Origin of the sequence: Bradyrhizobium sp. (genome assembly GCF_035652035.1) — a bacterium.
Lineage (GTDB): Bacteria > Pseudomonadota > Alphaproteobacteria > Rhizobiales > Xanthobacteraceae > Bradyrhizobium.
Map to the genome: position 1 here is coordinate 1 of NZ_DASREO010000073.1, position 101,468 is coordinate 101,468.

General features: G+C 62.4%; 83 protein-coding genes, 1 tRNA gene and 1 other RNA gene. 36 read left to right on the top strand and 49 right to left on the bottom strand.

Annotated elements, in window-relative coordinates; all coding sequences use genetic code 11:
* Window positions 1–593: 593 nt before the first annotated feature.
* Together VFB05_RS19310 and VFB05_RS19315 are read left to right on the top strand one after the other, a co-directional pair.
* Window positions 594–1,523 (top strand): glycine reductase, encoded by a 930-nt coding sequence (locus tag VFB05_RS19310; protein WP_325015003.1) that lies wholly within the window; start codon window positions 594–596, stop codon window positions 1,521–1,523.
* Between the two features lie 81 nt (window positions 1,524–1,604).
* Complete coding sequence (locus tag VFB05_RS19315; RefSeq protein ID WP_325015005.1) at window positions 1,605–2,798, top strand: CoA transferase; 1,194 nt, start codon at window positions 1,605–1,607, stop codon at window positions 2,796–2,798.
* Window positions 2,799–2,804: 6 nt separating this feature from the next.
* On the opposite strand, the gene modC is transcribed toward VFB05_RS19315, so the two are convergent.
* The 8 genes from modC to lepA all read right to left on the bottom strand — a co-directional run bounded on the left by modC (window position 2,805) and on the right by lepA (window position 12,373).
* Window positions 2,805–3,470 (bottom strand): molybdenum ABC transporter ATP-binding protein, encoded by a 666-nt coding sequence (gene modC / locus VFB05_RS19320; RefSeq protein ID WP_325015008.1) that lies wholly within the window; start codon window positions 3,468–3,470, stop codon window positions 2,805–2,807.
* Window positions 3,471–3,473: 3 nt separating this feature from the next.
* A complete protein-coding gene (modB, locus tag VFB05_RS19325; RefSeq protein WP_325015010.1) occupies window positions 3,474–4,169 on the bottom strand; it encodes a molybdate ABC transporter permease subunit in 696 nt (231 codons plus the stop codon).
* A 24-nt stretch (window positions 4,170–4,193) separates the two neighbouring features.
* Complete coding sequence (modA, locus tag VFB05_RS19330; RefSeq protein WP_325015013.1) at window positions 4,194–4,979, bottom strand: molybdate ABC transporter substrate-binding protein; 786 nt, start codon at window positions 4,977–4,979, stop codon at window positions 4,194–4,196.
* 189 nt (window positions 4,980–5,168) lie between these two features.
* Window positions 5,169–5,678 (bottom strand): hypothetical protein, encoded by a 510-nt coding sequence (locus tag VFB05_RS19335; RefSeq protein WP_325015014.1) that lies wholly within the window; start codon window positions 5,676–5,678, stop codon window positions 5,169–5,171.
* 179 nt (window positions 5,679–5,857) lie between these two features.
* The gene (mepA, locus tag VFB05_RS19340; RefSeq protein WP_325015016.1) at window positions 5,858–6,805 is read right to left on the bottom strand and encodes a penicillin-insensitive murein endopeptidase; all 948 of its coding nucleotides are present in this window, start codon (window positions 6,803–6,805) and stop codon (window positions 5,858–5,860) included.
* Window positions 6,806–7,100: 295 nt separating this feature from the next.
* The gene (locus tag VFB05_RS19345) at window positions 7,101–9,068 is read right to left on the bottom strand and encodes a methyl-accepting chemotaxis protein (protein ID WP_325015018.1); all 1,968 of its coding nucleotides are present in this window, start codon (window positions 9,066–9,068) and stop codon (window positions 7,101–7,103) included.
* Between the two features lie 126 nt (window positions 9,069–9,194).
* The gene (locus tag VFB05_RS19350; protein ID WP_325015020.1) at window positions 9,195–10,367 is read right to left on the bottom strand and encodes an acyl-CoA dehydrogenase family protein; all 1,173 of its coding nucleotides are present in this window, start codon (window positions 10,365–10,367) and stop codon (window positions 9,195–9,197) included.
* Window positions 10,368–10,561: 194 nt separating this feature from the next.
* Complete coding sequence (lepA, locus tag VFB05_RS19355) at window positions 10,562–12,373, bottom strand: translation elongation factor 4 (RefSeq protein WP_325015022.1); 1,812 nt, start codon at window positions 12,371–12,373, stop codon at window positions 10,562–10,564.
* 125 nt (window positions 12,374–12,498) lie between these two features.
* On the opposite strand from lepA, the gene VFB05_RS19360 reads away from it, so the two are divergent.
* Window positions 12,499–14,091: a glycosyltransferase family 39 protein gene (locus tag VFB05_RS19360; protein WP_325015024.1), complete on the top strand. Its 1,593-nt coding sequence runs from the start codon at window positions 12,499–12,501 to the stop codon at window positions 14,089–14,091.
* Between the two features lie 187 nt (window positions 14,092–14,278).
* On the opposite strand, the gene VFB05_RS19365 is transcribed toward VFB05_RS19360, so the two are convergent.
* The 5 genes from VFB05_RS19365 to VFB05_RS19385 form a co-directional block, all read right to left on the bottom strand.
* Window positions 14,279–14,611, bottom strand: coding sequence for an HPr family phosphocarrier protein (locus tag VFB05_RS19365; RefSeq protein WP_325015026.1), 333 nt, complete (start codon window positions 14,609–14,611; stop codon window positions 14,279–14,281).
* Window positions 14,608–15,009 carry a PTS sugar transporter subunit IIA gene (locus VFB05_RS19370; RefSeq protein WP_024509305.1) on the bottom strand — a complete coding sequence of 134 codons (402 nt, stop codon included), beginning with the start codon at window positions 15,007–15,009 and terminating at the stop codon, window positions 14,608–14,610. Before VFB05_RS19370 ends, VFB05_RS19365 begins: the two co-directional genes overlap by 4 nt.
* 132 nt (window positions 15,010–15,141) lie before the next feature.
* Window positions 15,142–15,669, bottom strand: coding sequence for an HPr kinase/phosphatase C-terminal domain-containing protein (locus VFB05_RS19375; RefSeq protein WP_325015032.1), 528 nt, complete (start codon window positions 15,667–15,669; stop codon window positions 15,142–15,144).
* A complete protein-coding gene (locus VFB05_RS19380) occupies window positions 15,666–17,453 on the bottom strand; it encodes a stimulus-sensing domain-containing protein (RefSeq protein WP_414643219.1) in 1,788 nt (595 codons plus the stop codon). Before VFB05_RS19380 ends, VFB05_RS19375 begins: the two co-directional genes overlap by 4 nt.
* 98 nt (window positions 17,454–17,551) lie before the next feature.
* Window positions 17,552–18,253: a response regulator transcription factor gene (locus VFB05_RS19385; protein WP_325015035.1), complete on the bottom strand. Its 702-nt coding sequence runs from the start codon at window positions 18,251–18,253 to the stop codon at window positions 17,552–17,554.
* A 204-nt stretch (window positions 18,254–18,457) separates the two neighbouring features.
* On the opposite strand from VFB05_RS19385, the gene VFB05_RS19390 reads away from it, so the two are divergent.
* The 3 genes from VFB05_RS19390 (at window position 18,458) to VFB05_RS19400 (ending at window position 23,750) form a co-directional block, all read left to right on the top strand.
* Window positions 18,458–19,192, top strand: a complete 735-nt coding sequence (locus VFB05_RS19390) for a HugZ family protein (RefSeq protein ID WP_325015037.1) — start codon at window positions 18,458–18,460, stop codon at window positions 19,190–19,192.
* Between the two features lie 73 nt (window positions 19,193–19,265).
* Complete coding sequence (locus VFB05_RS19395) at window positions 19,266–21,851, top strand: CHAT domain-containing tetratricopeptide repeat protein (RefSeq protein WP_325015039.1); 2,586 nt, start codon at window positions 19,266–19,268, stop codon at window positions 21,849–21,851.
* A 282-nt stretch (window positions 21,852–22,133) separates the two neighbouring features.
* The gene (locus VFB05_RS19400) at window positions 22,134–23,750 is read left to right on the top strand and encodes a phosphoenolpyruvate carboxykinase (protein ID WP_325015041.1); all 1,617 of its coding nucleotides are present in this window, start codon (window positions 22,134–22,136) and stop codon (window positions 23,748–23,750) included.
* Window positions 23,751–23,912: 162 nt separating this feature from the next.
* Here the strand turns inward: VFB05_RS19400 and VFB05_RS19405 are convergent, their stop codons facing one another.
* Together VFB05_RS19405 and VFB05_RS19410 are read right to left on the bottom strand one after the other, a co-directional pair.
* Entirely contained in the window at window positions 23,913–24,731 is an 819-nt protein-coding gene (locus tag VFB05_RS19405; RefSeq protein ID WP_325015043.1) for a thioesterase family protein, read from the bottom strand.
* A gap of 189 nt (window positions 24,732–24,920) precedes the next feature.
* Window positions 24,921–27,434 (bottom strand): glycogen/starch/alpha-glucan phosphorylase, encoded by a 2,514-nt coding sequence (locus VFB05_RS19410; RefSeq protein WP_325015045.1) that lies wholly within the window; start codon window positions 27,432–27,434, stop codon window positions 24,921–24,923.
* Window positions 27,435–27,627: 193 nt separating this feature from the next.
* On the opposite strand from VFB05_RS19410, the gene VFB05_RS19415 reads away from it, so the two are divergent.
* Window positions 27,628–27,858, top strand: a complete 231-nt coding sequence (locus VFB05_RS19415) for a hypothetical protein (RefSeq protein ID WP_325015047.1) — start codon at window positions 27,628–27,630, stop codon at window positions 27,856–27,858.
* Window positions 27,859–27,916: 58 nt separating this feature from the next.
* Here VFB05_RS19415 and VFB05_RS19420 read toward each other — a convergent pair whose 3' ends face one another.
* Window positions 27,917–28,210, bottom strand: coding sequence for a GIY-YIG nuclease family protein (locus VFB05_RS19420; protein WP_325015049.1), 294 nt, complete (start codon window positions 28,208–28,210; stop codon window positions 27,917–27,919).
* 180 nt (window positions 28,211–28,390) lie between these two features.
* Here VFB05_RS19420 and VFB05_RS19425 point away from each other — a divergent pair, with 180 nt between their 5' ends.
* Window positions 28,391–28,822 (top strand): hypothetical protein, encoded by a 432-nt coding sequence (locus VFB05_RS19425; protein ID WP_325015052.1) that lies wholly within the window; start codon window positions 28,391–28,393, stop codon window positions 28,820–28,822.
* Window positions 28,823–28,949: 127 nt separating this feature from the next.
* Here the strand turns inward: VFB05_RS19425 and VFB05_RS19430 are convergent, their stop codons facing one another.
* Window positions 28,950–29,729: a DUF2865 domain-containing protein gene (locus tag VFB05_RS19430; protein ID WP_325015053.1), complete on the bottom strand. Its 780-nt coding sequence runs from the start codon at window positions 29,727–29,729 to the stop codon at window positions 28,950–28,952.
* A 351-nt stretch (window positions 29,730–30,080) separates the two neighbouring features.
* A complete protein-coding gene (gene pyrE, locus VFB05_RS19435; protein WP_325015055.1) occupies window positions 30,081–30,638 on the bottom strand; it encodes an orotate phosphoribosyltransferase in 558 nt (185 codons plus the stop codon).
* Window positions 30,639–30,858: 220 nt separating this feature from the next.
* On the opposite strand from pyrE, the gene VFB05_RS19440 reads away from it, so the two are divergent.
* Entirely contained in the window at window positions 30,859–31,485 is a 627-nt protein-coding gene (locus tag VFB05_RS19440) for a glutathione S-transferase family protein (protein ID WP_325015057.1), read from the top strand.
* Between the two features lie 139 nt (window positions 31,486–31,624).
* Here the strand turns inward: VFB05_RS19440 and polA are convergent, their stop codons facing one another.
* Both polA and VFB05_RS19450 read right to left on the bottom strand, forming a co-directional pair.
* Window positions 31,625–34,675, bottom strand: a complete 3,051-nt coding sequence (gene polA / locus VFB05_RS19445; protein WP_325015166.1) for a DNA polymerase I — start codon at window positions 34,673–34,675, stop codon at window positions 31,625–31,627.
* A gap of 71 nt (window positions 34,676–34,746) precedes the next feature.
* Window positions 34,747–35,598: a LysR family transcriptional regulator gene (locus VFB05_RS19450; RefSeq protein WP_325015060.1), complete on the bottom strand. Its 852-nt coding sequence runs from the start codon at window positions 35,596–35,598 to the stop codon at window positions 34,747–34,749.
* 97 nt (window positions 35,599–35,695) lie between these two features.
* On the opposite strand from VFB05_RS19450, the gene VFB05_RS19455 reads away from it, so the two are divergent.
* Window positions 35,696–36,667: a quinone oxidoreductase gene (locus tag VFB05_RS19455; RefSeq protein ID WP_325015062.1), complete on the top strand. Its 972-nt coding sequence runs from the start codon at window positions 35,696–35,698 to the stop codon at window positions 36,665–36,667.
* On the opposite strand, the gene VFB05_RS19460 is transcribed toward VFB05_RS19455, so the two are convergent.
* Window positions 36,668–37,735, bottom strand: coding sequence for an acyltransferase family protein (locus VFB05_RS19460; protein WP_325015064.1), 1,068 nt, complete (start codon window positions 37,733–37,735; stop codon window positions 36,668–36,670).
* 155 nt (window positions 37,736–37,890) lie between these two features.
* Here VFB05_RS19460 and VFB05_RS19465 point away from each other — a divergent pair, with 155 nt between their 5' ends.
* From VFB05_RS19465 to VFB05_RS19485, 5 genes are all read left to right on the top strand, one after another.
* Window positions 37,891–39,210 carry a UDP-glucose/GDP-mannose dehydrogenase family protein gene (locus VFB05_RS19465; protein ID WP_325015066.1) on the top strand — a complete coding sequence of 440 codons (1,320 nt, stop codon included), beginning with the start codon at window positions 37,891–37,893 and terminating at the stop codon, window positions 39,208–39,210.
* 177 nt (window positions 39,211–39,387) lie between these two features.
* Window positions 39,388–41,865 (top strand): ATP-dependent helicase HrpB, encoded by a 2,478-nt coding sequence (gene hrpB, locus VFB05_RS19470; RefSeq protein WP_325015068.1) that lies wholly within the window; start codon window positions 39,388–39,390, stop codon window positions 41,863–41,865.
* A 92-nt stretch (window positions 41,866–41,957) separates the two neighbouring features.
* Window positions 41,958–43,409: an NCS1 family nucleobase:cation symporter-1 gene (locus tag VFB05_RS19475; protein WP_325015070.1), complete on the top strand. Its 1,452-nt coding sequence runs from the start codon at window positions 41,958–41,960 to the stop codon at window positions 43,407–43,409.
* A 134-nt stretch (window positions 43,410–43,543) separates the two neighbouring features.
* A complete protein-coding gene (locus tag VFB05_RS19480) occupies window positions 43,544–44,065 on the top strand; it encodes a TIGR02281 family clan AA aspartic protease (RefSeq protein WP_325015072.1) in 522 nt (173 codons plus the stop codon).
* Between the two features lie 139 nt (window positions 44,066–44,204).
* The gene (locus VFB05_RS19485; protein WP_325015074.1) at window positions 44,205–45,704 is read left to right on the top strand and encodes a phosphomannomutase/phosphoglucomutase; all 1,500 of its coding nucleotides are present in this window, start codon (window positions 44,205–44,207) and stop codon (window positions 45,702–45,704) included.
* A gap of 41 nt (window positions 45,705–45,745) precedes the next feature.
* On the opposite strand, the gene VFB05_RS19490 is transcribed toward VFB05_RS19485, so the two are convergent.
* The 5 genes from VFB05_RS19490 to VFB05_RS19510 form a co-directional block, all read right to left on the bottom strand.
* Window positions 45,746–47,212 carry a methyl-accepting chemotaxis protein gene (locus tag VFB05_RS19490; RefSeq protein ID WP_325015076.1) on the bottom strand — a complete coding sequence of 489 codons (1,467 nt, stop codon included), beginning with the start codon at window positions 47,210–47,212 and terminating at the stop codon, window positions 45,746–45,748.
* 18 nt (window positions 47,213–47,230) lie between these two features.
* Window positions 47,231–47,563, bottom strand: a complete 333-nt coding sequence (locus VFB05_RS19495) for a hypothetical protein (protein WP_325015078.1) — start codon at window positions 47,561–47,563, stop codon at window positions 47,231–47,233.
* 66 nt (window positions 47,564–47,629) lie between these two features.
* Window positions 47,630–48,139, bottom strand: a complete 510-nt coding sequence (locus VFB05_RS19500) for an Lrp/AsnC family transcriptional regulator (RefSeq protein ID WP_325015080.1) — start codon at window positions 48,137–48,139, stop codon at window positions 47,630–47,632.
* Window positions 48,140–48,345: 206 nt separating this feature from the next.
* Window positions 48,346–49,296, bottom strand: a complete 951-nt coding sequence (nudC, locus tag VFB05_RS19505) for an NAD(+) diphosphatase (protein ID WP_325015082.1) — start codon at window positions 49,294–49,296, stop codon at window positions 48,346–48,348.
* A 6-nt stretch (window positions 49,297–49,302) separates the two neighbouring features.
* Window positions 49,303–49,722 (bottom strand): HIT family protein, encoded by a 420-nt coding sequence (locus VFB05_RS19510; RefSeq protein ID WP_325015084.1) that lies wholly within the window; start codon window positions 49,720–49,722, stop codon window positions 49,303–49,305.
* Window positions 49,723–49,980: 258 nt separating this feature from the next.
* Here VFB05_RS19510 and ffs point away from each other — a divergent pair.
* The 5 genes from ffs (at window position 49,981) to VFB05_RS19535 (ending at window position 53,498) form a co-directional block, all read left to right on the top strand.
* Window positions 49,981–50,077, top strand: an RNA gene (gene ffs / locus VFB05_RS19515) — signal recognition particle sRNA small type.
* Between the two features lie 134 nt (window positions 50,078–50,211).
* Entirely contained in the window at window positions 50,212–52,068 is a 1,857-nt protein-coding gene (locus tag VFB05_RS19520; RefSeq protein WP_325015086.1) for a DNA polymerase III subunit gamma/tau, read from the top strand.
* An 18-nt stretch (window positions 52,069–52,086) separates the two neighbouring features.
* Window positions 52,087–52,413 (top strand): YbaB/EbfC family nucleoid-associated protein, encoded by a 327-nt coding sequence (locus tag VFB05_RS19525; protein WP_325015089.1) that lies wholly within the window; start codon window positions 52,087–52,089, stop codon window positions 52,411–52,413.
* Window positions 52,414–52,417: 4 nt separating this feature from the next.
* Window positions 52,418–53,023 carry a recombination mediator RecR gene (gene recR, locus VFB05_RS19530; protein ID WP_325015090.1) on the top strand — a complete coding sequence of 202 codons (606 nt, stop codon included), beginning with the start codon at window positions 52,418–52,420 and terminating at the stop codon, window positions 53,021–53,023.
* 25 nt (window positions 53,024–53,048) lie between these two features.
* Entirely contained in the window at window positions 53,049–53,498 is a 450-nt protein-coding gene (locus VFB05_RS19535; protein WP_325015093.1) for a hypothetical protein, read from the top strand.
* Between the two features lie 136 nt (window positions 53,499–53,634).
* Here the strand turns inward: VFB05_RS19535 and VFB05_RS19540 are convergent, their stop codons facing one another.
* The 3 genes from VFB05_RS19540 to VFB05_RS19550 all read right to left on the bottom strand — a co-directional run bounded on the left by VFB05_RS19540 (window position 53,635) and on the right by VFB05_RS19550 (window position 56,635).
* Window positions 53,635–55,002, bottom strand: a complete 1,368-nt coding sequence (locus tag VFB05_RS19540) for an AmpG family muropeptide MFS transporter (RefSeq protein WP_325015095.1) — start codon at window positions 55,000–55,002, stop codon at window positions 53,635–53,637.
* Window positions 55,003–55,064: 62 nt separating this feature from the next.
* Window positions 55,065–55,367 (bottom strand): GIY-YIG nuclease family protein, encoded by a 303-nt coding sequence (locus VFB05_RS19545; protein WP_325015097.1) that lies wholly within the window; start codon window positions 55,365–55,367, stop codon window positions 55,065–55,067.
* Window positions 55,368–55,429: 62 nt separating this feature from the next.
* Window positions 55,430–56,635 (bottom strand): DNA recombination protein RmuC, encoded by a 1,206-nt coding sequence (locus tag VFB05_RS19550; protein WP_325015099.1) that lies wholly within the window; start codon window positions 56,633–56,635, stop codon window positions 55,430–55,432.
* 171 nt (window positions 56,636–56,806) lie between these two features.
* Between VFB05_RS19550 and def the strand changes: the two genes are divergently transcribed.
* From def to truA, 3 genes are all read left to right on the top strand, one after another.
* Window positions 56,807–57,334, top strand: a complete 528-nt coding sequence (gene def / locus VFB05_RS19555) for a peptide deformylase (RefSeq protein WP_325015102.1) — start codon at window positions 56,807–56,809, stop codon at window positions 57,332–57,334.
* Window positions 57,335–57,487: 153 nt separating this feature from the next.
* Complete coding sequence (fmt, locus tag VFB05_RS19560; RefSeq protein ID WP_325015104.1) at window positions 57,488–58,423, top strand: methionyl-tRNA formyltransferase; 936 nt, start codon at window positions 57,488–57,490, stop codon at window positions 58,421–58,423.
* Window positions 58,423–59,160: a tRNA pseudouridine(38-40) synthase TruA gene (gene truA, locus VFB05_RS19565; RefSeq protein ID WP_325015106.1), complete on the top strand. Its 738-nt coding sequence runs from the start codon at window positions 58,423–58,425 to the stop codon at window positions 59,158–59,160. The genes fmt and truA overlap by 1 nt, the downstream gene beginning before the upstream one ends.
* Here the strand turns inward: truA and VFB05_RS19570 are convergent.
* From VFB05_RS19570 to rpmH, 12 genes are all read right to left on the bottom strand, one after another.
* The gene (locus VFB05_RS19570) at window positions 59,157–59,831 is read right to left on the bottom strand and encodes a dihydrofolate reductase family protein (RefSeq protein ID WP_325015108.1); all 675 of its coding nucleotides are present in this window, start codon (window positions 59,829–59,831) and stop codon (window positions 59,157–59,159) included. The two genes, truA and VFB05_RS19570, sit on opposite strands and share 4 nt — an antisense overlap.
* Window positions 59,832–59,938: 107 nt before the next feature.
* Window positions 59,939–61,105, bottom strand: coding sequence for a succinyl-diaminopimelate desuccinylase (dapE, locus tag VFB05_RS19575; RefSeq protein WP_325015110.1), 1,167 nt, complete (start codon window positions 61,103–61,105; stop codon window positions 59,939–59,941).
* Between the two features lie 68 nt (window positions 61,106–61,173).
* Window positions 61,174–61,758, bottom strand: coding sequence for a DUF805 domain-containing protein (locus tag VFB05_RS19580; protein ID WP_325015113.1), 585 nt, complete (start codon window positions 61,756–61,758; stop codon window positions 61,174–61,176).
* A gap of 70 nt (window positions 61,759–61,828) precedes the next feature.
* Entirely contained in the window at window positions 61,829–62,674 is an 846-nt protein-coding gene (gene dapD, locus VFB05_RS19585) for a 2,3,4,5-tetrahydropyridine-2,6-dicarboxylate N-succinyltransferase (protein WP_325015115.1), read from the bottom strand.
* Window positions 62,675–62,874: 200 nt separating this feature from the next.
* Window positions 62,875–63,585: a pyrimidine 5'-nucleotidase gene (locus VFB05_RS19590; RefSeq protein ID WP_325015117.1), complete on the bottom strand. Its 711-nt coding sequence runs from the start codon at window positions 63,583–63,585 to the stop codon at window positions 62,875–62,877.
* A 157-nt stretch (window positions 63,586–63,742) separates the two neighbouring features.
* Entirely contained in the window at window positions 63,743–64,741 is a 999-nt protein-coding gene (locus tag VFB05_RS19595) for a DUF1036 domain-containing protein (protein ID WP_325015168.1), read from the bottom strand.
* A gap of 17 nt (window positions 64,742–64,758) precedes the next feature.
* Complete coding sequence (gene argB, locus VFB05_RS19600) at window positions 64,759–65,655, bottom strand: acetylglutamate kinase (RefSeq protein WP_325015119.1); 897 nt, start codon at window positions 65,653–65,655, stop codon at window positions 64,759–64,761.
* A 78-nt stretch (window positions 65,656–65,733) separates the two neighbouring features.
* Window positions 65,734–66,105 (bottom strand): DUF423 domain-containing protein, encoded by a 372-nt coding sequence (locus tag VFB05_RS19605; RefSeq protein WP_325015121.1) that lies wholly within the window; start codon window positions 66,103–66,105, stop codon window positions 65,734–65,736.
* Window positions 66,102–66,755 (bottom strand): ribosome biogenesis GTP-binding protein YihA/YsxC, encoded by a 654-nt coding sequence (gene yihA, locus VFB05_RS19610; protein WP_325015123.1) that lies wholly within the window; start codon window positions 66,753–66,755, stop codon window positions 66,102–66,104. Before yihA ends, VFB05_RS19605 begins: the two co-directional genes overlap by 4 nt.
* A gap of 132 nt (window positions 66,756–66,887) precedes the next feature.
* Window positions 66,888–68,750, bottom strand: a complete 1,863-nt coding sequence (gene yidC / locus VFB05_RS19615) for a membrane protein insertase YidC (protein WP_325015125.1) — start codon at window positions 68,748–68,750, stop codon at window positions 66,888–66,890.
* A 31-nt stretch (window positions 68,751–68,781) separates the two neighbouring features.
* Window positions 68,782–69,165, bottom strand: coding sequence for a ribonuclease P protein component (gene rnpA / locus VFB05_RS19620; RefSeq protein ID WP_325015127.1), 384 nt, complete (start codon window positions 69,163–69,165; stop codon window positions 68,782–68,784).
* Between the two features lie 36 nt (window positions 69,166–69,201).
* The gene (gene rpmH / locus VFB05_RS19625) at window positions 69,202–69,336 is read right to left on the bottom strand and encodes a 50S ribosomal protein L34 (protein WP_024509263.1); all 135 of its coding nucleotides are present in this window, start codon (window positions 69,334–69,336) and stop codon (window positions 69,202–69,204) included.
* 425 nt (window positions 69,337–69,761) lie between these two features.
* Here rpmH and VFB05_RS19630 point away from each other — a divergent pair, with 425 nt between their 5' ends.
* Both VFB05_RS19630 and VFB05_RS19635 read left to right on the top strand, forming a co-directional pair.
* Window positions 69,762–71,207 (top strand): HAMP domain-containing sensor histidine kinase, encoded by a 1,446-nt coding sequence (locus VFB05_RS19630; RefSeq protein ID WP_325015131.1) that lies wholly within the window; start codon window positions 69,762–69,764, stop codon window positions 71,205–71,207.
* A gap of 262 nt (window positions 71,208–71,469) precedes the next feature.
* Window positions 71,470–71,546, top strand: a tRNA-Arg gene (locus VFB05_RS19635).
* Between the two features lie 389 nt (window positions 71,547–71,935).
* Here the strand turns inward: VFB05_RS19635 and VFB05_RS19640 are convergent.
* Window positions 71,936–72,808, bottom strand: coding sequence for an ArdC family protein (locus VFB05_RS19640; protein WP_325015133.1), 873 nt, complete (start codon window positions 72,806–72,808; stop codon window positions 71,936–71,938).
* A gap of 339 nt (window positions 72,809–73,147) precedes the next feature.
* Between VFB05_RS19640 and VFB05_RS19645 the strand changes: the two genes are divergently transcribed.
* The gene (locus VFB05_RS19645; protein ID WP_325015135.1) at window positions 73,148–74,917 is read left to right on the top strand and encodes an AIPR family protein; all 1,770 of its coding nucleotides are present in this window, start codon (window positions 73,148–73,150) and stop codon (window positions 74,915–74,917) included.
* A gap of 57 nt (window positions 74,918–74,974) precedes the next feature.
* On the top strand, window positions 74,975–75,784 hold the full coding sequence (locus VFB05_RS19650; protein WP_325015137.1) for a CBS domain-containing protein: 810 nt from the start codon (window positions 74,975–74,977) through the stop codon (window positions 75,782–75,784).
* Window positions 75,785–76,134: 350 nt separating this feature from the next.
* Here VFB05_RS19650 and VFB05_RS19655 read toward each other — a convergent pair whose 3' ends face one another.
* The 4 genes from VFB05_RS19655 to VFB05_RS19670 are packed head-to-tail and all read right to left on the bottom strand — an operon-like array spanning window position 76,135 to window position 87,600.
* Window positions 76,135–78,114, bottom strand: coding sequence for an RNA helicase (locus tag VFB05_RS19655; protein ID WP_325015140.1), 1,980 nt, complete (start codon window positions 78,112–78,114; stop codon window positions 76,135–76,137).
* Window positions 78,115–78,129: 15 nt separating this feature from the next.
* On the bottom strand, window positions 78,130–83,676 hold the full coding sequence (locus VFB05_RS19660) for a DEAD/DEAH box helicase (RefSeq protein WP_325015141.1): 5,547 nt from the start codon (window positions 83,674–83,676) through the stop codon (window positions 78,130–78,132).
* The gene (locus tag VFB05_RS19665) at window positions 83,645–84,757 is read right to left on the bottom strand and encodes a hypothetical protein (protein ID WP_325015143.1); all 1,113 of its coding nucleotides are present in this window, start codon (window positions 84,755–84,757) and stop codon (window positions 83,645–83,647) included. The genes VFB05_RS19660 and VFB05_RS19665 overlap by 32 nt, the downstream gene beginning before the upstream one ends.
* Window positions 84,754–87,600: a hypothetical protein gene (locus tag VFB05_RS19670; RefSeq protein ID WP_325015145.1), complete on the bottom strand. Its 2,847-nt coding sequence runs from the start codon at window positions 87,598–87,600 to the stop codon at window positions 84,754–84,756. Before VFB05_RS19670 ends, VFB05_RS19665 begins: the two co-directional genes overlap by 4 nt.
* Before the next feature lie 452 nt (window positions 87,601–88,052).
* Between VFB05_RS19670 and VFB05_RS19675 the strand changes: the two genes are divergently transcribed.
* The 4 genes from VFB05_RS19675 to VFB05_RS19690 all read left to right on the top strand — a co-directional run bounded on the left by VFB05_RS19675 (window position 88,053) and on the right by VFB05_RS19690 (window position 93,678).
* Window positions 88,053–89,633 (top strand): ATP-binding protein, encoded by a 1,581-nt coding sequence (locus VFB05_RS19675; protein ID WP_325015147.1) that lies wholly within the window; start codon window positions 88,053–88,055, stop codon window positions 89,631–89,633.
* A gap of 148 nt (window positions 89,634–89,781) precedes the next feature.
* On the top strand, window positions 89,782–91,665 hold the full coding sequence (locus VFB05_RS19680) for a Druantia anti-phage system protein DruA (protein WP_325015149.1): 1,884 nt from the start codon (window positions 89,782–89,784) through the stop codon (window positions 91,663–91,665).
* 352 nt (window positions 91,666–92,017) lie between these two features.
* On the top strand, window positions 92,018–92,521 hold the full coding sequence (locus VFB05_RS19685; protein ID WP_325015151.1) for a GNAT family N-acetyltransferase: 504 nt from the start codon (window positions 92,018–92,020) through the stop codon (window positions 92,519–92,521).
* A gap of 38 nt (window positions 92,522–92,559) precedes the next feature.
* Window positions 92,560–93,678, top strand: a complete 1,119-nt coding sequence (locus VFB05_RS19690) for a hypothetical protein (RefSeq protein ID WP_325015153.1) — start codon at window positions 92,560–92,562, stop codon at window positions 93,676–93,678.
* Between the two features lie 41 nt (window positions 93,679–93,719).
* Here VFB05_RS19690 and VFB05_RS32210 read toward each other — a convergent pair whose 3' ends face one another.
* Window positions 93,720–93,857, bottom strand: coding sequence for a hypothetical protein (locus VFB05_RS32210; RefSeq protein ID WP_414643220.1), 138 nt, complete (start codon window positions 93,855–93,857; stop codon window positions 93,720–93,722).
* 2,423 nt (window positions 93,858–96,280) lie between these two features.
* Here VFB05_RS32210 and VFB05_RS19700 point away from each other — a divergent pair.
* Window positions 96,281–96,619, top strand: coding sequence for a hypothetical protein (locus VFB05_RS19700; protein ID WP_325015172.1), 339 nt, complete (start codon window positions 96,281–96,283; stop codon window positions 96,617–96,619).
* 523 nt (window positions 96,620–97,142) lie between these two features.
* On the opposite strand, the gene VFB05_RS19705 is transcribed toward VFB05_RS19700, so the two are convergent.
* Window positions 97,143–97,421, bottom strand: a complete 279-nt coding sequence (locus tag VFB05_RS19705) for a hypothetical protein (RefSeq protein WP_325015155.1) — start codon at window positions 97,419–97,421, stop codon at window positions 97,143–97,145.
* Between the two features lie 178 nt (window positions 97,422–97,599).
* Between VFB05_RS19705 and VFB05_RS19710 the strand changes: the two genes are divergently transcribed.
* Window positions 97,600–97,932 carry an antibiotic biosynthesis monooxygenase gene (locus VFB05_RS19710; RefSeq protein WP_325015157.1) on the top strand — a complete coding sequence of 111 codons (333 nt, stop codon included), beginning with the start codon at window positions 97,600–97,602 and terminating at the stop codon, window positions 97,930–97,932.
* A gap of 54 nt (window positions 97,933–97,986) precedes the next feature.
* Here the strand turns inward: VFB05_RS19710 and VFB05_RS19715 are convergent, their stop codons facing one another.
* The gene (locus VFB05_RS19715) at window positions 97,987–99,252 is read right to left on the bottom strand and encodes an IS256 family transposase (RefSeq protein WP_325015159.1); all 1,266 of its coding nucleotides are present in this window, start codon (window positions 99,250–99,252) and stop codon (window positions 97,987–97,989) included.
* A 748-nt stretch (window positions 99,253–100,000) separates the two neighbouring features.
* Here VFB05_RS19715 and VFB05_RS19720 point away from each other — a divergent pair.
* From VFB05_RS19720 to VFB05_RS19730, 3 genes are all read left to right on the top strand, one after another.
* Window positions 100,001–100,498 carry a RidA family protein gene (locus VFB05_RS19720; RefSeq protein ID WP_325015170.1) on the top strand — a complete coding sequence of 166 codons (498 nt, stop codon included), beginning with the start codon at window positions 100,001–100,003 and terminating at the stop codon, window positions 100,496–100,498.
* Window positions 100,491–100,865: a hypothetical protein gene (locus VFB05_RS19725; RefSeq protein WP_325015160.1), complete on the top strand. Its 375-nt coding sequence runs from the start codon at window positions 100,491–100,493 to the stop codon at window positions 100,863–100,865. The genes VFB05_RS19720 and VFB05_RS19725 overlap by 8 nt, the downstream gene beginning before the upstream one ends.
* A gap of 194 nt (window positions 100,866–101,059) precedes the next feature.
* The coding region (locus VFB05_RS19730) for a helix-turn-helix domain-containing protein (RefSeq protein ID WP_325015162.1) at window positions 101,060–101,468 on the top strand (409 nt) is incomplete at its 3' end.

Below are 101,468 nucleotides of genomic sequence, written 5' to 3' on the forward strand. Positions count from 1 at the left end.
ATCTGTCCCTAGCTCCCCGTCAGGCTCTTGCGGCCTTTGAGCACGTACGGGCTCAGATCCAGCGACGGGCGGTTGGTTAGAACCGCCCGTTCGCACATTCTGGCAGATTTTGCAGACACAAGAGCACGTATAAGCCGTAAAACCATCGCGCAGGGAAGGCCGGTGTGATCACCGCCGTACCCTAGGTTCTTGCGCTTGCGCAGTTTTTTCTGCGCGAGAGCCCCGGGTGCAGCGGCCACCCGGCCTTCCCTGCGCCCTCGGCATGTGTCCGGAGGGTGGTGCTGAGCAAGACTCGGGCGAAACGCGCCGCGAGAACGTAAACTTGCGTCAGTAACCTCCGCATGTCGTCCCGGCGAAGGCCGGGACCCATAACCCCAGGACAACATTGTTGCGAAGATCGTCTGGCACAGAGCGCCGCCGAGAGATTCCGCGGGTCAGGGTCCCGGCCTTCGCCGCGACGACGGCGGAGCGAGTGGCTCTTGCCGGCAACGCAATGCAGACCGCCATCTCCGCTGTTGAGCATCACGCCAACTCACCCTACTCTCAACCCACCAACCATAAGCTCGCGACGGAAACGCAAGGAGCCAGACGCCATGTCCGCACCGCAAGATGACCAGTTCGGCTTTGCGCCCGACTATGATTCACCCGTTCCCTATATGCAGCGGACCCGCGATTACTACGCCGCAATCGGCTACACCACGCCCTATCGCTGGGCGCATTATGTCGATGCGCCGTTCCAGCCGCTGACCAGGCCGTTGTCGCAGAGCCGCGTCACCATCATCACGACCGCCGCGCCCTATGATCCCGCCAAGGGCGACCAGGGGCCGGGGGCGGCCTATAATGGCAGCGCCAAGTTCTACCAAGTCTATGACGGCGACACCTCGAAGCCGCACGATTTGCGCATCTCGCATATCGGCTATGACCGCAAACACACCAGCGCAACTGACAGCGGCACCTGGTTTCCGCTGCCGCAGCTCTTGAAGGCCAAAGCCGCAGGCCGCATCGGCGAGGTCGCGCCGCGCTTCTTCGGCGCGCCGACCAACCGCAGCCACCGCGTCACCATCGACACCGACGCGCCCGAGATTCTGGCGCGCTGCCGCCAGGACAAGGTCGATGTCGCGGTGCTGGTGCCGAACTGCCCGGTCTGCCACCAGACCACCGCGCTGGTCGCGCGTCACCTTGAAGCGAACGGCATCCCGACCGTGGTGATGGGCTGCGCCAAGGACATTGTCGAGCACGCCGCCGTGCCGCGCTTCCTGTTCAGCGATTTCCCGCTCGGCAATTCCGCCGGCAAGCCGCATGACGAGCCCTCGCAGGCGCTGACCCTGGAGCTCGCGCTGCGCCTGCTCGAAAGCGCGGTCGGCGCGCGCACCACCATGCAGTCGCCGCTGCGCTGGAGTGAGGATGCCTCCTGGAAGCTGGATTACAACAATGTCGCGCAGATGAGCCCCGAGGAGCTTGCCCGCCGCCGCGCCGAGTTCGACCGGCAGAAGGAGATCGCCCGCGGCAATCGCGCCGCGTGATCTCGCAGGCCGCAACACGACGGCCTTCAACAACGCGCCTATGCCGACAACAAGAACAATGCCCATCAGGAGGACATCGCGGTGACCCGACCTTTCGAGGGCGTGAAGATCCTCGACTTCACGCAGGTGCTGGCCGGTCCTTATGCGAGCTACCAGCTTGCTTTGCTGGGCGCCGACGTCATCAAGGTGGAGCGGCGCGAGGGCGAGGACATGCGCCGCACCCCGCTCAGCCGTGAATGGGCCGAGCGGGGTCTCGCCCCGGGCTGGCAGGCCATCAACGGCAACAAGCGCAGCCTGACTCTCGATCTGTCCAAGCCGGAGGCGATCGAGATCGTGAGGAAGCTCGCCGCGACCGCCGACGTTGTGATGGAGAATTTTCGCCCCGGCGTGATGGACAAGCTCGGTATCGGCTGTCAGGCGCTGTCGGCGATCAATCCGCGGCTGATCTATTGCGCGGTGTCCGGGTTCGGCCAGACCGGCCCGGAGCGGCTCAGCGCCGGCTATGACGGAAAGATCCAGGCGATGAGCGGGATCATGGCGATCACCGGGCACGAGGAGACGGGACCGACGCGCGCGGGCTTTGCCGTCTGCGATGTGCTGTCCGGGGCCACGGCTGCTTTCGGTGTTTCCAGCGCGCTGTTCCAGCGCAATCACACCGGCAAGGGGCAGCTGGTCGACGTCTCCATGCTGGAAGCGACGTTGGCCTTCCTGTCGGGCCAGATTGCGGATTATTCGGTGGCCGGCCATCGCCAGCAACTCTCCGGCAACCAGGCCGTCAGTCGCAAGCCGACCGCGAACCTGTTCAAGGCGGGTGAGGGCTATCTGCTGCTCGCGGTGAACAACGAGAAGCAATATCGCGCGCTGATGGCGGCGCTGGGTCGTGAAGATACGCTGAAGGATCCGCGCTTCGCCGACTGGTTCGCGCGGCAGGAGAACGAGCCGGCGCTGCGCGCCATCATCGAGGAGGCGCTGTCGAACAAGAGTGCGCGCGAATGGGAAAAGATCCTCGAAGCGGCGGGGGCGCCCTGTTCGTCGATCTGGAAGATCGAGGAGGTGATCGACCATCCCCAGATTGTCGAGCGCGGCGCCATTCAGGAGATCGAGACGCCCTATGGCCGGCTGCGCTTTGCCGGAAGCGGCTTCCGCCTCGCGCATGGCGGCGGCCGGCTCGACCGCATGGCCCCTGAACTCGGCGCCCACACCGACGAGGTGCTTGAATCGCTCGGTTATGACGAGGCGGCGATCGCGGATTTGCGAGCGCGGGAGGTGATCTGAGCAAGGCTAGCCCTGAAGCAGCTTGACGCCGCCGAACGATGTCACGCGCCCGTCCTTGAGCAACACGATCTGGGTCGCAAGTTGACGCAATTCGGCAGGGTCGTGACTGACATAGACCATGGGGATGCGGGCCTCGTCGCGCAGGCGCACGAGGTACGGCAGGATCTCCGCGCGGCGTCTCTCGTCAAGCGCGCCCAGCGGCTCGTCGAGCAGGAGAAGACGCGGCTTTGCCAGCAGTGCCCGCCCCAGTGCGACGCGCTGGCGCTCGCCGCCGGACAGTTTGCCGGGCCGGCGGTCGAGCAGGTGGCCGATGTCGAGCAACTCGGTGACGCGCGTGCGCTGGGCGGGATCGTCCGCGAGGCGGTTCATGCGCCGGCCATAGTCGAGATTCTGCGCGACATCGAGATGCGGAAACAGCCGCGCGTCCTGGAATACATAGCCAATGCGCCGCTGCCAGGCAGGCAGGTGGAAGCCCTTCGCCGTATCGTCGAGGACATCGCCGTCGAGCGAGATGGTGCCGCGATCGGCCCGCAACAGGCCCGCGATCATGTTGACCAGCGAGGTCTTGCCCGCGCCCGACGCGCCGAACAGCCCGGTGACGCGGCCCTGGCTCTCAAATCTCGCGGAGAGGGTGAAGTCCCCCAGTTGCTTGTCGATGTCGACGCGCAGCATGGGTCAATTCCCATGCAGCCGCGCGGTGGCGCGGCGGGCAAACCATTCCGAGCCGATCAGCGCGGCAACCGCTAGGATGACGGACACCATGACCAGCCGCAGCGCCGCGGCATCGCCGTCCGGGGTCTGGATCAGCGAGTAGATCGCCGAGGAAATGGTCTGGGTCTCCCCGGGAATGTTGGAGACGAAGGTGATGGTGGCGCCGAACTCGCCAATCGCCTTGGCAAAGCCGAGCACCATGCCGGCGAGTACGCCCGGCAAGGCCAGCGGCAGCGTCACGCTGAAGAACACCTTCAGCGGTCGGGCGCCCAGAGTCTCGGCCGCCTGCTCGAGCTTCTGGTCGACCGCCTCGATCGACAGCCGCATCGGCCGCACCAGCAGCGGAAACGACATCACGCCGCAGGCAAGCGCCGCCCCGGTCCAACGGAAAGCGAATACGATGCCGAGATGATCAGCCAGCCAGCCGCCGACCAGCCCCTTGCGTCCGAAGGTGAGCAGCAGGAGATAGCCGGTCACCACCGGCGGCAGCACCAGCGGCAGATGGATCACGGCGTCGAGCAGCGACTTGCCCAAGAAATTGCGCCGCGCCAGCAGCCACGCCAGCGCAATGCCGAGCGGCGTCGCAGCCAGGGTCGCGACGGTGGCGACCCGGAGCGAGAGCCGGATCGCGATCCATTCCGTGGGTGTGATCTCGAACATCTGGACCGGTCAGGCAGGCGGCAATCAGGAGGTCGGCTTGACCAGATAGATGAAGCCGTACTTTTCCAGCACCGCCTTGGCGGCCGCAGAGTGCAGAAAATCGAGATACTGCTTCGCCTCCGGCTTGGCATTGGCGGTCGCCGCCACCGGATAGATGATCGGCGGATGCGTATCGGCCGGGAAGGTGCCGACGATCTTGACGCCGGGCTCGACCTTGGCATCGGTGGAATAGACGATGCCGAGCGCGGCTTCGCTGCGCGCGACCAGCGTCAGCGCCGCGCGCACGCTCTCGGCCATCGCGAATTTCGGCTCGGCCGCCGGCCAGGCGCCAAGTTTCTCCAGCGCCGCCTTGGCATATTTGCCGACCGGCACCGACTTGACGTCGCCGGTTGCGATCCTGCCGTCGCCCGCGAGCTTGGCCAGGTCGAAGCCGGGCCCAATGGTGACATTGTCGATCTTGGAATCCTTCGGCGCGATCAGCACGATCGAGTTGCCGAGCAGGTTCACGCGCGTGGACTCGTTGATGTCCTTCTTGCCGACGGCGTAATCCATCCAGTCCGTATCGGCCGAGACGAAGATGTCCGCCGGCGCGCCCTGCTCGATCTGCTTTGCAAGCGTCGAGCTTGCCGCATAGCTGGCCGACACCTTGACGCCCGTCTTGGCGGTGAACGCCGCGTCGATATCGTCAAGTGCATTCTTCATGGATGCGGCAGCAAAGACGGTGAGGACCTTGTCCTCCGCGGCAGCGGGAGACCAAGCCGATCCCGAGAGGATGACAAAGGCGGCGAAAATCCCGGAAAGACGATGCATCGAAGCGCTCCATGCATGTTCGCGACGCGCAGAGCGGTGCACGCGCAAATCAGGCGTTGGTTAAATCTGGGGGCGACAGCGGAAGCGCCGTTCCGGCCATCCCTTGGGACTTACGGTCATGGGGGATGTCGCGGGCCTGACCATAACAGGCTGGGACTGTGGGTAAAGCCGGCGGCTGCCGACTTTCGCCTATTCCGACGGCAGGATCGCGATCGAGATCGAATCCTCCCTGGCCCCGGAGATCTGCAGCACGAAAGGAGCCGCGGCGAGGTCGTACTTCATGGTCTTGCGGATCCCCTCGCAGTCGGTCGCGCCGCTGAAGCCCTTCGGCTTGAGGACATGGCCGTCCTGGACCACGTCGACCCAGGCGCCGGCCGAGAGGCTGATGGTGTAGATGCCGGCCTTCGGTGTGGCCTTGAAGCTGGCGAAGCCGGCAAACGTGCCCTCCTTCGGTGCGCGTTCAGGGGGCGACGGCAGCCCGGCCTCGGACGGCGTGCGCAACGCCAGGATCATGCCGGTGGAAGGTACGGCAGCCAGTTCGGTGCCCGAGGTGAGCTTGGCGCGATCCGGAGCCGTGAGCGCGACGCGCTCATGCTCGATATTCCATTTGAACCTGTCACAGCCGCTCGGCTCCTCCGCCGCCAAAGCGGGCCCAAACAACGCGGGCGCAAGGGAGACCAAAAGGAGAGTAACCGTCATCACGCCACGCATGATCAATCCATCGTTGCTGCATGAGGATCATTCCGCGCCAGCACGACGGCCTCGCGTCGGCGAAGGCGGGAATGGAGAGGACCAGGTCCTGGCCCGAGGCTGGAGCGCGCTTACGGCGCGTGGCGCCATCTTAGCGGAACGCGCGGCGGAATGAAGACACCGTCGCGTTATTGCTTGGCGGCGGGTGCGTTGAGCACCTTCCTGCAATCGGGCGGCAGTTGCGCCAGCGTGATGCCGTGCGACGGCTTGGCAGGCTCCTTGGGTGGTGTGGGATGAATGATGGAATCCTTGAACCAATAAGCGAGATCGGAAGGCTCACAGGCCTGGCCGCCTTCCTGATCCTTCTGGCCCTTGCATTCCCTGTCGCCGGATGGGCAGCGCATGCGGATGTGGAAATGATAGTCATGTCCATACCAGGGGCGGATCTTGCTGAGCCAGCTGCGATCGCCCCTGGCGTCGCGGCACAGCGCCTTCTTGATCGCGGCATTGACAAAGATGCGCTGCACAGCCGGCTCCTGCGCCGCGTCGCGCAGCACCATCCAGTGCGTCGGCGTCCAGACCTTGGGATCGATGTCGAGCCGGTCGTCGCGCACCATCATGGTTGCCGACATCTCCTCGCGCTCCTCGCGCGACAGCAAATGATCCGGCATCGGCGTCAGCCAGATGTCGGCGTCGAGACCGAGCTGGTGGCTGGCATGCCCGGAAAGCGCCGGGCCACCGCGCGGCTGGCCAATATCGCCGACCAGGATGCCCGGCCAGCCGGCATCCTTGTGCGCCTTGACCGACAGGCGCTTGAGCAGCGCGATCATGTCGGGGTGGCCCCAGTTGCGGTTGCGCGACAGCCGCATCACCTGCCAGGTATCGCCGGTGACCGGCATCGGCTCGGCGCCGGCGAGGCAGCCCGCAGTATAGGAGCCAATCGCGTTGGCGGGACCGGCGGTGGGCTTGAGCTTGCGGGCGAACAGCTCCTTGGCGGGGAGCTTGGGATCGTTTGGATGTTCGAGCGGCGGCAGCGGCTTGGGGTTGACCGTGCCGAGGTCCTGCGCAAGCGCTGTCAGCGCGGTGGCGCAGACGAGACCGAACAAGAGCGGGATCAGAATCGGGCGGGCTGGCATCGCATCACTCTATGCGCCGGCGAATCTAACACGGAAGGCCTGCTGGGTCCCGATCGCAATTCGTTGATCTCCACCCGGCAGGCTGCCCGAAAGGGCCTCAGGACGCCGGCAGTCGACGGCCTGCGTCAATAATGGTTACTGCTCGGCCGGTGAGAGGATGCTCGATCTTGTGGTCGGAGTCGCATTGCTCCTGATGATGGCGTTGATCCTCACCATGGGTTGGAGAGGCAGGCTGCGCGGTGCTCGCCGGGCTGACAGATCCCGACCGGGTGCCATGCATCAACACATCGTTGTCTCAGGCCGCGTTGCGCAGTCCGGCGAGGAACGTGTCGACGCTGTCGGACAGCGCGGTGGCCTGGCGGCTGAGCTGGCCGGACGCCACCATCACGCTGTCGGCCAGCGCGCGGGAGCGGTCGGCGGCCTGGCTTGCGCCCGCCACGTTCCGGGTGACCTCGCCGGTGCCGGCCGCCGCCTGCTGCACGCTGCGGGCGATCTCGCGGGTGGCCGAATCCTGCTCTTCCACAGCAGCCGCGATGCTGGCGGCGATGCCGCTGATGTCGCGGATGGTCTGGCTGATGCCGCCGATTGCGGTTGCGCATTCCGAGGTCGCCGATTGGATGGCGGTGACCTGGCCCGCGATCTCCTCGGTCGCCTTCGCGGTCTGGCTCGCCAGCCCCTTCACCTCCGCGGCAACCACGGCAAAGCCACGGCCTGCCTCGCCGGCGCGCGCCGCCTCGATCGTGGCGTTGAGCGCGAGCAGATTGGTCTGGCTTGCGATGGCATCGATCAGCCGCAGCACGTCGCCGATCCGCTCGGCGGTGGAGGCGAGGCTTGCGACCATCTCGGTGGTCTTACTGGCCTTCTCGACGGCGCCGTTGGCGACGTTGGAGGAGTGCGTCACCTGGCGGCCGATCTCGGCCACCGAGGAAGCCAGCTCCTCGGTCGCGGCAGCCACCGTGCTGACACTGGTGGACGCCTGTTCGGAAGCCGTGGCCGCGGCGGCGGCGCGCTGGGATGTCCCGGTGACGCTAGCGGTGATCTCGCCGGCCACGCGCTGCATCTCCCTGGTCGCCTGCGCCACCTGGGCCACCACGCTTTTCACATCCGCCTCGAAGCGATCGGCCATCTGGCGCTGCAGCGCCTGCTTCTCGACCTCCGTCGCCCGCTTGGCGGCCTCCTGCTGCTCGCGCAAGCCGCGCGTCTCGATCATGTTGCGGCGGAAGACGTCGACCGCTTGCGCCATGGTGCCGACCTCGTCCTTGCGCTCGCCGCCGGGAATTTCGACCGAGGTGTCGCCGCTCGACAGCCGGTTCATGACCTCCGTGATTGCGACAAGCGGACGCGACATGCCGCGGCCGAGCAGGAATGCCAGGAGCGCTGCGCCAGCGAGGATCGCCAGCGTCATAACGAGCAGCGTGGTCTGGGCGCGGCTCGCCGCCGCCTCATAGGCAGTCGTATCCTTGATGATCTCCAGCACCGCCAGCGGCTGGCCGGCGTAATTCTTGATCTGTCCGATATAGACAGCGGCGGGATGGCCCCGGAATGTGGTGTCACGCAGTTGCACTGCGCCGTCGAAGGCCGCTTTCAACTCGGCAGGCGTCGCGACCTCGGTGTCGCCGAAGGTGGACGACAGCTGCTTGAAGCTCGTGCCATCGAACCAGTGGACCGCGAGATCGATGCCAAAGCGCTGCTTGGCGCGCTGGACGAATTCCTTGCCGAAAGCCGCGCCGATATCGACATTGCCGAGCACCTTGCCATCGCGCAGGATGGGCGTCATTCCGAAGATGCCCAGCGATTCCAGCGCGGGCTCGGCACCGACAATCTGCCGTCCGGTCCTCATTGCCTCGGCCACCGTAATCCGGCGCTTGGAGACATCATCGCCGAACGTCTTGGGATTGTGGACCCGGTAAAAGGTGATCGCGGGCGGCGTCTGGAACGAGATCAGCGGGATGTCCAGCGCCTTGAGCGCCTTGTTGGCGCCGAGCAGCAGGGCGCCCAGCGCCTCGCGGTCGCCATTGGCAATCGCGTCAGCCACCGGCGGAAGTCCCGCGATCGTCGCGCTGACGGCGAGCGTCGAGCGGCCCTCATAATCGATCGCTGCCACGACGCTGTCATATTGCAGCTTGAGCTGCTCTTCGAGCGCAAGCTGGGTCAGCGAACGCTGCTGCAGCATCGAGAAGGTCCCGAGGATTCCGCAGGCTGCGGCAACCGTTAACGAGATGGCAAGGATCAGGCGGGCGGCGATCGACCGTAGCTTGAACATGGGGGCATTCCGAACTGCGCGTGGCTGGTTTCCGAATACCCGTGATTGTTTAATATTGGCTAATACCACCTGCGCGCAGAGCATGACTGCAGACCAAGCCCTGCATTGGCTGGTTCATCTTCGGTCTCATCGGGCCGTTGGCGGCGCCTGCAGCTTGTCCGACAGGATCGCCCGGCCGGCGTCCTCGTAATGGGTGTCGCGCGCCTGGATCTGCTGGGCGATGGTGTGCATGTCACGAAAGCGCCGCTCGAACGGGTTGGCCGCGAATACGGCGGTGGCGCCGGCCATGTGATAGGCCGTGTCGACCACGGCAGTCGACCGGTGAATGGTCCATGTCGCGGCGATGCGCATGGCAATACGATGGGCTTCGGTCACGGGCGCGCCCGCCTCGAGATCGCGCCAGACCTCGGCCGCGGTGGAATAGAGATAGGCCCCCGCGGCGCGCAAGGTCGCCTCCGTGCGGCCGATCAGGCCCTGGACGGCATTGTTCTCGCGCATCGCCGACAACCCCTGCGGGGTCTTCCTGCGGGAGAGATCGATGGCCGAATCCAGCATGGCGCGGGCGAGGCCCACGGAGGTTGCCGCAAACCCCATGGCGAAGACGTAGTGGGTCGGGATCTTGTAAATCGGCCCCGGCTCGCGCAAGGCGGACGGCTCATCGCGAAGGGCTGCGAATTTCTCGGGAATAAACAGATTGTCCACCGAATAGGAATCCGTGCCGGTGCCCTTCAACCCGATGACGTCCCAGACGTCATGCATGATGGCACTTGCAACCGGGAACAGGATGGTGCGGATTTCCGGCGTGCCGTCCGGCTTCCTGCGTGGCGTGCCGTCCTCCTCGAGGATCCTGACATGCGCGCCGAGCCAGCTTGCCTGCCGCGAGCCGGAGGCAAAGTCCCAGCGCGCGCTGGCGCGGTAGCCCCCGGAAACCACGCGCACTTCGTGGGCAATGGCGCCCCAGGCCAGGATGCCGGGCGGCTTGTTGAAGATTTCCTCGGCCACATCGCGATCGAGATAGGCCGCGACCATGGCGCAGACGCTGCATTGGCCGAGACACCAGGCGGTCGATGCATCGGCCTTGGCGATCTCCTCCTGCATCTGCATGAAGATGGCAAGCGGCGCCTCGGCGCCGCCGAGGCTCTGCGGCAGCAGCGCACGGTAGAGCCCGTTCTCGATCAGCGCCGCCGTCACCGCCGGCGTCAGCCGCCGCGTCCGCTCGATCTCGTCGGCTTCGTTGCTGATGAGCGGAGCCAGCGCGCGGGCGCGCTCGACGAGGTCAAGAGCGGCAGGCTTGCTCATGGCGGTCCCTCTTATTTATCGATTTATAAATTAGAGGAAGCGATGGTGATCTATCTGGATGGCAAGAGCAAGACGGATTGGAAGGCAGTCATTCCGGGGCGATGCGTCAGCATCGAACCCCGAATCTCGTGCCACAATCTCCAGATTCCGGGCTGCTCGCTGATGCGAGCGCCCCGGGATGAGAGTGCCGTGGATCAGCTATCCACCTTCAGCGCGGCAATGAAGGCTTCCTGCGGGATGTCGACCTTGCCGAACTGCCGCATCTTCTTCTTGCCTTCCTTCTGCTTCTCCAGAAGCTTTCGTTTGCGCGTGATGTCGCCGCCGTAGCATTTCGCGGTGACGTCCTTGCGCAGCGCGCGGACCGTTTCGCGCGCGATCACCTTGCCGCCGATCGCCGCCTGGATCGGGATCTGGAACATGTGCGGCGGGATCAATTCCTTCATCTTCTCGACCATGGCGCGGCCGCGGCCCTCCGCGCGGGTCCGGTGCACCAGCATCGAGAGCGCATCCACCGGCTCGCCATTGACCAGGATCTGCATCTTAACGAGATCGGCGGGCTTGTAGTCGGTCAGGTGATAGTCGAACGAGGCATAGCCCTTGGAGACGGACTTGAGGCGGTCGTAGAAGTCGAACACCACTTCGTTGAGCGGCAGGTCGTATTTCACCATGGCGCGGTTGCCGACATAAGTCAGCTCCTTCTGCGCGCCGCGCCGGTCCTGGCAAAGCTTCAAGACGCTGCCGAGATACTCATCCGGCGTGAGGATGGTCGCCTCGATCCAGGGCTCCTCGATCTCCGCGATCTTGACCACGTCGGGCATGTCGACAGGATTGTGGATCTCGATCATCGAGCCGTCGGTCAGATGCATCTTGTAGATCACGCTCGGCGCGGTCGCGATCAAATTCAGATCGAACTCGCGCGAGAGGCGTTCCTGGATGATCTCCAGATGCAATAGGCCGAGGAAGCCGCAGCGGAAGCCGAAGCCGAGCGCGGCGGAGGTCTCCATCTCGAACGAGAAGCTGGCGTCGTTGAGACGCAATTTGCCCATCGCCGCACGGAGCGTTTCGAAATCGTCGGCATCGACCGGGAACAGGCCGCAGAACACCACGGGAATGGCCGGCTTGAAGCCCGGCAGCATTTCCTTCACCGGGTTCCTGTCGTCGGTGATGGTGTCGCCGACGCGGGTGTCGGCGACTTCCTTGATCGCCGCGGTGATGAAGCCGATCTCGCCGGGGCCGAGCTCGTCCACCTGCTGCATCTTGGGGGTGAAGAAGCCGACGCGCTCGACGTCATAGGCCGCCTTGGTGCCCATCATGCGAATGCGGCTACCCTTCTTCATCACGCCGTCGACGACGCGGATCAGAACGACAACGCCGAGATAGACGTCATACCAGCTGTCGACCAGGAGCGCCTTCAAGGTCGCATCGCGATCGCCCTTCGGCGGCGGCAGGCGGGTGACGATCGCCTCCAGCACGTCGGGAACGCCGAGGCCCGTCTTGGCGGAGATCATCACGGCATCGGACGCGTCGATGCCGATCACGTCCTCGATCTGCTGCTTGATCTTCTCGGGCTCTGCCGCCGGCAGGTCGATCTTGTTCAGGACCGGGACGATCTCGTGGTTGTTGTCGAGCGCCTGGTAGACGTTGGCAAGCGTCTGGGCCTCGACGCCCTGGCTCGCGTCCACCACGAGTAGCGAGCCTTCGCAGGCGGCCAGCGACCGCGAGACCTCGTAGGCGAAGTCGACATGGCCGGGCGTGTCCATCAGGTTGAAGATGTAATCCTTGCCATCCTTGGCATGGTAGTTCAGCCGGACGGTCTGCGCCTTGATGGTGATGCCGCGCTCGCGCTCGATATCCATGGAATCGAGCACCTGCTCCTTGCCCGCCATCTCGCGATCCGACAGGCCGCCGGTCATCTGGATCAGCCGGTCGGCCAGGGTCGACTTGCCATGGTCGATATGGGCGACAATGGCGAAGTTGCGGATGTTGGAAATGGGGGCGGTCGTCATGGGCGGCGGGATAGCATTGGCCTCTCGGGGCGGCAACCTTATTGCTTTGTTTTCAGGGCTTTTGTTCACGCCAAGCTGATTCCAAGCCAATTCCTCTTGGCCTGAAAAAGCGCTACGCGTGGGGCATGTCGACTGCATCATTGTTACCCACCGCCTCCCATGTGCGGCGCTGGCGTTTTGTCCTGCGCCGTCCCGCCGCGTGGCTGATGGCGCGGGTGCGGGATCCCGAGACGGGTCTCTGGCTTGTCATCACTTTTGCCCTGCTGCATGCCCTGATCTGGACGCAGACCCTGATCAAGCTGAAGGCGGCCCAGGACGTCCATATGGATGTGGCCGAGGCCTTTGCCTGGGGCCAAAAGTTCCAGTGGGGCTATGGCAAGCATCCGCCGCTGTCGGGCTGGATCGCGGGCCTCTGGTTCAGGTTCTTTCCGGTCGCGGACTGGGCCACCTATCTGCTGGCGATGACGGTGCTCGGGGTGGGGCTCGTGCTCTGTTATCTCGTCGCGCTTCGGGTGGTCGACCGCCGCCGTGCCTTTTTCGTGGTGGTGCTGCTCGCGCTCTATCCGATCTTCAATTTCAAGGGATTTAAATACAACCCCGACCTGCTGCAGCTCGTCACACTGCCGCTTTTGGTGCTGGCTTATCTTGACGCCTTCAAGAAGCGCACTTGGCCGTCCGGTGTCTTCTTGGGCCTCGCCGGTGCGCTGGCGCTGATGACCAAATACTGGGTGCTGACCATGATCGGCGCCATCGGGCTTGCGGCGCTGATCCATCCCGATCGGTTGAAATTCCTGCGCTCGCCGGCGCCGTGGGTGGGGATTGCGACCATGGTCGTTGCGATGATCCCGCATCTGATCTGGCTCAAGAGCGTCGATTTCGTGCCCCTGACCTATGCTGACGATGTCTACGGACACCTCGGCCCTGCGCTGAGTGCCCAGCAAGTGCTCGGCTATGTCGAGCACAATCTCGGTCTGCTGGCCGTGCCGGTATTGCTGGGGCTTTTGGCCTTGCTATGGCGCTCGCGATTTTCGGCGATTTGGTCGCGCGGCCCCAATCCAGGCGTCGATAGCGCGCAGGCGCTCAATGTCTGGATCATCCAGATCATTGTCGCGATCGGCCCGCCGCTCGGCGGCCTTGCGCTGGCGGTCTACATGAAGACCGATTGGGGTATCTCGCTGTTCTTCCTTGTGCCGCTCGCGCTGGTCGCGCTTCCTCGGCTGCGCGTGCCCGGGCTCGCCCTGTTCCGGATTGTCGTGATCTGGTTCGTGCTCTCGCTTGCCGCGCTGCTCGCCGCACCAACCATTGCGGAGCGCGAGATGGCCGAGAATCCGAACTCGGCCAACAGCTACGCGGCGCGCTCGCAGCTCGCGCGTGAATTGACGCAGGCCTGGCACGAGCGCTTCGGCTCGCGCTGGGCGGTGGTCGCCGGCACCACCGAAATCGGCGAGCCCATGACGTTCTACAGCCCCGACCACCCGGCGCCCTTGACGCCGGGTGAATTGTGGTCGTCCGGGCTGACTTCGCTGGATGAGGCCAAGCGTCTCGGCTTCATCGGCATCTGCGACACGACAGATAACCGGCTGCCGGAATGCGAAGCCTGGATGAAGCAGAACGCGCCCAATGCAGAGCAGCTCGTGATGACCACGCAACGCTTCTTCCAGGGCCATCCAGGGCCGTCGGTTGCGTGGAAGATTTTTATTCAGCCGCCGAGCAAATAGCTCTCCGTCGTCCCGGCCGAAGAGCAGTGATCTATAGCCCCAAGCCGCGATGAGGCAGGAGATTGTTGCCTCAAGTCGTCATGGCCGCGCAGGCGGGTCAAGCCCGGGCATGACGAAGGATAGGGACGCTATGCCAATTCCGCCCGAGGTTGCGGCTCGCGCTGCGCTTGGCCAGGACGACAGGGCCTCACGTGCCTTCTTCGTTGAACTTGCTCTCCACGAGCTCGGTGATCGCGGCGAGCGCGGCTTCCGCTTCAGCGCCCTTTGCCGAGACTACAATGGTGGTGCCGGGCGCCGCGGCGAGCATCATCAATCCCATGATGGATGTGCCGCCGACAGTCTCGCTGCCGCGTGTCACCCAGATTTCGGCGTTGAAGCGTTCGACGGTCTGGACGAATTTTGCAGAGGCGCGCGCATGCAGGCCGCGCTTGTTGATGATCAGAAGCTCTTTGGAGATGGCGTCCTCGGGCACCCGCGGCCCGGGAATATGCTCGATCGACGTTTCGTCGTCGTCGCTCATTTGCCGGCAAGAACACGGCTGGCGATGGTGACGTATTTGCGCCCCGCTTCCTGCGCCATCGCGATCGCGTCGGGCAGCGAGCGCTCTTCACGCACCTTGGCGAGCTTCACCAGCATGGGAAGGTTGATGCCCGCGAGCACTTCGACCTTCGGGCGGCTCATGCAGGAAATCGCGAGGTTGGACGGCGTGCCGCCGAACATGTCGGTGAGGATCGCGACACCATCGCCGGAATCGACGCGGTTGACCGCTTCGATGATGTCGCTGCGACAGAGATCGGAATCATCTTCGGCGCCGATCGTGACCGCTTCGATTTGTTTTTGCGGACCCATCACATGTTCAAGCGCCGCCTTGAACTCGTCGGCGAGGCGCCCGTGGGTCACCAGTACTAGGCCAATCATCGGAAACTCCTCGCGGGTGCCATTGGTGCACCGCACGAACGCGCCACTTTGACCATCCAGCGCCCCCGCGCAAGAGGGGATGTTTGCGGTTCTCCCGGAATCTGGCGGCAGGGGAGAGGGAGCCGCGACGGTCTATTCGGTCGCGAGTGTGGGACTGATATGGTTACCAATTCCCTTCTCACAATGGCCCCAATGGTTAACGGAAGATGAACTAGCAGTTGTCGTCAGCGCGGCGACAACCAGCGGGAGGGGATCATGGCCGGCTGCAACAGGGATTCGCGGTAGCAAAACACCAGAAAGCACGATCTGGAGGGCTTCGGAAGGCGGCAGTCGCTCGGCATCTCTCGCCACAAGATCGACCACAAGCCCAATCGGGGCCGCATTTACATAGTCGCAGCGGCGAATGCCGAGCCCGAAAATCTCGATCAGGCCGGCGAGCTCCGGTATCGCACGGGCAATTAATTCTTTGCCATCTGTGTCCAGCCGGACACGGTCGTCGGCGACCAGGACGGCCGGAGGGAGCAGTCCCGAGCGTCCCGCCAGGATCAGATTGAAGGCCAGGCGCGACTTGCCGGCGCCGGAGGGGCCGCGGATCAGGACCGCGTGGCTGCCGACCTTGACGGCGGAGGCATGCACGCTTGGCGCGGCATCGCCGGTCATAGGGCCGGCAACCTGACGACAAAGCGGGCGCCAACGACCGTCGGCTCGCCGTCCTCGTTGGCCGGCCCTGCGCGATTCTCGGCCCAGATGCGCCCGCCATGCGCGTCGATGATCTGTTTGGAGATCGACAGGCCCAGGCCCGAGTTCTGGCCAAAGCCCTGATGCGGACGGTCGGTATAGAAGCGCTCGAACACGCGCTCCAGCGCGTCGGGACGAATGCCGGGCCCGTCGTCATCGACCACGATCTCGATATCGGCGCGGACGCGGCGGCAATGGATGCGCACCTTCTGGCCGGGCTCGGAGAACGACTGCGCGTTCGACAGCAGGTTGGTGATCACCTGGCCGAGCCGTGAATCGTGGCCGGGCACCGAGAAGGTGTCGGAGCTCTTGCCCTCGAAGCGCACTTCGACGCCGACGTCGTGGCCGAGCTTGGTCTCGTTGGCGACGGACGCGAGCGTCGTCAACAGTCGCCGGATATCGACCGGCACCATGTCCTGGCGCTGCAATTCGGCATCGAGCCGGCTCGCGTCGGAAATATCGGAGATCAGACGGTCGAGCCGCTTGACGTCGTGCTCGATCACACCAAGCAGCCGGTTGCGGCTGTTCTCGTTGCGCGCAAGCGGCAGCGTCTCGACCGCCGAGCGCAGCGAGGTCAGCGGGTTCTTCAGCTCATGGGCGACATCGGCGGCGAACATCTCGATCGCCTCGATACGGTTATAGAGCGCGTCCGTCATGTCGCGCAGCGCGCCGGAGAGATGACCGATCTCGTCGCGGCGGCGGGTGAAGTCCGGGATCTCGACGCGGGTCTTGATGCGGCGGCGGACGCGCTCGGCGCTGTCGGCGAGGCGCCGCACCGGGCCCGCGATGGTGCTCGCAAGCAGCAGCGACAACAGCATCATCACCGCTGACGCCACGCCGCCGACCTTCAGGATCGCCAGCCGCTCGGCCGTGACCATCTGGTCGATGTCGTCGCCCTGTGTCGACAGCATCAACGCGCCGTGGATGGTGCGGTCGCGCTGCACGGGCACCGCGACCGAGACGATCACCTCACCGCGGGCATTGACCCGCACCATGCTGCGCTTCTGGCCCTTCAGCGCATCGGCGACCTCTTCATATTTGTCGCCATTATCGTATTCGCGGTAGAGCGGCAGGTCGCCGCGGTTGAGCCAGGTGCGCACCGCAGTGGTCGCACGCTCGTAGAGGCCGGGCTGCGAGGGCGGCGGCAGTTCGAAGCGCAGCACATTTTCCAGGCTGCGGCTGTCGAGGATGATGCCGCCGCTGGGGTCAAAGATGCGCGCGCGCGTCTTGGTCGGCGAGATCAGGGTGCGCAGTACCGGCGCGACCCTCTCCGGATTGATCGGGAAGTCGAGATATTCGTCGGGCGCGCCAAGGCTCTCGCCGGGCTTGAGGCCGAGCAGCCGGTCGGGATCGATGGTGATGGAGTTGGTCTGCACCGTCGCGGACGCCGCAATCGCGCCGGCGATGATCTCGCCCTGCACCAGGAGGCTCTGGGCGCGGGCGTCGATCAGGCCGGCGCGGAATTGCGACAGGTAAAGGATGCTCGCCACCAGCGCGAGCAGGCCCGCGATGTTGAGCGAGACGATGCGCCGGGTGAGACTCGAGAAGGAGAGGGTGAAGAGAAACTGGCCGGCCCGGCTCAGCCAGCTGAGCGGACCACGCCATCCCTTGGCCGGCAGCGCTTCCGCTTCCGCAGCGTCCAGAACCACGGAAGAGGACACGCCCGGATCGTTCAGTCCGGAATCGGGCTGCGTTCGATCAAGCACGGCGGTTGTTTCTCGTCTTATTCCCCCGCCATCCTACCCCAAGACCCTACCCCAAGTCCTGTGATGGCGTCGCAAAGGCACGTCAAACAAAATGCAGATCAGGCTTCCTTGAAACGATAGCCGACGCCATAGAGCGTCTCGATCATCTCGAACTCCTGGTCGACCACCTTGAACTTCTTGCGCAGCCGCTTGATGTGGCTGTCGATGGTGCGGTCGTCGACATAGACCTGGTCGTCATAGGCCGCGTCCATCAGGGCATTGCGGCTCTTGACCACGCCGGGACGCGTCGCGAGCGCCTGCAGGATCAGGAATTCGGTCACGGTGAGCGTCACCGGCTCGTTCTTCCAGGTGCAGGTGTGACGCTCGGGATCCATGCGCAAGAGGCCGCGATCGAGCGCCTTGGCGTCATTTTCCTTTGGTGCTGCGGCCGGATCCTTGGGCTGCGAACGGCGGAGCACGGCCTTGACGCGCTCGACCAGCAGCCGCTGCGAGAACGGCTTGCGGATGAAATCGTCGGCGCCCATCTTGAGGCCGAACAATTCGTCGATCTCTTCGTCCTTGGAGGTCAGGAAGATCACCGGCAAATCCGACTTTTGACGGAGGCGCCGCAGCGTCTCCATGCCATCCATGCGCGGCATCTTGATGTCGAGGATGGCAAGGTCGGGCTGGGTGGTGCGGAAACCGTCAAGCGCCGACGCACCATCGGTATACGTCATGATGCGGTAGCCTTCCGCTTCCAGCGCGATCGAGACGGAGGTGAGAATGTTGCGGTCGTCGTCGACCAGGGCGATTGTGGGCATGGGCCTGCTTTCAGTTTAGTTGGCTGAACGACGGGCGATCCAGGTGATGCGCCGTATGAGAATGGGTTTCGAATGTAGCCAGCGAGCATTGCAAGCTGGGCTGAAGTGTGACCGAGTTCCCGGGGACGACTCGCGTCCGACCCATCTAAACGCCCTTTAGCCGAAAAAAGGGCCTCTTTGCAATAAGATGACGAGTTAAAAACAATGCAACCGACGGCCGATTTCGACCCCTCGAAAGTGACCCGTTCCCTGCTCCGGCGGCGCCGTCAGGGGGCTTTGGCGACTCTGATGGCCGGAACAGGCGCCCCTTACTGCTCTCTGGTCAACGTGGCGAGCCACCCCGACGGTACCCCCATCCTGCTGATTTCCCGACTCGCCGTACATACAAGCAATATCCTGGCGGATGGGCGCGTTTCCCTGATGCTGGACGAACGTGCTCCCGGCGATCCCCTCGAGGGTGCGCGCATCATGTTGCAGGGGCGGGCGGAACGGGTCGGAGCGGAGGAATTGGACCTGGTGCGGCGGCGCTATTTGGCAGCCCATCCCAGTGCCGAAGGTTATCTCGATTTTCCGGACTTCTCCTTCTTCCGGATCATGCCGAGCGGCGTCCATCTGGTGGCCGGATTTGGCCGGATCCTCGATCTCAAGCCGGAACAATTCTTGACCGACATCAGTGCGTCGAAAGGCTTGATCGAGGCAGAGACGGGTGCGGTCGAGCATATGAACACCGATCATCGCGAGGCACTCAATCTCTATGCAACCAGGTTGCTTGACGGGGCGAGCGATGACTGGCGTTGCACCTCGATTGATCCTGATGGCATCGATTTGCAGGCGGGCGAGGCGACGCTGCGGCTCGATTTCCCCGCGCGCGTCACGAATGCGAGTGAATTGCGAAAGATGCTGGTGAGACTGGCGGACGAGGCGCGCGCAGCCTCCTAAGCAGCCATTTGGTGAACGCTCACTGGCGTTCTCGCGACCAAAGGCAAGCTGGCCAACTCGCGCGAGAACGGTGATGAAGTCTGCCTGTCGATCTGTCGTGCTGCTGTCGCTCGCGCTTGGCGCCGGTGTGTCCTTCAATGTCGCCGCGGCGGCGCAAGGCGGCCTGTTCGCGCGCAGCGGCAAGGTCATCGCACTCAGTGAGGCCGGAAAATATGCCGAGGCGATCGCGCTGGCGCAGGCGATGGTCGCCGAGCTCGAGAAATCGCAGCCGAACAGTCGCGATTACGCCGGCGCGCTGAACAATCTCGCCCAGCTCTATGGCCAGATGGGGCGCGATGCCGAGGCCGAGCCGCTCCACAAGCGCGCGATCGCGGTCATGGAGAAGGCTGGCGGTCTCGACAGCGCGGATGCCGCGCCGGAATTGACCAATCTCGCCGCCCTTTATCAGCGGCAGTCGCGTTATGACGAAGCCGAGCCCTTGTTCAAGCGCGCGCTTGCGCTGTGGGAGCGGGCGCATGGGCCCAACCATCCCGATGTCGGCAAGGCCCTCAACAATCTTGCAACGCTTTATGAGCGCGAGAATCGCCACGCCGATGCCGAGCCGCTGTTGCGCAGGGCGCTTGCGATCTACCAGAAGGCGGCCGGTCCGGAAAATCCCGCGGCTGCGACGGTATTGAACAACATTGGCCAAGTGGTGAAGAGCGAAGGCCGCTACGCCGAGGCCGAGCCGCCGATCCGGCAGTCGCTTGCGATCCGGGAAAGGCTGCTTGGACATGAGCACCCCGATGTCGCGCGTTCGCTCAACAATCTCGCCGATCTCTATGAGCGCGAAGCCCGCGCCGCGGATGCCGAGCCGCTTTACCTGCGGGCGCTTGCCATCCGCGAGCACGGCTTCGGCCCTGCGCATCCCGATGTCGCGACCTCGCAAAACAATCTCGCCGCGTTCTATCAGGCGCAGGGCCGCACCGCGGACGCGCTGCCGCTGGTCGACAAGACGCTCGCAACTGGGCAGGCGCAGCTGCGCAGCGCGCTTGCCGTCCTGTTCGCGGCGCCCGCCAAGCAGCTGATGCCGCGGGAGAGGGCGTTGGATCAGGCGCTTGAGGTGATCCAGCGCGGGAATCAATCGTCTGCGGCCTCAGCCGTGAACAAGCTTGCGGTACGGCTTGCGGCAGGAAGCGATCACCTGGCCGAGCTCGTGCGCAGAGATCAGGACCTCGCCGCTGAAGCGGACGCGCTGGACAGGGCGATCGTGGCGGCAGCTTCCAAAGCCGGCGGGCATGATGCGGCTGCGGGAAAGCGCGAGCGGGAACGGCTCGCCGCGATTGCAGTGGAGCGCTCGAGCCTGCAGCGATCGCTTGCGAAGGAGTTTCCGGATTACGCCGCGCTATCGAACCCGCTGCCGCTTGCCGCAAAGGACATTCAGGCGCTGCTGGCCAGCGATGAAGCCATGGTGCTGTTTGCACTGGCCGAGAAGGAGAGCTACGTCATCGCGATCACGCGTGACGGCTCCGACTGGAGGCAGATCCCGCTCGGCGCTGACGCGGTCTCGCAAAAGGTCGCCGCATTTCGCAAGGGGCTCGATGTCGGCCGCGCCAGCGACGCCTCGGGAAAATCAGGCCTGTTCGACCTTGCCCTCGCCAACGAGCTCTATGCGACGCTGCTCGGTCCGGTCGAGCCGCTGGTGAAAGACAAGCGGAGCCTGCTCGTGGTGCCGCAGGGCGCGCTGACCGCGTTGCCCTTCCATCTCATGGTCACTGAGAAGCCTCAGGCTGCGATCCCCGAGACGTTCGACGGCTATCGCGATGCCGCCTGGCTGATCAGGTGCCATGCCGTGTCGGTGCTGCCGTCTGTTGCGAGCCTGAAGGCGCTGCGGGGCTTTGTGCAGCGGGACCAGGCGATCAAGCCTATGACCGGTTTCGGCGACCCCTTGTTCAACCCGAATGAGGGTGGCGCCGGCAAACGCGCCGCCGTGACTGCGTCACGCAGCCTCGCGACTATCGCCTACACCGATTTCTGGCGCGGCGTCGGTGTCGATCGCGGCAGGCTCGCGCTCGCACTGCCCCAGCTTCCCGATACCGCCGACGAGCTGAACGCTGTGGCAAAAGACCTGGGAGCAGCCGCATCCGATATCCATCTCGGCAGTGATGCCAGCGAGACCACGCTCAAGCGCGCCAGGCTTGCCGACTATCGCATCGTCTATTTCGCAACCCATGGGCTGGTGGCCGGCGACGTCAAGGGCCTCGCCGAGCCGTCACTTGCGCTGTCCATTCCCGCGCAGCCGAGCGACATCGAAGATGGGCTGCTGACCGCAAGCGAGGTCGCGCAGTTGAAGCTCAACGCCGATTGGGTGGTGCTGTCGGCCTGTAATACCATCGCCGGCGACCGGCCCGGTGCGGAAGCGCTGTCGGGACTGGCGCGCGCCTTCTTCTATGCCGGCGCACGCGCGCTGCTGGTGACGCATTGGGCGGTCGATTCCGCAGCTGCCACGCGGCTTGCGATTTCGACTTTCGATCGTTTGAAGCTTGAACCGAAACTCGGACGCGCGGAGGCGTTGCGGCAGGCCATGCTGGCCTATCTCGCGGACACGTCTTCACCACGCAATGCATATCCCGCGATCTGGGGACCGTTTGCTTTGATCGGGGAGGGCGCGACCCCATAGATCTTTGTGCGCCGCAAAAATCTGCTCATGTTGCAGGCTGTTCGCGGCGTATTGTCGCGCAGTTGTGCATGTAATTCATGCCGTATCGTGGCAGGTGTCGAGCGCCGATCGGTTTAACTTATGCAAGTAAACCAATGCCGTGGGATCGGCTTGGCAAGCCGGGCGTTCATCAGTAATAGGTCGCCGGACCCAGGCCGGTGGGGCTATAGTGGTGGCACCGCAAGAATGCGGCGCGTCGGCAAGACCGCGCTCAAGCTATGCGGGACTCGAGGAGGAGCCTTCGTGCAAGAAACAGGCGTGCGTAACGGTGCCTTCGGCGCCGACAAATTCGGTTTAAAGAATCTCAAGCAGGTGCACTGGAATCTCCGCGCGCCGCAGCTTTATCAATATTCATTGGCGGCCGGCGAAGCGGTTCTTTCGGCCGATGGCGCGTTATGCGCCGACACCGGTGAATTCACCGGGCGCAGTCCGAAGGACAAGTTCACGGTCCGCGACGCGACCACCGACAAGAAGATGTGGTGGGCCGGCAATCAGTCCATCACATCAGAGCAATTCGAATCGCTCTACCAGGATTTCCTGAAGCATGCCGAAGGCAAGCGGCTGTTTGCTCAGGATCTCTATGGCGGCGCCGATCCGACCTATCGGATCAAGACCCGCGTCTTCACCGAGCTCGCCTGGCACTCGTTGTTCATCCGCACGCTCCTGATCCGCCCCGAGGCGATCGAGCTGTCGACCTTCGTGCCCGAGCTCACCATCATCGACATGCCGAGCTTCCGCGCCGATCCGAAACGTCACGGCGTGCGCTCGGAGAATGTCGTCGCCATCGATTTCGCCCGCAAGATCGTCCTGATCGGCGGGTCGTATTATGCCGGCGAGATGAAGAAGAGCGTGTTCACCACGCTCAATTATTATCTGCCCGCCCGCGGCGTGATGCCGATGCACTGCTCGGCCAACGTGGGCGACAAGGGCGACACCGCGATCTTCTTCGGCCTGTCCGGCACCGGCAAGACCACGCTGTCGGCCGATCCGAACCGCACCCTGATCGGCGATGATGAGCATGGCTGGGGACCGGACGGCGTCTTCAATTTCGAGGGCGGCTGCTATGCCAAGTGCATCAAGCTGTCGAAGGAGGCCGAGCCGCAGATCTACGCAGCGTCCAAGCGCTTCGGTGCGGTGCTCGAGAATTGCGTGCTCGACGAGGACACGCGCGAGGTCGATTTCGACGACGGCTCCAAGACCGAGAACACGCGCTCGGCGTATCCGCTGGAGTTCATCCCCAACGCTTCGCGCACCGGCCGCGCGCCGCATCCGAAGAACGTGGTGATGCTGGCGGCCGATGCCTTCGGCGTGCTGCCGCCGATCGCAAAACTGTCGCCGGCCCAGGCGATGTATCACTTCCTGTCGGGCTACACCGCCAAGGTTGCCGGCACCGAGCGCGGTCTCGGCAAGGAGCCGCAGCCGGAATTCTCCACCTGCTTCGGCTCGCCGTTCCTGCCGCTCGATCCCTCGGTATACGGCAATATGCTGCGTGAGCTGATCGCCGACCACAATGTCGATTGCTGGCTGGTCAACACCGGATGGACCGGCGGCAAATACGGCAGCGGCAGCCGCATGCCGATCAAGGTGACGCGCGCGCTGCTGACGGCCGCGCTCGATGGCAGCTTGCGCAATGTCGAATTCCGCACCGACAAGTATTTCGGTTTTGCGGTGCCGACTGCGTTGCCCGGCGTGCCGAGCGAGATCCTCAACCCGGTCAACACCTGGAAGGACAAGGACGAGTTCGACAAGACCGCGCGGGCGCTGGTTGCGATGTTCCAGAAGAACTTCGCCAAGTTCGAGGAAAAGGTCGACGCCGACGTGCGTGCGGCCGCGCCCGAGGTGAAGCTCGCGGCGGAGTGAGTGGGCAAGCGTCAACACATCCGAGGTCGTCCCGGCTAAGGCCGGGACCCATACCGCGGAATCTATCTGCGGCGCTTGGTCGTAGATGTTCTTCGCAAAACTCCGTCCTGCGGGTTATGGGGCCCGGCCTTCGCCGGGACGACACCGCCCAGAGACCGCAGCCTAAGCCTTGAAATAAGTCATCTGCGTCGTGGTGGCGAGCAGCCGGCCTGAGGGCGACCACAGCTCGCCGTTTTGATCGCCATAGCTCTTGTGAAAGATCCTGGCATCGGCAACGCCGAGCACGTGGCTGATGTCCTCGCGCGCAAGATCCTCGGCATCGGCATGGAAATAGGTCGTCAGCGACACGGTCCCGATCGGAACGATCTCGCCGCGCGCGTGGAAGATGCGGGCGAAGAACGCATCCGACATCGCGAGCAGCGACAGCGCGTCGATCTTGCGCGGCACGCGATCGCCGATCCAGAGCTTTGAGAAGGCGCTGCCGGGCTGCGGCCGAACGCCGGCACCTGTGTCGATAAGCCCCTCGATGAAGCGGAAGTCATATTGCCGCGTCCAGTTCGCCGCGACGTCAGGATAGCGCCTGATCTTTTCGAACGGTTTCGCTTCGGGCATCTTGACCTGCGCCTGCGACCACGACGGGCGGCGCTCGGCCAATACGGCGGTCGCAAGCGTTGCCGGCTCGCGGCCGTCCTGCGACAGCTCCACGCACCAATGCTGGCTCGATCGGTTGGCCTTGACCAGGCGGAGGTCGAGATCGAACGCGCCTTCAGCAATCGGCGCGCAGAAATTGACGGTGAGCGCGAGCGGATCGCCCGCGCGTTGCGGATGCTCCATCAGCGCGCGCAGGATCGCCGCAGCCGTGAAGCCGCCGAACGGGCCGACGAAGGCCCAGTAATCGGGGCTGGTGCGTCCCTGCCAGCGGCTGTCACCGGCGGTGATCCGCGTGGCGTCGTCGAAGAGATGCGGGGATTTGCTGTGCATTCCGTGCGATTCACTCCGTCATTCCGGGGCGGTCCGATAGGACCGAACTATGGTGCGCAGTTGCGCACCTGAGAATCTCGAGATTCCGGGCTCGATGCTTTGCATCGCCCCGGAATGACCGAGTGAATATCGGCGGTGCCACCTGAAATTCAATGACGCCGGAGGTAATCGCGTTCCGCGCGACAGAATTCACCGAGCGCCGCGCTGCGCGCTTTCGGCCATCGTCGACGGCGTCGGGCGCACCGGCACGTTCCAGATCTCCTTGGCATATTCGCGGATGGTGCGGTCGGAGGAGAACCAGGCCATGCGCGCGACGTTGAGGATGCTGGCGCGCGTCCAGGCCGGCATTACCTGCCAGCGCGCATCGATGGCGCGCTGCGCCTCGTAATAGGAATCGAAATCGGCGCTGACCATGTAGTGGTCGAGATAGCGCAGCGCATGCGTAATGGATTCGAAGCGGCCGGGCTCGCCGGGCGAGAACTCGCCGGCGCCGATCGCATTGATGGCGCGCCCAAGCTGCGGCGATTTGCGGATCACGTCGCTGGCGTCGAGCCCCTGCTTGCGCCGCACCAGTACGTCCATCGCTTCCATGCCGAAGATCGCGATGTTCTCGGGTCCGACATGCTCGCGGATCTCGATATTGGCGCCGTCGAGCGTGCCGATGGTCAAGGCGCCGTTGAGCGCCAGCTTCATGTTGCCGGTGCCGGAGGCTTCCATGCCGGCCGTCGAAATCTGCTCGGAGAGATCGGCGGCCGGAATGATCACCTCGGCCAAGCTGACATTGTAGTCCGGTAGGAAAGCGACCTTGAGCCGGTCGGCAATCGCGGGATCGTTGTTCACGACCTCGGCGACATCGTTGATCAGCTTGATGATCAGCTTGGCATAGCGATAGCTCGCCGCCGCCTTGCCGGCAAAGATCTTGACCCGCGGCACCCAGTCGCGTTGCGGATCGTCCTTCATCGCCTGGTAGAGCGCGACCGTTTCCAGGATGTTGAGCAGCTGGCGCTTGTATTCATGGATGCGCTTGATCTGCACGTCGAACAGCGCCGTCGGATCGACTCGGACGCCGAGCTTTTCACCGATCAGCCGCGCCAGCGCCAGCTTGTTGTGGTGCTTTACCTTGCGGAATTCGGTCTGGAAGACGTTGTCGCTGGCACGCGCCTCCAGCAACTGGAGTCGCGTGGGATCGTCGAGCACCGCCTCGCCACAGACTTCGCGCAGCAGATTGGTCAGCTTCGGATTGGCCAGCATCAGCCAGCGGCGGAAAGTGATGCCGTTGGTCTTGTTGGTGATGCGGCCGGAATAGAGATGGTTGAGATCGTGGAATACGGTCTCGCGCATCAGCTCCGAATGCATCGCCGAGACGCCGTTGATGCGGTGCGAGCCGACAAAGGCGAGCTGGCCCATGCGCACGCGGCGGCCGCTCTTCTCGTCGATCAGCGAGACCGAGGCGCGGAAATCGATATCGCCGGGGCAGCGATGCTCGGCAAGCGCCAGATGCTGGCTGTTGATGCGGTAGATGATCTCGAGATGGCGCGGCAAGAGCCGCTCGAACATCTCGACCGGCCAGGTCTCCAGTGCTTCCGGCAGCAGCGTGTGATTGGTGTAGGACAGCGTGGAGACCGTGAGCTTCCACGCCTCTTCCCAGCGGAAATTGTGCAGGTCGACCAGGATCCGCATCAGCTCGGGCACCGCGAGCGAGGGATGGGTGTCATTGAGCTGCACCGCGACCTTCATGGCGAGGCTGCGCATCTGGCCGTCGGAGGCGAGGTGCCGCTTCACCAGATCCTGAAGCGAAGCCGACACGAAGAAATATTCCTGCCGCAGCCGCAGCTCGCGCCCGGCCGGGCTCTCGTCATTCGGATAAAGGAATTTGCAGATCGCTTCCGCGCGCGACTGCTCGGCGCTGGCACCGAGATAGTCGCCCTTGTTGAAGACGTCGAGCTTGAGCGGATCGGGCGAGCGCGCCGACCACAGCCGCAGCGCGTTCACATGCTGGCCGCGCCAGCCGACGATCGGTGTGTCATAGGCGATCGCCTGCACGGTCTCGGCTGGATGCCAGATCGCGCGGTCGCGCCCCTTGTCGTCGACATGCTCGACGCCGCCGCCGAAATGGACGTGATAGACCACCTCCGGCCGCTGCAACTCCCAGGGATTGCCGAAGGACAGCCATTCGTCGGGATATTCCTGTTGCCAGCCATCCTTGATGATCTGGCGGAACAGGCCGTAATCATAGCGGATGCCATAGCCGATTGCCGGGATCTGCAGCGTCGCCATGCTCTCCATGAAGCAGGCGGCGAGCCGTCCGAGGCCGCCATTGCCGAGCGCGGCATCCGGCTCGCATTTGCGCAGTTCGTCGAGGCCGACGCCGAGATCGCCGAGCGCGGTCTCGAACACCTGGAACAGCCCCATATTGTTGAGCGCGTCGGTGAACAGGCGCCCGATCAGAAATTCCAGTGAGAGATAATAGACGCGCTTGCTGCCGGCATCGTAGCTCTCTTTTTCTGCCGTCAGCCAGCGATGGACGATGCGATCGCGCAACGCCAGCGCGGCGGCCTTGTACCAGTCGTGCCTGGTCGCCATGCCGGCATCCTTGCCGATCGCAAGGCGGAGCTTGGCCAGTATGGCGCTCTTGATCTCGGCCAAAGCGAGCTCGTCGACAGGCTGGCCGGGCGCGGGATAGTGGAACGGTTGGTCTGCCAACTTGCAATCCTGACAGTAAGACTCACCGAAATGTAAGCACGTTGCGCCACGAGCCGAAACCCGGAAGGGCCCGGTTGTGCGACGCATGCACGATTTTTATGCAAGGACCGGGCCGATTCAGCCTGCCATGGTTCCAGTCGGCCTCGCGCCTATACTGGGGTATACTGCGCGACAAAATCTCGGGAGGACTGCTATGCGACTGACCATCGAGATCATCGCGGCCTTGCTGCTGCTCGTCTGCATTTCCGCAACAAGCGCGGCCTTCGCCGCGGGCAAGCTCGGCCGCAGTGCCGATGGCCTGGGCTGCGCCTTCAGCCTGCCGCAGAATGCCTCACCAGCCGCCCGCTGCGCCGCCATCCGCCGGCAATGCGGCGGGAAGTTCTATGCCAATTACTGCGGCGACCGGATGCTCGCGGATATGTGAGGGGTTACGTACGCTCTCTCGTCGCCCCGGCGAAGGCCGGGGCCCATAACCCCAGATGTCAGAGAAGGGCCGACAGGTCGTCCCAATCGGGATTTTCCTGTTCGATTAGCCGAATCTTCCAATTCCGGTGCCACTCCTTCAGCTGCTTCTCACGCTGGATGGCCTCTTGAGGCGTGGCGTACTCTTCCATGTAAACAAGTCGCGTGACGCCATACTTCTTGACGAATTCAGAGCCTTTGCCTGAGCGATGCAACTCAAGCCGCGCACGGATGTCGTTGGTGACGCCGATGTAGAGCGTGCCGTGCTTCTTGCTTGCAAGGATGTAGACGAAGTAGGCGCTGGGTGTACCCATCTGACCAACAGCCTGCCCGATACCAAGTCCTGGGGTTATGGGCCCCGGCCTTCGCCGGGGCGCCGAGAAATACACGCATTGGAACAAATTAAGAACACTTTAGCAAGTATCTGATATATCGTAGCGATTCGGCACGTCGCCAACACAACATCTATGGTCTGTCCGCCCTGTGAGGCCTACATGTCCACCATTGCCTTTGATCAATTCGCGCTCACCCGGATTGCCGATTTTGCGCGCTCGCTGTCGCGGCTGCATCAGGCGTCGCGTCGACGCTTTATCGACGACGACGAGATCGACCGCGAGTTCAACGCGGTCTGCGCCTCGATCTGGGGCTACACCATCGATGACATTTCCGATGAGCTGTTTTCGCCTGCCGATCACGCCTTCCTCGATACGCTGGATGAGGCGCAGGCGCGCATCTTTGCCGCCGAACAGGGCTACGATCTCGTCGACGACACCGGCATGCTCACGGACTGGTGGGGCTACTGCTGGATGATCCTGGCCGAGAAGCGCGGCCTGCTCACGCCGGAAAATCGCGCCGCCGCCCGCGCCGCGATCGAGGAGAAGTATCTGGCGGCGCCGAACGTGATCGGCGTGATCGTGGGGCGGTGATCTCGTCCGTCATTCCGGGGCGCGTCGCAGACGCGAAGCATGATGCGCAATTGCGCACCCGAGAATCTCGCGCCACAACCTCGAGATTCCGGGTTCGATGCTCCGCATTGCCCCGGAATGACCGCCCTTAATTCGCTTCCGCGCGCTTGTCTCGCGCGGGCAAAGGCTTCGGCGCGATGGTTACCGGAGGCAACGGTGCGCGAGTGATGTCAGCGGCCGGCGCATCGTTTGCCGTCATGTCCGCCCGCACCGGCGCGACCTTCATCTCGTTCAGCCGGGCGCGCACTTCGGGCGTCAGCCCTGGATAGGACGCAACAGGCGTGAAATCCGGGGCGAGATCGTTGCCGGTGCGCACGCCGGAATAGGCGACGAGCCCATCGGAGGTCGCAATGACGTCGCCCGGCCGCAGCGAAGCGTCGAGCGCGAGGTCAATCGGCGCGAGCCCCGCCGGATCGCGGCCGTTGCAGGTGCAGTCGGCGCGCAGCGCCTTGCGATAGGCATAGGCGTTCTCGCTATCGGCGTAGCGCTCGCCGCTGGCCGCAGTGGCGCCGTCGATGCTGGAGCCATAGAACACTTTCGTTGCGCTGGCCGGACAGAAGGCCTGGCACATCTGCACAGGCGAGGCGCCGCCGCGCGTCAGCGGAAAATATCTGCCGTCGCAGCTGCGCACGCAGAACGCCGGGCCCGAGCTTGCCACGGCCGGCCGCGGCGGCGCCGGCGGATTATTGTCGGACGGATCGAAGAACGAGCCCTCCGGCGCTGTCTGATGCTGCTGCTTCTGGAAACCGCCGAAAAAGAAATCGAACAGGCCTTCGGCGGAGGCCATCTGCGGCGCGAGAACGAGCGCGCCGGTGACGGCGGCGGCAGCAAAGCTGCGGTGCAGCTTGCGCTGAAACAACAACTCCATACGCAACGCGCGAACTCCACCCGACGCAACTGAGCTGCTTGCCGCGCAAAGCTCGCAGCAAGCGTGGATTCACCATAGCCGCGGATGGTAAATGAGGTCTAAGCGTGTGAGGCGGCGTGGAAGAAATGTGCGCGAAGCGCGGTGCTCGTTGTTGTGCCCTCGCCCCTTGTGGGAGAGGGCGGCTCGCTGGCAGACCGAGGTCCGCTTGGGTGAGGGGTCTGCCTCCGCGGATCGATCTCTGCAGCAGTTTTTCATTGTACCCGCGGAGAGAAACCCCTCATCCGTCGCGGGCTTCGCCCGCGCCACCTTCTCCCACAACAAGGGGAGAAGGTTGGAGCAGGTCCCTCACGCCTACAAAAATTCGGAAGCCCTGTAGATCGAGCGGAACGGCAGGCCGGCCTGTGCGAAGGTGTCGTTGGCGCCTTCCTCGCGGTCGACCATGGTTAGAACCAGCACGACATTGGCGCCAACCTCGCGCAGCGCCTCGACCGCCTTCATGGCGGAGCCGCCGGTGGTGGTGACGTCCTCGACCACGACGACCCGCTTGCCATCGAGCGTCTCGCCCTTGGCGAGCCCTTCGATGGCAAGCCGCGCGCCGTGTTCCTTCGGCTTCTTGCGCACGAAGAAGGCTGCGATCGGGTGGCCCTTGAGCCAGGACAGCTGCGCAATCGCGCCCGCCAGCGGAACCGCGCCCATTTCCAGGCCGCCGATATAGTCGATCTCATCGTCCCGCAGCGCCTCGTAGGTCACTTCGGCGAGCAGGGCGGCGCCTTCCGGATCGAGCATGGTCGGCTTGAGGTTGAAATAGAAATCGCTCTTGCGCCCCGAGGCCAGCGTGACCTCGCCCCGGCCGAACGAGCGGCGGCGGATGATGTCGTGGAGCCGGGCACGGGAGGCGGATTTGGACAAGGTTGTTCTCGCGATTTCAGCAGCGGCGCAATTTATCGGCGGTCCGGCACACATTCCAGAGCCGATATCGGCTCGTCAACAGCGGGAATGGCTGTCATTTCCGGCCCTCCGGACCGGGGGAGGGCGGGGCGGCAGCTTTGCGCTACCCGTTTGTCAGATGCTAGAGACGCGCATCTGAACAAGAGCTGAAGGGCCGGCAGAAGGCGCGAAAAGGGAGCACATGACAATCGAACTTCACACCTGGAACACGCCGAACGGCCGCAAGATTTCCGTGGCGCTGGAGGAAATGGGCCTGCCCTACAGGGTGGTGCCCGTGAATATCACCAAGGGCGAACAGATGTCGCCCTCATTCCTCGCAATCAGCCCGAACAACAAGATCCCGGCCATCATCGATCCCGAGGGACCCGAGGGCAAGCCGGTCAGCGTCTTCGAATCCGGCGCCATCCTGCTTTATCTCGGCGAGAAAACCGGAAAGTTCCTGCCGAAGCCCTTGGCGGAACGCATCCCGGTGTACGAATGGCTGATGTGGCAGATGGGCGGCTTCGGGCCGATGCCGGGCCAGGTGCATCATTTCATCGCGCTGGAGAACGAGCAGGACCGCGCCTACGGCCTGAAACGTTTCATGGCGGAGACCCGCAGGCTCTACGGCGTGCTCGACCGGCGTCTCGCGGACCGTGACCATGTCGCCGGCGAGCTGTCGGTTGCCGATTTCGCCATCCTCGGCTGGGCCTGGCGCCATCCCCGCCACAAGGTGGATCTGGCGGACTTTCCCAATGTGCAGCGCTGGTACAACGCCCTGATGGCGCGCCCCGCCGTTAAGCGCGGCATGGAGGCGAAGCTGGATTGAAGTTTTGGCACTGTCATTCCGGCTGTGGTCCTGCGGACTATCCGGGAATGACGGTGCAAGTTCGGCGCTAAGCCCACCACCTTCCGCGACACGCATGGTGGGCACGGCGCAAGTGCGCCTTTGCCCACCCTCAATTCGATCAATGCGCCTCGTCCCAATTGGTCGCGGCGCGGGCATCGACATGCAGCGGCACCGACAGCAGCACGGCTGGGAACGGCGCGTCCTGCATCACGTGCTGCACGACCGGCAGGGTTGCCGCGACTTCCTCGTCCGGCACCTCGAAGATCAATTCATCATGCACCTGCAGCAGCATCTGCGCCGACAGCTTCTTCTCGGCGAGTGCCTCCTCCACCCGGGTCATGGCGCGGCGGATGATGTCGGCCGCTGTGCCCTGCAATCGCGCATTGATCGCGGCGCGCTCGTTGAAGGAGCGGACTGAAGCGTTGCTCGCCTTGATCTCGGGGTAGTGGCATTTGCGGCCGAACAGCGTGACGACATAGCCGTTCTTTCGGCAGAACTCCTTGGTCTCGTCCATGTAGGCGCGGATGCCGGGGAAGCGCTCGAAATACTTCTTGATGTAGGCGGACGCCTCCTCGCGGGCGATGCCGAGCTGGTTGGCCAGCCCAAACGCGGAGATGCCGTAGATGATGCCGAAATTGATGGCCTTGGCGCGGCGGCGCACCTCGCTCGGCATATCCTTGATCGGCACGCCGAACATTTCCGACGCTGTCATGGCGTGAATGTCGAGCCCGTCGCGGAAGGCCTGTTTCAGCACGGGAATGTCGGCGATCTCGGCGAGCAGCCTGAGCTCGATCTGAGAATAGTCGGCCGAGACCAGCTTGTGGCCGGGCGTTGCAATGAAGGCGCGGCGGATCTTGCGGCCGTCCTCGGTGCGGATCGGAATGTTCTGCAGGTTCGGCTCATTCGACGACAGCCGCCCCGTGGTGGTTGCCGCCAGTGCGTAGGTGGTGTGGACGCGATGGGTCTGCGGATTGACGTAGGTGGGCAGCGCGTCGGTGTAGGTTGATTTCAGCTTGGAGACCTGGCGCCATTCCAGGATCTTTTTCGGGAAGTCGTAGCCCTGCTCGGCGAGGTCATCCAGCACCTGCGCCGAGGTCGACCATGCCCCGGTCTTGGTCTTGCTGCCGCCGGGCAGGCCCATCTTGCCGAACAGGATGTCGCCGATCTGCTTGGGACTGCCGACATTGATCGGCTCGCCCGCGAGCTCCTGCAACTCGGCTTCGACGCGCGCGGCGGTCTGCGCGAAATCGCCTGACAGCCGCGATAGCACCTGGCGGTCGATCGAGATGCCGCGCCGCTCCATCCGCGCCAGCACCGAAACCAATGGACGTTCCAGCGTCTCATACACCGCGGTCATGCGCTCGGCGATCAGGCGCGGCTTGAGAAGGTACCACAGCCGCAGGATGACGTCGGCATCCTCGGCCGCATAAGCGGTTGCCCTGTCGATGGCGACCTGATCATAGGACAGCTTGTTCTTGCCGCTGCCGGTCAATTCGCCGAAGGTCAGCATGGCATGGCCAAGCCAGCGCTCGGCCAGCGCGTCGAGCGCATGCGAGCCGCGGCCGGCGTCGAGCGCATACGACATCAGCTGCGCGTCGTCGTAGTTGCGCAAGGTGATGCCGGCCTGCGCGAGCATGACCGCCGTGAACTTGATGTTGAAGCCGATCTTGAGGATGCCCGCGGATTCCAGGAGCGGCCTCAGCAAGCCGAGCACGTCCTCCTGCTTCATCTGCCCCGGAGCAAGCCCGGTGTCGAACAGGCCGGCGCCGCTGCCGGGCTGCTTGTGCGCGAGCGGGACGTAGCAGGCGTCGTTCGGCGCCAGCGCCAGCGCGATGCCGCTGATATCAGCCTGCATCGGGTCGATCGAATGGGCCTTGGCTTCGATGGCGAAATGGCCGACATCGTGGATGCGCGCGATGAAGGCGCTGAGCTGGCCGAGGCTCTCGATGGTCTGGTACTTCGTGCGATCGACGCGGATGTTGCGCGCGGTCTCCGCGCGTGCATTGGCGAGCGCCAGCGGCGTGCCTTTGAGACTACCGGCCCGGTCGCTCTTGTCGGGCGCTGCGCGGTTCGGGCCAGCCGCATTGGCGCGCGGACGCTCCTTGGCGGTCGCGGCTCCATTGGCGGCAGCAGGCGCGGAAGCACTCGGCGCCGGCGCGGCTTCGCCATTGCCGCCGCTCTTCAAGAGCTCGTCTGGCGCGATATCGGCCGGATCGATCTGCGAATAGTCGGCGACGCGTCGCGTCAGCGTGGAAAACTCCATCGCCTTCAGGAAGGCGATCAGCTTGCGTGCGTCGGGCTCATGCACGGCGAGATCGTCGAGCGGCACCTCGAGATCGACCTTGTCGTCGAGCAGCACGAGCTGGCGCGAGATCCGTGCCTTCTCGGCATTCTCGATCAGGGCCTCGCGCCGCTTCGGCTGCTTGATCTCGCTCGCGCGGAACAGCAGCGATTCAAGGTCGCCATATTCGACGATCAGCTGTGCCGCCGTCTTCACCCCGATGCCGGGCACGCCGGGCACGTTGTCGGTGGAATCGCCGGCCAGCGCCTGTACCTCCACCACCTTCTCCGGCGGCACGCCGAATTTTTCCACCACCTCGGCAATGCCGATGCGGCGGTCCTTCATGGTGTCGTACATGGTGACGCAGTCGGTCACGAGCTGCATCAGATCCTTGTCCGACGAGACGATGGTCGCGGTTGCGCCGCGCTCGCAGGCCTGCCGTACATAGGTCGCGATCAGATCGTCGGCCTCGAAGCCGGCCTGTTCCAGGCAGGGCAGGTCGAAGGCGCGCACGGCAGAGCGGATCAGCGCGAATTGCGGAATCAGATCGTCAGGCGCCGGCGGCCGATGCGCCTTGTAGTCCGGATAGATCTTGTTGCGGAACGTTATCTCGGACTTGTCAAAGATGATCGCGAGATGCGTCGGACGGTTGTCCGGCGGCATGTCGCGCAAGAGCTTCCACAGCATGTTGCAGAAGCCGAGCACGGCATTGACCTGCAGCCCGTCGGACTTGCGGTTCAATGGCGGCAGCGCGTGATAGGCGCGGAATATGTACGAGGAGCCGTCGACCAGGAAGAGGTGGTCGCCTTTGCCCAGCGCTTTGGCGGCGACGGGCTTTGCGGCAACGGGCTTCTCGGCGGCGGCAGCTTTGGGGGAGGTTTTCGGCATGGCGGCAATGTAGGGATTTTTGTCCCCGATAACACCCATTTCGGCGAGGTCGCGCACCGGATTTTTGCGCGTCATGGCGGCTGCAGGCAGTGGGCCAGGAACTCCATGACGGCCCGGATGGCCGGTGCCTTGCGGAGATCGCGATGGACAACCAGCCAGACATCGCGCCTGACCTCGCCGGCATTCACCTCGTGCCGCGCAAGAAGCGGATCACCATCGCCGAGGAAATGCGGCAGGGCCGCCATGCCCACGCCAGCGCGTGCCGCGGCCGCCTGGTTTTCCAGGTCGCTGGTGCGCAGCACGATCTCGCGCTTGCCGGCAATCGCCTTCAGCCAGAGCTGCTGGGGCGCGTCGTCCATGCTGGCGTCATAGGCGATGAAGGCATGCGCGTGCTGCGGCGTCTCCTTCAGATAGCTTGGCGCGCCGTACAGGCTGAAGCCGAAATGCCCGATCTTGCGCGCGATCAGCCCCGGCTCGGTCGGGCGCGACAGCCGCAGCGCAAGATCCGCCTCGCGGCGGGTGAGCGAGGCACTGCGCTTTTCCCCGATCAGCTTGATGTGGATGCCTGGGTGCTGGCGCCGCAGCTCGATCAGCCTTGGTGCGATCAGCGCGTTGGCGAGCGATGGCGGCGCGCTGATCGCGACCTCGCCCGATAGTCCTGGACTCGCCGCCCGCATCGCCCGTTCCACCGCAAACGCGGCTTCCTCCATCGGCGAGGCAAGTGCGGCGACGCGCCTGCCATCCTCGGTCAGCCGATAGACGCGGGCGCGGCGATCGACGAGCTTGAGCCCGGTTGATGCCTCCAGTGCGGCGACGCGGCGGGCGACCGTGACATGGTCGACGCGAAGCGCGCGAGCCGCCGCCGACAACGTGCCCTCGCGGGCCAGCACGACGAAATAGCGCAGATCGTCCCAGTTCAGCATGTGCAGAAATTCACGAAGAATGTGAGCAGCTGGGCAATTTCGCATGGTCGCCGCTATCAGCACAATGGCTGTGTTCATAAGCAAGAGGAACGACGTCATGGCCGAGATTGTGCGATTGAAGGCGCCGGGAGGCGTGGAGCAGTTGGAATTGGCACAGGCCGACCTGCCGCCGCCCGGTGCAGACGAGGTCCAGCTGCGCCAGAGTGCCATCGGCGTCAATTTCATCGACATTTATCAGCGCATCGGCCTTTACCCGCTGCCGGCAGCAGCCATTCCCGGCGTCGAGGCCGTTGGCGTGGTCGCGGCTGTCGGCGCCCATGTCAGGGGGCTCTCGGTCGGAGATCGCGTCGCCTATGCGGGCGCGCCGGTGGGCGCCTACGCGTCGGAACGAAACCTGCCGGCGTGGCGCGCCGTCAGGCTGCCGGACGGATTGTCCGACGAGGCAGTGGCTTCGAGTTTCGTCAAGGGCATCACCGCCCACATGCTGCTGCGCCGTATCTTTCCGGTCGCTTCCGGCACGGTCATCCTCGTGCACGCGGCAGCCGGCGGTCTTGGCCAGCTGCTGACGCGCTGGGCCTCACGCCTTGGCGCAACGGTGATCGGTACCGTCGGCTCGGACGCCAAGGCTGCGATCGCCCGAGCCGCTGGCGCGCATCATGTCGTCGTCGGTCGTGACGCCGACTTTGTCCGCGCCATATCAGAGCTTAACGATGGGCGCGGCGTTGACGTGGCCTATGATGGCATCGGCGGCACGACCTTGCGGAAGACCATCGCCTGCGTCAGGCCCTTCGGCGTGGTCGCGAGCATCGGCCAGGCCGCAGGTCTAATACCGCCACTCGACGTCGAGGAACTCGGGCCGCGCCGCAGCCTGATCTTCGCACGGCCAAGCGTGATGGCTTACATGAACGATGCGGTCGATTATCGCGCCGCCGCCGACGCGGTGCTTGCGGCTTTGGCGAGCGGCGAACTGGAAGGGACGGGCACCGCCTATCGCTTGCGCGACGTGGCACAGGCCCACGCCGATCTCGAGGCGGGGCGCACCAGCGGCGCGCTTTATCTCAGGCCGTGATCACTCCGCCGGCTGCAGCGCCGCGGCCGGCTTCCTCGGAGCGATCCAGAAGGCATCGGGCCGCTCGAACAGGAAGTTCCAACGTGCGGCCAGCGCCAGCCGCCAGATCGCGAGTGCGCCGACGACGCCGACGATGGTGACGATCAGCGAGATGGTGCCGATGTCATGGATCACGCCAGCCTTCAACAACAGCGTTCGCGTCGCCGCCATCGGCAGGAAGAAGGCAAGATAGATCACGATCGAATGCTCGCCGCAGAAGCGGATGAAATCGAGCCTCCGTGCGCGCGCCAGTAGCGTGCCGGTCGTGATCACCGCGCATGCGCCGGCGAGCCCCAGCAGCAGCGAGACCCCGCGCAGCTCGCTCCAGCCGAGCGCAACAAGGCTTGCTTCGACGAGCGCCCAAATTGCCAGCGCAGCCAAGGCTTGCGTCGGGTAGCTGCGTGCGCGATCCGACAGCGCGAACACATAGTCGGCGAACAGATAGCCCGAATAGATGTAGACGAATCGCGCGCAGAACTCGTCGATGACGGTCCACCCCGTCGCGACCCGCGCCGTTTCCAGCAGCGCTGCGACGGTCCAGATCACGAGCGGCGGTGCGTTGCGTGTCAGTTTTATGACGACGAAGAAGATCGGCAGCAGGTAGATGAACCACAACGTGCCGAACGGCTCGATGAAGGATTCCAGATACAGATAGCCCGCATGCGCCCAGTTGGTCTCGGCAGCGAAGGCGGGGGCCTTGAAAGCGAACTGGATGGTCACCCACAGGACGTAGAAGTAGGCGAAATGCACCACCTTGCGGTCGACATAGAGCCGCCAGTCCCGGCCGATGACAAGCGGCAGAAACAGTCCTGAAATCAAGAAGAAGTCGGGCATCCGGAACGGCTTTGCGAAGGCCACCAGAAGATGCATGAAGCCGGTCTTGCCGGATGCGAGTTCCACGCCCAGCACCGAATGCATCATCACCACCATGACGATGCAGATGCCCTTGGCATAGTCGACCCAGTCGACCCGTGCGGAGGCGGTCGCGGCGGAGCGGCGATCTGTCGGCGCTGTGCCGTTTCCCGTCATGGCTGTCCCTTTATGAGGCGGTATTTTTGCATGATGGCGCCAATCCGTTGCCGTCCCCTTTACCCATACAATTGACATGCCGGATTGAAGGGCTTTCCTTTGCGACGAAATGCGTTAAGAGGCGGACGCGTTAACCATACGGAGACGGCTATCTCATGCGAATCGCGATGATCGGCACGGGCTATGTGGGTCTGGTTTCCGGCGCCTGCTTTGCGGACTTCGGCCATCAGGTCACCTGCGTGGACAAGGATGCGGAGAAGATCGCCGCCTTGAAGCGCGGCGAGATCCCGATCTTCGAGCCCGGCCTCGACACGCTGGTCGCAACCAACGTCAAGGCGAAGCGGCTGGACTTCACCACTGACCTGTCGGCGCCGGTCGCGGAAGCCGATGCCGTGTTCATCGCGGTCGGTACGCCCTCGCGTCGCGGCGACGGGCACGCCGATCTCTCCTACGTCTACGCAGCCGCGCGGGAAATCGCGAGCGCGCTCTCCGGCTTCACCGTGGTCGTGAACAAATCGACCGTGCCGGTCGGCACCGGCGACGAGGTCGAGCGGGTGCTGCGCGAGACCAATCCGCAGGCCGATGTCGAGGTCGCCTCCAATCCGGAGTTCCTGCGCGAGGGCGCGGCGATCCGCGACTTCAAATTTCCCGACCGCATCGTGATCGGCACCTCGGACGAGCGTGCGCGCAAGGTGCTGGCCGAGATCTACCGGCCGCTGTCCTTGAACCAGGGCCCGCTGATGTTCACCGCGCGGCGCACCGCCGAGCTGATCAAATACGCCGCCAACGCCTTCCTCGCCACCAAGATCACCTTCATCAACGAGATCGCCGATCTCTCCGAAAAGGTCGGCGCCGACGTGCAGGAGGTCGCGCGCGGCATCGGGCTCGACAACCGCATCGGCAGCAAATTCCTGCATGCGGGGCCGGGCTATGGCGGCTCCTGCTTTCCCAAGGACACCCGTGCGCTGATCAAGATCGCGCAGGACTATGACGTGCAGCTGCGCATCGTCGAGGCCACGCTCGGCGTCAACGACATCCGCAAGCGCGCGATGGCGCGCAAGGTGGCGAACGCGGTCGGCTCCAGCCTGCGCGGCAAGACCATTGCCGTGCTGGGCCTGACCTTCAAGCCCGACACCGACGACATGCGCGAGGCGCCGTCGATTCCGCTCGTCACCGGTCTGCTCGACATGGGCGCCAGGGTGCGCGCGCATGATCCGGTCGGCATGGAGCAGGCGCGCAAGGAGCTGCCCGAGATCGAATATTGCGACGACCCCTATCTCTGCGCCAAGGGCGCCGATGCCCTCGTGCTGGTGACCGAGTGGGTGCAGTACCGCGCCATGGACCTCGAGCGGTTGCGGCGGGAGATGGCCCAGCCGGTCATCGTCGACCTGCGCAACATCTACCGCATGGACGAGATGGCCGCGCACGGCTTCACGTATGAAAGCGTCGGCCGCACGCCCCTGAAGCGGACGTGATGTCGTCACCTCGCCCCGCTCTTTGCGGGGAGAGGTCGCCGCGCTCTTGCGCGGCGGGTGAGGGGGACGTTCCGCATTTGAACTGCCTGCCGGATTCGTGGTAGCGGCGCCTCACCCCAACCCTCTCCCCGCAAGGGTGGGGAGAGGGAGCGCAGTGGGGGATCACGGATTTCATCATTGCCCCGTAGCTTCGACACGCCCCTTCCCATCGACGCGGTTCTTGACGAGCTGTCCGACACGCTCGACAAGACCAACGCCGCCGTGCTGGTGGCTCCGCCCGGCGCAGGCAAGACTACGCGCGTGCCGCTGGCGCTGTTGGATGCATCCTGGGTCAGAGGCAAGAAGATCATCGTGCTGGAGCCGCGGCGGATCGCGGCCCGCGCCAGCGCCGAGCGCATGGCAAAGACGCTGGACGAACGCGCCGGCGAGACCGTCGGCTACCGCGTCCGCTTCGGCTCCAAGGTCTCGCGCGCGACGCGGATCGAGGTCGTCACCGAGGGCATTTTCTCGCGGCAGATCCTCGATGATCCCGAGCTGTCCGATGTTGCCGCGGTGCTGTTCGACGAATTCCACGAGCGCTCGCTCGATGCCGATCTCGGCCTTGCACTGGCACGGGATGCGCAGACGGGTTTGCGCGAGGATTTGCGCATCCTGGTGATGTCGGCCACGCTCGACGGCGCGCGGGTCGCAAAGCTGCTGGGCGATGCGCCGGTGGTTGCCAGCGAAGGCCGCGCCTTCCCGGTCGAGACCCGCTATCTCGGCCGCAAGCCAGACGTGCCGCTGGAGCGGCAGATGGCGGACGCGATCGCGACTGCGCTGCGCGCTGACCCCGGCTCGGTGCTGGCCTTCCTGCCGGGCGCCGCCGAAATCCGTCGCACCGAAACATTCCTGAAAGAGCGCATCCAGGACGCGGGAATCGAGATCGTGCCGCTGTTCGGCGCGCTGGATGCTGCCGTGCAGGACCGTGCCATCGCGCCGGCGCCGAAGGGCAGCCGCAAGGTGGTGCTGGCAACCTCGATTGCGGAGACCTCGCTGACCATCGAAGGTGTGCGCATCGTCGTCGATTCGGGCCTGGCCCGCGTGCCGCGCTATGAGCCCGACATCGGCCTGACGCGGCTGGAGACGGTCCGCGCCTCGCGCGCCGCGGTCGACCAGCGCCGCGGCCGCGCCGGCCGCACCGAGCCCGGCATCTGCTACCGGCTCTGGGACGAGCCGCAGACGGCATCGCTGTCGCCGTTCACCCAGCCCGAAATCCTGAGTGCCGATCTGTCGTCACTGGTGCTCGACACAGCGCAATGGGGCGTGACCGATCTGACCACGCTGCCGTTCCTGGATCCGCCCCCCGCACCGGCGCTGAAAGAGGCGAAAAGCCTGCTGCATGAGCTCGGCGCCCTGGAGGAGGGCGGCCGCATCACGGCGGAAGGCAAGAGCCTGCGCGCACTGGCGCTGCCGCCGCGGCTCGCGCGCATGATCGTGGATTCCGCGCGTTTCGGTGCGGCTGGTCCTGCGGCTGAGGTCGCCGCCATTCTCACCGAGCGCGGGCTTGGTGGCGACAGCGCCGATCTCACTGCGCGGCTCGACCAGTTCCGCCGCGACCGTTCCCAGCGTGCGCAAAGCGCGCGCGACATGGCGCGTCGCTGGGCGTCGCAGGTCAGGGCTGACAATCCCCCCTCCGCCGAGCCCGACGAATTGTCCATCGGCGTCATGCTGGCCTTTGCGTTCCCCGATCGCATTGCGCGCAACCGCGGCAATGGCAGTTTTGTGCTGGCCAATGGCCGCGGCGCCGCCATTGAGCAGACCTCGGCACTGGCACGCGCGCCCTATATTGCCGTCGGCGAGCTCACAGGCACGGCAGCCAGCGGCCGCATCCTGCTGGCGGCGCCGATCACGCAAGATGAGATCGAGGAGCGCTTCGCCGACCAGATCGAAACCGTGGACGAGGTCACGTTCGATCGCGGCTCGATGGCCTTGCGGGCGCGGCGCCGGCGTAGCCTGCATGCGGTGACGCTGAGCGAGGCCCCGCTGGCGCTCACGCCCTCCGCGGAGACCGCGCGCATCTTCGCCGCCGGTCTGGTCACCGCCGGCCTCGACAGATTGCCCTGGTCAAAGGCCGCTATCCAATGGCGCGACCGCGTGATGTTCCTGCGCAAAGCGGAAGGCGAGCCGTGGCCGGACCTCTCGGATGATGCGCTGGCCGCGCGGCAGGAGGATTGGCTGGTTCCGGCGCTCTACGACAAGACTGGGCTAAAGGACGTCTCGGCCGGCGATCTGTCGGACGCGCTGATGGCGCTGTTGCCGTGGGACTTGCGTGCGCGGCTCGATCGCGAGGCGCCGACCCATTTCGAAGCGCCGACGGGAACGCAGCTGGCCATCGACTATGAGGCCGAGCAGGGACCAACCATCGCCGTGCGGCTGCAGGAATTGTTCGGCCTCAACACCCACCCCTCGATCGCCGGCGGTGCCGTGCCGCTGGTGCTTGAATTGCTGTCGCCGGCGCAGCGCCCGGTCCAGGTCACGCGCGACTTGCCCGGTTTTTGGCGCGGCAGCTACGGCGCCGTCCGCTCCGACCTGCGCGGCCGCTATCCGCGCCATCCGTGGCCGGACGATCCGGCGAATGCACTGCCGACCCGCCGCGCCAAGCCGCGCGGAACGTGAGGCATCGGCACGGCGTTTGCTTCTCAGACTGGCGAGGCGCGCGAATGCGTGCTTAAATTTCGTGTCGCAGGCGCCCGTCCGAGGAGGCTGTCTTGGAAATCCAGAACGCTTCGCCGTCGCTTTACAACGAGGACCTGGCTCCGGCGACCGTCCGCAACTGGGGACCGTTCAGCATCTTCAATGTCTGGACGTCGGACGTTCACTCGCTCTGGGGCTATTACCTCGCTGCCAGCCTGTTCCTGCTCTGCGGCAGTTTCGTCAATTTCATCCTGGCGATCGGACTTGGCTCGCTCGTGATCTATTTTCTGATGACACTGGTCGGCAATGCCGGCGTCAGGACCGGCGTGCCCTATCCGGTGCTGGCGCGCGCCTCCTTTGGAGTCTGGGGCGCCAATATTCCTGCTCTGGTGCGGGCGATCGTCGCCTGCTTCTGGTACGGCGCGCAGACCTCGGCGGCGTCGGGCGCGGTCGTTGCGCTGCTGACCCGCATGGACAGCTTCAGGGCGTTCCACCAATCCACGCATCTGCTCGGCCATTCCGGTCTCGAAGTCATCTGCTTTGTCGTGGTCTGGGCACTGCAGCTCCTGATCATTCAGCGCGGCATGGAAACGGTGCGCCGCTTCCAGGATTGGGCGGGACCGGCGGTCTGGGTGATGATGCTGATCCTGGCGATCTTCCTCTGCGTCCGGGCCGGCGGCATCTCGCTGACCTCGCCGATCCCGCAGGACGTGCTGCTGGAGAAGACCAGGGATGCCGGCGTTCCCGGCGAGCCGGGATCGCTGGTGGCCGTGTTCGCCGTAGCGGCCACCTGGATCACCTATTTTGCCGCGCTCTATCTCAATTTCTGCGATTTCGCCCGCTATGCGCCGGATACGGCCGCCTTGCGCAAGGGCAACATCTGGGGGCTTCCCGTCAACCTGATCCTGTTCTCGCTGGTCGCCGGCGTGACCACCATCGCAGCCTTCGACGTCTATCACGAGGTGCTGCTGCACCCCGACCAGATCTCGGCCAAATTCGACAGCTGGTTTCTGGCGCTGCTTGCCGCGCTCACTTTCGCCGTGGCGACCCTCGGCATCAACGTCGTCGCCAATTTCGTCTCGCCGGCATTCGATTTCTCGAATGTCTTTCCCAAATATATCGACTTCAAGAAGGGCGGCTATATTGCGGCCCTGATCGCGCTTGTCCTCTATCCCTTCGCGCCATGGGAAGGCAGTGCCGCAACCTTTGTCGGAGTGATCGGCGCAACCATGGGGCCGATCTTCGGCGTCATGATGGTCGACTATTATCTGATCGCCAAGGGTGCGGTGAACGTGCCGGCGCTGTACCAGGAGAACGGCGAGTACCATTACCAAGGCGGCTGGAGCGTTCGCGCGCTGGTTGCCGCCGGCATCGGCGCATTGTTCTCTTCCGTCCTGCCAAACTTCACGTCGATCCTGCCATCCTGGTGGGGTGTCTATGGCTGGTTCTTCGGCGTCGGCATCGCGGGCGCCGTTTATTATGGGTTGCGTGTTGCCGTGCCGAGCCCGGTTGCAAAGACGGCCTGAGAATCTCTTGGGCGCGATCACGCCCGCATTAACCTTTCGCTCATCCTTTTCGCGAAAATGGCGGGGTTTGGACCTCGCCGCCGTCAAAGACTGTGTTCAAATCAGGCGGTCGTCGAGCGGTGAGTGGTGGCCTCATGCGTAACCTGATGATCTTTGCGGCGATCATGATCGCGCTCGGCAGCTTCATGGCCGAGATGGCGGACCGGATGACGCCGGCGGCCGCCGCTCCGAACCCGGTGAAAGTCGCCGTTGCCTCCGAGCCGGCCGCGCAGCCGCAGTCCGGCTCCCGCAGCCTGACCCTCGATCGCGACAGAAGCGGTCATTTCCTGACCGAAGCGCGGATCAACGGCCAGCGCGTCAACTTCATGGTCGATACCGGTGCCTCCGTGGTGGCGATCAACGAAAGCTCGGCCGCGCATTTCGGCCTCTATCCCTCGCGCGGCGATTTCACCGCCAATGTCACCACCGCCAACGGCACCATCAAGGGCGCCCGCACGCGTCTTGCGATGGTCGATGTCGGCGGACTCGTGCTGCGCGATGTCGATGCGCTGGTGCTGCCGGACGAGGCGCTGTCGGAAAACCTGCTCGGGCTGTCGTTCCTGTCGCGCCTGAAGCGGTTCGAATACAGCAACGGGCAGATGGTGCTGCAGCAGTAGGCTCGGGGCGCCGGTGAACCCTTCCACCCTGCCCGAATAATCATCGCCCCCGCCGCGATCCGGCCTTCCGCCGCGGCGATTGATTCGCTATGGCAGGTTCAACCTGCCGTTCCAAGTTCCCGACGAGGTCGTTTTCCGAATGTTTCCGAAACCGAAGCCTGCGCTATCCCCCAATACATACGCGTTCGAATCCGAGCCGATGGTGAAGCCGACCGGCTTTCGTGAATATGACGCGCGCTGGCTGTTCAACAAGGAAATCAACCTGATGGGCGTGCAGGCGCTCGGAATGGGGTTGGGCGCCTTGATCAGGGAGCTCGGGGTCAAGCAAGAGATCGTCACCGGGCACGATTTCCGCGGCTATTCGGCCTCGATCAAATATGCGCTGATCTCCGGCCTGATGGCATCGGGTTGCAAGGTGCACGACATCGGGCTCGCGGTGACGCCGATGGCCTATTTCGCGCAGTTCGAGCTCGATGTGCCCTGCGTTGCCATGGTCACCGCGTCCCATAACGACAATGGCTGGACCGGGGTCAAGATGGGCGCCAACCGCCCGCTCACCTTCGGCCCCGACGAGATGACGCGCTTGAAAGAGATCGTGCTCAACGCCGACTTCAAGACCACGGTCGGCGGCTCTTATCAATTCCATGAAAATTTCCCGGCGCGCTACATCAAGGACCTCACCAGCCGGCCGAAGCTGAAACGCAAGCTCAAGGTCGTGGTCGCCTGCGGCAACGGCACGGCGGGCGCGTTCGCGCCGCAGGTGATGGAGGCGATCGGCTGCGAGGTGATCCCGCTGGATACCGAGCTCGACTACACCTTCCCGAAATACAATCCGAACCCGGAAGACATGGAAATGCTGCACGCGATCCGCGACGCGGTGCTGGCGCACAAGGCCGATGTCGGTCTCGGATTCGATGGCGACGGCGACCGTTGCGGCGTGGTCGACAACACCGGCGAAGAGATCTTCGCCGACAAGGTCGGCGTAATGCTGGCGCGCGACATGTCGGCCATCCACAAGGACGCGCAATTCGTGGTCGACGTGAAATCGACCGGCCTCTTCATCACCGATCCGGTGCTGCAGAGGCAGGGCGCCAGGACGGCCTATTGGAAGACTGGCCATTCCTACATGAAACGGCGCACCAACGAGCTCGGTGCGCTCGCGGGCTTCGAGAAGTCAGGCCATTTCTTCTTCAACAAGCCGTTCGGCCGCGGCTATGACGACGGCCTGGTTTCGGCGATCGCGATCTGCGAGATGCTCGACCGCGCGCCGGGCAAGTCGATGGCGGACCTGAAAAACGCGCTGCCGAAGACCTGGTCCTCGCCGACCATGTCGCCGCATTGTGCCGACGAGCTCAAATACGGCGTGGTCGACGCCGTGGTGAAGCATTTTGAGAGTTTGCAGAAAAAGGGCGAGCCGGTCGCGGGCCAGAAGATCCGCGACCTTGTCACCGTCAACGGTGTCCGCGTCACAGTGGAAGACGGCAGCTGGGGCCTGGTGCGCGCGTCGTCCAACAAGCCGGAGCTGGTGGTCGTGGTGGAAAGCCCGATCTCCGAACAGCGCATGCGCGACATGTTCGAGGCCGTCGATTCGGTGCTGCGCACCCATCCCGAGGTCGGGGAGTACAATCAGAAGATCTGATATTCCCCGCTCCGCGTCTTGCGCGGAGCGGGTCACTCACCTCAGGCCACAAGCAGTGAGCCGAGGAAGTTGGCGACCTCGGCCTTTAGCTGTGCGGATTGTGACGAGAGCGCGTTCGCTGCTTCCAGCATGCTGGACGCCGCGACGCCGGTCTTGTCGGACGATCGGCCCGCCGTCTTGATATTCCCTTTGACGTCGCGGGTGCGGCTTGCTGCCTGTTGCACGCTGCTTGCAATTTCGCGCGTTGCCGCACCCTGCTGGCTGACGGCGGCGGCGATATCGTTGGAGATGCCGTCGATCTCGGCGATGGTGCCGCCGATCGCCTGAATGGCACTAACCGCCTCGCCTGTGGCGCTCTGGATATCCTGAACCTGTGCGGAGATTTCTTCCGTCGCTTTTGCGGTCTGATTGGCCAGCGCCTTGACCTCGCTTGCGACCACCGCAAAGCCCCGACCATGCTCGCCGGCGCGAGCGGCCTCGATGGTGGCGTTCAATGCCAACAGATTGGTCTGGCTAGCAATGCTTTGGATCAACGTGACGACCTCACCGATCTTCTGCGTACCCGCCGCCAGACCCTCGACCACAGTGTTGGTGCGGCGCGCCTCGTTGGCCGCCTTGGCGGCGATCTCGGCCGAGCGAGTGACCTGTTGGGCGATGTTGTTGATCGATACGCTGAGTTCCTCGGTGGCAGCCGCCACGGTATCGACATTGACCGATGCTTGCTCAGAAGCGTCGGCGGCCGAAGCCGTCAGGCGCGCGGTTTCGGCGTTGCTCGTGCTCATTGTGGAGGACAGGCCCTGCATTTCGCCGGCCGTGTCTGCGACGGCCTCGACAATGCTGCCCACTGTCCGCTCAAAGCCGGAGGCAAGCTCGCGGCGAGCGGAGTCACGGTCCTGCCTGGCGCGCTGCTCGCTCTCGCTGCGCTCCCGGAGAGCGTTGGCTTCGGCGGCACCGGCAGCTTCCGCTTCGGCGGCCTTTTGCGCGGCTGTCTCAAACAGCTGCGACAGCTTGTGCGCAAGTCCAATCAGCACGCCTGCCTCGATCAACAGGATGACCGCATGCAGAACCACCCGACCGAAGTCGGTGCCGCCGGGATAGATCGCGGCCGGCAGGATGAAATTGAGCGCGAGATGATGCAGGGCAACCGCGACAGTGCCGGCGATGATCGGCCGGTAGTCGCAATAGGCGACCAGACAGGCGAGCGCGGCGAAAAAGTACATGTGCACGTCAATTTGCCAGGGATGTCCCTGGAGCTGGTAGACGAACATCGAGACGTCGCCCATCAGCGCAACCGCAATGGTCAGGCGTGTCGAGAGTGCATCGCCGGCTGCTTTCCAGGACAGGCTTGCGGCAAGCGCCATGGCTGCCATGAATGCCGTCGGGATCAGCCAGTCTCCGCGCATCATGCCGATGACGAGGGAGATCGGAACGTGCAGCCAGAGCACTGCAAGCAGCGCCTTGCTGGTCGTGTCGCGCAAATTCGCCAGATCATCGCTTTCGATGGTCATTCCCAGCCCCTCACAACATCATTGCAAAAAACATGCGGTGATGGCTTGCGGGTCCAGCACAAGCCAAACCCCGGCCTCGCGCAGCCGCGCCAGTCCGTCGTGCCGGTCCGGCCGCACCACCAGAAGGGACGGAACCGCCGTCATCCTCACGATTGCAGCGTCTGCCGAGCCCGCAGCGAGAAAGGCTCGCTGGGAGTCCCACCATGGCGGAAAAGCCACGGCGACGACCTCGGCACCCGGACGGACCTGTAACGACAGTGCTGTGATCGCGATAAAGCTTGCGATCAGCAGCGCGGCAGCGTTCAGCCAGGCAGGCCATCGCAATCTCGGGATGGTGTTTGCCCGCTCCATCCCGGCAAGAATATTTCGTGAGACCTAACCGTCGGTAAATGATCGGCAAGTTGCCGCAGCTGGACCTTACGCCACCGCCGGCACGGGCAGCGCGGTGATCGACTTGATCTTCTCCATCGCAAAGCGCGAGGTGACGTTCTTTAGCGTCACGGTTGCGATCAGCTTCTTGTAGAACACGTCATAGCTCTGCATGTCCGCGACCACGACGCGGAGCATGTAATCGACGTCGCCCGCCATCCGGTAGAATTCCATCACCTCGGGCATGGCGCTGACGGCTTCGGCGAATTTCTTCAACCAGGCTTCCGAATGGTCGGCGCTCTCCACCGAGACGAACACGGTGATGCCGAGCCCGATCTTGTTCTGGTCGACCAGCGCGACCCGGCGCAGGATCACGCCGTCGGCCTCCAGCCGCTGGATCCGCTTCCAGCAGGGGGTCGAGGACAGCCCGACCCGGTCGCCGATTTCGGCCACCGAAAGCGAGGCGTCCTCCTGCAGCACCATCAGGATCTTGCGGTCGATGGCGTCGAGCCGGCGGTTGGTTTCGTGGGGGGTGACCTGAACGGCGAGCTCGTTCATGAGAAAAATGTTCCATAGCTTGCGCTGTCACAACAAATATATAGAAAAATCTTCTATAGCAAGCCCCTCAAACGGGTGTGCGGAGCCAGAAAGCACCTGGGTCGTCCAAAAATTGCTTCAGCAACAATGAGTTGCGCCGCGGCGAGGCGGCCCGCGAATATGCATATAAGAAGATGTTCTAAGGGCGCGCGGCCACTCCTCGCCGCCTAGCGATCCCCGCTTTCCCCCACATGCACCCAGCGCCCGAGCAAATGATGGGCGATGGCGAAGGGATGCGGGCCGGCCAGCCCGTCCGGGTGCTTCCGCGTCAGCATCAACCGCGCTTCGTCGCGGTCGAACCAGCGCGCATCTTCCAGCTCGATGCGGTCGACCACGATGTCGTCATTGAGAGCGCGCGCCGTGCAGCCGATCATCAGCGACGACGGATAGGGCCAGGGCTGGGTCATGTAATAGGCGACGTCGGTGCAGCGGATGCCGGCCTCCTCGAACACCTCGCGCCTGACCGCGTCCTCGATCGTCTCGGCGGCTTCGACAAAGCCGGCGAGGCAGGAATACATGCCGGTGGGAAAACGCGATTGGCGGCCCATCAGGCATTTGTCGCCCTTGGTCACCAGCATGATCACGACCGGGTCGGTGCGGGGGAAATGCTCGGCCTTGCAGCTCGGGCATTCGCGCTTCCAGCCGCCTTCCCGCATCGCAGTCTTGGCGCCGCAATTGGCGCAGAAGCCGTGGCGCTGGTGCCAGTTGACCAGCGATTTCGCCATCGCCACCGCTGACAGCTCCTGCGGCGGGATCGCGCCCTGCATGGCCATGCCGCGCAATTCGCTCACCGCGACGTCGTCGCGGCCGATCAGCTTCTCGGCTGCGGCGGCTGCGATGCCCATGCCGAATACCGCCGCGCCATCGCGCAGCCCCAAGAAGATCGTCCCGGGATTGGCGCCGAATTTCAGGGCCTCGTCGATGGTGAGCAGCGCCCGCGTGGCTTCGCCGTCGCGCTTCACCACCAGCGAATCGCGGAACACCACGTAAGCGCGGGTTCTGGAATCGCTTTCCAGCGCCATCAGTCTGTCGTCCTTGGTGCGCAGATGCGCGGCACGGTCGAGCACATGGTTCACGAAGGCAGGGTGACCGAGCGGAAAAGCATCAGAAGAAGACATGTCTGTTCAACCCAACCAGATCTTGCGGCGCAATGCGCTGATGAAATGTTGTACCTCTTGGGCGTCGTGGTCGATCGGCGGCACCGCGCCCCACACCGGCCGCGGCCAGGCGGCGTCGGTCTTGCGCCGCGCGATCACGTGCACATGCAGCTGCGGCACCGCATTGCCGAGCGCTGCGATATTGAGCTTGTCGCACTTGGTGATCTCTTTGAGCGCACGCGCCACGCGCGAGGTTTCGGTCATCAGCTGGGCCTGCTCGATCTCGGAGAGGTCGATGATCTCGACCGCGCCCTCGTGCCGCGGCACCAGCAGGAGCCAGGGGTAATTGGCGTCCTTGATGACCAGCACCCGGCACAGCGGCAGGTCGCCGATGTCGATGGTGTCCTTCTTGAGCTGGGGATGCAGCGACCAGGCGGATTCGGGCATCGTTCTTCCCGGCATTGATTCGCGATGTTGTTAGCGCCGTCATTCCGGGGCGGTGCGCAGCACCGAGCCCGGAATCTCGAGATTCCGGGTTCGATGCCAAGGCATCGCCCCGGAATGACGGTGCAAAAAACCACATGCCCGGGCAGGCAAACCCGGGCACGGCTGCAGCTAAAGCCATTCCGTGTTCCGGCACAACCCCCGCAAACGCAGCCCCGACTCCGCTTGCTTTCTCGGTCTTTTGGCCCCAAATAGGGGCCGGGAGATTGGCGGTGGACGAGCCACTCGCCAACCGGGTCAGGTCCGGAAGGAAGCAGCCCTAACGAGGTCCGGATCGGGTCGCTCGTCAGTCTCCTACCTAATTTCTGATGCGAATCGCGCGGGAACGACGATATTCCGCCTGTGTTCGCGTCTTGGCGCGTGAGCCGTCATCTCGGCGCGCCAACCAGCCGATCGAAGCCGGCCGAAAGACGTTCATTTGCGGATCGATCGATGACCGACGCCGGCGCCCCTCCCGTAAAGCCCGATCATGCTGCCTCCGGTGGCCTTGATCTGGGCAATCCGGAGAGCGGCGCCAAACCCTATCGCGTCCTCGCTCGGAAATACCGCCCGTCCAGCTTTGCCGACCTGATCGGCCAGGATGCCGTGGTGCGTACGGTCTCCAATGCCTTCGAGACTGGCCGCATTCCGCAGGCCTGGATCCTGACCGGTGTGCGCGGGGTCGGCAAGACCACCACCGCCCGCATCCTCGCCCGGGCGCTCAATTACGAGCTGCCGGACGGCTCCGTGAAGGGGCCGACCATCAACATGCCGACACTGGGCGTGCACTGCCAGGCGATCATGGAAAGCCGGCACATGGACGTGCTGGAGATGGACGCCGCCTCCCATACCGGCGTCGACGATGTCAGGCAGATCAATGACAGCGTGCGCTACGCGCCGGCCAGCGCCCGCTACAAGGTCTACATCATCGACGAAGTCCATATGCTCTCGACGGCGGCGTTCAACGCGTTCCTGAAGACGCTGGAGGAGCCGCCGGAGCACGCCAAGTTCGTCTTCGCCACCACCGAAATCCGCAAAGTGCCGGTGACGGTGCTGTCGCGCTGCCAGCGGTTTGATTTGCGCCGGGTGGAGGCGGATGTCCTGATGAAGCATCTCGCCAATATCGCCGGCAAGGAAGGCGTCGCGATCGAGCCTGAGGCGCTCGGCATTATCGCGCGCGCGGCCGAAGGCTCGGTGCGTGATTCGCTGTCGCTGCTCGACCAGGCGATCGCGCACGCCGCCGGCGAGGTGCGGGCGGATGCGGTGCGGCAGATGCTCGGGCTCGCCGACCGCACGCGCGTGATCGACCTGTTCGATGCGCTGATGCGTGGCGACATCGCCGGCGCGTTCGGCGAGTTCCGCGAGCAATATGATACTGGCGCCGATCCGATCGTGGTGCTGTCGGATCTGGCCGAGTTTGTGAACTTCGTCACCCGGGTCAAGGCCGTGCCGGCGACCGCTGACAGCGTCGCCTATAGCGAGACCGAGCGGCTGCGCGCGCGCGATTTTGCGACCAAGCTGTCGATGCGGGTGCTGTCGCGGGCCTGGCAGATGCTGCTCAAGGGCATCACCGAGACGCAAGCTGCGACGCGGCCTGCGGCGGCTGCCGAAATGGTGCTGGTGCGGATCGCCTATGTCGCAGATCTGCCGACGCCGGACGAGGCTATCAGGATGATCGAGCAAAACGGCGGCGCCTCCGCGACGATTGCACCCGGCGCGGCCCCGCGCGGCGCGCCGGCCTCGACCGTTTCCTCGATGTCCGCGCCTGTCGCGCGCGCACCTGCGCCGGCGGCGCCGCGCGCCGAAACCTCGGCTCGCGCGCAGCCGCAGATGGTCGCACCAGAATCGGCGGCTGCGCCGGCGCTGAGGATCACGAGCTTTGCGCAGCTCGTCGCCCTGGCGGGCGAGAAGCGCGATCTCCTGACCAAGTCGGCGCTGGAGGCCGACATGCGCCTGGTCCGCATCGAGGATGGCCGGCTCGAGGTCGCACTGGAACCCAACGCCTCGCGCACCATGGTCACCGAGCTCTCTCGCAAGCTGGAGCTATGGACCGGACGGCGCTGGACGGTCGTGCTCTCCAACGAGGCGGGACAGCCGACACTGCGCGAGCAGAACCTGGTCAAGAAGAACGAGCGCGAGCGCGCCGCCGAGGCCGACCCGCGCGTCAGGGAAGTGCTGGCACGTTTCCCGGGCGCGCGCATTATCGAGGTGCGCAAGCTTGCCGCCGAGCCGCCGGAATCCGATATTAGCGCGGGCGGCACAGGCGACGACGAGTTCGGCGGCGATGGTCCGGCCGACTTCGACGACTAATTTCAAAAGGAAACACCGATGCCCGATTTTCTCGGCATGATGAAGCAGGCGGCGCAGCTGCAGTCCAAGATGCAGGCGATGCAGGAAGAGCTCGGCAATGTCGAGGTCGAGGGGCTCGCCGGCGGCGGGCTGGTGGCCGTGCGCATGACTGCCAAGATGGACGTCAAGGGCGTGAAGATCGATCCTTCGCTGCTCAAGCCGGAAGAGGTCGGGATCCTGGAGGATCTGCTTGTAACTGCGCACGCCGATGCGCGGCGCAAGGCGGAGACGGCGATGCAGGAGAAGATGCAGTCGCTTGCCGGCGGCCTTGGGCTGCCGCCGGGACTGTTGGGGCTCGGTTCGTAACGCAATGCCTGCCGCCGTTGCCGGTCCTGAAATCGAGCGGCTGATCCAGCTCCTGGCGCGCCTGCCGGGGCTCGGGCCGCGCTCGGCGCGGCGTGCCGCGCTGCATCTGATCAAGAAGCGCGAGGCGCTGATGACGCCGCTCGCGAGCGCGCTTCAGGTTGCGATCGACAAGATCCAGGTCTGCAAGACCTGCGGCAATATCGATACCCAAAATCCCTGCACCGTCTGCACCGATCCGCGCCGCGACGGCGCGATCATCGTGGTGGTCGCCGACGTCGCCGATCTCTGGGCGCTGGAGCGGGCGACCGCGACCAACGGACGATATCACGTGCTCGGCGGCACGCTGTCGCCGCTCGATGGCGTCGGCCCGCAGGACCTTACCATCGATGGGCTCATCAGACGCGCCCACGAGGCCGAGGTGACAGAAATCATTCTCGCGCTCAATGCAACCGTGGATGGGCAGACCACCGCGCATTACATCACCGACCTGCTTCAGGACGCCAATGTCAGGGTGACGCGGCTCGCCCATGGGGTGCCGGTCGGCGGCGAGCTTGATTATCTCGACGAAGGCACGCTATCTGCCGCGATGCGCCAGCGCACACTGTTCTAGCCAAAATAAAACGGAAGACTGACGAATGACGAAGCGACGATTCGCCATGGGCTTGGCCTTTGCGTCCATTTTGCTGGCAAGCTTTCCGGCCTCGGCAGGCCGGGCGCAAGGACAGGACGAGGTGAAGCCGGACAATGCACCGCTGAAAGCCGGCAAGCCGATCAATGCCGGCGACGTGCTGTCGGGCGAGCTCAACACCATGCATGTGCGCGACCCCAAGCAGCAGGGCAAGCGGATCGCGACGTTCCAGATCACCACCGAGCCGCGCCGCCTGCCGGCGCCGAGCGGGCTCTGCAACCTCGAGACCGGGCCCGAGACCTTTCAGCTCGTCACCACCAGCAGCGCCCAGGCGAGCCAGCTGAAATCGCTGGTCGGCAAGGAGATCTCGGTCAAGGTCGACGAGGTCACCTGCGCCCAGGACGCCGGGCAGATGAGCGAAGCGGTGATCACCAAATGGAGCCTGGTGCGGCACTAATTTTTGTCATCGCCCGGCACTCGACCGCGCGATCCAGTACGCCGAGGCTTCTCGGTTCGAGCGCTGAAGCCTCTGGAATACTGGATCACCCGCTTTCGCGGGTGATGACGACCGAAATGATGGCGGCCGCGACCAATCAAACCTTCACCGGCCCCAACGCCTCGAAATGCCCGCGGCGATCGAGCCAGGCGAGCAGGATGAGGCTCGGGACCGCGACCAGAACGCAGATCACGAAGAACAGCGGCCATCCGGCGGCTTTTGCGACAAAACCCGCGCCTGACGACAGGTAGGTGCGGCCGACTGCGGCGAGTGCGGTGAGCAGCGCATACTGGGTCGCGGTGTGCAGCGGGTTCTGGCACAGCGCCGAGAGATAGGCGACGAAGATCACGGTGCCGATGGCGCTGGTGAAATTCTCCGTCGTGATCGCGAGCGCCAGCGCCCAGTGGCTGGTGCCCGACAGCGCGAGCCAGGAGAAGGAGAGATTGGCGACCGCCTGCAGGCTGCCGCCGATCAGGAGGCTTGCCGCAAGCGAGTAACGCCGCGCGACAAAGCCGCCGGCAAAACCGCCAATCAAAGTCGCAGCGAGCCCGACGCCCTTGACGATGGTGGCATAATCGTTGCGGGAGAAGCCGAGGTCGATCACGAACGGCGCGGTCATGGTGCCGGAGAAGGCGTCGGTGAACTTGAACAGCACCACGAACGCAAGCGCTGCCATGGCATCCTTGCGGGTGAGGAACTCGGTAAAGGCACCGGTCGCCGCATGCAGCACACGGACAAACGCCGCCTCCGCGTGGGTTTTTGCCTCGGCGCGGATTGATTGTTCCGGCTCGGTCGCCAGCAGCGCGGTGACGGTGCCGATCAGCACCATCGCGGCCATCACCACGTAGCCCCACATCCAGGCCGCGCTGCGTGCGAGCCCGGTGGATTCGAATCCGCTGACGATGAACAGCGCGCCCGCGGTCGAGACCAGCATGCCGATGCGGTAGGCCGCGACATAGGAGGCCATGCCGGCAGCCTGCTCGCTTTCGGGCAGGCTCTCGACGCGGAAGGCATCGACCACGATGTCCTGGGTCGAGGACGCAGTCGCGACCAGCAGCGCCGCCAGCGCGACGAAGGGCGGCGAACGCGCGGGATCGGTGATCGCCAGCAGCAGGATGGTTGCGATCAGCAGCAGCTGCGAGAACAACAGCCAGCCGCGGCGACGACCGAAGCGCGTCGTGAACAACGGCACATGCAGCGCATCGACCAGCGGCGCCCACAGGAACTTCAGCGTGTAGGGCGTGCCGACCAGCGCGAACAGCCCGATGGTGCCGAGATCGACCCCGGCCTCCCGCATCCACACCAGCAATGTCGAGCCGGACAGCGCCAGCGGCAGCCCGGAGGAGAAGCCGAGGAACAGCACGATCAGCACCCGCGGCTGCAGGTAGACGGCAAAGCTGTCGCGCCAGGAGGTTTTGGCGGCGGGGGTGGTGTTTGTCTCGCTCGCGATCTCGGGTGCGGTCATGCGATCCTAAAGGCTGTCATCGCCCGGCTTGACCGGGCGATCCAGTATCCCAGAGACCGAAGTCATGGGCTACCGGCAATCCCCGGATAAAGATCGTTCCAATCAGGATTGTCTTTTTCGATCAGCGAAATCTTCCACGAGCGGGTCCATTTCTTGAGCCGCTTCTCCCGGTGAATCGCCTGCTCGATGTCATCGAAGCACTCAAAATAGACCAGTCGGGCAACTCCATACCGTTTGGTGAAGGCCTCGGCGCTCTTCAATTTGTGTTCCCCGACGCGCCGAATGAGATCATTGGTCACGCCGATGTAGAGCGTGCCGCCGATTTTGCTGGCGAGGATGTAGACGTAATAGGTGCGTGCTCCCATCTGCAGCCTCTGGGATACTGGGTCGCCCGGTCAAGCCGGGCGATGACACCTGAATTTGCGGTTCACTCCCCCGCCTGCAGCTTGCGGACCGGGAACAGTTCAGGTGTCCCGGTCTTCACCAGCTTCGGCCCCTCGGCCGGAGCGTCGGTCTTGCTGAAATCCAGTTCCTCGATTCGCCCCGCGCGCTTCTCGATCTTGTCGGCGGAGATCAGGATCTGCCTGATGTCCTCGTTCACATCGCCAAAATGCTTCTGCAGCTTGAGCACGCGCTCGCGCAGGCGTCCGAGGTCGTCGCCGAGATTGATCAACTCGGTGCGGATCTGGTCGGTGGCGTCGCGGATGCGGGCGTCCTTCATGATCTGCTGCATCACCTGGATCGCCAGCATCAGAAGCGACGGCGATACCAGCACGACGCGGGCGCGATAGGCCTTCTGGATCACGTCGTCGAAGCCGTCATGGATTTCGGCATAGACCGATTCCGAGGGCACGAACATCAATGCGGAATCCTGCGTCTCGCCGGCAATCAGATATTTCTCGGCGATGTCGCTGACATGCTTCAGCACGTCGGTGCGCAGCCGCTGCGAGGCGAGCTTGCGCTCCTCGTCGCTGCGCGCATCGTGCAGCGCCGTCATCGCCTCCAGCGGGAATTTCGCGTCGATGCAGAGCGGGCGCTGGTCGGGCAGGAACACCACGCAATCCGGCCGCTTGCCGCTGGAGAGGGTGTACTGGAACTCGTAGGCCCCCTTCGGCAGGCCGTCCTGCACGATCGCTTCCATCCGCGCCTGGCCGAAGGCGCCGCGCGACTGCTTGTTGGCGAGCACGTCGCGCAAAGTCGTAACCTGGGTGGTGAGATGGGAGAGGTTCTTCTGCGCATCGTCGATGATGCCGAGCCGCTCATGCAGCACGCGCAGGGAATCCATGGTGTTGCGCGTGGTCTGCTCCATCGACTGGCCGACGCGATGGGTCACCGAATCCAGCCGCTCATTGACCGCGCGCGCCATCTCGGCCTGCCGTCCGGCGAGCGCCTGTCCCATGGCGTCGGTGCGGACATTGGCCTCGCTCTGGGCGCGCATCAGCTCGGTGAGCCGCTGCTCGAGCTCGTCGGCGCGCAGGGCCTGCTGCAGCGCGAGGTCGGCGCCGCGGCGGCCCGACCGCGCAACCACGATGACGATGGAAAGCAACAGGACGAGCACAAGCGCGCCGAAACCGAGCAGCGCCTCGCCGGCATGGACGGGCCAGCCGTCGATCATGAAAAGAATCTGGTTCATGCGGTCCTCTCTAACCCGATTCGCAGCCCAAAGCGAACGAAGAGAGAACGTTTATGGTTAATGGCCGGTGAAATTTGATGGTTAATGCAGCGTTAAATTTCATGGTTAGCGGGACGTTAACGGGTTCCCTGGCGGATTGACCGCCTGGCGCGAAGTGCCTAAATCGCGGCCATGGCCCTCAAGGAAATCATCATCCTGCCGGACAAGCGGCTCCGGCTCGTCTCCAAACCTGTCGAGAAGATCACGCCGGAGATCCGGAAGCTGGTCGACGACATGTTCGAGACCATGTACGACGCGCCCGGCATCGGGCTCGCGGCGATCCAGGTTGCCGAGCCGCTGCGGCTCATCACCATGGACCTTGCGAAAAAGAGCGAGGACGGCGAGACCAACCGCGAGCCGCGCGTCTTCATCAATCCGGAAATTCTCTCCTCGTCGGAGGAACTGTCGACCTATGAGGAAGGCTGCCTGTCGATCCCCGAATATTACGAGGAGGTCGAGCGTCCGGCCAGGGTGCGCGTGCGCTACACCGATCTCGACGGCAAGCTGCATGAGGAGGATGCCGAAGGGCTGTTCGCCACCTGCATCCAGCACGAGATCGATCATCTCAACGGCGTCCTGTTCATCGACTATCTGTCGAAGCTCAAGCGCGACCGCGTGAACAAGAAATTCGAAAAGGCCGCCAAGCGCGCGGCGGAATAGTAATAGGCAACAACGTAACCCCGCGCTCGGTCGGCCCTCTCCCCCCTTGCGGGGGAGAGCTGGAGAGGGGGGTACCACACGCACCGATCGTGGGGCTTACCCCCCTCCCTAGCCCTCCCCCGCAAGGGGGAGGGAACGCAGCGAGCAAGCATCATGCCCCTTCGCCTGATCTTCATGGGCACGCCGGATTTCTCGGTGCCGACGCTCGCCGAGCTCGCCGCGCATGGACACGACATCGCGGCGGTTTATACGCGTGCGCCGAAACCGGCCGGACGCCGTGGCCTGACGCTGCAGCCGACGCCGGTGGAAGAGGCGGCGCGGCGGCTGGGCATTCCGGTATTCACGCCAAAGACCCTGAAGACGCCGGAGGCGATTGACCAGTTTCGCGCGCACAATGCCGATGCCGCGGTGGTCGTCGCCTACGGCATGATCCTGCCGCAAGCCATTCTCGACGCGCCAAAGCTCGGTTGCTTCAATTTGCATGCCTCGCTCCTGCCGCGCTGGCGCGGGGCTGCGCCGATCAATCGCGCCATCATGGCCGGTGATGCCGAGACCGGCGTCATGGTGATGAAGATGGATGTCGGGCTCGATACCGGCGATGTCGCGATGGCCGAGCGCGTCGCCATCACCGACGAGATGACTGCAGCCGATTTGCATGACCGCTTGTCGCGGCTCGGCGCCGATCTCACCGTGCGCGCGATGGCTGCACTTGAGCGCGGGCAGCTGCAGCTCACGAAACAGCCGGACGACGGTGTGACCTACGCCGCCAAGATCGACAAGGCCGAGGCGCATATCGACTGGAGCCGGCCCGCGCACGCGGTGCTGCGCCACATCCATGGTCTGTCGCCGTTCCCCGGCGGCTGGAGCGAGCTGCAGACTGCCGGCGAGCCGGCGCGGATCAAGATCCTGCGCTGTGCGCTTGCCGATGGGGCCGGCACGCCGGGCGAAGTTCTGGACGATCAGCTCACCATTGCCTGCGCGCAAGGCGCGATCCGGATCATCGAGCTGCAGCGCGCCGGCAAGGCCCCGATGAAGGCGGCGGAGTTCTTGAACGGCACGCCGCTGAAGCGCGGCGCGCGGTTCGCCTGATGCCCCGCTACAAGCTCACCATCGAATATGACGGCGCGCCGTTCTGCGGCTGGCAACTGCAGGAGCATCTGCTCTCGGTGCAGGGCGCGCTGGAGACCGCGGTGGAAGCGATGTGTGGCAAGCCGGTTCGCGTCCATGGGTCGGGACGCACCGATGCCGGCGTGCATGCGCTCGGGCAGGTCGCGCATTGCGACATCGCAAAGCCGTTTCCGGCCGATCGTCTGCGCGATGGTTTGAACGCGCATCTGCGCCCGCATCCGATCGCGGTGCGCGAGGTGGAGATTGTGCCTGAAACCTTCGAGGCGCGCTTCTCCGCCAAGAAGCGCCACTACCTCTATCGGATCAAGAACACCCGCGCCAATCTCGCGCTCGACATCGGCCGGGTCTGGCGCGTGCCGCGGCGGCTCGATGCGGAAGCGATGCACGAAGCCGCACAGCGGCTGATCGGCAAGCATGATTTCACGACCTTCCGCGACACCGAGTGCCAGGCGAAATCGCCGGAGAAGACGCTCGATCAGCTCGACGTCACGCGTGAGGGCGATGCGATCAATATCGTGACCTCGGCGCGCTCGTTCCTGCACAGCCAGGTGCGCTCGATGGTGGGCTCGCTGGTCTGGGTCGGCGAAGGCCGCTGGAGCGCCGATGACCTCGCCGCAGCGCTAGCCGCACGCAACCGCGCCGCCTGCGGCGTGGTCGCGCCGCCGGAGGGGCTGTATCTGGTGCGGGTGGAATACTAGCCGTGTCTGCGCAGCACGATGTGGGTGGCAGCCGGGGTCGCCACATGCTCGGCCCGCTGATAGCCGATGCGAACCAGATCCATGTCGGCGAACAGGCTCTCGCCCGATCCAAGCAAGGTCGGCGCCATCACAAGATGCAATTCGGCGACCAGGCCGGCGCGCAGATATTGCCGAACCGTCGCAACGCCGCCGCCAAGCCGGACGTCCTTGCCGCCAGCGGCTTCCCGCGCGCGCTGCAACGCGACCTCGATGCCATCAGTGACGAAGTGGAATACCGTGCCGCCCTTCATTGCGATCGGCGCGCGGGCGTGGTGCGTCAGCACGAACACGTCGCAATGATAGGGCGGCTCATCGCCCCACCAGCCCTTCCAACTCTCGTCCGGCCAGGCGCCGCGGACAGGGCCAAACATGTTGCGCCCCAAAATCCAGGCGCCGATATTCTCAAAGCCGCGCGCGGCGAAACCATTGTCGAGCCCGGTCGTGCCGTCATCCTTGCCGGCATGCATCTTTTGAAACGTTCGGGTCGGAAATACCCATTCATGCAGCGCCATGCCGCCGACGCCCATCGGGTTGTTGATGTCCTGGCTCGGACCGGCGCCATAGCCGTCGGCAGACACGCCGAAACAGCGGACCACGAGTTTGGCTGGCTTGCTTGATAGCGTCGTCGACATGGTTGGCTCCCGGAAATTGGTGTCCTTCCATGGACGAATGAGGCGGGGGCGATCCTACAAACGTGAGGCGATGGTCTGCCGATTTTTTGCCTGACGCGCGGACCTTGTCAGGCGAAATACCGGTCCAAGATCCCGCGGTAGATCCTCGTCAGCTGCTCGATATCCTTAACTGCCGCGCGCTCGTCGACCTGGTGCATGGTCTGGCCGACTAGGCCGAACTCGATCACCGGACAATAGCTCGCAATGAAGCGCGCGTCCGAGGTGCCACCCGTGGTGGAGAGCTCCGGCCTGCGTCCCGTTACTTCTTCGATTGCGGCGACCGCGAGATCGGTGAACGGCCCCGGCTTTGTCAGGAACACGTTGGAGTTCGACGGCAGCCACTCGATCCGCGCGCGGATGCGGTTGCCGGCGGCCTTTGCTACGCGCGCCTCGACCAGCTTGCGCAGCGACTCCTGCGTATGCAGGTCGTTATAGCGGATGTTGAATTTCGCCCGCGCCTGGCCCGGGATCACATTGGTCGCGGTATTGCCGACATCGACCGAGGTGAACTCCAGATTGGACGGCTGGAACTGCGCACTGCCGCGATCGAGCGGCTGGTCGGCGATCGCCACGATCAGCCGCGCCATGTCAGGCACGGGATTGTGCGCGCGATGCGGATAGGCCACATGGCCCTGCACGCCTTCGACAATCAGCGTGCCGGATTGCGAACCGCGGCGGCCGATCTTGATGCAGTCGCCCATCGCCTCCTGATTGCTCGGCTCGCCCAGCACGCAATGGTCGAACTTGTCGCCGCGCGCGGCGACCCATTGCAGGAGCTTGACCGTGCCATTGACCGAGACATCTTCCTCGTCGCCGGTGATCAGGAACGAGATCGAGCCCTCGCCATCGCCTCGCGGTCTGCCGCCATTGGTCTTGAGATAGTCCAGCACGGCGGCGACGCTGCAGGCGATGCCGCCCTTCATGTCGACCGCGCCGCGGCCGTAGACAAAACCGTCCTTCACCTCGCCCGAGAAGGCACCAACGTTCCAGGCACTCTCGTCGCCCGCGGGCACCACGTCGGTGTGGCCGGCGAATGTGATATGCGGGGCGCTGTCGCCGATGCGGGCATAGAGATTGTCGATGTCGGCCGTTCCGGGCTCGCTGAAGGTGACGCGGTGCACCGCGAAGCCGGCGGCCTTCAGAAGGTTTTCGAGGACGCCGAGCGCACCGGCATCAGCAGGCGTTACAGACGGGCAGCGGATGAGATCGCGGACGATCGAGAGAGCATCGGTCATGCCCCTCGATTAACACGCGGCTACGGCGGCGGGCTACCTTTGTGGGGCACAAATTCGATCTCCGTGTCCTACGTCCAGCCCGTCCCGCGCCCGCTTGCGTGAGCAGAGCGCGACCGCGATTGCTGCTTGCCCAGCGGATTGGGGCCGAAGCGGTTCGGCCAGCGCGTGCCCTTGAGGATGTACATTTCGATGCCGCCCCAGAGGTAGAGCAGGCTGAAGACCCAGGTGACCAGCAGGTATGGGTCGTACGCGCCGACCCGGTCGGAAAACTGGCTGAGGAGCCCCGGCAGCACAAAGAACGGCACCATCCACCAGCCGCTGCGGTCGCGGTCATGCAGCCGCTTGATCGAGGTGGCGAAATAGATCCACAGCAGGATCGGAAGGCCGATCAGATAGCCAATGATCGCAACCAGCTCGCCGCGCGAGGCCATGCGATAGGTCGCCGGATCGAGCAAAGTGAAGACTTCCTCGACGCCGAAATGGAAATACTTCGGCTGCTCCGCCAACAGCCCCGCGCGCGACAACAGCTCGATCACGAGAACCAGCATCCAGATGGTGAAAACCATCCAGCCGGCGCAAACCAACATCGCCAGCCAGTATTTGGCGCGGTTGATGCGGCCGCGGAAGCTGAAGAGATACCAGTTCCAGTCCATGCGCGAGCTCCGGAGCGGGCATAGCCCGGCCCGGAAGATTGGTCGCGCGGAGTCAGCTCCCGGTTCGAGGTTAGTCCCGCAGCAGCTCGTTGATGCTGGTCTTGGCGCGGGTGCGCTCGTCGACGCGCTTGACGATGACGGCGCAGGCGGTCGCAGGACCCGGCTGGCCATTTTTCAGCGGCTTGGCAGGCAGTGTGCCCGGCACCACCACGGCGTATTCCGGCACCTCGCCAACAAAGATCTCGCCGGTCTCGCGGTCCACGATCTTGGTCGAGGCGCCCAGGAAGACGCCCATCGAGAGCACCGCGCCCTTGCGCACGATCACGCCCTCGGCGACCTCGCTGCGGGCGCCGATGAAGCAATCGTCCTCGACGATCACGGGCTCGGCCTGCAGCGGCTCCAGCACGCCGCCGACGCCGACGCCGCCGGAAATGTGCACGCGCTTGCCGATCTGGGCGCAGGAGCCGACGGTCGACCAGGTGTCGACCATGGTCGCTTCATCGACATAGGCGCCGAGATTGACGAACGACGGCATCAGCACGACGTTCCTGGCGATGAAGGCCGAGCGGCGCACGATCGCGCCCGGGACGGCGCGAAAACCCGCATCGCGAAAACGGCTCTCGCCCCAGCCCTCGAATTTCGACGGCACCTTGTCCCACCAGGCGGCCTTGCCCGGGCCGCCCGGGATCACACTCATGTCGTTGAGGCGGAACGACAGCAGCACGGCCTTTTTCAGCCACTGATTGACCTTCCACTTGCCGCTCGCCTCGCGCTCGGCAACCCGTGCCTCGCCCTTGTCGAGCAGCTCGAGCGCGCCCTCCACGGCCTCGCGCACCTCGCCCCGGGTCGCGGTCGAAACGCCGTCGCGCGCATCGAAAGCGGCGTTGATGGTGGATTCGAGAGCGGACAAGGACATCGCGGGTGATCCCTGATTTTGGGAGGAGGGAAGGCGTTTTTCGGGATTTGGGGGGACGGTGTCAAGCCGCACTGCCACGTCGTCCCGGCGAAAGCCGGGACCCATACCGCGGAATCTATCGATTTCGGGCGGTGCTCGACGACGTCCTTCGCCAAACTCCGCCCTGGGGTTATGGGCCCCGGCTTTCGCCGGGGCGACGGCTAGCTGTTAGGTTGCGCCAGCGTTTCCAAAAACCCCGTCAGATCATCCGTCACATGGTCCACATGGGCGGCGTCGCGGCCTTCGAGCTCCCAGTCCTCGCGGATCACGTCCTTGGTGCCGTCGGGCACCACAAGCACCGTGGTCATGCCGAGCTGATGCGGGATGAGGAGGTTGCGGGCGAGGTCCTCGAACATCGCAGCCTTGGTCGGATCGACGTCATGCAGCGTCAAGAATCGCTCATAGGTCTGCGCCGCGGGCTTCGGCTCGAGCTCGGCGGCGATGATGTCGAACACGCCGTCGAAATGGCCGCGCAGCGCCAGCCGTTCCAGCACCTTCTCGACATGGTCGACCGAGCCGTTGGTCAGGATCAGCTTGCGGCCGGGCAGTTTCCTGATAGCCGCGCCCATCGCAGGATTGGGCTCGAGCGGCGAATGGTCGATCTGGTGCACATAAGCGAGATAATCGTCGGCGCGCACACCGTGCAGCGTCATCATTCCGCGCATGGTGGTGCCGAAGCGCTGATAGTAGTCCTTCTGGATCAACCGCGCCTGGTCCTCGGTGATGTTGAGCCAGCGGCTGACATATTCGCTGATGCGCTTGTCGACCTGCTGCCACAGATTGACGTGATGCGGATAGAGCGTGTTGTCGAGGTCGAACACCCAGGTGTCGACATGATCGAAACTGCGGGGCGGATGTTTAGGTGATGGCATCGCTCTCTCAAGTGGTCGTCCCGGCGAAGGCCGGGACCTATACCGCGGAATTTATCAATGTGGCACGCTTTGCGATGACGTCCTTCGCAAAACGCGGTCCTGGGGTTATGGATCCCGGCCTGCGCCGGGACGACAGCGGAGCAAAGAGCAACACCTGTCACGGCATCGCAAAACGCAGGGTCTTGCCGCCGCTGGCCATGTCGACCGCGGCAAAGCCGGTGGCGGCAAAGCCGCGACTGGTGCACTCGCCCTGCTCGTTGGTTTCGAACTTGCTCTCGCGGGTGCAGAGTTCTTTTGTCCCGCCCCAGTTCAAGGGCTTGTCCTTCAGCTTGATGGTGTGGTTGTCGGCATCGACGGCTTCCGCGAAACTGTAGACCTGCTTCGGCTGGCCGCTGATGTCGGGATGCAGGCATTTGCCGGGATCGATGCGATACCAGCCGCGGCTGACCACGCTCTTGCCGTCGTCGGTGCCGACCGCCGCCATCACCTTGTGCGGCGTGTCGTTGCACCAGGTCAGCCCGGTGGCGGAGGGCTGTTGCACCGCGTCGATCATGGTGGCGAAGAAGTTCGGCGACTGCACCGTGTCGGCGGGCAGGTTGTGGCTCTTCAGAAACGAGGACAGCGCGCCTTGCGTCTTCGGTCCGTCGACGCCGTCGATGGGCGCGGCATCGTAGCCCGCGATCACCAGCAGGCGCTGAATGCCCGCGAGCCGCGCCTGCTCGTCATCATATTCGGAATCCTCGGCGAGATAGGCCACCATATTGCCGTCGTCGGTCTGGCTTGGCGTGACCTGGGTGAACGGCACGGGAGTTTGTCCCGAACGGCACTCGCGGGCCGCCGCGATGACGAAATTGCCTGGCGCCACGCACAGCGTATCGCTGCCGTTCTGCGGCAGGGGCGAGGCGCCATAGACGCCGAGCGCACGGGCGTTGAGCAGGATGCGGTCGGCGGTCAGCGTGCCCTGCACCACGACGCGGCAGGCGGCGGGATCGATGCGAAACCAGCCTCGCGTCGCGGTCGCCGCCTTGTCGTCGATGCCGATCGCGGCCTCGACGACATAGCTCATGCGGTTGCAGATCTTGAGGTCGGCGAAGGCCGGTGCGGAGGAGACGAAGAACGAAACCATCGCTGCCGGCACCGCCGGCAGCAGGCGCATGAGATGGTTGCGTGCCATCACTTGTGGATCAGCGTGCCGGTGCCCTGATTGGTGAACAACTCGAGCAGCACGGCGTGCTGCATCTTGCCGTCGATGATCACGACGCCCTCGACGCCCTGTTCCAGCGCATAGATACAGGTCTCGACCTTTGGGATCATGCCGCCGGAAATGGTCCCGTCGGCGATCAGATTGCGCGCGTCCTTGACCGAGAGCTGCGGGATCAGCTTCTTCGACTTGTCGAGCACGCCGGGCACATCGGTCAGCAGCAACAGCCGCTTGGCCTTGAGCGCGCCGGCGATGGCGCCGGCAAAGGTGTCGGCGTTGACGTTGAAGGTCTGGCCCGTAGCCGAGGTTGCAAGCGGGGCCAGCACCGGGATCAGCTCATAGCCGATCAGCTGGTTCAGAAGCGTGAGGTCGACCTTCTCGGGCTCGCCGACAAAGCCGAGATCGATCACCTTTTCGATATGCGAGCCCGGGTCGACCATGGTGCGGTTCGCCTTCACCGCGCGCACCATGTTGCCGTCCTTGCCGCACAGACCGACGGCCTTGCCGCCGGCCTCGTTGATGTAGCCGACCAGCTGCTTGTTGATTGATCCGGCCAGCACCATCTCGACGATCTCGATGGTCGCGGCGTCGGTGATGCGCAGGCCTGCTGCAAATTCCGACTGGATGCCGAGGCGCTTCAACATGGTCGCGATCTGCGGCCCGCCGCCATGCACCACCACCGGGTTGATCGCGGTCTGCTCCAAGAGCACGATGTCGCGGGCGAACTGACGGGCGGTCTCCTCCGCGCCCATGGCGTGGCCGCCATACTTGATGACGATGGTTTCCTCGTCATATTGCTGCATATGCGGCAGCGCTTCGGACAGGATGCGGGCCTGATCGAGCGGGCTGATGTCGGGCGCGTCGGTCATGGAATGAATCTCTTCACGGAGTGGGATGCGGCGAAACCGGCCGCGGTTCTATCCGATTGGTACGGACAGCGCAAAGCGTCAGGCGGGGCGGGGCCAGGCAGCGGAAACCGCCAGCAGGAGCCAGCTCAGGATCAGCAGCGTGCCGCCGGTCGGCGCCGCGAAGGGAAACAGGCTGTGGCCGGCAAGGTGTCGTACCGTCAGATCGCCCGCGAACAAGAAGGCCGCCACGACAAAGCCGGCGGTTGCGACCAGCCCGACCCTCGCATGGATGAGGCCGCGCTCGGCGAGCGCGACGGCGCCGATCACGGCGCTGGCGTGAAACAGCAGCATGGAGGAGGCCGGCGCAAGCAGCGCGGCGTCGCCGCCATGGGCCGACAGCGCAGCCAGGATCACGCCGTCGGCGCCCATCAGGCCGGCCAGGATGACAAGAATACGACCGAACTTGCTCACGAGCTGCGCTCCTCCAGAAGCCGCATGATGGCTGCGCGCAGTTCGGCCATGCCCTCGCCCGAGCGCGAGGATGTCGCGAGCACGTCCGGGAAGGCCGCCGGATGTTTTGCCAGAGCCGCCTTTGTCGCCTCGATGCATGCCGCGAGCTCGGCGGGCTTCACCTGGTCGGCCTTGGTCAGGACGAGCTGATAGCTGACGGCCGCCTTATCCAGCGTCTTGAGAATCTCCGTGTCGACGTCCTTCAGCCCATGCCGTGAATCGATCAGCACGTAGACCCGCGCCAGCGAGGCGCGTCCGAGCAGGAATTTGTGGATCAGCGTGGTCCAGGCCGCGACCTTGGTCTTCGGCGCCTGGGCGTAGCCGTAGCCGGGCATGTCGACCAGGCGCAGCCCGCCCGTCGGCGGGCCCTCGAAAAAGATCAGCTCTTGCGTCCGGCCCGGTGTGTGCGAGGTGCGCGCGAGCGCGTTGCGGCCGGTGAGCGCGTTGATCAGCGAGGACTTGCCGACATTGGAGCGGCCGGCAAAGGCGATCTCGACCGCGCCCATCGGCGGCAGCGTCTCGATCGAGGGCGCCGCATAGGCAAAGCGCCAGTCGCCGGCGAATAGTTTCCGCCCGGCTTCGATCAGCTCCGTATCCGGCTCGGTCGTCATGAAGGCCCTCACCACCGTCATTGCGAGGAGCGAAGCGACGAAGCAATCCAGAGTGGTGGGCGTGGCCCTGGATTGCTTCGCTTCGCTCGCAATGACGGTGTCCCTTGCTGCGTCCTTTCCCGGACGGGTGGGTTACGCCGTCTTCTTTTTAAGACCCAACGTCCCGCGGATGTTGTCGAACAGCTCCACCTTCACGCCATTGCGGCGCATGATGAAGCTCTGCTGGAGCACCGAAAGCGTATTGTTCCAGGCCCAGTAGATGACGAGACCCGCCGGAAATCCGGCCAGCATGAAGGTGAAGATCAGCGGCATCCAGTCGAAGATCATCTTCTGCGTCGGGTCCGGCGGCGTCGGGTTCAGCTTCATCTGGAACCACATCGTGATGCCCATGATGATCGGCCAGATGCCCAGCGCGAGATAATGGCCGAACACCGGGATCTGCGTGGGATCGCCGGGGATCAGCCCGAACAGCGTGAAGATGTTGGTCGGATCCGGCGCCGAGAGGTCCTTGATCCAGCCATAGAACGGCGCATGCCGCATTTCGATGGTGACGAACAGCACCTTGTAGAGCGAGAAGAACACCGGGATCTGGATCAGGACGGGAAGACAGCCGGCGATCGGGTTGATCTTCTCCTTCTTGTAGATCTCCATCATCTCCTGCTGCTGCTTCACCCGGTCGTCGGGATAGCGCTCCTTGAGCGCCTGCAGCTGCGGCTGCACCGATTTCATCTTCGCCATCGAGGCGTAGGACTTGTTGGCGAGCGGGAAGAACAGAAGCTTCACGATCACCGTCACCAAGAGGATCGAGATGCCGAAATTGCCGAAGAAGCGATAGAAGAAGTCCAGCGCCAGGAACATCGGCTTGGTGATGAAGTAGAAATAGCCCCAGTCGATCAAGAGATCGAAGTGGTTCAAGCCGAGCTCGCGGTTGTAGCCGCCAAAGCCGAGGATCGGGAAATTGAGGCCGACCACGCTTGCTTCCTTGGCGCCGGCAAACAGCCGGGTCGAGGCCGAGGCGCTGCCGCCGATCGCAACCGTCTGCGGATCTTCGAGATAGTCGGTCTGGTAGTCGTGGCGGGTGCCGACCTGGCTCGAGGAGAAGCGGGCCTGGATCTGGGCGCTGGTGTCCGGCAGCAGCGCCGAGGCCCAGTATTTGTCGGTGATGCCGAGCCAGCCATTGGTGACCTTCCAGCCGACCGACTTGGCCTCATCGATCTTCTTGTAGGTGTATTGCTGCAGGCCCTCGTCGCCGAGATAGCCGATCAGGCCCTCATGCAGGATGTAATAGCCGGAGACCTGCGGGGTGCCGTGGCGCGAGATCAGCGCGTAAGGATAGAGCGTGACCGGCGCGTTCCCGACATTGTTGACCTCGTCCTTGATGGTGAAGACGTAGCGGTCGTCGATCGAGATGGTGCGGTGGAAGGTCAGGCCTTCGCCATTGTCATATTTCAGCTTGAGCGGATTGGTCGGGGTCAGGCTGCCGGTGCTCTCCTGCTGCCAGAGCGTGTTCTGGTCGGGCAGATGCACATTGGTGCCGGCCGCGCCCACCCAGCCGAACTCGGCGTAATAGGGCGCAGCGGTGCCGGAGGGAGAATAGAGCACGATCGGCGGCGAATGCGGATCCACGGTCTCGCGGAATTTCACCAGCGACAGATCGTCGATGCGTGCGCCTTTCAACGAGATGCTGCCGACCACGCTGGGCGTTTCGATCTTGACGCGGGGGCCGGCTTCGATCGCCTCGTCGCGGCTGACGGAGGGCGCGTTGGCGGCCGCCGACGGCGCGCTCGCGGGAGCATTGCCGCCCTGCGGCTGGGTCGCGGGCGAGGCGGCCGGCGCCGGCTGCGCCGGGCTTTGGGTGGATTTGGCGAGTTCGGCCTGCTGCTGCTGGAGCGCGCGCTGCTTCTCCATCTGCGGAATGTTGTAGAAATATTGCCAGCCGATCAGCACGATGCCGGACAGGATGATGGCAATGATGGTGTTGCGATTTTCAAGCATCAGTCAGGATCTCGTCGTCCAATCCGATTGGTCAGGCGCGCGCCTTGGCGTTGTGCCCAGCTATTGTGGTCGGTGCAGCCTGCTTCGCAGCCTGCCGATCGAGACGACCCAGCGCGTTGCCGAGATCGTCGAGCATAGTGGTGAAGTCGCGCGATAGCGCTGCGCGCCGCCCGATCAGCACATAGTCACTGTGCGGTCGCAGCGCCATGACATCGAGCCGCCGCACCAGCTCGCGCAGGCGCCGCCGGATGCGGTTCCGCTCGGTGGCGGTGCCGTTTTTCTTGGATACGGTGAAGCCGACCCGGACCGGACCGGAATCCTGACGGGGGCGGCTTTGCAGCGTAAATGCCGGAGCGGATACCCGCGCGCCAGTGGCGACAGCGAGGAAGTCCGCCCGCTGCCTTAGCCGCTCCATGGGGGAATCTCCGGCGAGAAACGCCTTGGGATAGGATCAGGCGCTCAGGCGCTTGCGGCCACGGGCACGACGTGCGGCCAGGACCTTCTTGCCGCCGGTGGTGGCCAGACGGGCGCGAAAGCCGTGACGGCGCTTGCGCACCAGTTTAGAGGGTTGATAAGTCCGCTTCACGGGTCGTTCTCCGCTGACCGGGCAATCTGCGTCTTGAGATGCCGTTGAAAGAGTTGAGAGCTTAACGGTCCGGATGCTTCAGGCCCAAAAACGGGCCGCGTCCGGCCCATCAAGACCGGCCCTGGTAGAGGCCAAGGGCATCACGGACAATTTGGCGCGGCTTATACGGGAGGCCGCCGGCCGCGTCAATTGTTCGGGATTGCCGGAAAGACAGCAAAGATGCCGAATAATCCGGCTTTTTCGGGGTTCTAAACCCAAAGGATGGCGTCCGTCGGCAATTAGGGGTAGATCAGGGCTCTGGCGGACATTAGCGATCCGTAATTTGACCGGCGCAGGCGGCGAGCCGCATGCTGCGCCGCGGTACAATAGGTGCATCAGAGGCTACTCCGAGCGTGTCAGCGACTGCCGACGAGCCGGCCACCCAAATGCCCCCGCGACGACTGCCGCGCCGGCTCGGTCTGTCCGGGAAACTCCTGCTTCTGACTATTCCGCTGGTCATGATCGCGGGCGTGCTGATGTATGTGCCCGCGATCGCCAATTTCTGGACCAACCGCCTGAACGACCGCCTCGCGGCCGCCAATACCGCGGCGCTGGTGCTCGATGCCGCGCCGCTCGGCATGGTCCCGGATTCGCTGGCGCGGCAGATTCTCACCAGCATCCAGGCCCGCGCGGTGGCGATCAAGATGGGCCAGCAGCGGCGGCTGCTTGCCAGCGCCGACCTGCCGGCCTCGATCGACCACGACATCGACGTTCGCAACATGACGGTGTGGCAGGCGATCACCGGCTCGTTCGAGATGATGTTCGAGACCGGCCACGAGGTGATCCGCATCATCGGTCCCGCCTCGGGTGATGCGCAGTTCATCGAGGTGGTGACGGACGAGCGGCCGCTGCGCCAGGCGATGTTCCGCTTCTCCCGCAATCTCCTGGTGGTGTCGCTGGTCATCGCGATCCTGACTGCGGCACTGGTCTATCTCGCTTTGCATTTCCTGTTCGTGCGGCCGATGCGGCGGCTGACCGCGAGCCTGATGGATTTCCATGAAAACCCGGAGAGCTCGGCGCGCATCATCGTGCCGAGCCAGCGCGGCGACGAGATCGGGGTCGCCGAGCGCGAGCTCTCCGACATGCAGCGCGACCTCGTTTCGATGCTGCATCAGAAGAGCCGGCTCGCAGCCCTTGGCCTCGCCGTCTCCAAGATCAACCACGATTTGCGCAACCTGCTGGCCTCGGCGCAGCTGATCTCCGACCAGCTTGCCAGTGTGCCCGACCCGCGGGTGCAGCGCTTTGCGCCCAAGCTCGTGCGCTCGCTGGAGCGGGCGATCGCGTTCTGCCAGTCGACCCTCTCCTATGGCCGCGCCCAGGAGGCTGCGCCCGATCGCCGCATGGTCCCGATCGAGCCGATCGTGGTCGAGGTGCGCGAGACCGCGGGTCTTGCCAACGATGCGTCCATCAGCTGGATCACCGCGATCGAGCGGGGCCTGACGGCGGATGCCGATCCCGACCAGCTGTTCCGCGTGATGCTCAACCTGGTGCGCAACGCCGCCCAGGCGCTGGAGAGCAATCCGAACAGCGACCGCTCCTCCATGCAGATCCGGGTCTCCGGCCGTCGCGAGGGCGCCGTCACCATCCTGGAGGTCTCGGACACCGGCCCGGGCGTGCCGCAAAAGACCCGTGAGCATCTGTTCGAGGCGTTCCAGACCTCCGGCCGCCCCGGCGGCAGCGGGCTCGGCCTTGCCATCGCCGCCGAGCTCGTCCGCGCTCATGACGGCGACATCCAGCTGGTCGAAGGCACCATCGGCGCCACGTTCCGGATCGTGATACCGGACCGCCCGGTGGAACTGTTGTCCATCCGCACCGAGCGTCAACGGGCGTAAGGTCAACCAGAGGTTAAAGGTCTCCGGTCCCGTTCGTCTCCGTCATTCCGGGGCGGTCCGACAGGACCGGACCCGGAATCCCGAGATTGCGGGCTCGCCTCTTCGAGGCGCCCCGGAATGACGCTGTAAAATGGCTGGCAGAACTCCGAAACCGGACCTTGCCATTTGCCCCCGGAGCCGTTAGGAGGGGGCCGCTTTCGCCGCCGCCCCGATCTTCACGGACGGCCGCGGGCTTCACGCCCGCACCACTCACGCGAAACACGCGCCCGTAGCTCAGCTGGATAGAGCATCAGACTACGAATCTGAGGGTCGGACGTTCGAATCGTTCCGGGCGCGCCAGCAACTTGCTGAACATCATGGGCTTTTTTGGATATCGAAAGAGTGTAGCTTCCATAAGCGACCTTCATGGAAGCAATATGGAAGCGCGGCGATGCCCTTAACGTGGGTCCTTTGACCGAATGACGTCCTTGCACTGCCTTGCTCGCTAGCCAAGCGCGACGAAGACACCGCGTTCCGATACGCTGAATAGCTACTCGGAAATGGCCCGCGCGCCGCCCCTTCAGGCGCATGACCGCGCCGGCGGAAGTGCCAGAACCATCCGGAATCCACCCTGCCGAACGTCTCGAGCGATCGATCGGCGTAGAACACCTCAATGCTTACCCCCGTCACGGGGTCGACATCGAAGAGCGGCGCGAACCTGGGGTTCCGGTGATCGAAGCTGTGCGTTGTCATGCCGCAGCCTCCGCGTCCGCAATGGCCAAGCCGCGGAGATAGTCGGCGGCCTTTGACGCTTGGCTGCAGGCGGTGAAGAACGCTCGCTTGTCGGCCCTCAAGAGTTCGATCCAGTGGCTAATGTAGCCCGCGTGCCTGAGATCACCATCAAAGCCGAACTCTGCGCACAGGAACGCGGCGCCGAGTTCCGCAACAAGTTCTTCTGCCGCGTAATTCCGGGAGCCAAAGCGGTTCTTCAAATCTCGATCAAGGCGAGAACTGTGCGCCGTCCAGTGTGTCAGCTCATGGAATGCTACATTGTAGAACTGGTCCGCGCCTTTGAACGCCTCGAATGCCGGCATGGAGATGAAATCTCGGCTCGGCACATAGAAGGCTTCGCCATGTCCTTCGCGTATGTCCGCTCTCGTGGAGCGCAAGAATTGATCGGCCAAGTCGTCGCGTGCATCTGGATTGCGAACGCGCGCCGGCTTACCCGCGGTGACGCTTTCCTGCAGCCCTTCGCACTGACCGACGTTGAACACGGTGTATTCCCGCATCATCGGGACCAACCGCGCCGGTGAGTTGTTGTCCGCGTCTTCTTTGACTTCGAGCTGCTTGATGAAATACACCTTCGTGCCGCGCTCGCCCTTGCGAACATGTCCGCCCAACTCCAAGGCCTGTTTGAACGTAAGATAGCGAGGCGTTCGATATCCCGCCGCTTGCGCCATCCACAGCAGAACGACATTGCACCCGGAGTAGGGTCGATTGGTCACTGCGTTGCATGGAACATTCCCGGGCGTCGCCGACCATGGCTTGATCCATGGCGCCGCGCCGGCTTCAAGCTCGGCAACAATGCGCGCCGAGACTTCCGCATAGAAGTCGCGTTTCATGAGTACCCGCTTGTGGCTGAAGCGACCAAGGGAGGTCGCGTTGTTACAGCCGTGTCGGGGCGCTCAGGGCGGGCGCTTCAAAATTCACCCCCCGGGGTACTTGGACAGGCGGGGGGCCTCGCGCGCGCCGAGACATGGGTCGAAAATATGTAGTCCCAGTTTTTCGCGCGTTAAGACTTCTTAATCGCGTTCGCCCACGAGGCCTCAAGTATTGGGGTCAGACCCGCTTTCTTGTCCTGCAACTAAACGCATTTTTGCGCGCCGACGCCGACCTTGCATTGCGGATGAAAGTGTCATTCAATTCTGGATCAAAAGGCCCCATGCAAAAAAGGGCGAGTAGTGGCGATAACAGATCAAGCCATCGATCAGGCTTATTCCGACCTAAGGCGAACGTCCGGTGGTCAGCGCAACGACTATTTCGCGCTGCTATATCTGATTCAGGAATTTGGCATCGAACGTGACATTGCTATCGAGCAAGTGGCCTTCGGTGGGAACGATTATGGCGTCGACGGTTTCCACTTTGATGCTGAGAAGCGCAACTTTTATCTATTCCAGTTCAAATGGTCGAATTCGTACGAGCAGTTCAAACCGTCGTTCAAGCGGCTAACCGATTTTGGTATGGAGCGAATTTTCGGAGCGCAAAAGCAAGATCAACATCAGAATCAGCTGCTGTTGCAGATCAAAAGCTGTCTTTTGGAGAATGAGGCGATTATCGATCGCGTTTACATTCACTTCGTTTTCACAGGAGATCCGGCAGAAGCTGAAAGAAGTCAGGTGCTGGATAAGTTGCGCGAAGATTTAGAGAACAAGAAATACCTAATCGACCAGCGCTTCGGCCGCCCGGTCACCATGGTTATTGAGTTTCGTTCAGCCCGGACGCGGAAAGTTGGATCAGCGGCTCACCTGCGCAAGACCCACAGCTATCCAATTGAGCTGGATGCCACGATATCTCGGGAAGGGCCCCACGGCGAGTTGATGACGGTAGGATTCATGCGGCTAACCGACCTTCATGCGATGCACAAGGAGATGGGAGAGCGCTTCTTTGAGCGGAATATCCGCGCCGCTTTGCCAGAAGATAAAGCGGTAAACCGTTCAATCCAGCAATCTATCAAAAGAATCATAATTGATGGCAAAGAGAGCGCAAAGGTGTTCGCGTTCAATCACAACGGCGTCACCTTGTTTGCGGAAGACCTGCATCAGCAGAATGGCGCGTTCAAGATAACCGAGCCACGGCTCCTTAACGGAGCGCAAACTGTAACCACGTTTGGGCGCTTCATAAAAGCAAATGAAGGAAATCGGAAGTTTTCGGAGCATAAGGAAGCCCTGGATGAGCTCCGTGTCATGTGTCGCATTATTACAGAGGCGACCCCCGACTTCGTGACAAATGTCACAATCAATAACAATCGACAGAATCCGGTTGATCCTTGGAATTTGCACGCAAACGATCTGATCCAGCTTGAACTGCAAGATAGATTTCGAGATGAACTCGGGATCTACTACGAGCGGCAGGAGCAGGCTTTTACCAACCTGAGCGACGAGGAGCTTGAGGAGCAGGGAATCACGGAGCATAAGGCGCTAGAACTGACAAAAATCGCTCGTGCGTTTCTAGTGGTCGATGGAGATATCGATAAGCTTGCTCGGTTTAGAGAAGTGTTCGAGGACGAGCGGATTTATAATCAGTTGTTCAATGAGAGCCGGTTAAGGTCCGACCTACGAAAAATCGTGCTATGTTATAAGATTCAGTTCAGGCTCGGGCGTCTCAGTTACGACATCGTCGATAAGGGTGCGAATAAGTACGCCTATGTTCTTCGTTCGCGCAATCTGCTATGGGCATTGCTCTGCCAAGCGATCCTGAACGATCAAAAATTGGAAGAACGTGCAGAAAAATTCGGCCGGGGGCTAAGTCTCGAAGCTCAATACACGGAGTGGCTTTCAACGCTTGCTACGACGCGATGTCGCTTCATCTTGGCGGACCTTGTGGCGGACAAGGCATATGCAGCTAAAACTGCGGAGGGAAATTTTAGTTTCATGCGCACCAATGCCGCTTACAAACGAGCCATGGAAATTGCGTACAAGCGATGGCGATGGGTGGAAAAGCGGCTGAAATAGCCGCCAAGCTTCCGAAAGAAGTTGAACCATTAAACTCAGGTTGGTTGTAGGCTTGAAATGGTCAAGCGTTGGGCTAGTGACACGCCGGAACCAAAAGACGCCTACGAGGCCCTGCACGAAGGCCTGACTGTTGATCTAATCTGTACCCCAGTCGCGTCCCTGAAGACTTGCAAGCCTGACGATCTAATTTCAGACGTAATAAAGCAGAACCCTGACGATTTCGATTTCCTGCCGGTTGTTGACGAGAACAATCGGTTCATCGGGATGTTTTGCGCGGCTGAGCACAGGCACCATCAAACTTTGGACACTGTGTGGCGTTGTTTTTCGCCGCTTTCGGAGAAATACCTCATTGGTGCTGATGCGAGCATTTTGGACTTCCTTCTCGATGCGGACCAACGCCAATGTCGACTTGTGCTCTCACGGTCAAAGATCGTCGGCTTGGTTAGTCTTTCTGATTTACAAAAATTGCCAGTCAGAGCTGCGATATTTGCGCTGGTTACCGGGCTTGAAATTACGATGGCGCAGCGCATTCGGGAGTTTTACCCGGCAGACGCGGACTGGTTGTGTCATTTAGCGAGCCGACGGCAAGAGAAGATCGAAGAGGAGAGGAGGAAGGCTAAGGACGACGATAGTTACGTCGACGCGCTATTGTTCACGCAATTCTGTGACAAGAGAGATATTTTGGAACAACACCTTCCCAAGGAGCGGAGGCGTGTCTTTAGTGAGGCATTGAACCGAATTGAATGCCTGAGGAACAATATCGCCCACGCAAACGAATATGCTTCCTCGCTAACCGAAGCAAAGACCGTATGCGAGGTGATTCGGGAGTTGCTGCTTTTGAGGAACGAGCTTCGGAGGCTTGATTGAGACAATATCGCTTTGTTCTCGGGTGGGCTGACAAGGTAAAACCCTCAAACGGTGGGGCGCTCGTCTGGTGTGCGGGGTTTAGGTTGTTAGGCCTCGATTGAACCCGTTAGAACTGACTGAGGCTTGGTAAAGAGTGCCGATTGATTAGGAAATTAGTCCTTTCTTTATGGAGTTTGGAGCGCTTCTAAGCCGACTAGATTCTTGATCACATGAGAACGCATGTGTTCAGCGCTCCGCGGGCGAAGCGCATTGTCGATGAACTTCCTCCTGCCGGGCTCGTCATCGCTGCCACGGCCTCATCCTAAAAAGCAACCAATGGCCCTACCTAGCAGGGTTGAGTTCTGAAGCGGCTAAGTCAAAACGATCCAATCCACAAAGTCGCGTCGCTTCTCGTGGACCCTGCGTAGCGCATCCGGGACGAAGCCAGATTGGCCGGTGATGTTGATCACTAACGTATCAATCGCGCGCGTGAGTGGAATCATCACCCAGCGCGACGCATGCTGTAAGGCGGCGTCTTCGGCGGTGCGGTATAGGTCATCAACGATGTGACCTTCAGAGAACCACTGACCGTGTTTGTAGTCCCAAAGCGTGTCGAGTTGATAATTAATTACGATCCAGCCCTCAAGCCCGCGGCAGGAGTCGTATTGCACGAAGCGGAGTTGATCGCGATGAGTCGGAAAATGCTCTCGGACATCACGGCTGGTTCCGTCCCAAACACTGCCGCCGCTGCGCTCATAATGGAGCGCTGGCCAACACAATTGTCCGGACTGCTTGGGTTCGATCAGAGTCGGTGGAAGGCAGGCAAGCATATCGACTGGGGCATTGCCCAGCGCACTGGCATCGTTACACCAGCCTTGTAAGAGGTCTGGCCTGCTTGCCAAATCGCCCTCTACGACGATCACGCGGCCGCCCGGCGCGTCGGTGTTCGGTTCGAGATCCCAATCATCAATTCTGAGGCTTGAAGCCATATCGCTGACAAATGCAGCGAGGTTGGCCTTCATGCGCATGCAGCGAGTGAGCCGTCGTGCCCGCAACGATGTTCTCGAAACGCCTTGCGACCAGTCGGCCACTGACTCCCGCACATATTGGTCGATGCCGTCCGAAACGACTAGCCGCTCTGGCCCGTAAAGATGCCGTAAGATTGCGATCTCGTCAGCCGGCCAGTCCTGTGCCTCATCGACGAATACAAGATCCCAGTCGAACTCCGCCCCGTGCTGTTTCATCAGCGTGTCGAGATCCCCTCGGCTCACTGCGCCCGATCGCAGATAGTCGAGCAGCGCCTCTTTGTGTTCGACAAAGCGATCGAGGAAGCCCTCATAACTGTCGATGATGCCCAATTGCCGCATCACGCGACCGAAGAATGCATGGACCGTGTCGATCGCGATTCCGCCTGATTCGAGGCTTCTGGGAACACCGAGTAGAGCCATGGTGCGCCGAAGATCGGCGACGAGGGCCTTGTTGAACGTAAGCAGCAGCGATCGTTGCTGGCGCATTTCATAAGCGCGATATGCCATTTGCAGCAGGATGACTGTCTTGCCTACGCCCCCGCGACCTCTGAGGATCACCTGACGCTCGCCGAGATCATCGAGCCACGCATCCGACATTCCACCTTTAGCGATCATATCCATTCGCCGCCGATCGAGCGGCGTTGGCTCGAGCGTGTCGAAAAGCTCGAACTTCGTCGATAGAATGCGCTCGAAGGCATCAATGGCGCCGAACACGAGGTCCACTCGATTTCCGTTGCGGTACGGGCGCGCGATCTGGCCGAGTACGTTCAGCACGCGCTCGAAGCTGGCGTCGCCGCCTAGACAATTGTGCGGTCGTTTCGGCAGATCGCTTTCGCGGAGGCCGGTAAATAGAATAAGGTCTTGAACATGAATTTGATCGACTCCATGCCGGCCGAGATACTTTTTGAACTCGAACATTTGCAACCGGTTCTTCTCGGTCACGCACTCCCATGTAGCTCTTCCGTTGCGGATGTAGCGGACGGAAGCAACCTTTCCGGCGAAGCGAACCCCCGATGCGTCATGCGATTTGACTTCCATCACGAGAGCGAAATTGCGGACGCTTGCAGTTCGGGGAACGAACGGCTCCGCATCGCGCGGATAGAATTTCCACTCGACATCAAAAGAACGCGGCGCTGCTAGCTGGCCGATCACGATTAGATCGAGATCTTCAACCTTGTATCCATACATCTTGAAGCCGACAAAGATCTTGACGATGTCCTCGCGGCTCTGCGCTAAATCCGGCCACAGCTTAAGGAGCAATCGCCGCACGTGAACTGCCGCCTCGTACTCCTGCCCCTCCAAAACGCCTAGAATCTCGATCACCCCCGCGGCTCCTCTTTATTGGCCGAGCGCGATTTGTACGTTCCTAGTCGCTGCCGGCAAGTTTCCGCGGACGAGCAACTCGTTTACGGGAACGACGGGTATCTCGCCCCACTTCTCACGCATATTTGCGATGACCGGATCAGCCGGATGGTCGCCTGTCAACGCCCCTGAGAGAGCGATCGCGAAGCGCTTCCCATCAGCACGTGTGGCGAGGATTGGAATCGTCACCGGCCCGAGGCCGGGAACGTTGACTTCCTCATTTGCAGCGAATGTGACGCCATCCGTCTGACGCTCAAGATCCTGGTGAAGGAGGCGGCTCGATGCCCGGATTCGGCGGGCGTCGAATGGCTGCATCTCACCGCTGATGAGATAATCCAGCAATTCAGCACCAACGTGTCGATCGAGGAGTCCGTGCTCGAATTTGTTCTTGAAGTTCCTAAGACAGCGATAACAGGATGCGTCACAGTCCTCAGGACAAGTTTTCATGAGGGTCAGTGCCCGCTCGAAAAGTTCGCTGCCGCGGTGCGCGACTTGACTGGCGAATCCAGCGCCGCCCGGCAGCGTGTCATAGAGGAAGATCTCTGCCTCCAGCCCACTCGTTCCGGCAGGAGTAAGGGCCGGTCGATACTCGGCCATCAACTCACCTGGTTCGATTTCGAGCATGGATGATGCAGACTTCGCCAATGCTTCACTGACCGACCGCAGCGCTACATCCGTGGGGTAGAGGCCAGGTCTGAGCTTGAGCGGTGCAGCGACCCTGAGGGAGAATAGGGCGATGTCGGTAATGAAGTCCGTGCCAAGCACAAGCCCACGCGTGGTGCCGCTCCCCGGACACTGCGGTTCCTTCTCGTCTGGGAACGGCTTTTGGTGGGGACCTCCGAGCGCTCCCGATGTCTCAGCTGACGCCTCGATCCGTCCGCATTTGGTGCAGTAGTTGTAACCCTCTTGCTTGGGCCCCGTGTTAGAGACTAGGAGATGCTTACGGTCGGGCATTGCTCGGAGCCGATCGTTGATCGATATCCACTTCTCGTCGTCGGCTGGCGTCGGCATTGTCAGTTTCGCCCGCGTGGCGTGGGCAGTCTCGGGCATATCGTCCGGTGAGGTCATCTCCTCCTCATAGACCGGATGTGCAAAGCCCGGCGGACGCATCCAATAATGGGTTGGACCAAAGGTGCCTTCGCCCCCGCAAGCATGACAGTCATGCGCGACACCAGGCTTTAGCCCCGAGTCGAGTGGCACGGTTTCGGCGAAATGGCACTCCGAACACTCTCGATAGAGGCGCCTATTTTGCCAAGCTTCGAAGCGGTCATCAGCCATCGGCGTGTAGATTGCGCCGGAAGTATAGCATTTGCCGGAAATCCAAACAGTCTTGCCGGGTGCGTATTGAGACAGGGCGACAGGCAAGGACTGCGAAGGCGCAAATTTCATAACGGGCCGGAACGACGTCGAGCGATCGACATCGAAGACGTTGAAGGTCGCGACGTCGGTTGGAAAGGCGTAACGCGGGAGCACGCCGCGGTATAGCAAGCGGTCGAGTAACTTACCCGTCAGAGCTTTGTTGGGCAGCGTCTCGTCACCTTCCTCATCAGGAACCTCGGGCGGCTCTTCCCCATCTTCCTCGAAGATTTTATCGCCACCGATAGATTTGGAACTCAAAGCTTCATCGACTGCCTTGAGAACGTCGTGCACCATTTCTTTCAGCAGTGCCTCACGGTCCTCGGCTCGCAATTCGTCTGGGATCCAGTCCGCAACGCGCGCCTTCAGTTCCGCTTCATGCTCCTTGAGCCATTGGGCGAAATCGCTCCTGTTGAGGATTTCGCCCCCAGACTTGAACCCCTCAACTGTACCGAGCACAGAGAAGAGGCTGGGGTCGGCATCTGGGTCGAAGCCGGGTATCCGGTCCTGGTGATAGCCTTGCAGCAGGAACGCCCGGATGTGTCGTTGCACGATATCGCGATTGTCGAGCGTCAGCTTTGGATCGACGACAGGCCCGGCGATCATGGCGTCGGGCTGACTAAAATAATGTTCGTCGTGACTGTCGGCACTGCCGAACGCCACCACTGTCGCCACTGCATTACCTCGACGTCCAGCTCGGCCCGCGCGCTGTTGATAATTAGCACGTCCCGGCGGCATATTGCGCAGAGCCACGCCTGACAGTGCGCCAATATCAATACCGACTTCCATTGTTGTCGTGCTCGAGAGCACGTCGATCGCGGTTGATCTCTTGGCTGCGGCCCCCCAGTCGAGTGCGACGTCCTGAAACAGCAACTCATTTTCCTCGGCGCGCGAGAAAACGTCCTCGCTTTGCGGCGCGTTCAATTGAGCGGTGTGCTCCGCTGCGATGAGCGCCATCGGTTTGCGGTCGGGGTCGGTGAGCGCAGCCACGACAGGGTTGCGATAGTAACCCTTGCGGGCGGTGAAGACGGGGTCAGCAGCTGGATCAAGAGGCGCAATGTTGGTGCTTGCGCAATCGAGGCAGTGCGCTATCCGCGACATCGGACGATGAACGGAACGGCAATCGCCGCATCGAACCCAAGGACCACGGAGTTCAAGAGAAAGATTCTTGCCGGCAAGCCGTTTGTAGCCGGTCTCCATCTCTTCGGAGAAGATGGCCATCAGTTGCTGTTGCCACGTCTTGTCGAACGCTTTGCGAATAGTACTATCGGGAATCACACGCTGCATTGCCCTGAACGAGCCCTTCTGCGCGCGGACGCTCGTGCCACGTCCTTTCGGACGCTTGTACCAGGTGGGAGGCATGGCGTTCAGCCAGAAGCCGTTCGATCGCCAACAACGTAGCCACGCGCGCGCAAGTCCGATCTTCTCCTCGTTTGTCTCAGCGATCCCTGGGATGACGGGCAGCGCGTGCACCGCGGCGACCTTGTCCGCGCTCTCGCGAAGTGATGCGAGTGCCAGAGCTTCGAGGCCGAGGTAGCGATCCTGAACTGTCTTTACGATATCGTCGAGCAGCGCCTGAGGCACCGGATCACTTCTGTGCTTGACCCACAGCATCATCATCTTTGTGGGATCCTCGAGTGCGCCATCGAGCACGGCTGCGGCAATCTCAGCATCCGTGGCGAAGGTCTCGCCGGGCTTCAACTCGGGCCGTAGGCGTACGCCCAGCGCCTTTGAGGCGAGGATGACAGCAACATAGAGATCGCCTAGGTTCAACATCGAGGCAACCATCGGCTGCTGGAGAAATTTGTCAAATCCCCAGACGATCAAAGAACGCAGCGCGTCGCGCACTGAATAAAGTTGGAGATTGGGAGCCAGACGCGCGGCGACCTGCCGCGAGTCAGAAAAAACTAGCACCTTGCGTCCTCGCAAGGGCGCAAAGCTAGTTGCCTCCTGCGGTCCTGGTGGTTGAACCTGGATCTGACGTGCGACGAGCGCTTGGAATGGTTGATCCCCCTTCGTCTGGTGGTCTTGAACCGAGGTTCGCCCAAACGCAGCGGTCTCTCCGCACACCGCACAGGGTGTAAATTGCCCGCGAACCTCCGCGCGGGTATCGGTTTCGCCGTCCTCATCTGTCGCAGGGGTAGTGCGGTCCTTGCGTAGGTAGACGGTCCGACTGCGTGCGCCGGGGACTGGAGGATTGATCCGACCGGTTTCGAGGTCGTACTCAGCAACTTCCACGACATCCGTTAGCCGTGGTTCGGCGAGAAGCAGATCTAGATCGAGCAGTGGCGTCGTCTCCAGTCCAGCCATTTTGAGCCGACGACCGGGCTCAGGCCAGAGCGCGTTGGGCGTATCGACATCATCCGAATGCGCGCGTGCATGCGCGGCACCACAGTTGCGGCAGGTGTAGAATTCTAATACCCGCGAACCGCATCCACAAATCTCGCGCGGCTGGCTGTACATGCGACCGCAGACGCCTGAGCGATCTTCCGGCGCCAGTTCGGTACAGTTGGGATCCATGCAGACCCATAGTCCGGGTAGACCACGATAAAAATTGTGGATCCGGCATGGCAATAAGCCGGCCGCCTCAGGCGACTCACGCGCCACGCTGCCCAGCGCAAGCAAAGTTGTCACCGCTTGGGCTGCGAGATCCGGGGCGTCCGGAAACAGCGCCGCCCCTAGATCTGCCACAGGGCGTGCTGCCTTCATCGTCATGTTTACGAGCAGACCCAACGGCGCGAAGGCTTCAAGCGAAGCGTATAAGGACTTCTCCAGATCGGTCGACGGCGCAACCTGTCGGTGTGCCAAGAGCGGAGCGACGGCTGCTTGGCGTTCCGTCGCGTCAGATGCGTAAAACCGATCCAGATCAATCGCAGCGAGAACTTCGGCGTCTGCGGCGGTGCCTGGGGCTGCATGCGACCGCAAATCGAGGTCGCCTGTAATTGGTACGAAAGTCTCAGACGGCGCACCAGACAATTGCCCGCCGAACTCGCCGGCTTTCTCAGTGTCCGAAAAGCTCGCGGTCGCACAGATGACCTGAAATCGTTCCACAGGAATGCCAAGCCGAGCGCGCAAGCGGCGGAGAAGCAGGCCGACTTCGGCACCGGCGGCACCACGGTAAAGATGCGCTTCGTCGAGGACGACCGTAAATTTCTCATCCGGATTGTTAGCGAGCCAGGCGCTAGTTTGATCGAATATCGTCCGTTCTATCGGACGCATAAGCATGTATTCGAGCATCGAATAGTTTGTGACGAGAAGATCGGGCGCCGCAGCTTGCGCTTCGTGCCGGGTAATTAGTTCGCTATCATGCGGCAACGTCACGGCACGGAGCGGTTCACCGGTCTTGCGGTCGGCCCAGGCCGTGCCCTTGGCGCCGAACCATTTTTGAAGGTCGGGTTTGGCGGGCCATTTGCCGCGCTCCTGCAACTGTCGGCGCAAGTTTGCTGCGCGCTCCTGGTCGTCCGAAGGTCGCACTGATGCTTGGCGTTCAATCTCGACATAGAAGCTCTCAAAAGAAGCGAATTTCTTGCTGTCGCGCTTTCCTGAACGGACACCGGCGTAGGGTGTACGGCTAGTATAGCGCGCAAACGTAGCGGGACGACCCGCCCACGAAATGAACATCTTGACGAGCCGCGGATCGCCGAAAATCGCGCGCAATCGCCCCAATTGGTCATTCACAAGAGCGTTCATCGGATAAAGCAGCAGGGCGCGAACGCCATGTTGATCGCCGAAGGCCTTCGGGTGCTCCGCCGCTTCACGGGCAAATTTGCCAAGGATCGGCAGCAGGAAAGACTCTGTCTTACCCGAACCGGTACCCGTCATAATTACCAAGTTGCTGTGGTCAATCAGCGCATGATGGACGGCATCACTCTGATGGCGATATGGCGGATCGAAGAGAAGGCGCGCATTGTGGCCGTCGCGTTTGGACAGCGCAGAGTAGACAGCCAGCGCCGCTGGCGGCAGGCCCTTCATATCTCCGAACCGTTGTCCAACCTTATATTTGGGCGTCGATTCTATATAAGGAATCTGATGAGTGACACCTGGACGATCGAGCAATGTCCGGCGCTGCTCGATGAGAGCGGGGTCGCCGATGTGGTACGTCGCCTCGATGTAGTCCTTAAGCGACGTATGTAGTTCATCGATCGTCTCTTGAATGGTCCGCGTCATTTGCGTCCTGTCCCGATAGATTCGCTGTCGAAAAAAGATAATCGCGCAAAAATGCCTGTTCTGCATCAGCTTCATTCACGGGCACGCGAAACGACATCAGGCAACTCTCCGGGCTTAGCTCTTCGCCTACAACGCTGAGGCGTCGCCGAGCCCAACTCGGCAATGGGAAGAAGAAGTCGAAATGCGTGAACTCGTCGGTTGAATGGGTACGATAGCGCTGCGGCCGGCCCGCGCGTGCGTCCAGCGCCAGTTGGAGTCGCCACGCGCTATCACAACCCCGCCAGCGACTCCCTGGAAGCGGCAAGTCGATCAGCGCCTCGAGTTGACCAAGGTTAAACCGGCCGTAGCCCCACAGGTCGGCGCCGTAAGCTTGCGGTCGACGAATGATGAAGGAACCTGTTTGCCGCAGAGGGGCGCACCAGCGGTCACGGTAGCGGCGCTTGTCCAGCGTCCAGTCGAGGAGACGCATATCCGTCGCATCGGCAATCGGCGATCGCTGCACAAGCCTCGCATCCATGCTCGCGATGTGAGCAGCCGCGTCTTCCTTCTTGGGATGCTTGAGCCAAGTTTCGATCGATAGCTGACGAAACCCGATGCGGTTTAGCAGCAAGGAAAGATCTTCGCCTTCGATCGGGGCGATCGTCCGTATTGCCCCACGCGTCTTCACTCGCTCCAATAGTTCCGCGGGGAGCGGCAGTGGATCGCCGCTCGCAAGACCTGCAAGAAAGGCCGTCCCTGACGGATGGACGATGAAAGTTGGCGGAGCGGCAAAAAGCCAAGTTGCCTTAACGGTCTCGTCAAGCGTCGTAACGTCGCTCAGTTCCAGAAGGTCTCCCGCCGCAAGGAGAGAATCAATCAGACGCTCGATATGCTCTATCAAAGTGTCATCAACAGCAACAAGGTTCCGATGACTCTCGATAGCGGACGCGATCAATGTTCGCGGCGAGCACGGACAGTGACACCCCGCCAATCGGCGCAGGGTGGCAATCCAATACGCATCATCCGCATGGGCGCCCACTGGCAGGCGCAGTGCTTGCCGAGCGGTCTCCACAACAAGGGCTGGCGAGACCACGGTGATCATCGACGGCCATGCTCCACCAAGCTGGCTGGCGGCGCCGCGGGTACCGCGGTGGCAAGTACTCGCGCCGCGCGAAGCACAAAGGGCACGCTTTGCACTGTGCTGAGGTGGGCCGCAAGTGCGTCGTTCCAAGGCCCCGCCTGTTCGAGCCACCGTACCAGCGCAAGAGAGGCCGCCCCGGCGCCTTTAGGAACTCTACCGTCGTAGCGCCGAGCGAGCGCTTCAAACTCAGCAACTCGCTTGGCAATTTGCATCGAACGAAACTTCTCTATGTCCCGCGCGATTACGAAGTTAAAGGCCGTTTTGGCACCAGTTTGCGCCGTAAGCTCTTTTAGGTCCTCCCAGCCCTTCTGCGAACGCGAGTAATGGGCTTCGGCGGCAGCCCAGTCCGAGCCTAAGACCAACGCTGCCAACGCGCGTTGAAACGCATTTATCACCGAAAGTCGGCGCGGCGACACAAGCGGGCCGACAAGCTTTGCGCGCTTCCATAGCTCCATCATCCTGCATAAATGCCTGATCGGATCTTCGGCACCCGTGCCCAGAGCAATTTCCGGCTCGATCACAAGTCCAGACAAGCTATCAAGGGTCTGAGGCATGCTGACCACCAGCGCTTCGCACCTGTCACCATAAGAGGCGACACAGAGGCCTCCTTGCCCAGTGGGACAGAAATCAGCTTCCAGTTCCTTTGAGTCAAGAATCCTGGGGTTGGCAGGCTGCGCAAACGAAAAAAACTGCGCAAGAACCGGGTCGTCGCCGCCATGATCGTCGATCAAGCGGAGCGCTGTGCGATTGACGCCCCGATGCCAGACCCATCGCAAGGGCGCTACGTCCCGCTGAAGCGGCAGTCGCCAAGAACCGCTCGTTTCACCATCGATCACGAGCCTGCCCGACGCTGCGCTAAGATACGCCCATGGGTCTGACTCCTTTTTTAGGAACGCGGCCAAGGCGCGGAACCAGGTATCTGACGTCACAGGTAGCGAAAGCGTTGCGACCTGTTCGATTGCCAAAACGTCGCCAGCAGCATTCAGTAGTTCGACGCAGATCCGCACTTGCTGCTGAGCGGGACCGAGGGCCTGGATGCTCACCTCGCCCTCCCAGAATTGGTCGAGGCTCGGCTCAGCCGGATCAGCGGTGATCGCCAAGCCGCTGTGGCTGGTGGTGCCGGCGATCCAGGGCTGAGGTGGACGAATCGTAAGTGCTATGTAGCCGGTCGCTGTCTTTGTGGCGTCGCCGATCCGCGATCGCGCTTCTACGGAAACAGTGTGCCGTCCGACATCCAAGTCCGTGAGTTTCAGGAAGACAGGCGATCCCTCATTCCCCAGGACCTCAAGCGGGAAGCCTCCATCAAGCCGAACTCTATAGCTTTCGATCGAATGGTCGGCCTCGAGGGAGAGACAGGGACTTTCACCTTCCATCCACTCGGCAAAACCTTCCCCATCCCAGCGCCTTGCTTCCAACCCGGCCGGCGCGATCCGGATTGATTGCCCAACACCCAGTCCGAGGGCACGCAAAGCAGTCATGGCATCTTCCGAAAGGTGCTGAGGTAGTTCAAACCCAATAGCTGTCACACCTGTGGCTAGGACCGTCACAGACGTCCCAATCGGACCCATCGCGATGGGAGCGTTTGAAACAAGCACATAGCTTTCACCAGGCCGCACCATGCGGCCAATGATTTCGTGGGCCAGACCATCCGCTGCAACGCGAAACAGCCAAATAGGACCGTTCGTGATGCATCCGTCCGCGGTTAGCAATTGCGCGAGGATAGGCGGTGGATCGGTGAACTGTACGAGCGGCTGGTGTGAAGGGGGCCACGCCGCTAGAACCCGACGCTGGTCCCCCAACATAAGCCAGCCTGGGGGTAACTGACCCGGTGAGCCGAGGACGCTACAACGTGCGCGTCGCAGATAGGCACTGAGGTCAAGGGAAAGGTCCGCGATCGGTCGTAGCGTGGGTAACTCAGCCCATACCTTCCATTCTCCAGGCGCCGTGCGTCGTAATGTCAGGGCAGGTCTGATGTACGGGTGGGAAGCGCTCTCGCCGACCCGAGGGACCGTGCTTCTGCCAATACCGTCCGGTAGATGGCGCGTGGTTCCCTTGAATTGGAGCCGTTCGACGGTTTGGCGCGCGTCTCGAAGCCAAGCCCTCGCGGCGCCCGCTTTCTGAAGATCTTCAACGATACGCTCCAAGGTGATTGGAAGAATGAACTGCGCGACCGCCTCGGTTTGACCGCCGAGGAGCGCCATCACGATCCGGCCCGCAATCTCCTCCTGCTCGAGAAAATTCCGAAAGCGCGATGGGGCATCTCCAGACGTGCTCGCCAAGAAACGACCGATCTTTGCCGGATCGCCCCCCAGCATTTTGGCGAGTTGATAACGCCACTGATACAACGCGCGAGCCAGTTGAGATTGCAGATCGCGCGGCAGAAGAGCGTGACTGATAGGCCACGCGATGATGGAGAACCACTCTGCCCAAGGCCCTGTGGGCTTTAGACCAGCATACTTTTCGTGGAACCGCCTGAACCAGAGCCGGAGCGTGCGCCGATCAACGTGATCTCGCCATTCTGGTGTTCGCCGCTCAAAAGTCGTCCAGTATTCGTCGCCGTCATATTCGTAGCCTTGCTCGGCAGCGTAGACGACCCAGACAAGCCAAAATCGTCCTGGCTGCTCGCGACCGCCAAGCGACCGATTGAGCAGTTTACCGAGGCTACTCCGTTCGTCGGAACCCAGACCATGTTCAATCGCAAAAACAGGTAGGCCCTTCGCGCGCCGCGCTTTGGCGAGGGCCGCGAAGTGTGCCTCAAGACGCTTCTGCCAATCATCAAGGGTCGCGGCTGAACCGACGACCATTGCGCTAACCGGCGGCCGCATGGAGCGGTCGCGGCATGTGCTCGTTCAAGATATTCCCCCGCCAACGTCCCCTTTTTGCCGCGTGTGAATCCGTTTGATTATCCACAGGCGAGTTATGGCAAATAGCGCAACCAATACTGGTCCCACAAGCCGATTCTTGCAGTTTCCGACTAAGGTAGCGCCGGCACATAGGATAGCTTCCTATTGAGTTGGTCTAGAACCCGCCGCGCGGATCGCCGGCCCCGTCCGGCCGAAGATCTTTGGCATCTCCCAAGTCCCGTCCCGTCAGTTCAGATTGTGCGTCCCTCCTTCGGCCCGCCCTAGATGGGGCGTTTTCAGTGGATCGTTGCTTCTCAGGGGGGCGGCATTGTTAAAAGGAGCTGACGGACCCGTCGGATTGCTTTATCGGTTAGCGGCGAAGTCACCGGCAGTGTGGAACAGAGATAAGAGAGATGTCGAAAGTTACCGCAATCCGAAGAGGGGCCGGTTTGGAGCCCGACACCTCGATCATCGCCCTGGATCGCTTCATTCAGTCAACGCGGGACTCCGGGTACAAGGGCACCGTCAGCGCCATCGCCGAACTAGTCGACAACGCGCTGGAAGCATCCGCCCGGCGTATCGATATCCGTGTCCGGAAGTCGGCAAACGGGGATGACTTCGAGGTCTCGGTTCTGGATGACGGCACCGGTATGGACGCCGAGACACTGACGGAAGCGTTGCGCTTCGGAGGGACGACAAGATTCAACAGCCGCAAAGGACTGGGCCGATTCGGCATGGGATTGCCGAACGCCTCGCTTAGCCAAGCCCGACGTGTGGAAGTGTACACGTGGCAGCAGGGCGAGGCGCCGATCACCAGTTATCTCGACGTTGATCAGATCGTCGCCGGCTCCCTGTCGGCTATTCCGAAGCCCATACGTCAATCGCTTCCAAGCCACGTCAAGGCCAAGAAGTCCGGCACGCTTGTAGTCTGGAGCCGTTGCGATCGCCTCGACCATCGCCGAGTTTCCACGGTCGAAAAGCGTTTGCATACGGGCTTGGGACGTATCTTCCGTCACTTCCTATGGGCCGGGACGGTGATCGCGTTGAACGGCAAGGCAATTGAACCCGTCGACCCGATATTCCTCCAGACCTCCTTTGAAGACGGCGGCGCCAAGAAATTTCAAGATGTAATCACGGTCGAGGTCGCAACGGACCCTGAAAATCCATCAGCCGCTGCAGGCGAAGTTGAGGTGCTCTTCACCGAGTTGCCAGTCGCCGAGTGGCACGAACTCTCGAATGACGAAAAGCGTGCTCGCGGTATCGCGAACGGCGCCGGTGTGTCGATCGTGCGCGGCAAACGTGAAGTCGATTTCGGCTGGTTTTTTATGGGAGCCAAGCGCCGAGAGAACTATGATGATTGGTGGCGCTGCGAAATCAGATTCGATCCTGATCTGGATGACGCATTCGGCATCACTCACACGAAACAGCAGATTCGAGCGAAGGAATATCTAATTGAGGCGCTTCAGCCGATCGTCGAGGACACCGCCAAGGCGCTCAATTCGCGAGTGCGGCAAAAGTATCTGAATCTAAAGACCGAGAAGACTGGTATCGAAGCGGAAAAATTGGCGACCAAGCGACATGATCGCCTGCGTCCGATTCCAAAATCGAAAGGGCACGTTGCCGACACAAAAGCGCTCTCCGACCTTGCAGACCGTCATGCGCGAGTGAAAGAGGCGTTGATGGAGAAAAGCCCCAATACGAAATATCTTCTAGTCCAAGATGAGCAGGACGCTGGACCGTTCTTTAAGCCGTTGGTCGCAGACGGCGTTCTCGTCGCGGTTCTAAACTCTAATCACCTCTTCTTCAGGAACTTCTATGAATCGCTCGTCGCTCAGAGCGGGTCGGATTCGAGCAAAGCATCGCACGTGATCAACCTCATGCTTTTGGCCGCGACACGTGCCGAAGCGCTTTTCAGCAACAAGGACGAACGAAAAACTCTCGCTAAATTCCGGAAGGAATGGAGTGAGGTGCTGGACGCTCTCCTGCGTTCATAGGACGGAAGTGAGCGCGATTGACATTACACCTACGGCGGTCACGACGACGGCTTCTAAGCGACTGCTTGCGCGGTTTGTAGCCGACCTGTCTGCCGCGGATGGGGACCCTGAGGAAGTTAAGTCGCAGCGGCTGCGCGCGCGAGGCCGCTTGATTGCTGATGTCCAGAAACTGAAGAAGAAGGACAAACTCGGTCTCATTGCGTCAGCCTCAGTTATCGCCGATCTAGTTGACCAAGGCTGGCTCATCAAGATCAGCAGGAATGAGAGAATTATCGCTCACCGCCCATCCGACGACGACGAGGAAGTACGTGCACACAAGCGACGCCGTTATCTGGCCGCGCGCGATGCTCAACTTAGGCAGCCGGCCACCCGCGAATTCATAAACCGTATGGAGCGCGGCGTGCTTACGAGCACCGGACGCTACTCAATCTTCTCGTTAATGCGGGATGGTCGACATCTCCAATTTGAGATCGCCGGTGCACTATCAGGCACGTCAGAGAAGACACTTGCCGATCTTGTGCGGCCTTATATCCAGTTCGTTCAGTCCACATCGAATTGTGCCATCACCGGCTTGCCGCTGCAGGACATTTGGCGCTACTTTCGTCACACTTGGACAAATCCCTATGAGAGCGTGCCCGGACGGAGCATGCTGTTCCTCGTGCGCGATGGAGCAGCCCCCAATCATCCGGTCATGGGTATTGGCGCTATAAGCAGCGCTGCTGTCCAACTCGATGCGCGCGACCGCTTTATTGGGTGGCTCGGCGAAGATATTATTGCCGACTGCCAACAGAATCCCAATCCGGAATATGCTGATTGGGCACTCGCAACGATCGACAAGGCCCTGAAGGCAATCTATCGGCAAGACTTCCTCGAAAAGGGTATCTTGCCTGCGAAACTTCCGAAGCACATCCCGCAGTCCGTTATCGCGAAGTTGCAGAAACTTGCGGCGAAAGCGCGCGACGAACACTACGCGCGCGCGGAAGCGACGCACAACAAGGCGAAGAGTGACGGGTTGGGAGTAAAGGCAGCAGATTGGCAAAGATACGCGCGCTCGTTGCTTTTTACCTCTAAACGCGCACGAGAACTGGCGGCCCTTCTCGATACTCGTAATACCTTGCAAGCGGCTTTCAATGGCGCGGCCAACACCAAACGACTCGAGGTCCTACTTGCATCTGGAGCCGGCCGGGCGGCTTTTTCAAAAGTTGTGCGCCTTGCCCGCTCGATGACCGTTGGGACGGAAATTGCTGACCTAACGGTGTGTGGCGCGGTGCCACCCTACAACGCGCTTCTCGGCGGCAAGCTAGTGGCGATGTTGGCCGCGAGCCCCGAAGTCGTTCTTGAGTACAGACGGCGGTATCAGTCGCTTCCAAGCATCATCGCTTCCTCAATGGCCGGCCGTGCGATCGTGCGCCCTGCGAATCTGGTGTTCATCGGAACCACAAGCCTCTATGGCGAGCGTCCAAACCAATATGACCGAACATCGTATCCCTGCGGGGTCGTTGGGGGCTCGGAAGGTGACTCTGTTCGTTATCGATATCTCACGAGCTATGAACGTAACCGCACGTCGGGTGTCGGTACGTTTCAGTTCGGGCGCGACACGAAAGCCGCGATCGAGAAGTATCTGTCGAGCACAACGAACGGACGCCGGGTTAACAACGTGTTTGGTGAGGGTACCAGTCCGAAGCTTCGCTCGCTCCGTGATGGCCTGGATGCTCTCGGCATGAGTTCAGATGAAATGCTCCAGCACGGCATAGAAAAAGTGGTCTATGGCGCTGCATTGGTCTCAAACAGTGCCAGGTATCTCCTTCGATTAGATGACATGCCCCATTACCTCTTCTCGCTTGATGAGGCACAAGCGAGCACCGCGAGGATCGCGCGACATTGGTTTGAACGTTGGGCTTCGTCGCGTATGGAGCGAATCGATACAGGGCAAAGGTTATTGGCTCATACGCTTGTGCGCCCGATCCGCCACGGGGCCCGCGTATTGCTTCCTAGCGATGACATGGATCAACTGTCGTTCCGGATAGAGTGAGGACTTGTAACGGCTCTTTCTTCGATCTGGCTCAGAGGCTGGGGCTGATCTGATTTCTGTGTCTCCTTCAAAATATTCATCTCGATAGTAACGACCGCCAGTGTTGCGCCGATTTCCATGAATCCTGGTAGGCTGGTTCTTAAACGCAAGACCCAAATCGAATTGTCGATACGATAGTCGAGGTCTCAGTAGGGCGAGCAAGAAAAGGCAGGTGACTGTCATCGCGTCGAGGCTCAAGCTGACTCTGGGGCAAAACGCGCGAATTGCTCGGGCCGAAGGGAAGTCCGAAGGACGAGACAGCGCCCGTTAGCTCGGGTAAAACTGTGGCGGCTAACTAACTTGAGATCTGGTCATGGAATTGCATTGGCGCAAAGCGAACTCATCTGACTTGCAGAGAATCAACGAAATCGCTGATCGGATTCACACTGGGCTTCCTGAGCGCCCAGAGGTGTTCGAGGAAAAAGTCCGCTTGTGCCCAGAAGCCTGTTTGGTCCTGCTCGCCGGGGATGAAATCGTCGGGTACGGAATTTCCCACCCCTGGAAATTACACCAAATTCCACCGTTGGACACGTTTTTAGAGAATCTGCCACCAAATCCCGACTGCATCTATGTGCACGACGTGGTGGTGTTGCCGGAATTTCGCGGTAAGCTAGCGGTGGGGATGTACATTGAAGTAATTGCTCAGTTGGCTAAGGCCATGAATATTGGCTCTCTCGCGCTGGTCTCGGTTTACGACACGGATCCGCTCTGGTCTCGGTTCGGGTTTCGAGTGGTACCTCCGGATACAACATTGAGCGCGAAACTTCAGTCGTACGGAGAGACAGCCAAATACATGATATGCGATCTTATAAGGTGAAATCTTAGTTGCGGAGTGCCTGAGTCAGGGGAGCAAGCATGTTCCGATGGAAACGCGGTTTCACGGGAGAATCCCTAGTAATTGCCATCGAGGCGGCACTAGCCAGTACTCGCGAGGGACCGACCAACGATGAAGCGTTAGCGAAGTACGCGAATAAGATTGTCCGAAAGGAGCTCGACAAGAGAGCGATCTCGTACGAGGAATATCGCGCCTGGCGCAAGCACAATCGTCTCGTGTTCACAAGCATAGTAGACGACAGCGGCACTCTCATTGGGTTTTTTGACATTTTTCCGCTCACAACGGGGGCGGGGGAGAAGATAATAAATGGAAGCTTAAGTGAGCGGTCGCTCTGCTTGGAACATATAGAGCCGTTTAGCTCGTCCAGCTCTGCCACACACCTTCACCTTGCCACCATTTTGGTGAACTCGAGGCAAAAAAGCCTGTCGCCGATCGTCGCGCGTGAGGTGCTCATTCTAAAAATGAAGGAGTTTCTGGACCGCAACTACTCGCCTGCCAGCTCTAGGACATTCACTGCATTCGCGCAGTCGAAAGCCGGCGAAGCATTTCTAAAGCGTTGCGAGTTTTCGATGGAATTGTTCCCAAGAGATAACGAGCAGCGGCTGCCTTTGTACGTTCTTCGCCCCTCAGAATCGGAGAGAGCCATTTCGCGCCTTCTGCAAGCTGAGCGTCGGTTCGCGCGCCAGAGTTTTCGTTCTGCCGAGGTGGCACGAATGGATTTGCGCATCGAATCTGTGGAGCTTTCTCTTCGAACGTGTATCGCGGGTGCGCTTCAGGGTGAGACCAACAAACTTCCGTCGCACGTGACGCAAAAGATCGAAGAGAGGATGCGTAGTACGATTAAGAAGGATCCTTCAGCAGATCACGAGCGGTACAAACGTCTTGAAGCTCGACTCGAATTCTGCGATTTGCGAGAGCTGCAGGACGCGATACTTGGCAAAGCTCTATGGGGTTCATTTGAGGATTCATTTGGAACGAAAGAGTTGCTGCAGTCCCGCTTCGGCAAATTGGCCGACCTTCGCAATGCCATTCGCCACAGCCGAACTGTCGATGAAGTGATTTACATGGAGGGCGAGGCGGCTGTTATTTGGTTCGAAAGATCGCTAAGCAAGAGACAGCCTCGACAAAGCCCCTACTAATTTAGTTTTGAGTTGCCAATGTCCTGGTTTCGATTGGGGTGTCAGATGGACAACGAGGATGATGCCGATAATGGTAGCATGAGCGAGAGACCGCTGAGGCGGTAGCCGAAGGTCCAGCTGAACCTTTCGACCTTGCGTTCGCCGGCTGGATTGAGCGCGGCCTGCAGTTCGATGTTCAAGGAACGGGCGCCCACACCGCCCCGGTTCATCGGGCATAGAATCTGGATGTCGCGAATGGGATCGAGACCGAAGCGCTTGGGGATGCGTGTCTTGACCAGCTCAATGATGCGAGCGACCGCGGTTTCCGGATCCTCGGCCCGATCGCCTTCTCACCGCTTTACCTTTGACCCGGCGGCTTTACATAGGTTCGCGTCAGCTTCACGCCCTTTGACTATAAGTGCGCGCACTCGAGCTCTACCCTTCTTAACGAGGCGGAATCCAGCCGCGTGTCGTCTGTCTTGGAATTTGTGGCGCTTTGCCGTGGGCCAATGTGCAAATCCCGGCGGCAGGTGAGTGTGCTTTGGCGGTCCTAGTACCGCGGCAGCCTGTGCTTCGGTCACGACTCCAATCAGGTGCCTACGGAAATTTACTACGCGATCCCAAATAGCTTCCTCGCGTTCGTTACGTTGGCTGAACTGGTCGTAGCGATTGGGTTCGATCCGGTAGCAATGACCAAGCGATCTTTTGTCGAGCACAAGTATGCCGGGTGATCGTCTCTCACTCGCGTGGCCCAGCAAGCATGCAAAGTAGGCGGCCACCTCGGCAGACCGGGAGAAGAAGACTGCGCGCTCACCCCACAGCGGTGGTATGAGCTTTCCCGTTTTCAATACTGCCGGGAGCTGGCGCGTACCATGATAAACGACCTCACGGCCGCGACTGATCCTCTTCGCGATTCGAGCCATAATGCGCTCGCGATCAGTTAGGTCATCGATCTCATAGTAGATGACGGGCCGTGGCTTTCTTCTTCGTATTTCACGAAGGTGACGGTTTATCGAAGAAAGAAGGTGTTTGAGCTCGTCACGCCCGTGGTCGTTTTTAGCGCCCTTTAATGCTTTTTGGACGATGGGTCGCGCTGCGAGGAGTTGTTGCTCTACCGCCGCTGGGCCTTTTAAGACGAGACGCTCGGGATCATTTTTCAATGGCGCCTCCGCCGGTGCTGAACGACTCTGTTGCCGCCGGCTAGCGACATCTCGCGAGGACTGAAGGGCGCGGCGGAACTTGAGTGGGCACGGCTATACCTTACGAATTCGTATATTGCCGACGCGATCACAGGTTACCGTCGCGGTAAGTCGCGGACTACCGAACGGCGGAAGCAAGCCGGACGTACCCGCGGACCTGCTCCTTGTACCCGCCACGTGTGAAGTCGCGAATGCGGACCGCGGTTCAGCCTAGCTCCGCCATAAGTTTGGAAAGGTGCCGAAACGCACAATCGTCTGCTTGGGGCCGGAGCAGCTAACGGCTTGCGTGATGAACCGCGCTCATTTTCCGCGAACCACCTACCAATTCATTCGCCCCGGACCACGTCGCTGTGCAATTTCAAGAAAATCACAGATCGGGCGACTAAACTGCGACAACTACCATGGCTACTTCCAAAAGCGTCGTGCTGTGCAGAACAAAGGTCAACATCGCAGCAGCAAGCGATGGCACGTAATGATCTTCCAGCTTGCGGCTGCGAGTGCTACCTTTTCACCTTGCGCGCTCGCCCGCTCCGACCGGCGTCCGAGCCCACCACGAGTTTGGGGAAAACCCACTACAGTGCCGCGCGCGACGCTGAGGATACCCTGGTATTTGGCGATGCTTCGGTCGGCACGAGCCGATCCAGGCCACGACGATGAAGGAACGCCCAAGTAAGCTTTACTTTACAGGTTAACTTCCATTCCAATTTGACGAAATCCATGGCTTCTGTAGTGGTTTGCTGAATTTCTATCAATTCGGGCCGGCTACATGGTTAGAAAGAAAACAGCTCCCGCCGAAGTAAGGTGCGACGCTTGTAACGGCACGGGGTTCACGCCCGTGATTCAACCTGCCGGCCAGGTCGGAGGATTTATCCGCCGTCGTGCAGGGTCTGTGGTGGAAAGGGGCGTGTCGCGACTCCAGCGGCGAAGCAGAAGGAGCCCCGTCGCCATTAGGCGTGTCCTGAAGGGTCGTGCCCACCTAGCTGCCGAGGGCGCGCAAAGCCGCCGGGGCCTCAAGTAGGTTAGTGCGGCTTTGATTTGGCTGTCGCTGTACGAACGGCCCCGCTGTTCCTGATGTTGCCACCAAGGCGCTGTGGCTCATTCTCATCACCCCGCTCGCAACAAAGCCCGTCCTCTCGAATTGTCTTGAGTGTGTACGGACACCAGCCGTTTAACTCAGCCGAGCGAAAAGGTGGGACGTATGGGTTCGGCCGTTGCAGGGGCTTTCATTCTTTTGAGCATTGGCATCTTGATCGCCCATGCCTTCGACGCTTTTGGTTCGGGCTCGTGGTGCGCTCTCTCGGTTGCCCTTTGCCAGCGGTAGCGTCACAACAAGTCAGAAACCATTTCTGGTCTCTGCCAACCACGCTAACGATTTGGAAAAGTGGGCGTCACAGAGTGCCGCCTAGAATGACGGAGATGCTCTTGTGACTTGGGAAGCTGTTTTGGAAACCGTGCGGCGGTATCGTGCCAACGCCTCTTTGTGTCGTCAGGCGGCGGCATTTCGTCCGGTTCAGAAAATCTCACTCCTACAGCAGGCAGATGACTGGGAGCGCCTTGCGTTGTTCGAGCTTGAGGGCTGCTTTGATCAAAGTGATGACGCTGAAGAATGTTTAGATAAGCCAGCAGATCCGCCAATCGAAACGCGCTGGTGGTTGCCAAGGCGTGAAGGGTTATTTGCCAACCTTGAAAGTTCACAGCCAGCAGAGCGTTTTGCTTTCGACAGAAATCGGAGTTCGCCAACAGGGAGTAGTGATCGGCCTTAGGCGCGGTGCGCCGGTTGGCTTGCTGATACCGAATTTGGCAAGTGGAACCCTCAATCTGCAATTCCACAGCCGCCCGTTTCTGGCAGGTCACACACGTGTCCCCCGACGAAAGCGACCTTACAACCGTCCTTACGATGAAACCTCGCTGACACCGCCTTGCTGCAAGTGACCGTTCGGGCCACACTTGGAGTGCTTGCTGCGAGCACGGCGGTCCAATCGAACTCGCTTGCAGTCTGAAACAGCAGCCATTTTTGGGAGTTTGATCAGATGCCGTGGACACCAAATGATGCCGAAAGGCACACTCATAAGGCTACATCGTGGGACCTAAAGGAGCTTTGGGCAAAAGTCGCCAACGAATGCTTGGAACGGACTGGCGACGAAGGCCGCGCGATCCGAGAGGCGAATGCCGTGGTCGCGCGCCGGGTGGAAGAAGGCTAGCAGTGGAGCGCAATCTGGCGCTTAGTGCGTACGTATTCTGTTTTCCACGTGAGCAATTCTGTCCAGGGGCCGCATCTCAACTGCGTTAGGCCTGCCCACCAATCGGCGTGCTTTGGCCCGGAGCAACTAATGGAGGTCTCTTCCACGCAGGGATCGGATCGAGTGGCGTGCGATAGAGTTCTTTGTTGTCGCTGTCGGTAACTCGGACCGCACATCCCTTGGCCTTCAACTCCGGCATCACCACACAGAGTTCGTTCGCAAGCTGCTCGGCTCGATCACTGGCGAGGTCCAGGTCTTCCAGGATAAGGCCGCCTTGATTTTTGTATTCTGAGCCGATGACGAGATCAAAACTAAAATAGGGCATCTGAAAGTTCCCCGTTTCGGTCTGCCAAGCATGGTACGCCTGAGTCGGGTGGTTCCCTTAGCTGAATTCGGTCAAGCAATTGACGTTCTTGCGCCGTGTTGCATTTTGGCCGGAGCGAGTCGACGATGTCGCTAGACCGACAAGCGGCTAGATCACGCGCGAAATCAGGAGACATGAAATGTTCATCGCCATGAACCGGTTCAACGTCATCAAGGGCTGTGAAGAAGCCTTCGAGCAAGTTTGGTTGTCGCGCGACAGTCAACTCGAGAAGGTCCGCGGCTTCGTCGAGTTTCACCCTCTCAAGGGTCCGGAAGCTGATGATCACAGGCTATATGCTTCACACGCGGTCTGGCGGAGCCGTGCGGACTTTGAGGCATGGACCAAATCAGAAGCGTTCCGTGCAGCACATCAGAAAGCTGGCGGTAACAAGCCGCTCTATGTTGGGCATCCGCAATTCGAGGGATTCGAGACTATTCAGACGGTAAGTGGCAACAAATCAGTCAGCGGGTGACACTCACGACCGACTGGTCGAGGAGCTATAGCCGAATCTTGGTGACGGAAGGGATCAGGCGGCAGCGGCTTGAACTTGCGGTCTGACGACCTCGAGTCCGTCGGTGAACTTTACACCGAGGATGAGTTTCGGCAACTGGTTGTGGCCGTCGAGGCGCCGCCAGCTTTTCTCGGCGGCCTCGGCGAGCTTGAAGATCATGGTGAGCGCAGTCTTGTTGGAGAGGCATCCCTTCGAGCGCACGGTGCGGTGACGAACCGTCGCGAACGCGCTTTCGATGACGTTGCTCGTGCGTAGATGCTTCCAATGCTCGGCCCGGAAGTCGTAGAAGGCCAGCAACGCATCGCGATCTTTGACCAGGCACGCGACCGCCTTGTCATATTTGACGCCCCAGGTATCGACGAAGACATCGAACGCTGCGAGCGCATCCTTCTTGGTCTCGGTCATCCAGATCTCCTGCAGCGCCCGCTTGGCTTTCGGTTGCTGGCTCTTCGGCAACTTGTTCAGCACATTGGCGGTCTTGTGCACCCAGCAACGTTGGCCGCGGGTCTGCGGCCATACTTCCTCGACCGCCTGCCAGAAGCCGAGCGCGCCATCGGCGACCGCGAGCTCGGGCGCGGTCGCAAGTCCGCGCCGCTTCAGGTCGAGGAGGAGCTCCCTCCAGGATTGCGCACTCTCCCGCACGCCGTCGATCAGGCCGACCAGCTCCTTCTTGCCTTCCGGCGTGGCGCCGAGGATGACCAACAGGCACTGCGCGGCGTCCTCGAGCCGGGCCTGCACATGGATGCCGTCGACCCAGACGTACACGTAGCGCTTTGCTGACAGATCGCGCTTGCTCCAGCGCGCATGTTCTTCCAACCAGGCGTCCTTGAGCCGTCCGACGGTCGTGGCCGACAGCCCGCCGGCGTCCTTGCCGAGCAGCGCAGTCAGCGCCTCCCCGAAGTCGCCGGTGGAAACGCCCTTGAGATAGAGGATCGGGATCAGCACTTCGAGGCTCTTCGACCGGCGTGCATAGGGCGGCAGAATCGCCGACGAAAAGCGGATGCGCTCCGAACCTTCGCCGACGCGGTCGCGCACCCGCGGACAGCGCACGGCCACCGGCCCGATGCCGGTCATGATCTGGCGCTCGGGAAGATGCCCGTGGCGTACCAGCCGCGCCCGGCCATCCTCGGTCAGCTTGTCGGCATGCGTACTGAGCAAGGCCGCAACCTCGGCCTCGACCGCCTGCGTCGGCAACGCTCGCGCGCCGTTGCGCAGTACCTCGGTCAGCGGATCGGCAAAAGTTCCTGGCTGGGCCAGTTGGAAAACGTTAGTGTCGGTCACGGCGTATCACTCTTTCGGTGGAGAAGTGGGAGGCTTCGAACACCCCCACGATACGCCGCCTCACCCCTTCATGCCGTCACCAACTTTCGCCCATAGCTCCTGGTCGAGGCCGCAGATGGGTCAAGGGTCGTTTGAACCTGAGAACGGCAGTGACGTTGCTCCGTAGCGCCCCCAACGAATACCGTCTGCTCGGCAATTCGAAAAACAAAAACCCCGCCGGCGACGGCGGGGTTTTTTCTTATTCGAGTCGGAGGAATACAAAATTCCGGGGCCTCACAATCGACCCAATATGCCGAGGGGCTAAGGCCCGCTTCTGGGGCGAGGAGATCCCATCGCAAACGGTGGCTGCGGGCCAGGTCTGACCCCGGGGCCGACATCCGCCGGATCGAAATCCGCGATGCAGCGGAACTCCTGCAGCGCCCCGAGTTGAACCTTGCCGGTGGCCAGAAGTACTCACTATTCAGAGAGACGGGAACTATGCGCTCGGTGGTAGCAGGCGTGTAGGCGTCGTGCTGAAGGCGCATCTGCCGATCAGCTGGCGCACCTCAGCTTGCATTCAGCCATGGCTTTGAATGAAAGCCAGCTATGTCGTGGGTCAAAGCGCGATGATCGTATCCCGCTGCTCGGCAAAAAGATTGTCCGCGAGAAACTGAGTCGGACAGTCCTGCAATACTTCAAAAAGGGAACAGCCATGGAAAGCATCGATCGCCGGGCCGTATTCGCCGCTGGCTTCGCAGTGGCGTCGCTTATGTCTAACACCAGTGCTTCCGCGCAGCAGCCTGCCGGGGGTTCTGCAGAAGCCAGGCTGCGTGAATTGGGGATCGAGCTGCCAAAAGTCCCAGCACCCGTCGCAAACTATGTTGAAGCGGCGCGGTTGGGGAATGTGGTCTTCCTGGCGGGACAAGGGCCAATCAAGCCGGACGGAAAGCCGTTCACAGGGAAGGTCGGAAGTGACGTCACCGTTGATGAAGCCTACCAACACGCAAGACTCGTCGGTATGGGGCTTCTCGCGGCGATGCGGCAAGAATTAGGAAGTCTTGACAAGGTCGTTCGCGTCGGGCGCGTGTTCGGGATGGTGAATGCCGCGCCGAATTTCACGGATCACCCGAAGGTCATCAACGGCTGCTCAGACCTTTTTGTCCAAGTTTTCGGCGACCGTGGACGGCACGCCCGCTGCGCCGTCGGAATGGGTTCGTTGCCCTTCAACATTACCGTCGAAATTGAGGCGGTTATCGAGGTTGCGTAAGCACGGCCTTGAGCAGCGGACCCGACTGAAACAGGTCGTCAACCTCAAGGCGGCCAAGGCCCTCGAGCTAACCATTCCGCAATTCCTGCTGGTCACAACCGACAGGCGATTAATGACGATGATGACGCTGAAGGAATACCTGACGCCCGACCCGTCGCTGCGGGCACCGCAGCCCTGCCTCGAATTCATTCCGGACACGCTGCCGAGCATGAGCAGCCGCCCGATCTCGCCGCACTCGGCGATCTCGGTACATGGCTGGGATTTCTTCGATGGCCGCAAGGTCCGGTACGAAGCCGAACTCGAACTGAACTTCGCGCTGCTAGCCAAAATGCGGCCTGATGTCACTGAGGTCGCCGAGCAGCCGTGAGCGCCGCAATCACTCTTGAAGGATGCTATCAAATATTCAATTTTGATAGCATCGCAGTCAATCTCCGGAGGGCGCCATCATGGCCGCTGTTCGCGGCGCCTCATATAATACCAATCCGCTGAGGGGCTGACTCTCGGCGGGGATTTCCAAATCAGAGGATCGATGATTCAACATGGCAACTGGAGGGGGTTGCCATGGGCCAGCCGATTGCGGTTCGAACGGATTTTACGGCGGTTGAGGTGCGACGGCTGGCACGGCGGGCGAAGGACAGCGACCAGGTGCGGCGCCTTCTGGCGATCGCAGCAGTGATCGATGGCGCATCGCGGGCGGAGGCCGCCAAGGTCGGCGGGATGGACCGGCAGACGCTTCGCGACTGGGTGATCCGGTTCAACGAGCAAGGACCTGATGGTCTGATCAATATTCCCGCGCCAGGTGCGCCGGCGAAGCTCAACAACGGGCACTGGGCGTTTCTGGCGCGGATCGTGGACGAAGGACCGATCCCGGCCATCCATGGCATGGTGCGCTGGCGGGCCTGTGACCTGATCATGCGGCTGCACGAGGAGTTCGGCATCTCGGTGTCGGACGATACGGTCTATCGAGCCC

Excerpts from the sequence above, each read along its gene's own strand:
- dapE (WP_325015110.1), bottom strand. The coding sequence starts at position 61,105 with ATGACCGATGCTCTCTCGATCGTCCGCGATCTCATCCGCTGCCCGTCT.
- recR (WP_325015090.1), top strand. The coding sequence starts at position 52,418 with ATGCCTGCCGCCGTTGCCGGTCCTGAAATCGAGCGGCTGATCCAGCTC.
- VFB05_RS19665 (WP_325015143.1), bottom strand. The coding sequence starts at position 84,757 with ATGATCACCGTGGTCTCGCCAGCCCTTGTTGTGGAGACCGCTCGGCAA.
- argB (WP_325015119.1), bottom strand. The coding sequence starts at position 65,655 with ATGACCGACGCGCCCGACATCAGCCCGCTCGATCAGGCCCGCATCCTG.
- VFB05_RS19710 (WP_325015157.1), top strand. The coding sequence starts at position 97,600 with ATGTTCATCGCCATGAACCGGTTCAACGTCATCAAGGGCTGTGAAGAA.
- VFB05_RS19535 (WP_325015093.1), top strand. The coding sequence starts at position 53,049 with ATGACGAAGCGACGATTCGCCATGGGCTTGGCCTTTGCGTCCATTTTG.
- VFB05_RS19720 (WP_325015170.1), top strand. The coding sequence starts at position 100,001 with ATGTCTAACACCAGTGCTTCCGCGCAGCAGCCTGCCGGGGGTTCTGCA.
- VFB05_RS19310 (WP_325015003.1), top strand. The coding sequence starts at position 594 with ATGTCCGCACCGCAAGATGACCAGTTCGGCTTTGCGCCCGACTATGAT.
- VFB05_RS19685 (WP_325015151.1), top strand. The coding sequence starts at position 92,018 with ATGGAATTGCATTGGCGCAAAGCGAACTCATCTGACTTGCAGAGAATC.
- VFB05_RS19430 (WP_325015053.1), bottom strand. The coding sequence starts at position 29,729 with ATGGAGTTGTTGTTTCAGCGCAAGCTGCACCGCAGCTTTGCTGCCGCC.
- VFB05_RS19360 (WP_325015024.1), top strand. The coding sequence starts at position 12,499 with ATGTCGACTGCATCATTGTTACCCACCGCCTCCCATGTGCGGCGCTGG.
- VFB05_RS19450 (WP_325015060.1), bottom strand. The coding sequence starts at position 35,598 with ATGCTGAACTGGGACGATCTGCGCTATTTCGTCGTGCTGGCCCGCGAG.
- VFB05_RS19345 (WP_325015018.1), bottom strand. The coding sequence starts at position 9,068 with ATGTTCAAGCTACGGTCGATCGCCGCCCGCCTGATCCTTGCCATCTCG.
- VFB05_RS19490 (WP_325015076.1), bottom strand. The coding sequence starts at position 47,212 with ATGACCATCGAAAGCGATGATCTGGCGAATTTGCGCGACACGACCAGC.
- modB (WP_325015010.1), bottom strand. The coding sequence starts at position 4,169 with ATGTTCGAGATCACACCCACGGAATGGATCGCGATCCGGCTCTCGCTC.
- VFB05_RS19525 (WP_325015089.1), top strand. The coding sequence starts at position 52,087 with ATGCCCGATTTTCTCGGCATGATGAAGCAGGCGGCGCAGCTGCAGTCC.
- VFB05_RS19660 (WP_325015141.1), bottom strand. The coding sequence starts at position 83,676 with ATGACGCGGACCATTCAAGAGACGATCGATGAACTACATACGTCGCTT.
- VFB05_RS19420 (WP_325015049.1), bottom strand. The coding sequence starts at position 28,210 with ATGGGTACACCCAGCGCCTACTTCGTCTACATCCTTGCAAGCAAGAAG.
- VFB05_RS19640 (WP_325015133.1), bottom strand. The coding sequence starts at position 72,808 with ATGAAACGCGACTTCTATGCGGAAGTCTCGGCGCGCATTGTTGCCGAG.
- VFB05_RS19350 (WP_325015020.1), bottom strand. The coding sequence starts at position 10,367 with ATGAGCAAGCCTGCCGCTCTTGACCTCGTCGAGCGCGCCCGCGCGCTG.
- yidC (WP_325015125.1), bottom strand. The coding sequence starts at position 68,750 with ATGCTTGAAAATCGCAACACCATCATTGCCATCATCCTGTCCGGCATC.
- VFB05_RS19520 (WP_325015086.1), top strand. The coding sequence starts at position 50,212 with ATGACCGACGCCGGCGCCCCTCCCGTAAAGCCCGATCATGCTGCCTCC.
- VFB05_RS19485 (WP_325015074.1), top strand. The coding sequence starts at position 44,205 with ATGTTTCCGAAACCGAAGCCTGCGCTATCCCCCAATACATACGCGTTC.
- VFB05_RS19370 (WP_024509305.1), bottom strand. The coding sequence starts at position 15,009 with ATGATTGGCCTAGTACTGGTGACCCACGGGCGCCTCGCCGACGAGTTC.
- VFB05_RS19460 (WP_325015064.1), bottom strand. The coding sequence starts at position 37,735 with ATGACGGGAAACGGCACAGCGCCGACAGATCGCCGCTCCGCCGCGACC.
- VFB05_RS19480 (WP_325015072.1), top strand. The coding sequence starts at position 43,544 with ATGCGTAACCTGATGATCTTTGCGGCGATCATGATCGCGCTCGGCAGC.
- VFB05_RS19650 (WP_325015137.1), top strand. The coding sequence starts at position 74,975 with ATGGTCAAGCGTTGGGCTAGTGACACGCCGGAACCAAAAGACGCCTAC.
- VFB05_RS19630 (WP_325015131.1), top strand. The coding sequence starts at position 69,762 with ATGCCCCCGCGACGACTGCCGCGCCGGCTCGGTCTGTCCGGGAAACTC.
- VFB05_RS19425 (WP_325015052.1), top strand. The coding sequence starts at position 28,391 with ATGTCCACCATTGCCTTTGATCAATTCGCGCTCACCCGGATTGCCGAT.
- VFB05_RS19570 (WP_325015108.1), bottom strand. The coding sequence starts at position 59,831 with ATGTCGACGACGCTATCAAGCAAGCCAGCCAAACTCGTGGTCCGCTGT.
- def (WP_325015102.1), top strand. The coding sequence starts at position 56,807 with ATGGCCCTCAAGGAAATCATCATCCTGCCGGACAAGCGGCTCCGGCTC.
- dapD (WP_325015115.1), bottom strand. The coding sequence starts at position 62,674 with ATGTCCTTGTCCGCTCTCGAATCCACCATCAACGCCGCTTTCGATGCG.
- yihA (WP_325015123.1), bottom strand. The coding sequence starts at position 66,755 with ATGACGACCGAGCCGGATACGGAGCTGATCGAAGCCGGGCGGAAACTA.
- VFB05_RS19675 (WP_325015147.1), top strand. The coding sequence starts at position 88,053 with ATGTCGAAAGTTACCGCAATCCGAAGAGGGGCCGGTTTGGAGCCCGAC.
- rnpA (WP_325015127.1), bottom strand. The coding sequence starts at position 69,165 with ATGGAGCGGCTAAGGCAGCGGGCGGACTTCCTCGCTGTCGCCACTGGC.
- VFB05_RS19590 (WP_325015117.1), bottom strand. The coding sequence starts at position 63,585 with ATGCCATCACCTAAACATCCGCCCCGCAGTTTCGATCATGTCGACACC.
- VFB05_RS19440 (WP_325015057.1), top strand. The coding sequence starts at position 30,859 with ATGACAATCGAACTTCACACCTGGAACACGCCGAACGGCCGCAAGATT.
- truA (WP_325015106.1), top strand. The coding sequence starts at position 58,423 with ATGCCCCGCTACAAGCTCACCATCGAATATGACGGCGCGCCGTTCTGC.
- VFB05_RS19365 (WP_325015026.1), bottom strand. The coding sequence starts at position 14,611 with ATGAGCGACGACGACGAAACGTCGATCGAGCATATTCCCGGGCCGCGG.
- modA (WP_325015013.1), bottom strand. The coding sequence starts at position 4,979 with ATGCATCGTCTTTCCGGGATTTTCGCCGCCTTTGTCATCCTCTCGGGA.
- polA (WP_325015166.1), bottom strand. The coding sequence starts at position 34,675 with ATGCCGAAAACCTCCCCCAAAGCTGCCGCCGCCGAGAAGCCCGTTGCC.
- VFB05_RS19510 (WP_325015084.1), bottom strand. The coding sequence starts at position 49,722 with ATGCCCGAATCCGCCTGGTCGCTGCATCCCCAGCTCAAGAAGGACACC.
- VFB05_RS19705 (WP_325015155.1), bottom strand. The coding sequence starts at position 97,421 with ATGCCCTATTTTAGTTTTGATCTCGTCATCGGCTCAGAATACAAAAAT.
- VFB05_RS19540 (WP_325015095.1), bottom strand. The coding sequence starts at position 55,002 with ATGACCGCACCCGAGATCGCGAGCGAGACAAACACCACCCCCGCCGCC.
- VFB05_RS19415 (WP_325015047.1), top strand. The coding sequence starts at position 27,628 with ATGCGACTGACCATCGAGATCATCGCGGCCTTGCTGCTGCTCGTCTGC.
- VFB05_RS19465 (WP_325015066.1), top strand. The coding sequence starts at position 37,891 with ATGCGAATCGCGATGATCGGCACGGGCTATGTGGGTCTGGTTTCCGGC.
- VFB05_RS19690 (WP_325015153.1), top strand. The coding sequence starts at position 92,560 with ATGTTCCGATGGAAACGCGGTTTCACGGGAGAATCCCTAGTAATTGCC.
- VFB05_RS19595 (WP_325015168.1), bottom strand. The coding sequence starts at position 64,741 with ATGCGCCTGCTGCCGGCGGTGCCGGCAGCGATGGTTTCGTTCTTCGTC.
- VFB05_RS19580 (WP_325015113.1), bottom strand. The coding sequence starts at position 61,758 with ATGGACTGGAACTGGTATCTCTTCAGCTTCCGCGGCCGCATCAACCGC.
- lepA (WP_325015022.1), bottom strand. The coding sequence starts at position 12,373 with ATGACGACCGCCCCCATTTCCAACATCCGCAACTTCGCCATTGTCGCC.
- VFB05_RS19335 (WP_325015014.1), bottom strand. The coding sequence starts at position 5,678 with ATGACGGTTACTCTCCTTTTGGTCTCCCTTGCGCCCGCGTTGTTTGGG.
- VFB05_RS19500 (WP_325015080.1), bottom strand. The coding sequence starts at position 48,139 with ATGAACGAGCTCGCCGTTCAGGTCACCCCCCACGAAACCAACCGCCGG.
- VFB05_RS19395 (WP_325015039.1), top strand. The coding sequence starts at position 19,266 with ATGAAGTCTGCCTGTCGATCTGTCGTGCTGCTGTCGCTCGCGCTTGGC.
- VFB05_RS19670 (WP_325015145.1), bottom strand. The coding sequence starts at position 87,600 with ATGGTCGTCGGTTCAGCCGCGACCCTTGATGATTGGCAGAAGCGTCTT.
- mepA (WP_325015016.1), bottom strand. The coding sequence starts at position 6,805 with ATGCCAGCCCGCCCGATTCTGATCCCGCTCTTGTTCGGTCTCGTCTGC.
- fmt (WP_325015104.1), top strand. The coding sequence starts at position 57,488 with ATGCCCCTTCGCCTGATCTTCATGGGCACGCCGGATTTCTCGGTGCCG.
- VFB05_RS19385 (WP_325015035.1), bottom strand. The coding sequence starts at position 18,253 with ATGCCCACAATCGCCCTGGTCGACGACGACCGCAACATTCTCACCTCC.
- modC (WP_325015008.1), bottom strand. The coding sequence starts at position 3,470 with ATGCTGCGCGTCGACATCGACAAGCAACTGGGGGACTTCACCCTCTCC.
- VFB05_RS19455 (WP_325015062.1), top strand. The coding sequence starts at position 35,696 with ATGGCCGAGATTGTGCGATTGAAGGCGCCGGGAGGCGTGGAGCAGTTG.
- VFB05_RS19495 (WP_325015078.1), bottom strand. The coding sequence starts at position 47,563 with ATGGAGCGGGCAAACACCATCCCGAGATTGCGATGGCCTGCCTGGCTG.
- VFB05_RS19375 (WP_325015032.1), bottom strand. The coding sequence starts at position 15,669 with ATGACCGGCGATGCCGCGCCAAGCGTGCATGCCTCCGCCGTCAAGGTC.
- VFB05_RS19545 (WP_325015097.1), bottom strand. The coding sequence starts at position 55,367 with ATGGGAGCACGCACCTATTACGTCTACATCCTCGCCAGCAAAATCGGC.
- VFB05_RS19390 (WP_325015037.1), top strand. The coding sequence starts at position 18,458 with ATGCAACCGACGGCCGATTTCGACCCCTCGAAAGTGACCCGTTCCCTG.
- VFB05_RS19405 (WP_325015043.1), bottom strand. The coding sequence starts at position 24,731 with ATGCACAGCAAATCCCCGCATCTCTTCGACGACGCCACGCGGATCACC.
- nudC (WP_325015082.1), bottom strand. The coding sequence starts at position 49,296 with ATGTCTTCTTCTGATGCTTTTCCGCTCGGTCACCCTGCCTTCGTGAAC.
- VFB05_RS19550 (WP_325015099.1), bottom strand. The coding sequence starts at position 56,635 with ATGAACCAGATTCTTTTCATGATCGACGGCTGGCCCGTCCATGCCGGC.